The organism is Megasphaera sp. SW808, assembly GCF_012027795.1.
Taxonomy (GTDB): domain Bacteria; phylum Bacillota; class Negativicutes; order Veillonellales; family Megasphaeraceae; genus Megasphaera; species Megasphaera stantonii.
In genome coordinates this window covers 1-115,343 of the sequence record NZ_SJOT01000001.1, presented here as the reverse complement: position 1 = coordinate 115,343, position 115,343 = coordinate 1, and the positions used below count along the sequence as shown (strand labels likewise).

105 protein-coding genes, 5 tRNA genes and 1 other RNA gene (1 of these 111 running past the window's edge) are annotated in these 115,343 nt (G+C 54.5%); 7 read left to right on the top strand and 104 right to left on the bottom strand.

The genetic code is table 11. The features are described 5' to 3' along the window. A protein-coding gene (locus E0L13_RS00540; protein ID WP_107195665.1) for a class I SAM-dependent DNA methyltransferase crosses the window boundary here: on the bottom strand, window positions 1-99 show its beginning. 1,407 nt of this gene lie to the left of the window's left edge; the window shows 99 of its 1,506 coding nt (coding positions 1-99); its start codon is at window positions 97-99; its stop codon lies beyond the left edge, outside the window. 168 nt (window positions 100-267) lie between these two features. Here E0L13_RS00540 and E0L13_RS00535 point away from each other — a divergent pair, with 168 nt between their 5' ends. Continuing rightward, window positions 268-957: a helix-turn-helix domain-containing protein gene (locus E0L13_RS00535; RefSeq protein ID WP_168059562.1), complete on the top strand. Its 690-nt coding sequence runs from the start codon at window positions 268-270 to the stop codon at window positions 955-957. Window positions 958-1,136: 179 nt separating this feature from the next. On the opposite strand, the gene nhaC is transcribed toward E0L13_RS00535, so the two are convergent. The 3 genes from nhaC to E0L13_RS00520 all read right to left on the bottom strand — a co-directional run bounded on the left by nhaC (window position 1,137) and on the right by E0L13_RS00520 (window position 5,415). Next, window positions 1,137-2,531 (bottom strand): Na+/H+ antiporter NhaC, encoded by a 1,395-nt coding sequence (gene nhaC, locus E0L13_RS00530; RefSeq protein WP_087477724.1) that lies wholly within the window; start codon window positions 2,529-2,531, stop codon window positions 1,137-1,139. Window positions 2,532-2,551: 20 nt separating this feature from the next. Continuing rightward, window positions 2,552-3,736: an aminotransferase class I/II-fold pyridoxal phosphate-dependent enzyme gene (locus E0L13_RS00525; protein ID WP_168059560.1), complete on the bottom strand. Its 1,185-nt coding sequence runs from the start codon at window positions 3,734-3,736 to the stop codon at window positions 2,552-2,554. A gap of 302 nt (window positions 3,737-4,038) precedes the next feature. Continuing rightward, window positions 4,039-5,415, bottom strand: a complete 1,377-nt coding sequence (locus tag E0L13_RS00520; RefSeq protein ID WP_168059558.1) for a pyruvate carboxylase subunit B — start codon at window positions 5,413-5,415, stop codon at window positions 4,039-4,041. A 287-nt stretch (window positions 5,416-5,702) separates the two neighbouring features. Here E0L13_RS00520 and E0L13_RS00515 point away from each other — a divergent pair, with 287 nt between their 5' ends. After that, window positions 5,703-6,518: an EFR1 family ferrodoxin gene (locus E0L13_RS00515; protein ID WP_168059556.1), complete on the top strand. Its 816-nt coding sequence runs from the start codon at window positions 5,703-5,705 to the stop codon at window positions 6,516-6,518. 90 nt (window positions 6,519-6,608) lie between these two features. On the opposite strand, the gene E0L13_RS00510 is transcribed toward E0L13_RS00515, so the two are convergent. From E0L13_RS00510 to lpxC, 31 genes are all read right to left on the bottom strand, one after another. Next, complete coding sequence (locus tag E0L13_RS00510; protein ID WP_206081435.1) at window positions 6,609-7,670, bottom strand: radical SAM protein; 1,062 nt, start codon at window positions 7,668-7,670, stop codon at window positions 6,609-6,611. A 41-nt stretch (window positions 7,671-7,711) separates the two neighbouring features. Continuing rightward, window positions 7,712-8,422, bottom strand: coding sequence for a ribonuclease III (gene rnc, locus E0L13_RS00505; RefSeq protein WP_107195653.1), 711 nt, complete (start codon window positions 8,420-8,422; stop codon window positions 7,712-7,714). Window positions 8,423-8,467: 45 nt separating this feature from the next. Beyond that, window positions 8,468-9,721, bottom strand: a complete 1,254-nt coding sequence (gene fabF, locus E0L13_RS00500; protein ID WP_107195652.1) for a beta-ketoacyl-ACP synthase II — start codon at window positions 9,719-9,721, stop codon at window positions 8,468-8,470. Window positions 9,722-9,756: 35 nt separating this feature from the next. Further along, window positions 9,757-10,713, bottom strand: a complete 957-nt coding sequence (locus tag E0L13_RS00495; RefSeq protein WP_198643463.1) for a nitronate monooxygenase — start codon at window positions 10,711-10,713, stop codon at window positions 9,757-9,759. Window positions 10,714-10,783: 70 nt separating this feature from the next. Further along, window positions 10,784-11,029 carry an acyl carrier protein gene (locus E0L13_RS00490; RefSeq protein ID WP_059076793.1) on the bottom strand — a complete coding sequence of 82 codons (246 nt, stop codon included), beginning with the start codon at window positions 11,027-11,029 and terminating at the stop codon, window positions 10,784-10,786. Between the two features lie 34 nt (window positions 11,030-11,063). Beyond that, complete coding sequence (fabG, locus tag E0L13_RS00485; protein WP_168059554.1) at window positions 11,064-11,807, bottom strand: 3-oxoacyl-[acyl-carrier-protein] reductase; 744 nt, start codon at window positions 11,805-11,807, stop codon at window positions 11,064-11,066. Window position 11,808: 1 nt separating this feature from the next. Beyond that, window positions 11,809-12,750 carry an ACP S-malonyltransferase gene (gene fabD / locus E0L13_RS00480; protein ID WP_168059552.1) on the bottom strand — a complete coding sequence of 314 codons (942 nt, stop codon included), beginning with the start codon at window positions 12,748-12,750 and terminating at the stop codon, window positions 11,809-11,811. Between the two features lie 19 nt (window positions 12,751-12,769). Next, on the bottom strand, window positions 12,770-13,771 hold the full coding sequence (locus E0L13_RS00475) for a beta-ketoacyl-ACP synthase III (RefSeq protein ID WP_168059550.1): 1,002 nt from the start codon (window positions 13,769-13,771) through the stop codon (window positions 12,770-12,772). Beyond that, complete coding sequence (gene plsX, locus E0L13_RS00470) at window positions 13,755-14,780, bottom strand: phosphate acyltransferase PlsX (protein ID WP_168059548.1); 1,026 nt, start codon at window positions 14,778-14,780, stop codon at window positions 13,755-13,757. Before plsX ends, E0L13_RS00475 begins: the two co-directional genes overlap by 17 nt. 12 nt (window positions 14,781-14,792) lie before the next feature. Continuing rightward, window positions 14,793-15,335: a transcription factor FapR gene (fapR, locus tag E0L13_RS00465; RefSeq protein WP_087477713.1), complete on the bottom strand. Its 543-nt coding sequence runs from the start codon at window positions 15,333-15,335 to the stop codon at window positions 14,793-14,795. A 154-nt stretch (window positions 15,336-15,489) separates the two neighbouring features. Then, on the bottom strand, window positions 15,490-15,720 hold the full coding sequence (locus tag E0L13_RS00460) for a PC4/YdbC family ssDNA-binding protein (RefSeq protein ID WP_087477712.1): 231 nt from the start codon (window positions 15,718-15,720) through the stop codon (window positions 15,490-15,492). Between the two features lie 189 nt (window positions 15,721-15,909). Beyond that, the gene (locus E0L13_RS00455; RefSeq protein WP_087477711.1) at window positions 15,910-16,749 is read right to left on the bottom strand and encodes a YitT family protein; all 840 of its coding nucleotides are present in this window, start codon (window positions 16,747-16,749) and stop codon (window positions 15,910-15,912) included. 1 nt (window position 16,750) lies between these two features. Beyond that, entirely contained in the window at window positions 16,751-17,167 is a 417-nt protein-coding gene (locus tag E0L13_RS00450) for a hypothetical protein (RefSeq protein WP_168059546.1), read from the bottom strand. Window positions 17,168-17,190: 23 nt separating this feature from the next. Further along, window positions 17,191-18,453 carry a DUF3084 domain-containing protein gene (locus E0L13_RS00445; protein ID WP_168059544.1) on the bottom strand — a complete coding sequence of 421 codons (1,263 nt, stop codon included), beginning with the start codon at window positions 18,451-18,453 and terminating at the stop codon, window positions 17,191-17,193. Window positions 18,454-18,586: 133 nt separating this feature from the next. Continuing rightward, window positions 18,587-19,675: an LptF/LptG family permease gene (locus E0L13_RS00440; protein WP_168059542.1), complete on the bottom strand. Its 1,089-nt coding sequence runs from the start codon at window positions 19,673-19,675 to the stop codon at window positions 18,587-18,589. Window positions 19,676-19,691: 16 nt separating this feature from the next. After that, entirely contained in the window at window positions 19,692-20,411 is a 720-nt protein-coding gene (lptB, locus tag E0L13_RS00435) for an LPS export ABC transporter ATP-binding protein (RefSeq protein WP_168059540.1), read from the bottom strand. Between the two features lie 23 nt (window positions 20,412-20,434). After that, window positions 20,435-21,166, bottom strand: a complete 732-nt coding sequence (locus tag E0L13_RS00430) for an LptA/OstA family protein (protein ID WP_232818756.1) — start codon at window positions 21,164-21,166, stop codon at window positions 20,435-20,437. Window positions 21,167-21,169: 3 nt separating this feature from the next. After that, window positions 21,170-21,724 (bottom strand): LPS export ABC transporter periplasmic protein LptC, encoded by a 555-nt coding sequence (gene lptC / locus E0L13_RS00425; RefSeq protein ID WP_168059538.1) that lies wholly within the window; start codon window positions 21,722-21,724, stop codon window positions 21,170-21,172. Further along, the gene (locus tag E0L13_RS00420) at window positions 21,696-22,637 is read right to left on the bottom strand and encodes a lysophospholipid acyltransferase family protein (protein ID WP_168059536.1); all 942 of its coding nucleotides are present in this window, start codon (window positions 22,635-22,637) and stop codon (window positions 21,696-21,698) included. Before E0L13_RS00420 ends, lptC begins: the two co-directional genes overlap by 29 nt. Window positions 22,638-22,657: 20 nt before the next feature. After that, window positions 22,658-23,191 (bottom strand): HAD family hydrolase, encoded by a 534-nt coding sequence (locus tag E0L13_RS00415; protein WP_168059534.1) that lies wholly within the window; start codon window positions 23,189-23,191, stop codon window positions 22,658-22,660. Then, window positions 23,191-24,162, bottom strand: coding sequence for a KpsF/GutQ family sugar-phosphate isomerase (locus E0L13_RS00410; protein WP_087477703.1), 972 nt, complete (start codon window positions 24,160-24,162; stop codon window positions 23,191-23,193). The genes E0L13_RS00415 and E0L13_RS00410 overlap by 1 nt, the downstream gene beginning before the upstream one ends. 20 nt (window positions 24,163-24,182) lie before the next feature. Beyond that, complete coding sequence (gene kdsA, locus E0L13_RS00405; protein WP_087477741.1) at window positions 24,183-25,028, bottom strand: 3-deoxy-8-phosphooctulonate synthase; 846 nt, start codon at window positions 25,026-25,028, stop codon at window positions 24,183-24,185. A gap of 8 nt (window positions 25,029-25,036) precedes the next feature. After that, window positions 25,037-25,774, bottom strand: coding sequence for a 3-deoxy-manno-octulosonate cytidylyltransferase (kdsB, locus tag E0L13_RS00400; protein WP_168059532.1), 738 nt, complete (start codon window positions 25,772-25,774; stop codon window positions 25,037-25,039). Window positions 25,775-25,777: 3 nt separating this feature from the next. Beyond that, window positions 25,778-26,914: a tetraacyldisaccharide 4'-kinase gene (lpxK, locus tag E0L13_RS00395; RefSeq protein WP_168059530.1), complete on the bottom strand. Its 1,137-nt coding sequence runs from the start codon at window positions 26,912-26,914 to the stop codon at window positions 25,778-25,780. 17 nt (window positions 26,915-26,931) lie between these two features. Next, complete coding sequence (locus E0L13_RS00390; protein WP_168059528.1) at window positions 26,932-28,287, bottom strand: glycosyltransferase N-terminal domain-containing protein; 1,356 nt, start codon at window positions 28,285-28,287, stop codon at window positions 26,932-26,934. A 5-nt stretch (window positions 28,288-28,292) separates the two neighbouring features. After that, on the bottom strand, window positions 28,293-30,044 hold the full coding sequence (gene msbA, locus E0L13_RS00385; RefSeq protein WP_087477699.1) for a lipid A export permease/ATP-binding protein MsbA: 1,752 nt from the start codon (window positions 30,042-30,044) through the stop codon (window positions 28,293-28,295). Beyond that, window positions 30,031-31,185 carry a lipid-A-disaccharide synthase gene (lpxB, locus tag E0L13_RS00380; protein WP_107195642.1) on the bottom strand — a complete coding sequence of 385 codons (1,155 nt, stop codon included), beginning with the start codon at window positions 31,183-31,185 and terminating at the stop codon, window positions 30,031-30,033. The genes msbA and lpxB overlap by 14 nt, the downstream gene beginning before the upstream one ends. A gap of 13 nt (window positions 31,186-31,198) precedes the next feature. Beyond that, window positions 31,199-32,014 (bottom strand): UDP-2,3-diacylglucosamine diphosphatase LpxI, encoded by an 816-nt coding sequence (lpxI, locus tag E0L13_RS00375; protein WP_168059526.1) that lies wholly within the window; start codon window positions 32,012-32,014, stop codon window positions 31,199-31,201. Between the two features lie 135 nt (window positions 32,015-32,149). Further along, a complete protein-coding gene (gene lpxA / locus E0L13_RS00370; protein WP_168059524.1) occupies window positions 32,150-32,962 on the bottom strand; it encodes an acyl-ACP--UDP-N-acetylglucosamine O-acyltransferase in 813 nt (270 codons plus the stop codon). Between the two features lie 190 nt (window positions 32,963-33,152). After that, window positions 33,153-33,599 (bottom strand): 3-hydroxyacyl-ACP dehydratase FabZ, encoded by a 447-nt coding sequence (fabZ, locus tag E0L13_RS00365; protein ID WP_087477695.1) that lies wholly within the window; start codon window positions 33,597-33,599, stop codon window positions 33,153-33,155. A gap of 12 nt (window positions 33,600-33,611) precedes the next feature. Further along, the gene (gene lpxC / locus E0L13_RS00360; RefSeq protein WP_095629134.1) at window positions 33,612-34,445 is read right to left on the bottom strand and encodes a UDP-3-O-acyl-N-acetylglucosamine deacetylase; all 834 of its coding nucleotides are present in this window, start codon (window positions 34,443-34,445) and stop codon (window positions 33,612-33,614) included. Between the two features lie 193 nt (window positions 34,446-34,638). On the opposite strand from lpxC, the gene E0L13_RS12005 reads away from it, so the two are divergent. Then, a complete protein-coding gene (locus E0L13_RS12005) occupies window positions 34,639-35,013 on the top strand; it encodes a hypothetical protein (protein ID WP_346766144.1) in 375 nt (124 codons plus the stop codon). Beyond that, window positions 34,953-35,444: a biosynthetic peptidoglycan transglycosylase gene (locus E0L13_RS11810; protein ID WP_346766148.1), complete on the top strand. Its 492-nt coding sequence runs from the start codon at window positions 34,953-34,955 to the stop codon at window positions 35,442-35,444. The genes E0L13_RS12005 and E0L13_RS11810 overlap by 61 nt, the downstream gene beginning before the upstream one ends. Window positions 35,445-35,504: 60 nt before the next feature. On the opposite strand, the gene E0L13_RS00350 is transcribed toward E0L13_RS11810, so the two are convergent. The 43 genes from E0L13_RS00350 to tkt all read right to left on the bottom strand — a co-directional run bounded on the left by E0L13_RS00350 (window position 35,505) and on the right by tkt (window position 76,921). Next, the gene (locus E0L13_RS00350; RefSeq protein ID WP_087477692.1) at window positions 35,505-36,143 is read right to left on the bottom strand and encodes a redox-sensing transcriptional repressor Rex; all 639 of its coding nucleotides are present in this window, start codon (window positions 36,141-36,143) and stop codon (window positions 35,505-35,507) included. An 87-nt stretch (window positions 36,144-36,230) separates the two neighbouring features. Further along, a complete protein-coding gene (locus E0L13_RS00345; protein WP_240924614.1) occupies window positions 36,231-37,511 on the bottom strand; it encodes an O-antigen ligase family protein in 1,281 nt (426 codons plus the stop codon). A gap of 85 nt (window positions 37,512-37,596) precedes the next feature. Further along, entirely contained in the window at window positions 37,597-38,901 is a 1,305-nt protein-coding gene (locus E0L13_RS00340) for a folylpolyglutamate synthase/dihydrofolate synthase family protein (protein ID WP_206081434.1), read from the bottom strand. Window positions 38,902-38,914: 13 nt separating this feature from the next. Next, window positions 38,915-41,578, bottom strand: a complete 2,664-nt coding sequence (locus E0L13_RS00335; RefSeq protein ID WP_168059522.1) for a valine--tRNA ligase — start codon at window positions 41,576-41,578, stop codon at window positions 38,915-38,917. Window positions 41,579-42,178: 600 nt separating this feature from the next. Beyond that, window positions 42,179-43,009 (bottom strand): NAD(+) diphosphatase, encoded by an 831-nt coding sequence (nudC, locus tag E0L13_RS00330; protein WP_168059520.1) that lies wholly within the window; start codon window positions 43,007-43,009, stop codon window positions 42,179-42,181. Beyond that, window positions 43,006-43,923, bottom strand: coding sequence for a homoserine kinase (gene thrB, locus E0L13_RS00325; protein WP_168059518.1), 918 nt, complete (start codon window positions 43,921-43,923; stop codon window positions 43,006-43,008). The genes nudC and thrB overlap by 4 nt, the downstream gene beginning before the upstream one ends. Before the next feature lie 2 nt (window positions 43,924-43,925). Next, window positions 43,926-45,212, bottom strand: a complete 1,287-nt coding sequence (locus E0L13_RS00320; RefSeq protein ID WP_095629129.1) for a homoserine dehydrogenase — start codon at window positions 45,210-45,212, stop codon at window positions 43,926-43,928. Between the two features lie 32 nt (window positions 45,213-45,244). Further along, entirely contained in the window at window positions 45,245-45,694 is a 450-nt protein-coding gene (locus tag E0L13_RS00315; RefSeq protein ID WP_087477686.1) for an ACT domain-containing protein, read from the bottom strand. Continuing rightward, the gene (locus E0L13_RS00310; RefSeq protein WP_168059516.1) at window positions 45,691-46,620 is read right to left on the bottom strand and encodes an NAD-dependent epimerase/dehydratase family protein; all 930 of its coding nucleotides are present in this window, start codon (window positions 46,618-46,620) and stop codon (window positions 45,691-45,693) included. The genes E0L13_RS00315 and E0L13_RS00310 overlap by 4 nt, the downstream gene beginning before the upstream one ends. 24 nt (window positions 46,621-46,644) lie before the next feature. Beyond that, window positions 46,645-47,493 (bottom strand): ChbG/HpnK family deacetylase, encoded by an 849-nt coding sequence (locus tag E0L13_RS00305; RefSeq protein WP_168059514.1) that lies wholly within the window; start codon window positions 47,491-47,493, stop codon window positions 46,645-46,647. Window positions 47,494-47,499: 6 nt separating this feature from the next. Then, the gene (locus E0L13_RS00300; RefSeq protein WP_168059512.1) at window positions 47,500-48,435 is read right to left on the bottom strand and encodes a ribonuclease HIII; all 936 of its coding nucleotides are present in this window, start codon (window positions 48,433-48,435) and stop codon (window positions 47,500-47,502) included. Next, on the bottom strand, window positions 48,407-48,871 hold the full coding sequence (gene larC, locus E0L13_RS00295) for a nickel insertion protein (RefSeq protein ID WP_168059510.1): 465 nt from the start codon (window positions 48,869-48,871) through the stop codon (window positions 48,407-48,409). The genes E0L13_RS00300 and larC overlap by 29 nt, the downstream gene beginning before the upstream one ends. 4 nt (window positions 48,872-48,875) lie before the next feature. After that, on the bottom strand, window positions 48,876-49,631 hold the full coding sequence (gene larB / locus E0L13_RS00290; protein WP_206081433.1) for a nickel pincer cofactor biosynthesis protein LarB: 756 nt from the start codon (window positions 49,629-49,631) through the stop codon (window positions 48,876-48,878). Further along, window positions 49,624-50,469, bottom strand: coding sequence for an RNA methyltransferase (locus E0L13_RS00285; protein ID WP_240924613.1), 846 nt, complete (start codon window positions 50,467-50,469; stop codon window positions 49,624-49,626). The genes larB and E0L13_RS00285 overlap by 8 nt, the downstream gene beginning before the upstream one ends. Window positions 50,470-50,550: 81 nt before the next feature. Next, complete coding sequence (locus E0L13_RS00280) at window positions 50,551-51,015, bottom strand: ATPase (protein WP_087477681.1); 465 nt, start codon at window positions 51,013-51,015, stop codon at window positions 50,551-50,553. 11 nt (window positions 51,016-51,026) lie between these two features. Next, entirely contained in the window at window positions 51,027-51,518 is a 492-nt protein-coding gene (gene coaD / locus E0L13_RS00275) for a pantetheine-phosphate adenylyltransferase (protein ID WP_087477680.1), read from the bottom strand. Further along, window positions 51,515-52,075, bottom strand: coding sequence for a 16S rRNA (guanine(966)-N(2))-methyltransferase RsmD (gene rsmD / locus E0L13_RS00270; protein ID WP_168059506.1), 561 nt, complete (start codon window positions 52,073-52,075; stop codon window positions 51,515-51,517). Before rsmD ends, coaD begins: the two co-directional genes overlap by 4 nt. An 88-nt stretch (window positions 52,076-52,163) precedes the next feature. Continuing rightward, a complete protein-coding gene (plsY, locus tag E0L13_RS00265) occupies window positions 52,164-52,787 on the bottom strand; it encodes a glycerol-3-phosphate 1-O-acyltransferase PlsY (protein ID WP_087477678.1) in 624 nt (207 codons plus the stop codon). Then, entirely contained in the window at window positions 52,784-54,115 is a 1,332-nt protein-coding gene (gene der / locus E0L13_RS00260; RefSeq protein ID WP_087477677.1) for a ribosome biogenesis GTPase Der, read from the bottom strand. Before der ends, plsY begins: the two co-directional genes overlap by 4 nt. A gap of 75 nt (window positions 54,116-54,190) precedes the next feature. Next, window positions 54,191-56,167 (bottom strand): bifunctional 4-hydroxy-3-methylbut-2-enyl diphosphate reductase/30S ribosomal protein S1, encoded by a 1,977-nt coding sequence (locus E0L13_RS00255; RefSeq protein ID WP_087477676.1) that lies wholly within the window; start codon window positions 56,165-56,167, stop codon window positions 54,191-54,193. Next, entirely contained in the window at window positions 56,164-56,778 is a 615-nt protein-coding gene (locus tag E0L13_RS00250) for a lysophospholipid acyltransferase family protein (RefSeq protein ID WP_168059504.1), read from the bottom strand. The genes E0L13_RS00255 and E0L13_RS00250 overlap by 4 nt, the downstream gene beginning before the upstream one ends. After that, the gene (cmk, locus tag E0L13_RS00245; RefSeq protein WP_087477674.1) at window positions 56,775-57,446 is read right to left on the bottom strand and encodes a (d)CMP kinase; all 672 of its coding nucleotides are present in this window, start codon (window positions 57,444-57,446) and stop codon (window positions 56,775-56,777) included. The genes E0L13_RS00250 and cmk overlap by 4 nt, the downstream gene beginning before the upstream one ends. Before the next feature lie 3 nt (window positions 57,447-57,449). After that, window positions 57,450-58,685 (bottom strand): NAD(P)/FAD-dependent oxidoreductase, encoded by a 1,236-nt coding sequence (locus E0L13_RS00240; RefSeq protein WP_168059502.1) that lies wholly within the window; start codon window positions 58,683-58,685, stop codon window positions 57,450-57,452. A 17-nt stretch (window positions 58,686-58,702) separates the two neighbouring features. Beyond that, window positions 58,703-59,419: a pseudouridine synthase gene (locus tag E0L13_RS00235; protein WP_087477672.1), complete on the bottom strand. Its 717-nt coding sequence runs from the start codon at window positions 59,417-59,419 to the stop codon at window positions 58,703-58,705. Continuing rightward, window positions 59,391-59,993 carry an SMC-Scp complex subunit ScpB gene (scpB, locus tag E0L13_RS00230; protein WP_168059500.1) on the bottom strand — a complete coding sequence of 201 codons (603 nt, stop codon included), beginning with the start codon at window positions 59,991-59,993 and terminating at the stop codon, window positions 59,391-59,393. The genes E0L13_RS00235 and scpB overlap by 29 nt, the downstream gene beginning before the upstream one ends. Beyond that, the gene (locus tag E0L13_RS00225; RefSeq protein WP_168059498.1) at window positions 59,950-60,678 is read right to left on the bottom strand and encodes a segregation/condensation protein A; all 729 of its coding nucleotides are present in this window, start codon (window positions 60,676-60,678) and stop codon (window positions 59,950-59,952) included. Before E0L13_RS00225 ends, scpB begins: the two co-directional genes overlap by 44 nt. 140 nt (window positions 60,679-60,818) lie before the next feature. Then, window positions 60,819-60,907 (bottom strand) — tRNA-Leu (locus tag E0L13_RS00220). Window positions 60,908-60,920: 13 nt separating this feature from the next. Continuing rightward, window positions 60,921-60,994: transfer RNA gene (locus E0L13_RS00215), tRNA-Cys, on the bottom strand. Window positions 60,995-61,000: 6 nt separating this feature from the next. Further along, window positions 61,001-61,075 (bottom strand) — tRNA-Gly (locus E0L13_RS00210). Window positions 61,076-61,082: 7 nt separating this feature from the next. Next, window positions 61,083-61,158, bottom strand: a tRNA-Phe gene (locus tag E0L13_RS00205). Between the two features lie 6 nt (window positions 61,159-61,164). Beyond that, window positions 61,165-61,241 (bottom strand) — tRNA-Asp (locus tag E0L13_RS00200). A gap of 188 nt (window positions 61,242-61,429) precedes the next feature. Further along, the gene (gene rny / locus E0L13_RS00195) at window positions 61,430-62,965 is read right to left on the bottom strand and encodes a ribonuclease Y (RefSeq protein ID WP_168059496.1); all 1,536 of its coding nucleotides are present in this window, start codon (window positions 62,963-62,965) and stop codon (window positions 61,430-61,432) included. Between the two features lie 163 nt (window positions 62,966-63,128). Continuing rightward, complete coding sequence (locus tag E0L13_RS00190) at window positions 63,129-63,548, bottom strand: regulatory protein RecX (RefSeq protein WP_168059494.1); 420 nt, start codon at window positions 63,546-63,548, stop codon at window positions 63,129-63,131. 2 nt (window positions 63,549-63,550) lie between these two features. After that, entirely contained in the window at window positions 63,551-64,621 is a 1,071-nt protein-coding gene (gene recA, locus E0L13_RS00185) for a recombinase RecA (RefSeq protein ID WP_168059492.1), read from the bottom strand. A 10-nt stretch (window positions 64,622-64,631) separates the two neighbouring features. Beyond that, window positions 64,632-65,885 (bottom strand): competence/damage-inducible protein A, encoded by a 1,254-nt coding sequence (locus E0L13_RS00180; protein ID WP_168059490.1) that lies wholly within the window; start codon window positions 65,883-65,885, stop codon window positions 64,632-64,634. Between the two features lie 16 nt (window positions 65,886-65,901). Beyond that, window positions 65,902-67,233, bottom strand: a complete 1,332-nt coding sequence (rimO, locus tag E0L13_RS00175) for a 30S ribosomal protein S12 methylthiotransferase RimO (RefSeq protein ID WP_168059488.1) — start codon at window positions 67,231-67,233, stop codon at window positions 65,902-65,904. Beyond that, the gene (locus tag E0L13_RS00170) at window positions 67,234-68,280 is read right to left on the bottom strand and encodes an extracellular solute-binding protein (RefSeq protein WP_168059486.1); all 1,047 of its coding nucleotides are present in this window, start codon (window positions 68,278-68,280) and stop codon (window positions 67,234-67,236) included. It abuts the gene before it with no gap. Continuing rightward, the gene (locus E0L13_RS00165; protein WP_168059484.1) at window positions 68,277-70,166 is read right to left on the bottom strand and encodes a YgiQ family radical SAM protein; all 1,890 of its coding nucleotides are present in this window, start codon (window positions 70,164-70,166) and stop codon (window positions 68,277-68,279) included. The genes E0L13_RS00170 and E0L13_RS00165 overlap by 4 nt, the downstream gene beginning before the upstream one ends. Before the next feature lie 10 nt (window positions 70,167-70,176). Beyond that, complete coding sequence (locus tag E0L13_RS00160; protein WP_095629993.1) at window positions 70,177-70,584, bottom strand: helix-turn-helix domain-containing protein; 408 nt, start codon at window positions 70,582-70,584, stop codon at window positions 70,177-70,179. Window positions 70,585-70,649: 65 nt separating this feature from the next. Then, window positions 70,650-73,115, bottom strand: coding sequence for a DNA translocase FtsK (locus E0L13_RS00155; protein WP_168059482.1), 2,466 nt, complete (start codon window positions 73,113-73,115; stop codon window positions 70,650-70,652). 19 nt (window positions 73,116-73,134) lie between these two features. Then, window positions 73,135-74,454, bottom strand: coding sequence for a replication-associated recombination protein A (locus E0L13_RS00150; RefSeq protein WP_168059480.1), 1,320 nt, complete (start codon window positions 74,452-74,454; stop codon window positions 73,135-73,137). An 86-nt stretch (window positions 74,455-74,540) separates the two neighbouring features. Further along, window positions 74,541-74,718, bottom strand: a non-coding RNA gene (ssrS, locus tag E0L13_RS00145) — 6S RNA. A 214-nt stretch (window positions 74,719-74,932) separates the two neighbouring features. Continuing rightward, entirely contained in the window at window positions 74,933-76,921 is a 1,989-nt protein-coding gene (tkt, locus tag E0L13_RS00140) for a transketolase (RefSeq protein WP_168059478.1), read from the bottom strand. Window positions 76,922-77,105: 184 nt separating this feature from the next. Here tkt and E0L13_RS00135 point away from each other — a divergent pair, with 184 nt between their 5' ends. Continuing rightward, window positions 77,106-77,867, top strand: coding sequence for an HAD hydrolase family protein (locus E0L13_RS00135; RefSeq protein WP_168059476.1), 762 nt, complete (start codon window positions 77,106-77,108; stop codon window positions 77,865-77,867). 75 nt (window positions 77,868-77,942) lie between these two features. On the opposite strand, the gene E0L13_RS00130 is transcribed toward E0L13_RS00135, so the two are convergent. The 18 genes from E0L13_RS00130 to E0L13_RS00045 form a co-directional block, all read right to left on the bottom strand. Then, a complete protein-coding gene (locus E0L13_RS00130; protein ID WP_168059474.1) occupies window positions 77,943-79,934 on the bottom strand; it encodes a SpoIVB peptidase S55 domain-containing protein in 1,992 nt (663 codons plus the stop codon). A gap of 16 nt (window positions 79,935-79,950) precedes the next feature. Further along, a complete protein-coding gene (locus E0L13_RS00125) occupies window positions 79,951-80,238 on the bottom strand; it encodes a hypothetical protein (RefSeq protein ID WP_095629999.1) in 288 nt (95 codons plus the stop codon). A 25-nt stretch (window positions 80,239-80,263) separates the two neighbouring features. Then, window positions 80,264-81,358, bottom strand: coding sequence for a rod shape-determining protein (locus E0L13_RS00120; RefSeq protein WP_346766143.1), 1,095 nt, complete (start codon window positions 81,356-81,358; stop codon window positions 80,264-80,266). Then, on the bottom strand, window positions 81,315-82,589 hold the full coding sequence (gene murA / locus E0L13_RS00115) for a UDP-N-acetylglucosamine 1-carboxyvinyltransferase (protein ID WP_107196417.1): 1,275 nt from the start codon (window positions 82,587-82,589) through the stop codon (window positions 81,315-81,317). Before murA ends, E0L13_RS00120 begins: the two co-directional genes overlap by 44 nt. A gap of 353 nt (window positions 82,590-82,942) precedes the next feature. Further along, window positions 82,943-83,275: a type II toxin-antitoxin system PemK/MazF family toxin gene (locus tag E0L13_RS00110; protein ID WP_168059472.1), complete on the bottom strand. Its 333-nt coding sequence runs from the start codon at window positions 83,273-83,275 to the stop codon at window positions 82,943-82,945. Beyond that, window positions 83,269-83,511 carry an AbrB/MazE/SpoVT family DNA-binding domain-containing protein gene (locus E0L13_RS00105; RefSeq protein ID WP_168059470.1) on the bottom strand — a complete coding sequence of 81 codons (243 nt, stop codon included), beginning with the start codon at window positions 83,509-83,511 and terminating at the stop codon, window positions 83,269-83,271. Before E0L13_RS00105 ends, E0L13_RS00110 begins: the two co-directional genes overlap by 7 nt. A 276-nt stretch (window positions 83,512-83,787) precedes the next feature. Then, entirely contained in the window at window positions 83,788-84,753 is a 966-nt protein-coding gene (gene glpX / locus E0L13_RS00100) for a class II fructose-bisphosphatase (RefSeq protein WP_168059468.1), read from the bottom strand. Between the two features lie 1,140 nt (window positions 84,754-85,893). Beyond that, a complete protein-coding gene (locus E0L13_RS00095) occupies window positions 85,894-86,517 on the bottom strand; it encodes a sigma-70 family RNA polymerase sigma factor (RefSeq protein ID WP_168059466.1) in 624 nt (207 codons plus the stop codon). Window positions 86,518-86,624: 107 nt separating this feature from the next. Continuing rightward, the gene (locus E0L13_RS00090; RefSeq protein WP_168059464.1) at window positions 86,625-88,016 is read right to left on the bottom strand and encodes a YadA C-terminal domain-containing protein; all 1,392 of its coding nucleotides are present in this window, start codon (window positions 88,014-88,016) and stop codon (window positions 86,625-86,627) included. Between the two features lie 227 nt (window positions 88,017-88,243). Then, window positions 88,244-92,980: an ESPR-type extended signal peptide-containing protein gene (locus tag E0L13_RS00085; protein ID WP_168059462.1), complete on the bottom strand. Its 4,737-nt coding sequence runs from the start codon at window positions 92,978-92,980 to the stop codon at window positions 88,244-88,246. After that, window positions 92,977-93,441, bottom strand: a complete 465-nt coding sequence (locus E0L13_RS00080; RefSeq protein ID WP_168059460.1) for a hypothetical protein — start codon at window positions 93,439-93,441, stop codon at window positions 92,977-92,979. The genes E0L13_RS00085 and E0L13_RS00080 overlap by 4 nt, the downstream gene beginning before the upstream one ends. A gap of 912 nt (window positions 93,442-94,353) precedes the next feature. After that, window positions 94,354-94,905 (bottom strand): hypothetical protein, encoded by a 552-nt coding sequence (locus E0L13_RS00075; RefSeq protein WP_168059458.1) that lies wholly within the window; start codon window positions 94,903-94,905, stop codon window positions 94,354-94,356. Window positions 94,906-94,969: 64 nt separating this feature from the next. Further along, complete coding sequence (locus tag E0L13_RS00070; protein WP_087478507.1) at window positions 94,970-95,323, bottom strand: YerC/YecD family TrpR-related protein; 354 nt, start codon at window positions 95,321-95,323, stop codon at window positions 94,970-94,972. Window positions 95,324-95,415: 92 nt separating this feature from the next. Next, the gene (locus tag E0L13_RS00065) at window positions 95,416-99,060 is read right to left on the bottom strand and encodes a PolC-type DNA polymerase III (RefSeq protein WP_168059456.1); all 3,645 of its coding nucleotides are present in this window, start codon (window positions 99,058-99,060) and stop codon (window positions 95,416-95,418) included. Between the two features lie 53 nt (window positions 99,061-99,113). Next, on the bottom strand, window positions 99,114-100,595 hold the full coding sequence (locus E0L13_RS00060) for a VanW family protein (RefSeq protein ID WP_240924612.1): 1,482 nt from the start codon (window positions 100,593-100,595) through the stop codon (window positions 99,114-99,116). A gap of 2 nt (window positions 100,596-100,597) precedes the next feature. After that, on the bottom strand, window positions 100,598-101,623 hold the full coding sequence (holA, locus tag E0L13_RS00055) for a DNA polymerase III subunit delta (RefSeq protein WP_168059454.1): 1,026 nt from the start codon (window positions 101,621-101,623) through the stop codon (window positions 100,598-100,600). 3 nt (window positions 101,624-101,626) lie between these two features. Then, entirely contained in the window at window positions 101,627-103,735 is a 2,109-nt protein-coding gene (locus tag E0L13_RS00050; protein WP_168059452.1) for a ComEC/Rec2 family competence protein, read from the bottom strand. Then, on the bottom strand, window positions 103,732-104,262 hold the full coding sequence (locus tag E0L13_RS00045; protein ID WP_168059450.1) for a ComEA family DNA-binding protein: 531 nt from the start codon (window positions 104,260-104,262) through the stop codon (window positions 103,732-103,734). Before E0L13_RS00045 ends, E0L13_RS00050 begins: the two co-directional genes overlap by 4 nt. A gap of 258 nt (window positions 104,263-104,520) precedes the next feature. Between E0L13_RS00045 and E0L13_RS00040 the strand changes: the two genes are divergently transcribed. After that, window positions 104,521-105,396 (top strand): phosphoribosylaminoimidazolesuccinocarboxamide synthase, encoded by an 876-nt coding sequence (locus E0L13_RS00040; RefSeq protein WP_087478501.1) that lies wholly within the window; start codon window positions 104,521-104,523, stop codon window positions 105,394-105,396. Window positions 105,397-105,500: 104 nt separating this feature from the next. Here E0L13_RS00040 and E0L13_RS11805 read toward each other — a convergent pair whose 3' ends face one another. From E0L13_RS11805 to E0L13_RS12000, 3 genes are read right to left on the bottom strand one after another with little or no spacing between them, the layout of a single operon-like run. Further along, window positions 105,501-106,088, bottom strand: coding sequence for an adenine deaminase C-terminal domain-containing protein (locus E0L13_RS11805; protein ID WP_240924611.1), 588 nt, complete (start codon window positions 106,086-106,088; stop codon window positions 105,501-105,503). Continuing rightward, on the bottom strand, window positions 106,055-107,011 hold the full coding sequence (locus E0L13_RS11800) for an amidohydrolase family protein (protein ID WP_346766147.1): 957 nt from the start codon (window positions 107,009-107,011) through the stop codon (window positions 106,055-106,057). Before E0L13_RS11800 ends, E0L13_RS11805 begins: the two co-directional genes overlap by 34 nt. Beyond that, window positions 106,894-107,253, bottom strand: a complete 360-nt coding sequence (locus E0L13_RS12000; RefSeq protein ID WP_346766142.1) for a hypothetical protein — start codon at window positions 107,251-107,253, stop codon at window positions 106,894-106,896. The genes E0L13_RS11800 and E0L13_RS12000 overlap by 118 nt, the downstream gene beginning before the upstream one ends. Before the next feature lie 213 nt (window positions 107,254-107,466). Here E0L13_RS12000 and E0L13_RS00030 point away from each other — a divergent pair, with 213 nt between their 5' ends. Beyond that, entirely contained in the window at window positions 107,467-108,849 is a 1,383-nt protein-coding gene (locus E0L13_RS00030) for an NCS2 family permease (protein ID WP_168059448.1), read from the top strand. 85 nt (window positions 108,850-108,934) lie between these two features. Here the strand turns inward: E0L13_RS00030 and E0L13_RS00025 are convergent, their stop codons facing one another. From E0L13_RS00025 to E0L13_RS00005, 5 genes are all read right to left on the bottom strand, one after another. Then, window positions 108,935-109,384, bottom strand: a complete 450-nt coding sequence (locus E0L13_RS00025) for an acetyltransferase (RefSeq protein ID WP_240924610.1) — start codon at window positions 109,382-109,384, stop codon at window positions 108,935-108,937. A gap of 78 nt (window positions 109,385-109,462) precedes the next feature. Further along, complete coding sequence (gene gatB / locus E0L13_RS00020; protein ID WP_095628691.1) at window positions 109,463-110,902, bottom strand: Asp-tRNA(Asn)/Glu-tRNA(Gln) amidotransferase subunit GatB; 1,440 nt, start codon at window positions 110,900-110,902, stop codon at window positions 109,463-109,465. Next, window positions 110,902-112,359, bottom strand: coding sequence for an Asp-tRNA(Asn)/Glu-tRNA(Gln) amidotransferase subunit GatA (gatA, locus tag E0L13_RS00015; RefSeq protein ID WP_168059446.1), 1,458 nt, complete (start codon window positions 112,357-112,359; stop codon window positions 110,902-110,904). Before gatA ends, gatB begins: the two co-directional genes overlap by 1 nt. A gap of 11 nt (window positions 112,360-112,370) precedes the next feature. Continuing rightward, a complete protein-coding gene (gene gatC, locus E0L13_RS00010) occupies window positions 112,371-112,661 on the bottom strand; it encodes an Asp-tRNA(Asn)/Glu-tRNA(Gln) amidotransferase subunit GatC (RefSeq protein ID WP_087478495.1) in 291 nt (96 codons plus the stop codon). A 635-nt stretch (window positions 112,662-113,296) separates the two neighbouring features. Then, entirely contained in the window at window positions 113,297-114,817 is a 1,521-nt protein-coding gene (locus tag E0L13_RS00005) for a phage replisome organizer N-terminal domain-containing protein (protein ID WP_168059444.1), read from the bottom strand. Window positions 114,818-115,343: the final 526 nt, after the last annotated feature.

The following is a 115,343-nucleotide window of genomic DNA, read 5'->3' as shown; positions in this document are numbered from 1 at the left end:
AGATTTATATTCCGACGCGTCAATATTACCGCGCAGTACACAAGCTGCATTCCAAATTTTTTCTTCAAATCCAATATTTACGCTATTTTTATTAGCCATAGTCATTCCTCTTTCATTTCAAATTATACATTCTGGTAATCCATGATACTTATAGTATACACATTATTCCTTTTTAATGCATTAGTTTCTCGCATAACACATATATCTATACAAATATTCTTACATTTTCTATAATAAAATCAACGATTGTAAAGGACGGAGCTATCTATGAAAGAAAAATATTATTACATCGGCGAGGTGTCGTCTCTGCTCGATATTTCTACGCAGACCTTGCGGTATTACGACAAAATAGGCCTGGTCCGGCCGGCGAAGGTCAACGAGCAAAACGGCTATCGCCAGTATACGTATGACCAAATTCATTATATCGAGCGCATCAAGTACCTGCAAAAGCTGGGGCTACCCCTGACGGAAATCCGCACGGCCTTGGACGGCGGCGGCACGGAGCGCCTGACAGCGTTGCTGACGCGGCATAAGGAAGAGCTGCAGCGGAAGATCGAGACGCTACAGGACACGGTCGATACGATAGATTGGTACGTATCGTATTACAACTATCTGAAGGAAAATGCTTTTCCCGATATTCCCTTCAAAAAGACCTTTGAAACTCGCTATGTTCTCGCTGCGCCGATTTATCCGGGAGAACCCATATACGGCGCGGCGGGCTACAGGCTGACGGAGGCACAGAGCAAGACACCCTTCAATCAGCTTCCCATGCTCCGCCAAAACGGCTACATCCTGGACTTCCATCGGCTGCTGCAGAACGAAATATCCGCCTTGTATTACTTCATGTACATCAAAGAAAAGCCGTCCTTTTCCCATCCCTATATCCGTGAAATACCAAGCGGGGACTATTTCTGCTTCCGCGTAAAGCTTTTGTCGGAAACTTGCAGCAACACTTGATTCAAAACGTATTTTGAAGGCAGCCCGTCTTCCCATCTGGTCGTCGCCGACGAATATGAAGATAACTTTTATGAATTTCAGCATTGTACCTACGAGGTACAGGTGCGCATCGCGCCATAAGCAACCAGCCCCGCCTATCCGACAGCATAGTCAGATAAGCGGGGCTGTTTCAATATAAATTAGGACTCAGGCTGCGCCGGCGGGATGCGTTCGATCGTAAAGCCGATGAAGCCAATGATAATGGAAATAATAGGCGTCAAATAGCACGAGAAGGCAAAGGGCGCATAGGACAAGGTCGCGACGCCCAGCGTCGCCGCCATGAAGGCGCCGCAGTTGCTCCACGGCACGAGGGGGCTGACGGTGCAGCCGGAATTGACGACGCAGCGGGACAGATTTTTCGGAGCCAGGCCCTTTTCGGCGTAGCGGTCCTTATACATGCTGCCCGTCACGATGACCGACAGGTACTGGCTTCCCATGAGCATTTCGGCGATGACGCCGGTCAGCACAGTCGCGCAAATGAGTCCGCCTACGCCCTTGGCGATGGTCAGAACCTTATCCAGCAGCAGGGGCAGCATACCCGACTTCTGGATGATGCCGCCGAAGCCCATGGCTACGAGAACCAGAGCGATGATAGAGCCCATGCTGACCATGCCGCCGCGGCTCAGCAGGCTGTCGATGACTTCCGAGCCGGAGTGGGATTCGTAGCCGGAAAAGGCCACGCTGATGACGTCGGACAGACTGGCGCCTTGTATGCCCATAGCCAGCAGGGCAGCAATAAAGGCGCTGATGAACAGGCCGGGAATAGCCGGCATTTTCTTGATCACCGATACGATGACGACGAGAGGCGGAATGAGCATGATGGGATTGATGACGAAGATACGGGACAATCCGTTCAAAATCGCGTCGATGCCTTCGTTGTCAATGCTTGCGCCGCCGTATTGAAAGCCCAGGACGGCATAGAGGACCAAGGTGATGATAAAGCTGGGTACGAGAGGATAGACGACGTGCTTGATGTGCTCGAAGAGCTGGGCCCCGCTGATAGCCGCGCCGAGGTTGGTCGTATCGGACAGGGGCGACATCTTATCGCCGAAATAGGCCCCGGCAACGACGGTACCGGCGACCATTTCCAAGGGGATATTCATGGCCTGACCGATGCCGACTAGGGCAATGCCGACGGTACCGGCGGTGCTCCACGAGCTTCCCGTGGCAAAGGCTACGATAGACGTGAGGACGTAGGACATAGCCAGAAATACTGTAGGCGAAATGATGAGCAGTCCGTAGTAAATCATCGTCGGTACGACGCCCGATATAATCCAAGTGCCGATCAAGATACCGACGATGAGCAGGATGACCAAAGCCTGCAGGCCGTCGGACATGGTTTCGAGCATAAATTTTTCAATATCGTCCCATTTGTACCCGGCCTTTAAGGCTACGAGACAGGCAATGGCCGTCGAAAAGACCAAGGGGATATGGGGGCCTGCGCCCAGAAAATTCAGCGCGATGACTAAGCTGATAATCAGTGTGATGATGGGAATGAGGGCCAAGCCGACGGTCATATTTCGATACGTTGACATAATGATTCCTCCTCGCCGCCTTATTCGTCAAAGACGCTCAGCGCCTGGGTAAAGTCGGCAATCAAGTCCTGGGCGTCTTCCAGGCCGACGGACACGCGCATCAAGCCGTCTGTAATGCCCATTTTCAGGCGTATGTCCCTGGGAACGGACGCATGGGACGACAAGATGGGGTAGGACAGGGTCGTCGCGTAGCCGCCCAAGGTCATGGCGTATTTGGCGATGTGCAGGCGGCGCATGAAGGCGTTGATTTTTTCCCGGTCTTCGGGCATTTCAAAGCTGAGCATGGCACCATATCCCTTGGCAAACAAACGCTTGGCAATATCATGCTGGGGATGGGTCGGCAGGCTGGGATGGTTGACCTTCAGCACGCGGGGATGCTCGTCGAGGGCTTTCGCCAGGGCTTCGGCGTTTTTCAGCTGCCGTTCCATGCGCAGGTCGAGAGTCCGCAGGCTCCGTTCACATAAATAGGACGAAAATGGATCGAGAGTGCATCCCAGGAGGGCTTGCAGCTTGCAGGCCTTGTCGATAATATCCTTCGACGCCGTGGTCGAGCCGCCGACGATGTCGCTGTGGCCGTTCATGAATTTGGTCAGGCTGTTGATCGTCACGTCTGCGCCGAAGTCGATGGGCTTGATGACCGTCGACGTCGTGAACGTATTGTCTACGACGAGCTTAGCACCGCAGTCGTGGGCGATGCGGGCCACGGCCTCTACGTCTACGACGGCCATGGTCGGATTGGAAATGACTTCCGTATAAATGATTTTCGTATTCGCCTGCACGGCCTTTCGGACGGCGTCTACATCCGTGAAGTCGACGCACGTCGATTCGATGCCGTAGCGCTTGATGACGTCCAGAATTTCCAGCGTTTCGCCGTACAAATTGCTGTTAGCCAAGATGTGGTCGCCGGCGTCGGCCAGGGACAGGAGCGTCGTCGTAATCGCTCCCATGCCGGAGCTGCAGATCATAGACGCTTCGCCGCCTTCCAGATAGCTGACCAGTTCGGCCAAGGCATTGCGGTTCGGGTTCCTGATGCGGTTATATGTGTAGCCTTTGACAGCGTAGTATTCGTTTAATTCGTCCAAGTCGGCTCCGCCGCGGAAAGCCGTCGTCAAGTAAATGGGCAGTACTTCCGGCGTGCTCAGCGTCCCTTTTACTTCCGCTCCCTGCATGATAATTTCCGTGCCTCTGTTCATGTTTCGTTCCATGTCAATTCCTCCTGACAACTAGATGGTATACACCTGTAATGACTGCATTCTTTGCTATGACCGTATCATACCATTGAAGCGGAGCATAATGTCAATATATTTCGGCAAAAAAATATAGGAAAATGTAATGCCGTCTATGCTAAAAGGACAACGGAGTCGGACAAAGGGAAAGAAACTGTTTCTCTTCCATGTACATGAGAAAAGAGATGTACCGAAGATTATACTGGACAATAAGCTTTTCAGCGCAGAAGATAAAAACACCTGACAATTGACTCGTCAGGTGTTTCCCATAGCATATGTAATTATCCCTGCGTCGCGGCGCTGCGTTTCTGCATGTCGCGGCGTTTTTTGAAGAACGGCAGGGCTACTTCCGGGAAGATGGCGTAGCCTAAGACGTCTTCCGGCGCGGCGTCGGGGAAACCTTCGTCGGCCAAGGCCTGCTTGGCTTTTTCCAATTCTGGTTCTAAATCGTCAGCCGGACGATGCGTAATAACCGGTTCGTCGCCGATGCACATCTTGCGGAATTCTTCCGTGATTTCACCGGGAACGCGGCCGTACTTGCCGCGGACGATGTCCCGCACTTCGTTGGTCACGATTTTATAGCGGCCGTACAGGACGTTGAGCGCGGCGGCCGAGCCGGTAATCTGGCTCGTCGGCGTAACGAGGGGCGGATAGCCCAAATCGCGGCGCACGTTCGGCATTTCCGCCAGCACTTCGTCAAAGCGGTCTTCTGCGCCCTGCCCTTTCAGCTGGTTGTACAGGTTCGTCAGCATGCCGCCGGGAATCTGGTACTTGCGGACAGCCGGATTGATCTGGCTGGGCATAGTCAGGTTGAATTCGTCAGCCAGCTCCTTGCGGACTTGTTTGAAGTGCTCCGTCAAGGGCCAGAGCCGTTCGACGTCGATGCCCGTATCGTAAATCGTGTTCTGCAGGGACATGACGACCGATTCTGTCGGCGGCTGGCTCGTCACTTCGCCAAAGGGCGACAAGGCCGTGTCGATAATATCTACGCCGGCTTCGATAGCCTTCATGTAGGTCATTTCGCCGAAGCCGCAGGTGCAGTGCGTGTGCAGCTCGATCGGTATGGACAAGTGCTTTTTCAGCATGCGCACGAGATTGTACGCGTCATAGGGGGACAACAGCCCCGACATGTCCTTGATGCACAGGGAGTCGACGCCCATGCGCTGCAGCTCCAGAGCGCCTTTTGTAAAGGATTCCATCGTGTGAATCGGGCTGATCGTGTATACGATAGCGCCCTGGACGTGGACGGACTTCGTATCCTTTGCCGCCCGGATGGCCGATTCCATGTTGCGGGAATCGTTGAGAGCGTCGAAGACGCGGATGATGTCGATGCCGTTGTCTACGGCTCTGTTGACGAATTCATACACGACGTCGTCGGCGTAATGGCGGTATCCTAAGATGTTTTGGCCGCGGAGCAGCATTTGCAGGGGCGTTTTTTTGACGTATTTTTTAATCGTCCGCAGCCGTTCCCACGGGTCTTCGTCCAAAAAGCGCATGCACGTGTCGAAGGTCGCGCCGCCCCAGCATTCCAAAGCGCCGTACCCTACTTCGTCCATCGCTTCCAATACGGGCTGCATCTGGCTCAGGCGCATGCGCGTCGCCGCGATGGACTGATGACCGTCCCGCAGTACCGTTTCCGTTATTTTTACTCTAGCCATATCACTATCCTCCGTTTAGTAATCTCTATGTACTATCGGCTTGTTTCAAGCCTGTGCGTATGCAGCTTAGCATATAATTATAATTGCAATTACTTTTTATTATACCATATTTTACCAAGAAAATCAGAAAAATTTCTTCAGCGGCAATCTAAAAAAATCATTCTCCTGCCAGTATACGGCTGTATTTATTCTCATAATGTGGTACACTTATACTATACAATCATGGCGTCGACAGGGGTGTTATTCCAACTGCCATTATCCATATTCACCGCGAAAGGGGTTTTATTATGACAACATGCGCACGTATCATTACCGCCTATTTCAGCCCGACGAACACGACGAAAACCGTCTGCGAAACCATTGCCCAGGAGCTGAGCCGCACGCTGGGCATTCCCCACGAAAGCCGCAGCTTCACCCTGCCGGGCGAACGAACGGAACCACTTGTATTTCCTGAAGGCTCATTGGTCATCCTAGGCATGCCGGTCTACGCCGGCCGCGTGCCCAACTTCATGCTGAAATACCTGGCGCAGACAGAAGGAAACGGCTCCATGGGCGTTCCCATCGTCGTATACGGCAACCGCAACTACGACGACGCCCTCATCGAGCTCCGCGATATCATGGAAAAAGCTCACATTCACACCGTCGCCGGCGGCGCGTTCATCGGCGAGCATTCCTTCTCCCGCACTCTCGGCCAGGGCCGTCCCGACAGCCAGGACCTCAACAAGGCCCGCAGCTTCGCCCAGGTCGTAGCCAGCACGATTTCCAACGACAGATACCGCACTCCCGTGCCAGTCAAGGGCAACGTCCCCTATCGGCCGTACATGGTGCCGCAGAAAGCCGACGGCTCCCATAAGACCATCACCAAGGTCTTCCCGAAGATCAGCGACGCCTGCACCAACTGCGGCGTCTGCGTCAGCGTCTGTCCCCTCGGTTCCATTGCGCCGGACTGCCATACGTATACGACGTTCTGCGTCAAATGCTGCGCCTGCGTCAAGGCATGTCCCGCCGGCGCGCGCTACTACGACGACGAAACGTATTTGTTCCATAAGAAACAATTGGAAGAAACGTACGCCCGCCGTGCTGAGCCGGAAACGTTTATCTAACAGTATCTCTGCAGCAGCGTAAAAATACCGATATGCAAGGCTTGCCTGCCCATTGCATATCGGTATTTTTTATGCCCAGGTCTCTCGACTTCACAGGTTATCCTTGATCCTGCCGGCGTCCGCCTCGATATATATCTTCCGCCTGCCGGCAGAAACAGCTGCGATGCCTGCCGGCAAGACGGCTGATTCCTTCCATTGTACGGAAAAGGAATAGCGGTTCCGCACTTTTTTGACGGTAGTATTTTTATATCCCCGCACGCGCGACGTATCACGGCGATTATATTCTACGATGACCTCGCCCACATCTCCCAGGCAGTCCAGGACGGCGAACAGCTGGCGGCAATACCGCCGCGTGTCGACCATTTCGCCCATAGCCGGCGCATAGGCCCCGGCCAGTACCTGGGCCGGATCGTCCAAGTCTTCCGTCGCCTGCAAGCCCGTGCGGATACACTGAATGCCCGTTTCGACAAAGGCCTGCTTCATATAGGCAGCCCGCACGACGCCTTCATGTACCGAAAGAGGCGTATATTCTCCCTTCCGATACATGTCGGCCAGCTCCGTATCGGCAATGACGACGACAGGATAGATGCGGGCTATATCGGGCTGTAAGCGGCAAATCGCCGCCGTCGTGTCCTGCAGGCTGTTCCAATCTTCTCCGGGAAGGCCCGGCATGAGCTGATGGCCGACAGTAAATCCGTGCTCCCGCAGCAGCGCCGTCGCCGTTACGACGTCCTGCGCCGTATGCCCCCGCTTAGCCTTGGCCAATACGACGTCATCCATAGATTGAACGCCTAATTCGACAGTCGACAGACCGTACCGTTTTAAACGACTCAATATTTCTTCGTCAATGCAGTCGGGCCGCGTCGAGCAGCGAATCGCCTGTATACGGCCCTGCTGCAGCGCTTCATGAGCCGGAGTCAACAGTTCCTCCTGCAAGGCCATCGGAATAGCCGTAAAGCTGCCGCCGTAAAAGGCGACCTCCCAATGCCGTTCTTCAGCCGCGCTTGTCACGTATTCTTTGATCGTCCGGGCCACGGCATTGCCGTCGGGCACGCCGCGCCGCCCTGTAATGCGCCACTGGTTGCAGAATACGCAGCGGTACGGACAGCCGATATGAGGAATAAAGATAGGAATAATCGATGTTTTCACCATAATACCTCAAATAAAAAAAGGATGGGCTAAGCCGCATCCTTTTATATTGCATGTAATCGTTTCAGAGCTTCGTGAGCGGCATGCTGTTCCGCATCCTTTTTGGTCTTGCCGGAGCCTTCGCCGAGAACCTTGCCGGCTACGATGACCTCCATGTAAAAGGTCTTGTCGTGGTCGGGGCCTTCTTCCCGGCACAGGGCGTATGTGATTTTCTGCTCGCCGTCGCGCTGGACGAATTCCTGGAACAGCGTCTTGTAATCTTTTCCGTAATCGCCGCTGGCAACGAGGGATAAATAATCTTTTAACTGATGCAGAATAAATTTGCGCGCTTCTTCATAAGACGAATCAATGTAAATCGCACCGACGACGGCTTCAAACGCGTCTGCCAGTATGCTGGCCCGCTTGCGGCCGCCTGACGCCAATTCTCCTTTTCCCAGAAGAATGTAGTCCCCCATGTTGAAGGTAGCGCATACGGCAGCCAGCGGCGCTTCGCTGACGACGCTGGCCCGCGCTTTCGATAATTCGCCTTCCGGCATGTGGGGATATTGCAGGAAAAGATATTCGCCGACTACCAAGTCGAGAATCGCATCTCCCAAAAATTCCAGCCGTTCATTGTAATAACCGTGTTTTGCCTTATTTTCATTGGCATAGGATGAGTGTGTCAGAGCCTGGTCCAAAATCAACAGATTATGAAAAGAGGAAAGTCCTAAAACGTCAATGAATTTTTCTAACTGCTTTTTTCTACCTGTATCCATTCACATGATCTTCTCTAATCTATTTTGTATTCCGCTTGCCAACGCTTAGTCGACGTATTTTCTAAACAGCAGCGTCGCGTTGTGGCCGCCGAACCCGAAGGAGTTGGAAATCGCTACGTTGACATCGGCGTCTACGGCTTCGTTCGGCACGTAATTCAAGCCGAATTCTTTCAGTTCGTCGTCGACTTCCGCCAAGTTAATCGTCGGATGTACCTTGCCCGTTTCAATCGTCAAAGCGCAGACGATGGCTTCGACGGCGCCGGCTGCGCCGAGGAGATGACCCGTCATGGACTTCGTCGAGCTCATGAGGAGGGCTTTGGCATGATCGCCGAATACGCGGGAAACGGCTTTCGTTTCGTTCAAGTCGTTCAAATGTGTCGACGTGCCGTGAGCGTTGACGTAGTCGACGTCGTTCGGCAGGAGACCGGCGTCCTTAATAGCCAATTCTATGCACTTGGACTGCTGGATACCGTCCGGGCCGGGAGCCGTAATGTGATATGCGTCGGCGTTGCTGCCATAGCCGCTGATTTCGCAGTAAATGTGGGCGCCGCGCTTCTTAGCATGTTCTAATTCTTCCAGTACGACAATGCCTGCGCCTTCACCCATGACGAAGCCGTCGCGGTCTTTGTCAAAGGGACGGGATGCATGAGCCGGATCGTCGTTGCGCGTGCTCAGAGCCTTCATAGCGGCAAAGCCCGCTACGGCGCCGGGAGATACGGCAGCTTCCGTACCGCCGGCTACGGCTGCGTCCAGTTCACCGCGCTGAATCATGCGGAAGGCGTCGCCGATGGAGTTAGCGCCTGTCGCGCAAGCCGTTACGACGCTGGCGCAGTGGCCCTTCAGGCCGAAGGTAATGGAAACCTGGCCGGACGCCATGTTGGCGATCATCTTCGGTACGACAAAGGGATTGACGCGGGACGGTCCCTTGGCAAACAAGCCCTTATACAGGTTGTGGAGAGTTTCCATGCCGCCGATGCCCGTGCCGACGATCGTACCGATGCGGTCGCGGTCTTCTTCATCCAAATTCATCTTAGAATCTTCGAGAGCCAATTTGGCGGCCGCTACGGCGTACTGCGTAGACGGGTCCATGTGGCGGGCTTCCTTCTTATCAATGCCGAAGGCAGCAGGATCAAAATCTTTGACTTCGCCGGCAATGCGCGCGCCGTATTCAGTCGCGTCAAAATGAGTGATAGGACCGATTCCATTTTTGCCGCTGAGCAGCGCGTTCCAAAATTCATCCTTACCCATGCCTACGGGGGAAATGACGCCGACGCCTGTAATCACTACACGTTTTTCCAATATTTTCACCTCATCATCAAAAATCAAACCGTGAATCAATCGGGAATTTCATCCATTTCACGTTTAAGATATGCAAATATGTCTTTTACCGGCAGAATGTCATGGATTTCCTGCATTCTCCTGCCGGAGAACACCAAGCCCGTTTCGACGTCGCCCTGCTGCGCTCTCGTGAGGGCGCGGATAATGCAGTACTTATGGCTGCATTTTTTCAGGCACTGATCGCAGTGATCCGGCGCCGGCGCCGTACCGAGAAGAATTCGTTCGGAAAAGGGCGTCCGGATTGCCTGCCCCGGAAGGCCGACTGGACTATGCACCAATATAAAATCTTCAGGGCTGTTGGCCCGCAGATATACCTTTTTCAATTCGTCAGCGCCGTTGGATTCCACGCTGGCGGCAAACCGGCTTCCCATCTGAACGCCGTCGGCGCCCAAACGCAGCATTTCGGCAATGTCTTCACCGTGAAGAACGCCGCCTGCGCCGATGACGGGAATGTCGACAGCTTTCCGCACTTCCGGCACGATGAGCCGGCTCGAGCGGTTGGTTCCCAGATGCCCGCCTGCTTCTGCCCCCTCTACGACGACGGCAGCAGCACCCAGGGTTTGGGATATTTTAGCTAGTTTAGCAGAAGACACGATGGGCACAATAGGCGTGCCGCTGTCTTTTCCCCAGGCGAACATATCCCGGGAAAAGCCTGCTCCTGCTACAACCAGGTCTATTCCTTCTTCAATTGCAGTGGTCACGATGCCTTTGAATTCGCGGGCCGCGACCATTACGTTTATGCCTATGATTCCAGTTGGAGCCAGTTTTCTGGCTAAGCGTATTTCATACCTTAATTCATCAAAGGGCATGCCAGAAGCCGCAATAAGGCCAATACCGCCTTCGTTGGCTACTGCTGCGGCCAATCGGGCCGTGGACAATCGAATTGCCATGCCGCCCTGGACGATTGGCACCTTTGCTACGAGCTTACCTATTCTTAATTCTGGCAGCTTCACTCTGTTTTCCTCCAATCAAGACACCGTCAGGGGAAGCGCCATGGCTTCCCCATCCGGCCCTATTGCGTACTTACGCTTTCTTTTCCTTTTCGATGTAATCAACTGTATCTTTGACAGTTTTGATTTTTTCCGCAACATCATCAGGGATTTCGATGTTGAATTCTTCTTCGAAAGCCATGATCAATTCAACGATATCCAAGGAATCAGCGCCCAAATCATCGATGTAAGCAGCGTCCATTTTGACTTCTTTTTCGTCAACGCCGAGCTGTTCAACAACGATGCTCTTTACTTTTTCAAAAGTAGCTTCTTCGCTCATTTCCAATTCACCCCCTTTCAGTGGAATATATGTCTTACATTACCATGCCGCCGTCTACGTTTAAGACCTGGCCGGTAATATAGCTTGCGTTGTCAGAGGCGAGGAACACGACGGCCTTCGCCACTTCTTCCGGCTGGGCGACGCGGCCCAGGGGAATCGATTTGAGCATGTCTTCTTTTACGGCGTCGCTCAATACCGCCGTCATGTCCGTATCGATGCAGCCCGGAGCTACGGCGTTGACGCGGATGCCCCGCGAAGCCAGTTCCTTGGCTACGGATTTCGTAAAGCCGATCATGCCGGCTTTCGCCGCTGCGTAGTTTGCCTGGCCGGCGTTACCGGTCTGCCCGACGACGGACGTAATATTGATGATCGCGCCGCTGCGCTGCTTCATCATCAGCTTCGTTACAGCCTTCGTGCAGTGGAATACACCCGTCAGGTTCGTATCCAGCACGGTCTGCCAATCGCCTTCCTTCATGCGCATGAGGAGACCGTCGCGGGTAATGCCGGCGTTGTTGACCAGAATATCAACAGAGCCGAACTGTTCTTTTACGGCATTTATCATATCGGAAACGGCTGCGTCGTCGGCGACGTCGCACTGCATTGCGACGGCTTCGCCGCCTTGTTCTTTGATGAGGGACAGCGTTTCTTCAGCCGCCGCTGCATTGCCGGCGTATATAACGGCTACCTTCGCGCCTTCCGCCGCAAGGGCGACGGCAATGGCCCGGCCGATACCGCGGGAACCGCCCGTAACGACGGCAGTTTTATCTGTTAAGAGCATTTTATCTAACCCCCTGGAAAAATTCAAGTGTTTTCTGTAAGGAAGGTATATCTTCTACGTTTTCGCTGTGAATTGCCCGGTCGATCTTACGGTTAAAGCCGCAGAGCGTTTTGCCGGGGCCGACTTCTACGAAGGCTTCGGCGCCGAAGGCCTGCATGGTCTTCGTGCAGTCGATCCAGAGCACGGGGCTGGCCGCCTGCTTGACCAGGGAAGCCTTAATATCAGCCGCAGCCGTTTCAATCTGGCCGTTTACGTTGGCGACGACAGGAATCTTAGCGTCGGAAATCGTAATCGTGTCGAGCACTTCTGCCAGGCGTTTCGCCGCCGGTTCCATGAGCGTGCTGTGGAAGGGAGCGCTGACGTGGAGGAGGACTGCCCGCTTTGCGCCGGCCGCCTTCAATTCATCTACGGCCGTTTCAACGGCTTTCGTGCTGCCGGCAATGACGATCTGGCCGGGGCAGTTGAAGTTAACGGCCTGTACGACGCCGCCCTGCCCGGAAATATGGGCGCAGATGTCCTTAATCTTATCTTCGGCCAAGCCCATGATAGCTGCCATGCTTCCTTCTCCCAGAGGCACGGCTTCCTGCATGAACTGGCCGCGGAGCCGTACGGTCCGCACGGCGTCGGCAAAGGAAAGTGCGCCGGCCGCTACGAGAGCCGAATATTCGCCCAAGCTGTGGCCTGCGGCAATGTCAGGCGTCACGCCTTCCTGTTCCAATACGCGGCAGCAGGCCGTGCTGGCCGTCAAGATCGCCGGCTGCGTATTATAGGTCTTCATCAATTCTTCATCAGGGCCTTCAAAGCACAGCTTCGTCAAAGAAAATCCCAGCGCGTCGTCTGCTTCTTCGAAAAGCTCCCGCACGACGGCATACGATTCGTATAAATCCTTGACCATGCCGACTTTCTGCGCACCCTGTCCGGGGAATACAAATGCTTTTTTCATACTATTCACCTCGTCGTCCTTATTTCGCATACCATTTCATTGCCAATCCGGCCCACGTAAGCCCGGCACCGAACCCGGCCAGCACGACGATATCGCCGTGTTTCATGCGTCCCTGGCGGTTCGCTTCGTCAAGGGCGATGGGAATGGATGCTCCTGACGTATTGGCATACTTATCTATGTTGACAAACACCTTTTCCATCGGCAGGTGAAGCCGTTTAGCCGCCGATGTAATGATGCGGATATTGGCCTGATGAGGCACGAGAAGGTCGATGTCTTCATGAGACAAGCCAGCCCGTTCCAAGGCCTTTTCCGCCGTCTTGCCCATAACCTTAACGGCAAATTTATACACTTCCTTGCCGTCCATCTTAATATAGGTCAGGTGCTTTTCCCGCGCTTCGTCCGTCGGTAGGATAGCAACGCCGCTGGACGGTATATTCAGGTACTGGCCGCCGTTGCCGTCGGCTCCCATGTCGGCACCTAAAATGCCGTAGCCTTGTTCTACAGGCCCTAATACGGCCGCGCCGGCCCCATCGCCGAACAATACGCAGGTGTTGCGGTCTGTCATATCCATAAAGCGGCTGAGGATTTCCGCGCCGATGACCAGGACGTACTTGCACATGCCGCTTTCAATATACTGGGACGCCGTAATCGCTCCGTAGGCAAAGCCCGAGCAGGCGGCGTACAGATCGAAAACGGCGGCGTTGACGGCGCCGAGGTTCTTCTGCACGATGCAGGCCGTCGACGGAATCGTCATGTCCGGCGTCAGCGTGCAGACGATAATCATATCCAGCTGTTCCGCCGTAATGCCGGCCATTTCCATGGCCTGTCTGGCGGCGATAGTACACATATCGGACGTGTTGACGCCTTCCGGCGCAAAGTGCCGTTCGCGGATACCCGTCCGCTCCCGAATCCATTCGTCTGACGTGTCTACGATTTTTTCTAAATCGGCATTCGTCACGACTCTATCGGGAACGTAATGGCCTGTTCCCAATATGCCGGCCGGATTAGTTTTCACTATCATACTGTTCTACCTCTTCTTCCTCTATACTTTTGCGAATATGGCCTACTACGTCCTGTTGCGCCAGTTCTCCCGCTACGCGGATGGCGTTTTTAATCGCCTTGGCTTTAGAGCTTCCATGGCAGATAATAAAGCTTCCGTCTACGCCGAGAAGAGGCGCGCCGCCGTACTCTGTAAAATCAAGACGTTTTTTTAAGGTTCGGAGAGCCGGATATACGGCCAGGGCTCCTAATTTAGCAATAAATCCGCTGCTCTTGATCGTATCCTTTACCAAGCGGATGATAAACATGGCCATTCCTTCGCCAAATTTCAAAATGACGTTGCCCACGAAGCCGTCGCAGACGACGACGTCGACGGTCCCTTTCGGAATATCACGGCCTTCTACGTTGCCGTAAAAGGAAATGGTCTTCATTTTTTCCAGCAGCGGATACGTCGCCTGGGCCAGCTCGTTCCCCTTCGACGCTTCCTCGCCGATATTCAGCAGGCCGACGGCAGGCTTGTCTACGCCTAGGATGTATTTCGCATAGTGCGAGCCCATAATGGCTCCTTCCACCAAATGCTTCGGCTTGCTGTTGGCGTTCGCGCCCGAATCAAGAAGGACCGTAATGCCCTTCTTCGAAGGAATCGGCGTCGCAATGCAGGGCCGTTCAATGCCCTTAATGCGGCCCAATCCCAGGAGAGCTGCCGTAACGGCGGCTCCCGTACTGCCGGGAGCTACGACGGCGTCACAGGCGCCGTCTTTTACCAGCTGCGTTGCCACGACAATCGACGCGTCCTTCTTTTTGCGGATTGCCTGAGCCGGATGTTCTCCCATATCAATGACCTGGCTGGCGTGAACGATAGACAAATGCGAATTGTCCTTCGCGCCGTACCGGTTTAATACTTCTTCTATTTTATTAGTATCCCCTACTAAGACGACGTCCAGGCTATACGATTTGACAGCCTCAATCGCGCCCAGCACCACTTCTTCCGGTGCATAATCGCCGCCCATAGCGTCTACAGCTATTTTCATACTTACGCTCCATCATTCCAAAGATTCTATGATAAACTTTGTGCGAAATACTTCCTTCGCATTTTTTCGTATTTTCACCCATACATAGTATTTCTGATCGCGGCGGCGAATCACTTCTGCTACGGCGACGAGCTTGTCGCCTACGGTAACAGGCTGTTTGTATTTGATATTAGCTACGGCCGTAATGGCCACAGGCAGGTGCAGCACGGCCTGGGCCAGCGAATTGGCCTGAGCATACAAGCATTGGGAGCGCACGATATGCGCTTCATCGACCATATCTTCCGTCGCTGTCATAATGGAAATCGCGCTCTGTCCAACGGTGCATTCCACGAGTTCGCCTACAAAGCCTGCATTCTTCTGCCGGGGCTGGGCCGCTTCCGCCTTTTGCTTGATGCGGATGCGCATTTCCGGAATCCCCAACGCCATGCGGTCCAAGCGGATAGTAGCTACGCTGACGGAAAATTCCTCCGCCAGTTCTTCGTCGTTCACGAAGGGATCTTCTTCTATTCGCTTGCGCAGCAGGGCATGCCGCTTATCTCTTGCTATACGAACCATTTCATCACCTTTAAGCAATTTATGACCAAGTACTAATAGTACATACAACTAGAGATTATATAATGTTTCCTGAAGATTTGCAAGCAAAAACAAAAAGTATGCTTTCTCAGCATTCATATAATGGAACTGTCGAAAGCATACTCTTCACTCCTTTTTAGTATTTATCAAAATCCAATTCGTTCAAAACGTCGCGCAGTTTTTCCAATTCTTCCTTCGTCAGCGTAATGCCTTTCGTCATGGCCTGGTAGTCCGGGTCCCACGAACGAAGGTCGAATTTCGGCGCGCGGTTGTTCCAGCTGATATAGGTCAGCTCCTTGCGCCAGCCGTCTTTATTTTCCGACAACGTGCCGCATACGTCTTCAATGTTAAAATTCAATTGTGCCATTGTATACCCTCCTAAAGACAAAACTTCATGTCTCTGATTACTTTTGTTTACAAAAAAACAAACATCAGCTACTATAATAGCAAATTTAACGCATCTGTCAATTATTAGTATACAATGAGTTATTCCATATCACAATCGTTTTGCATAACTATTTCTCCGTTATGTCAGATTGATATACCGGAGCCGCCCTTAATGATGAGGCGTCCGCCGTTTAAACAGGCCGCCGTGGGCTTCGCTGATATCAAAAATAGATATGAAGGAATTGGGGTCGATCTTGCGGACGGCGTCCTTTACCTTCGTCATTTCCAGACGCGAAACGACGCAGTACAAAATCTTCGTCGTTTCCCTCTTGTAAGCCCCTTCGCCGTTAAGCAGCGTAACGGCGCGGCCCATGTCCTGGGTCATGCAGCGGGCCATTTCGTCGTACCGCGACGTCACGATGAGCAGCCCCTTCATTTCGTCGAGGCCGTTCGTCACGATATCGATCATCTTATAGGCGATAAAATAGGCTACCAAAGAGTACATGGCGCTGTCCCAGGAAAAGACGAAGCCCGAGCTGCCTAAAATGAACAGATTAAAAAACATGATGATTTCGCCTACGGAAAAGGGCGTTTTTTTGTCGGCAATGATCGCCAGTATTTCCGTACCGTCGAGGGAGCCGCCCCAGCGGATAATCAGGCCTACGCCGAGGCCGATGATAATGCCGCCGTAAATAGTCGACAAAAAAGGGTCCGTCGTCACCGGCGTATGGTGAATGAACTTGCTCCACCCGGACAGGCAGAGTACGGAAAATAGGGATTGTATCGTAAATACGACGCCGATTTTCTTATAGCCGATGATGAAAAAGGGAACGTTCAGCGCGACGATAAACACGCTGAAGCTGACGCCGGTCAGTTCGGCCGCCATCAGGGCCAGGCCGACGACGCCTCCGTCGATGACGTGATTGGGCACCAAAAAAATATCCAAGCCGACGGTGTATATAAAAGCGCCGAGGGCTAATCCAACGGCGCGGAATGCATATCCTGTCATATCATTCTATTCCCCCTTGCCTATGAATGTAACGGAGACCGATGATCCAGGCCACGAAATCGTCGACCGGTTCGGGCGGATACTGCAGCGACAGCGGCACGAAGCGCCGCCATCCTCGGCGGGGCGTATACTTGAAATACATAGCCCGGCCTTCGACAGTCGTATTTTTCTCGTCGACGAGAGAAAAGGTCACGGCAGGAGCCTGCCGCCGTATCCACTGCTCGGCTACGGGCTGCAGATGCTTGTGATTGGTTCCGTCGCCCATGACGATATGGGTAAAGCGATACTGCGCATAAGCCCCAGTCAGATAGGCTTCCAGTTCTCCCGTCGGGATAATTTTTTTCTCCGCCAGGCTCCCGTCGCCGCCCAGCACGGCGACGCCCGTCTTTTCCGAGCCCGGATCAATTGCAGCTATCATTCGAATCTCCTCGTACTCTTTGCTTATTGAATCGGCTCGACGATGATGTCGATGCCCAGAGGTCCTGCCGTATACGTGTCATTCAGCGTGACGGCCCGCAGGACAATGTGTTCGCCGCTGAGCCCCTTAATGCGGGAAATGGTATCGAACATTTCCGTCGCCGACAATGCGCCGACGTTGCCGCTCAGCGGGTCGGGCAGCACGCCCTTGGCCTTGGCCTGCAGGTTTACGTCATGCAGAAAACGCATAACCTGTAATTCCGGATTATGAGCCGTTTCGCTTTCGTTCAGCTCCGTTTCATATACGACGTCGCCTTTATGATAAATGAGGTTGTTGTCGTGCATATCAATATGAACCAGCGCCGGTTCGCCGACCATGATATTGCCCGCCGCGATAAGGCGAATCAGCTTTTTGCCGCCGGCTCCGCCCTGCTGCAGGGCGCTGATGGCCGCGTTGAATTCGTCGGGCGCAATGTATACCAAAACGGCGTTTTCATCGGTAATGCCCAAATACCGGCAAATCATGGCGTTGGTCTGCTGCATGGCCCGGCTCAATTCTTCCCGCGTCGTTTTGCCGTCCTGGCCGCTGCTGAGGACGACGCTGGACAAGACTTCTCCTACGCGGAACATGACGGTTCCCTCGCGGATATTGGTCATCGTTTCGTTGAGAATGCGGATGCGCTTGTCGAGCACTTCGATAGTGCTGACCATGCGTTCCTTCGTTTCTTCCAGTACGGCCAGGTCATGCTGCGCCGCATCCCGGTCCGCTACGGCCTTGTCTTTATCCTGCAGGGCTTTATCCATGGCGACCTGTATGACCGACAGCTGACGGGCTTTGTCGTCCCGAGCTGCCTGAGCCTGCTGCAAATCGAGCTGCGTCAGACGGATTTCCTCGTTTTTCCCGTCCAGCTGCTCCTGCTGCAGCTGCAGCAATTCTTCGTTGGAGGCGATGAGGCGGTTTTTTTCATCCAGCTCTTTTCCCAAATCGCCGGCCTGCTTCAGCAGCTGGTTTCGCTGTGTTTCCAGCGCTTCGTTCTGCATCCGGAGCTGCTGCATTCCAAACAAGGCGATGCGCACGTTCTCTGACAATATGGACATGACGCCCAGCGTGACGGCGGCGATGCTGATGCCGGTCAGGATCGTAACGAGAATAGACGTATATTTAGGCCGAAGGCCGAATAATTTAATTTTCCGCTTGCCGACGCGCGAACCGATTTTATCGCCTAAATAGGCGATAATACCGCCCATAATGGCCAGCACGAACAGCATAATCCATCCGTATTCCATACAGCACCTCCTTGTATAGTATTATCATATAACATTATACTCATTCTGTCATTCCCTATTTTTATAAGAAATGTCCATATAAAAAACGGGTTAGCAGCACGGCTGCCTAATCAGGAACCGAGCTGCTAACCGTTTATTTCGACTTGCGGTATACGAGAACCGCGCCGGTAATGCCGCAGATGATATCGGGAAGAAACGCGGCCAGATACGGCGGTATCCGTCCGCCGTTGCCAAGGGCGTTCCCCAGCGTCATGATCGTGTAGTAAATAAAGATGACGACGACGCTGATGCCGAAGCCTATAGACGAGCTGCCGCGCTGCTTCTGCATGCCCAACGGCGCGCCGACGATGGCGCATACCAGGCTGGCCAGGGGCAGGGCGAAGCGGTTGTACATTTCTACCTTCATCTTATTGGTATTGACGGCGTTTTCGTCGAGAATCTGAATCTGTTCTCTCAGTTCGCGTATCGTCATTTCATCGGGGTCTTTCTGAGACGCATTGATGCGGTCCGGCTTCTGCACGATAGGCAGGGCCTGATGATCGAAGGTCATCGTCCGTTCTACGCCGTCTCCGCCGGAAAGGTCGTAAATGATGCCGTCGTGCATGACCCATTTCGCGCCGTTCCAGTCGGCCCATTCGGCTTTTTCCACCCGCACAAGCGTATCGTTTTCAAATTCCTGCACCGTAAGGTCCGTCAGCATCTTCGTTTCCGAGTTATACTGGCGTGCATACATCAGGCTGGAAATATTGGCGCCTTTGACGTTTTTGAGGACGATGTGATCCTGCGTCGCCGGTGCGACGTTATGCTTGACTTCTTCGTTGATAATCGTGTTGTAGGCATTGTTGGCCCGGGGCACGACGTATTCGTTGAAAATGGTCGTGCCGATAGAAATGAAAAAGGCAACGACGAAAATAGGCATGGCCAGGCGGGCGAAGTTCTGACCGCCTGACCGCATGACGATGAGCTCGCTGGAGCTCGACAGCCGGCCAAAGGCCATCAGCGAGCCCAGGAGGACCGACATGGGGAAGGTCACGACGATGATCGACGGCATAGCCAGCACTAAAATGCGGAAGGCCGCCCAAGCCGACGCGCCGTACGTATTGATCAGGTTGGCAATACGGTACAGCGTCCCCGTCCCGATGAACACGGCCGTAAAGGCGCAGACGCCGAACAAAAACGGGCTGATAAATTCTTTTAATATATACTTATCTAATATTCGCATTCTGTCTCCCTGCCTGTTACATTCTGAAGTCGTCGCCTAAATAGAACTTCCTTGCCACCGGGTCGTTGGCAATCATTTCCGGATTGCCTTCCAAAAGAATGCGACCTTCGCTTAAAATATAGGCTTTATCTACGATGCTCAGCGTTTCTCTGACGTTATGGTCCGTAATGAGGACGCCCATGCCGCGATTTTTCAGGTGGCTGATAATCCCCTGAATATCGTTGACCGCCAAGGGGTCGATGCCGGCAAAGGGTTCGTCCAGCAAAATAAAGGCCGGGTCCATGACCAGACACCGGGCAATTTCCACGCGGCGCCGTTCGCCGCCGGACAGCTGAATGCCCAGGCGCTTGCGCAGCTTGATGATAGAAAATTCTTCCATCAGCGCTTCTGCTTTCCTGCGCTGTTCCCGCTTGCTCAGCTTCGTCGTCTCCAGCATAGCCAGCAGGTTTTCTTCGACGGTGAGCTTGCGGAAAATCGACGCTTCCTGGGGCAGATAGCCGATACCGTAGGCCGCCCGTTTATGGATGGGCAGGCCCGTAATATCCTGATCGCCGATGCAGATCGAGCCTTCGTCAGGATGCTCAATGCCGACAATCATGTAAAAGGTCGTCGTCTTGCCGGCGCCGTTCGGCCCCAGCAAGCCGACGATTTCTCCTTGGTTCACCTGAATGCTGACGCCGGCGACAGCGCGCTTTTCCTTATACATTTTTACCAAATTATGTGTTTGAATCAGCATACATTGCTCCTTGCGCCGGCCGCTTATTCACTGCCCGGTATAATGACGACGGTCGACCGGCTCATGGCCTGGGCTGAATTATCTGCCAAGCGGATCATGATGTTGTCGCCTGTCAGCGAATTGCCGTTCTGCACGGCATTGACGTCTCCCGTCAGATGAACGACGCCGTCGTTCTTGCCCGGCGTCTGGGTATATACGGCTTTCGTCGCGTCGGCTACGAGATTGTCCGCCGGCGATTCAATATGGACGTCGCCCTGCCCTACGGCCTTAATTTCTTTAAACCAGGCATCGATGCGGTCGGCCCACAGCCGGGAACCCTGGGCTTCCAGATATCCGTTGCCCGTTACGATGCCGTAATCTTTATCCAAATAGTATTCGACCTTATCGCCGTTTACTTTCTTGTCCTGATAAATACCGCGCACGTCGCCTGTCGCAATGACGTAGTTGCGGTTCGTCGAATGCAGCTTGTCCGCCGTTAAATGCATGTCCGGCTGCTGCACGACGACGTTTCCTTCCAAGTCAGCTTCTGCCGTCTTTAAGTTGTATACGGCCTTGTCGCCGTTCATCGTCGCCTTGTCGCGCACGATAACGACGTTGCCCGTCGCTGTCGCCACCTGGGTCTTGCCGTTGTATTCCAGCTTGTCGGCCGTCACGGATACGGACGGATTGTCCGCGGCCCAAAGACCTGCAGCAGGGATGCTCATGAGTCCCAACAGGGCCAGAGCAAGCATTTTCTTTTGTAGTTTCTTCATCATAGCTTATTCTCCCTTGGTTACCTGCGCATGGCCGGTCAGCGTTACCTTATCCATACTGGTAGTCGTTTCAAACGCATCGGCGCGGAGGCTCGTGTTGTCGTGACGGTTCATGACGACCTTGCCGCCCTTTACCATATGCGTATTCATATTATAATACACACTGCCTTCAGTCTGCAATGTATCATTCCGATTTGTCGCCGCACTGACCGGCGGTTTGATTTCAATCGTATGCTTCTTGCGGTCTACAACGCCGTTCGGCGATGTAATCGTCATTTCCGTGCCGTCTTCTTCATCGACAAGCAGGGCTTTAGGATTTGTAAAATACATGATTTCCGTCTGGGGATCGATCATGATCTTATCGGCCGTCAGCTTCCAGACGAGCTTGCCGTTTTTATTTTCCACCAGCTCGGAGCCTTCGAATTCGACGAGGTTGTCCGCCTTCACATCAGGCTGCGCTACAGGCTCTTCCATCAGCGAGTACAATAAGGCGGCAAAGGCGATGACACATGCCGCGCCGATAAGTTTTCCTTTATTCTGCTTGAGTTGTGTTATCGTCACTGCCGTCTGCCTCCGCTCCTTGGTGCAACGCTATAATTTCTTCCGGTTCCGTGCTCCAGCGGTGCTGGAACCACAGCCATTCCGTCGGATGATCTTTGATAAACTGTTCCGTCAGCACGGCCATCTTCCGGGTCAGTCGGGCGATGTCTTCGTCCTTATTCCCCGTATCTTCATAATACATGACCTCGCCGATGACGACGCGGTGACGGTGGTGTTCGTCGTGAATCGCAAAAATCGGCAGGATAGGCGACCGGAATTTGCGGGCGAACTGCGCCGGTCCCCGCGGCGTCGACGACATTTTCCCCAAAAAGGGCTGGGGAACGCCGTAGAATCCGCCGTCCTGATCGGCTAAAAATCCCAATATTTTTTTGCGCTTCAGGGCCCGCGCGGCGATGATCATTTCATTCCCGCCGCGGGCAAATACTTCCAGCCCCATCATTTCGCGATTTTCATTGAGGAGCCGCGTTACCTGGTCGTTCGGCTGCTTTTTGACGATAGTCGTCGTCGGATAGCCGTACAGGGCCAGCGACGCGCCCATCCATTCCCAGTTGCCGATATGGCCGGTCAGCACGATGACGCCTTTATTCTCTTTCAGCGCCGCGTCCAGCCGTTCCGGATGCTCCAGTGTAACATACTGGGAAATATTATCTCTATTCAGCTTCGGAGTGTAGAGAATTTCCATCAGCGACTGGCCCAGATTCTGAAACAGGCCGTCCATGATCTGTTCCGCTGCGCCCCTATCGCATTCCATGCCTCGCATAATGTGGAAAATTCCGCGCTCGTACTGTTTTTTCAATCGCTTTCCTATAACCGGGCCTAAGGTTCGTCCCAAAGAAATAACGGCTGGATACGGAAGACAGCACAGCAACTTGCCTAATCCCCGCGCAGCGTGATACTGCCAATCCTTAAACACAATACAGACGCTCCTTTCTACTATTGAATCACTGCTGCCATGCCGCTCATATAGCGGCTGAGGACACTGTCCCACTGGTGCTGCTGTTTTAAAATATATTCGACCCACTCGCGCAGCGCGCCGTGGCCGCCGGCATAGGCCGATACAAAGGAGGCAGCCTCGCGCACCTCCGCGCAGCCGTCGGCCGGCGAAGCGCCGCATCCGGCTTTCGCCACGACGGCCAGGTCGTTCAAATCGTCGCCCATATAGGCGGCTTCCCCCATCGATATGCCCAGGTCCCGGCAAAGCTGGGAAAAAGCGGCCAGCTTGTCCGACGTATTCTGCATAACATAATCGATATGCAAATCCTCGGCCCGCCGCTCGACCATAGGCGAACGGCGCCCCGTAATAATAGCCGTTTTAAGACCTGCCGCCCGGGCCAGGGAAATCCCCATGCCGTCGCGGGCGGAAAAGCCCTTCATGGCGTCGCCGCCGGGGCCGTAATAAATCGTACCGTCCGTCAGCACTCCGTCCACGTCGAAGGCCAACAATTTTATTTCCCTCCAGCCGTCCATCAGACGACTCCCTGCCGCAGCAAATCCGTCAGGTGAACCATGCCGACGGCCTTGCCGTCGCCGTCGACGACGGGCAGTACCGTAATCGGACGAGGCTGGTTCTTTTCCATGATATGAAGGGCTTCGGCAGCCAGCTTATCGCTCGTAATCTGACGGGGGTTTTTAGTCATCATGGCGTCGACAGGCCACTGGAGGAAGTTAGATCCCGTTTCCAGGCCGCGGCGGACGTCGCCGTCCGTAACGAGGCCAACGAGGCGGCCTTCTTCGTCGACGACCGACACGGCGCCCAATCCCTTTTCCGTCATCATGAACAAGGCGTCCTGCACGATGCTGTCTTCGGAAATGACCGGATTGTCATTACCCTTGTGCATGACGTTTTCAACGGTCATGAGCAGCTTGCGGCCGAGCGCTCCGCCGGGATGATAAATGGCAAACTGATTTTTCGTAAAGTGATGGCACGACAGCAGGACGATAGCCAGGGCGTCGCCGAGGGCTAAGGCCACGGTCGTGCTCGTCGTCGGCGCCAGTCCCAGGGGGCAGGCTTCCTTTTCGACGGATGCGTCGAGGATGACGTCGGAATTTTTAGCCAGCGTCGAGTTGTGATTGCCTACGACGGCGATGATTTTAGCGCCGATTCGTTTCAGCGACGGCAGGATATTCAAAATTTCCACGGTTTCGCCGCTGTTGGAAAAGGCCAGGACGACGTCGTCCCCCGTTACCATGCCTAAGTCGCCGTGAATGCCTTCGGCCGGGTGGAGGAAAATAGACGGCGTGCCCGTGCTCGACAGCGTCGCCGATACCTTGCGGGCGATATGGCCCGATTTTCCCATGCCGGTTACAATGGTGCGGCCTTTCGATTCCATGATCATATGCACGGCATTGACGAAGTTTTGATCCAGCGTAGGAATGAGATTTTCAATGCCTTTTGCTTCTTGCTGGAGTACGTCTCTTGCTTCTGCTAATATATCCATCGTAATGTCACCTCTGTATATTATTTCGCCGTACTGACGCTTCTGCGGGTAATGTCGTTGATGGCGATCATATCGCGCAGCACGCCTTCTACTTGCGACAAGTATAACATATTCGGGCCGTCGCATAAAGCTTCGGCAGGATTATCGTGCACTTCCATGAATACGCCGTCGATGCCCGAACCGGCCGCCGCTCTGGCCAGGTTGCCGATGTACTGGCGAAGGCCTGCCGATTTCGTGCCGGCGCCGCCGGGCAGCTGGACGCTGTGCGTCGCGTCGAACACGACGGGATAGCCGAAGCTGCGCATAATGGGGAAACTGCGCATGTCGACGACGAGGTTATGGTATCCCAGGCAGAATCCCCGTTCTGTCAGCATGATATTTTCATTGCCCATATAGGTGATCTTGTCGACGACGTTTTTCATGTCTTCCGGGGCCATGAACTGGCCTTTTTTTACGTTGACGCACTTGCCCGTCTTCGCCGCCGCTTCCAGAAGGTCCGTCTGCCGGCAGAGGAAAGCGGGAATCTGCAGGATATCCAGCACCTCTGCCGCCGGCTCTACCTGCTCGATGGAGTGGACGTCGCTGACGACAGGCACGCCTAATTCTTCTTTAATATACTTCAAGGTGCGCAGCCCTTCCGTCAGTCCCGGCCCGCGGAAGGACGTGTAGGACGAGCGGTTCGCCTTATCAAAGGAGGCCTTGAAGATATACGTGACCCCCAGGGATTCGCAGATCCGCTTCATTTCCCGGCCGATATTCAGCACCCGTTCTGTTTCTTCCAGCACGCAGGGGCCGGCCATGACGAAGAGCTTTCCGTCTCCGCCGACAGTCTGATTTCCTACGGCTACGCGTTTTACTTGTTCCATCATATGCGTTATTCTCCCTTTTGCGCGAAGTATGCGCGGATATGTTCTAAGTCTTCCGGCGTATCGATGCCGATAAACGTATGGTTTGTCTTGATTACCTTTATCTTATATCCATTTTCCAGAACCCGCAACTGTTCCAGCGATTCCACTTTTTCCGCCGGCGTCTGTTCCATAGCAGCGTACTGCAGCAGGAAATCGCGGCGGTAGGCGTAAATGCCGATGTGCTTATACGGGCGTATCGTATCGTCAAAGGCGTTGCGCGGATAGGGAATCAGGGATCTGGAAAAGTACATGGCTTCGTCTTTCTGATTCATGACAACCTTGACGGCGCTCGGCTCATTGTACTCTTCCTCTGCCAGCGGCGAGGCGACCGTAGCCATGGACAGGGACGGGTCTTCTTCAAAGACGGCGCACAAGGCGTCGATGACGTCGGGCGCAATGAGGGGCTCGTCGCCCTGAACGTTGACGATGACATCGGCGTCAGGGAAATGAGCTACCGCCTCGGCCAGGCGGTCCGTGCCGTTGGCATGGTCTTCCCGCGTCATGACGGCATGGCCGCCGAAGGAGACGACCGTGTCGTACACTTTCGGATTATCGACGGCGACGACGACTTGTTCCAGCTTCGTCGCCTTCGCCGCTTGTTCATATACGCGCTGCACCATAGGCTTGCCGGCAATATCGGCCAGCGGCTTGCCCGGCAGGCGCGTCGAGGCGTAGCGGGATGGGATGATGCATACAAATTTCATAACCTAACCTCCTATTACGTGGCGTAATACCTTATCTATCTGTTCTCCGCCCCTGGTAACTTCCAGCGCGATGCCCAGGACGTACAGGGGCAAATCGTATTGTCTGATCCATTCCGGATTGAGCTTTACGGCGTCCTTTTCCGTCGTAATCAGCACGGCGCCTGCGGCGTCTGCCGCCTTTTTCATCGCCGCCATGTCGTCGGTTCCATAGTGATGGTGGTCGTCGTAACGCAGGGCCTGAACGACGTCATAGCCAAAGGAGCGAATCGTCTGCTCAAAGGACGCCGGGTTTCCCAGGGCCGATACGGCGACGGCCTTCGTTCCCTTAGGAAGAGCCTGGCAATTTTCCCGCCCCTTCATGCCGTTCCAGTCGCCGAAGGATATGCACCACTTAGCCCGATGGACCGATTCAGCAATGGGCGCGTCGGGATTATAGGCCTGCAGCGCGCCGTACACGGCGTCGATGGCTTCCCGCGACGCCTGGTCGCATTTCGTAATGAGAAACAGGCCGGCCCGATTCAGGTGCTCCATGGGCTCGCGCAGAATCCCCCGCGGCAATACCTTGCCGTTGCCGAAGGGATTGGTCGCGTCGACGAGGACGATATCCAAGTCCCGATGCAGCTGCCAGTGCTGAAAACCGTCGTCCAGCAGCAAGACCTGCGAGCCGAACTGTTCGATAGCCATTTGTCCGCTCCGTCGGCGTTCCCGTCCGATGACGACGGGAATCCCCGGCAGGCTGCGGGCCATGAGGCACGCTTCGTCGCCGCCTTCCGCCGCCGACAGCAGCACCTGCCGTCCGTCGGACATGACCGCCCCGTCGTGTTCCTTCTGGGAGCGGTATCCCCGGTTGAGCAGGGCTACGCGGTATCCTTCCCGCTGCAGCCGCTGGGCCAGCATACAGGCTGCCGGCGTCTTTCCCGTCCCGCCGACGGTAATGTTGCCAAGGCTGATGACGACGGCGTCCAGCCGGGCCTGCCGTTCCGGATGGTCCGCATAGGAACGGTATTTTTTCTCGACGCCCTTCCGGTACAGGACGGCGGCACGCTCCAGCGCGCCCAGCACCAGCCCGTCCCAGCAATGGGAGGACGAGCCGTTCATCAAATCGAGAAAGTACGCGGCAAGTTTCGTGCGCAATGCCATATGCTCATCTCCGATGCTTACTTCTTGTCTACTTCATAATGTCCGTATACTTCGTCCAGCAGCCGCTGCAGCTCGTCGAGGTTCTTCTTGGTCGCCCCTTGATTTTCTTCGACGATTTCCAGGCAGTGGCGCTTCATTTCTTCCGCCTTTTCAGGGTGAATCAGTATATCCAGACAGGTATCAATAAACTCTTCTTCATTCCGCACCATGACGCAGGCGCCGCGGCTGCTGAGAAGATCGAAAATTTCTACGAAATTAAACATGTTCGGCCCGACGACAATCGGCTTGCCGTGCGCCGCCGGCTCCAGGATATTATGGCCGCCGATATGGGCCAGGCTGCCGCCGACGAAGACCAAATCGCCCAGGCTGTACACCCGGCCCAGCTCGCCGATCGTATCGAGGAGGACGCCGTCGTATGGGCCGGCAATTTGCTTTCCCGCTACCATGTCGCTGCGTTTGACCATCGTCACGCCGTGCTTGACGCCTTCGTCGTAAATGAGGTCGGCCTGATGAATGTAGCGCGGCGCTATGATGAGCTTCGCTCCGGGGAAATGGTTCCGTATATTGCAGAACGCCTTGTATACCGACACGTTTTCCCCCTTATGGGTGCTGCCGGCAATCATGATGGGATAGGTGTTTTCGTCGAATCCCAGCTCCTTGAGGTAGCGTTTCTTTTCTTCATCCGTCACGATGCCGTAGGTCTGGTCGTACTTCGTATTGCCCGTGACGATGACCTTATTGGGGTCGGCGCCGATATCGATGATATATTGGGCGTCGATGCGGCTCTGCATGCAGAACACGTAAATCGTCGACAAGACGCGGCGCGTAAAGAAGGTAATCATGCGGTACCGGCTGGAGCTACGGCGGCTGATGCGCCCGTTCATCATCATGACGGGAATATTCTTGCGGGCCGCGATGCGCAAGAAGTTCGGCCAGATTTCCGTCTCGACAAGGACAATGGCCCGCGGCTTGACGATGGTCAAAATGCGGTCTGTCAGGTACGGCAGGTCCAGAGGGAAATATAAAATCCCGTCGGCGCCCTTGATAATCTGATGGGCCATGCGGAACCCCGTCGCCGTGACGACGGACACGATGATGACCTCGTTCGGATGGGTCTTGCGCATTTCCCGCACGATAGGGCTGGCCGCTACGATTTCTCCGACCGACGCGGCGTGCACCCAGATGGCGTGGCGGTTCGATATTTTTTCTTTTAAATCATCCGGCAGAAACCCGATGCTCTGTTTGATGCGCTGATAAAAGCCTTCTTCGCGAATCAGGCGGTAAATGAGCATGGGAATCAGCGTCGCCCAATACACTAGCAGCAGTACGTTGTACAGCCAATACATGGATTGGGCTCTCATATTTGTCTTCATGAATTTTATCCTTCTGCGTTATCTTTAAACTGCACGGCATACAAGTTCGCATACAAGCCCTTTTTAGCCAGCAGCTCTTCATGGGTTCCTTCTTCGGCGATATGGCCGTGGTCGATGACGACGATATGGTCGGCGTCGCGCACCGTGCTCAGGCGGTGGGCGATGACGACGGCCGTCCGTCCTTCCATCAGGCGGTCCAGAGCGGCCTGCACGATCTTTTCGCTTTCCGTATCGAGAGCCGACGTCGCTTCGTCGAGGATGAGAATCCGCGGATTCTTCAAGATAGCCCGGGCGATGGCGATGCGCTGGCGCTGGCCGCCGGACAAAGCGCTGCCCCGGTCGCCGACGATGGATTCATAGCCGTGAGGCAGGCTCATGATGAAGTCATGGGCGTTGGCCGCCTTGGCAGCCGCTACGATTTCGTCGTCGCTGGCGTCCAGCCGGCCGTAAAGGATATTTTCCCGGACCGTCGCGTTGAACAGCATCGTCTCCTGCGGCACCAAGCCGATTTGCTGGCGCAGTGAGGAAAAGGTCACGTCGCGGACGTCGACGCCATCGATGGTCAGGCGGCCGCTCGTCACGTCATAGAAACGAGGCAGCAAGTTGGCCACCGTCGATTTCCCGGCGCCGCTGGGTCCGACGAGGGCTACGATCTGGCCGGGCTTGACGGACAGGTTGAAATCCGTAAGGGCCGGATGCTCCGCGTCATAGGCAAAGGAAATGTGGTCGAATTCGATGTGGCCCTGTACGGGCGGCAATTCGACGGCGCCTTCCTTTTCTTTGACGTCCGGTTCCGTGTCGAGGGTCTCAAATACCCGGTCGGCAGCGGCCAGGGACCGCTGGATATCGCCGTATATTTCGCTGATGCGCCGCACGGGATTGGCCAGGTTGATGGCGTAAATCAGGAAGGCGATGAGCTCGCCGGCCGTCATATCGCCGTCGATGACGCTCATGCCGCCGTACCAGATAATCCCCGTAATGGCGATGGCTGCAAAAAACTGAATGAACGGCGTCAGCATAGCCGTCAGCCGCGTCGTCTTCATGAGGGCCCAGAAGTTGTTGTCGTTCTGCTTGACGAACCGTTTGATTTCAAAGGCCTCGCGGTTAAAGGAACGGATAATGCGGATGCCGGAAATGGCCTCTTCCAAAAGGGCCGTAATATCGGCCATCTTGCCCTGCACTTCGTGGCCGGCCCGGCGCAATCGCTTGCCGAATACGTTGATTGTCACGACGACGAGGGGCACGATGACCAGGGTCAGCAGGGTCAGCTTCCAGTTCAGCACCAGCATCGAAACGAGGGAGCCGATGAGGATGACCGATTCCTGCACGAAGGATATCAGGTTGCCGGCAATGGCCGTCTGCAGCGCCGTGACATCGTTCGTCAGGTTGCTCATGATATTCCCGGTCTTGCGGCGGTCAAAATACGACAGCGATAAAATCTGCAGATGACGGTACAGCTTCTCCCGTATGTCGTTTACGATTCGCTGCCCGACGAAGCTCATGAGGTAGCGTTCGCCGAAATAGAAAAAGCCGCGCAGGAGGAACAATACCAAAATACTGATGACGATGAGGTTGAGCGTATAAATATCCTTATTCGCCAATACCTTATCGATAACGTCTTTAATCAGCCACGGCACGACGACGTTGCTCGCGCCGGAAAAGGCCATACAAATAACGGCTACGACGAGGCGTTTTTTATACGGCGTAATAAACCTCAACAAACGTTTATAGCTTTGCCAGCTGTTATATTGCTTCATTCGGATGGTTCTCCTTAGCAAAATGTAATATCGTCCGGGCGATGCGGCGTACGGAGCCGGCTTCGCCCATGGTGCGGCCTACGTCGGCCATGGCGTCCCGCAGCTGTTCCCAGCGCCCGGCATCGTGCAATAACGGCGCGACGACACTGGCGATGCCCTCAGGCGTCACGTCGTCCTGCCACAGCTCCGGCATGATGCGCCGCCCCATGATGATATTGGGAAGGCCGATATTTTCTATGTGAACTAATACTTTCGACAGCCAGTACGTAAGGGGCGCCACGCGGTACACCAAAAGGGTAGGCACCTTCATGAGGGCCGTTTCCAGCGTCGCCGTCCCCGAGGCGGCAATAGCCGCCGTGCTGACCTGCATCATATCGTATACATGGGTATTCTCACCGATCGTGACGGGAACATCATGCTCCCCTATGATTGCTTCCAGCACCGACGTATCGATCGTCGAAGCCCGCGGCAAAAGGCACTGCACATCGGGCACCGTTTCCTGTATCTTCCGTACGCCTTCCAGCATGACCGGCAGCAATCCCCGCACTTCCTGCATCCGGCTGCCCGGCATGAGCAGTATCGTCTTCTTGCTGGCATCCAGGCCGAAAAAGGCCTCCGCTTCGCCGCGGCTCATAGACGGATGGACCGAGTCGAGAAGGGGATGGCCCGCATAGACGACGTTCGTCCCCATGGCCTTATACATGTCCGCCTCAAAGGGAAACAGGGAAATAGCCAAATCGGAATACTTGGCAATCGTATGACCCCGGCTCTTGTGCCAGGCCCAGATCGTCGGCAAGATGTAATAGACGACGGTAATGCCGGCAGCCTTGGCCTTCTTGATGAGCTGCATATTAAAGCCGGGATAATCGATGCAGACCAGCAAATCCGGTTTTTCTTCCTTCATCTTCCGGATGAGAAAATCACGGAGACGGAAGAAAAAGGGAATCTTGCGCAGAATTTCGCCTACGCCGATAAATCCCAGATTTTTAATATCATATATGATGTTTACGCCGGCCTCTTCCATACGGGCTCCGCCCATGCCCAGCAATTCTACGCTGGGGTCCAGTTCCCGCAGGGCTTTCGCTAAGTTGGCGCCGTGCATATCGCCGGACGCTTCGCCGGCGGAAAACATGATTTTCATGAAAACTCCTCTGTCAGAACGTCTTATCTACGGCGCAGATGCACAAATCGTGGGCATTGGCCAGCTTCAAGACCTCTTCCTGTTCCACAAACAAGGTCCGCTCCGCTTCCATCGCCAGGACGGTGCAGCCGCTGTCCAGCATGGATTGAATGGTCTGCTTGCCTACGGCCGGCACGTCGAACCGCACGTCCTGATTCGGCTTGGCGACCTTTACGACGACCGATTTTCCCCGTCCCAGCTCGCCGCCGCGGCGGATGCAGGCGTCCGTGCCTTCAATGGCTTCGACAGCCATGACAGCCTTGTTTTTTACGACGACAGTCTGGCCGATATCCATGCCGCCCATGGCTTTCGCCGTGACGAAGCCGAAGCGGATATCGTCCTCTTCTTCCGGAGTGGGCCGGCGCTTCGTCAGCACGCCCGTCGGCGGCATGAGCGGCTTGAGGTACAGCGTCTGGTCGACGACTTCAATGCCGTCTTTTTCGATTTCTTCGACAATCGCCAGCATAATCGTATCATCCTTGCGGTTGCGGAGCTTTGCCAGCAGCTTAATAGCCCGCAAGTCAGGGAATTTCAGCCCCTTGAACAGGATTTCCTTCGTAACCTTGCCGATCATCGTGACCTTGGTCACGTCTTCCTTTTTCATGGTCTTAATGACCTTATCCAGCTTGGCCACGTTGATGGCGTAGTAAGCGTCGGCTTCTTGCTCCAACTCCGGCGCTACGCCGTCGACGACGGCGATGACTACAACTTCATGGCCCAGCATCTTGGCGGCGCGCATAAATTCTACAGGCAGCTGGCCTACGCCAGCGAACAATCCGACTTTTTCCATTGCGTATCACCCTTACAAATGAATAAAATATCCATTTTTATATTATACAAAAAAATGCGCCGTATGTCAGTAATACAGCACATATTACAAGAAAAAAAGGAGGCGAGAACGCATCTCCCTCCTTTTTCGTATCCGTCAGTCTTTCGTGCCCCGGCAAATGCCCCGATCAGCATTGCGGAGGAACCGGAGAAAATGTTCAACTTCTTCCGAGCTGTCCAGCTCCTGTTCCATTTCGGCAATCGCCTGGCCTAAGTTCAAGCCGGAACGGTAGAGCAGGCGGAAGGCCTTTTTCAGCTCGCGCCGCACGTTTTCAGGAATCCCCGCGCGCGACAGGCCTACGCTGTTCAGGCCGATGCAGCGCGCCGGCTGGCCGTCGGCGATGACGAAGGGCGGAATATCCTGCACGACTTTGGCTAAGCCGCCGATCATGCTGTTTCTGCCGATCTTGACGAATTGATGCACGCCGGCGATGCCGCCGATAACGACGCGGTCTTCTACGACGACGTGGCCGGCCAAGCCGGCGCAGTTGCTCATGATAACGTTATTGCCGATAATGCAGTTATGGGCGACATGGGTGCACGCCTGGAACAGGCAGTCGTTGCCGATCCGCGTTTCCTCTTCTTCGCCCGTAGCGCGGCTGACCGTTACGAATTCGCGGAATACGGAGCGGTCGCCGATGATGACATAGCTTTTTTCGCCTTTAAATTTCAAATCCTGCGGTTCCGAGCCGATGGACGCGCTGGGGAAGAACCGGCAGTTCTTGCCGATTTTCGTCCAGCCGTCGATCGTAACATGAGCCATAATTTCCGTGCCGTCGCCGATGACGACGTTCGGGCCAATCACGGCATAAGGGCCAATTTTTACGCCGGCGCCGATCTGCGCCGCCGGATCTATAACAGCCGTTGGATGTATTATGCTTTGCCGCATAGTTTCTTTTTCCTCGGTCATTCAAGTCACTCCTCGCGTTCCTGCCGCCGCCACAGCAGGAGCTTGTTTAAATTAATCCCTCTCTACGGTATATAGTCGTATGTCAAAAAGAAAAATATGCCCTCTTTTTCACTTTAAAAACAGCACATTTTATTTTCCTATCTCCCATTTTCGCCGTTTTTCTCTTACATCCGACGAAAATGCAATAAAATTATTTCTTGCTGTTCTGACCCGGCATGAGAGCGAATAAGTATTCGCCTTCGGCGCAAAGGGTGTCGCCTACGTGGCACTGCGCTTTTACCTTGCCCATGCGGCCTTTGATCTTTTCAATGTCGGCGCGCATGATGACCTGGTCGCCCGGATGGACGGGATGACGGAAGCGCAGCTTGTCGATGCCCGTGAAATACGGGATCAGGCCGCGGTTTTCTTCCGGATAGAGCAGCGTGACGCCGCCGACCTGGGCCATGGCTTCCGCCAGCAGCACGCCCGGCATAACCGGCTGGCCCGGGAAGTGGCCCTGGAAAAACAGTTCGTTGAACGTCGCGTTCTTAATGCCGATAGCGTATTTCATCGGTTCCAGCTCGATGATGCGGTCTACAAGCAGCATAGGATAGCGATGAGGCAAAATTTCCATAATATCCGTTACTTCCAAAATCATACGAATTCCTCCTTAATCTAATTCTTCCGCAATTTTATTCGTCAGAAGACTGTTTAATTTATGGCTTGATTTTACGGCAATGATATGCCCCTTCAGGGGACGCCCGATCATTGCCATGTCTCCGATGATATCCAGCACCTTATGGCGTACCAGCTCGTCGTCGACGCGGGGTACCGACAGGCATTCCTCCTTGTCGTATACGACGACGTTTTCCAGGGTGCCGCCCTTGCCTAACCCCAGCTTCTTCATCATTTCCAGCTCTTCCGTAAAGGCGATGGTGCGGGCGTAGGCGATTTCCTTTACATAGGACTCCTTGGTGATTTCCGCGTCGAAAAACTGCACGCCCAGCAGCGGATGGGGGTTGATGGACGTAAAGGTGATGCGGAAGCCGTCGTACGGCACGATGGCGATGAACTTATCGTCTTCCTGCACGAGATGCTGCCGGCGCACGACCAATTCCCGCCGCGCCTCGTCCAGCTCCTTCACGCCGGCCTGTTCGATAAGTTCGACGAAATTCAGGCTGCTGCCGTCCGCTACGGGCGGCTCTGCCGAATCCATTTCTATGATGCAGTTATCTATTTGCAATCCGTTCAACGCCGACAATACATGCTCTACCGTAAACACCTTCGCTTCGCCGTCTTCCAGCGTCGTCGCCCGCATCGTATTGGTCACATTGGACAAATGGGCCTTTACGGACGGACGGCCCGGCAAGTCGGTACGGATGAATACAATGCCTGTATTAGCCGGAGCAGGGCACAGCACCATGTGGACTTCCTCGGCCGCGTGCAGGCCGATACCGCTGTACGATACGGACTTCGCCAAGGTAGTTTGCGCCACATTAGACATAAATATGCCCTCCTTTCTCTTGTTAGAAATAACATAGTTTCCCATACTAAATTATTATACATTATTTACAGGGGACTTGCCAATACTCGCAGCCGCAGAAATCGCGCCGATCCGCCCTCGCCGCCCGCATTTCTGCCTCCGTATTGCCTCGTCCGGCCCGACTTATGGTATAATAAGGAATCATGGAGGTATTATGAAGAAAAAATTACTGCTCGTCTTTTTGCTGGCCTTCGCCGCCTGCAGCTCCTGGAATCTGATTGCCGACTTCATTTCCGGCCCGGATACGGGAGGCCGCACGGAACGTTCCGCGCCGGCATCGTTTATATCGTCCTGGCTGACGCCGCTGAAACCGCTGGAAGAAAAGGCTTACGTCTATCTCCACTTTGAAGAGGCCATGGACGCCAAGATGTCCCGCATTCCCATGTACGTGTCCATCAACATCGTACCGCAGTCCCTGCGCCAGGCCGTCATCGCCACGGAGGACCGGCGGTTTTACAGCCACGGGCCATCGACCCTATCGGCATCATCCGCGCCGCCGCAGTCAACCTCTATTCCGGCGAAACCGTAGAAGGCGGCAGCACCATCAGCCAGCAGGTCGTCAAAAACGTATTCCTGTCCCACGAACGAACGCTGAGCCGCAAGGTGCAGGAAGTCATACTGGCCTTTCTGCTGGAGCACTACTACAGCAAGGACGACATATTGGAAATTTATCTGAATACGGCTTATTTTGGCGCCAACGCCACGGGCCTCTACGAAGCGTGCCGTACCTATTACGGCATCGGCCCCGACGAGCTGCGCCTGTCCCAGTCGTCTATGCTGGCCGGACTGCTGCAGGCTCCGACCTATTATAATCCCCTGGAACACTACGACGCCGCCCGCAAGCGGCAGCAAGTCGTCCTGGCTCTCATGGCCGAGCAAGGCTATATCTCTGCCAGCCAGGCCACGCAGGCCTATCGCGACGACCTGGGACTCAGCGGAGACGGCAGCGAAACAAATTAATCCAACATCAAAAGAGCCTGGCGCATCGGCGCCGGGCTCTCTTACGTTCCCGCAGGACGGTCAGTCTTCTTTTTTATTGGTCAAATAATAGGAAATGCGGCTCAGGCCGATGGACAGGTCTTCGCGGAATACGAAGATATTGTCCGGCACGGTGAGGCGCAGGGGCGCGAAGGAAAAAATCCCCTGAATGCCCGCTTCCACCATTTGGTCCGCCACCTGCTGCGCGACGGCGGCAGGCGTCGTAATGATGCCGATTTGAATGCCTTCCTTCCGGATGACGTCCTTCATGTCGGCAATAGGCGTGACGACGACGCCGCCGACGTTCTGTCCGATAATCCGGTGGTCGACGTCGAACAGGCCGGCCGTACGGAATCCCAGGCGTCCGAAGGTCTTATAGTTAGCCAAGGCCCAGCCCAGATGGCCGATGCCGGCAATGCCGATTTTCCAATGCTGCTGCAGCCCGATGATTTCCACGATCTGCTGACACAGCTCGCTGACGTAATACCCTACGCCTTTCTTTCCAAACGCGCCGAAACACGTCAAATCCTTGCGAATTTGTTCCGGCGTAATGCCCAGCCGTTCACCTAATTTCTCGGACGATATAATATCAATCCCTGCATCTTGCAATAACAATAAATCTCTGTAATACAAGGGCAATCTTTCGATGACGGCATCCGATATAGCCTTTTTTTGTCTCATAGAAAAATCCTCCCAAATTCCAATCTATTCTTTTCAGCTATAACACGCCATTATAATTTTTTATGACACCCATACGAATATTATATATCATTGTGAATTATTTCGCAAACTTTTTTTCTTATTTTTTTGAGTATCAATGAACATATTAGAAAATATGCCGCACAGCAGCCAAAAAGTAAGTGAAATTTGGGTACTAAATAAATCATAATCGCCGAATCCGCATACGGCCTGCGATATGACGGCGGCGCTCATCGTCATGGCCGCGGCCCGGTCAAAATGGGACAAGCCGCCGCGCCGCAAGACCTTCAGGCCACACCATCCGCAGCCCAGGAAAAACCACAGGAAGAAGAAAAATCCTGCCAGCCCCGTCTCGGCCGCAATGTTGAAAAACATATTGTGGGCGTGATAAATCGTAATGCCGGCCTGCTGAATAAATTCGTTGTACACGGGATACATATACTTGAAGGCTCCCCAGCCGATGCCTAAGGCGGGATGATCTCCCAGCATTTCCAGCGCGCCGGTCCACATGTCCAGGCGCATGGATACAGACGTATCGGCCTCGCTGTACGAAAAAATCGACATGAGCCGGTTCGTTACGCCGCCGCGGTAAAACAGCAGCACCGGCGGCACGAGGAGAAACAGCGACCATAGCCGCTTATCCCAGACAAAGCCGAAGAACAGCACCAGCGCCGCCGCGCTGAGCCATGCGCCGCGGGAATAGGTCAGGATCAGGCACAAAGACAAGGCGGCAAATAAGCCGACGTACAGCCAGCGGTGCGACCGATGGCCGGTGCAGATGGTCATCGAAGCCGCAGCCCCCATGACCATGAGGAGAAAAGACGACAGCAAGTTGGGATTGTACAGCGTCGAATACATGCGGCGCTGCAGGAGGGGAAAGGCCGAGTTGTCGACCCACGCCGCCTCTCCCAGCGTCAGCATGTGGGCGTACTGGTATAAGCCGTACAGGCAGACGACGGCAGCGCTGACGAACAGCCCCGTCAGCAGCAGGTGGCGTTCAGCCTGGCCGCGCACGAAGAAGATGACCAGCATATACAACAGGGCGTACTGCACGATGGTAAAGCAATAAAAGGCAAATCCCATCAGTCCGTGAGGCGAGCCGACGAGGGACAGCAGGGCCGAAAAGCAAAAGCCTGCCGCCGGCACGAGCAGGGGAATGGACGGCGCCGGGCCGAATCCGTATTTCCAGCCGCAGAAGACGGCAAAGACGACGGCCAGGACCAGGCATATCTCCATGGCGATGAGATTGACCGGCATAAAAAAGACAGTCCCCAGAAGGGCATACACCACGCGGAGGCGTGCCCGTTCTGCGGGACTGCTCATCTTATATTGATTCATCACGGGGTTCATTATATCGCTCCTTTGCCTTGTATTATACTAAAAATAACACAAGGGGTCTAGAGCGCTCCGGCCTGGGCCGGACAAAATCGTCCCCTTACGCCTGCCGATACTGCTTCCGCAAATACCGCCGCACGTCGCCCTGGATATACAGGGAGCCGACGATGCACAGGACCTCTCCGTCCTGCACGGCGGCAAAGGCCTTGTCCAACCCGGCGTCCAGAGAGTCCGCCCAGTCGGCGCGGCACGGCAGCAGGGCCGCCATCTGCCGCGGGTCCGCCGTCCGCGGCGTCGGAGCCGGCGCGCAGACGACGTAATCGTCTTCATGGAACAATTCCTGCACCATGTGGGTGTAGTCCTTATCTGCCAGTACGGAGAAGAGAAATACCCTCTTCCGATTGCCGAAGACGTCGTCGTAGGTCTTGCAGAACGTATCTATGCCGGCCGGGTTGTGGGCTCCGTCGATGACTACGTCCACGCCGCCGCAGCGCAGCACTTGAAACCGTCCCGGCCATTGTACCTGCGACAGGCCCTGTTCCAGAGCCGTGCGGGTCAGCCGCTTTTCATGGCTGGCAATGAGCAGCAGGGCCATGACGGCGGCGGCGCAGTTGACGCGCTGGTGCTTGCCCATGAGGGGAATCGTCGCCGTAATATCGCGGCCGTACCGCTCTCTCACCGTCACCATCTGCCCGACGGCCGGATCAGCCGGCCCGGCGTTGCCTACGACGTCGAAGCTGCGGTCTAAAGCGTAGAGACGGCTCTTCATTTCATAGGCCTTGCGGGCGATGACCGACAAGGCCGGTTCTTCCGCCGTCGTCACGACGGGCACGCCTTCCTTGATGATGCCGGCCTTCTGGACGGCGATTTCTTCTATCGTATTGCCGCAGTACTTCATGTGATCCATCGCCACGTTGGTGATGACCGACACTTCCGGCACGACGACATTCGTCGAATCGAGAAGGCCGCCTAAGCCCACTTCGACGACGGCGTATTCCACGCCGACCTTGGCAAAATGCCAGAAGGCCGCCGCCGTAATCATTTCAAATTCCGTCGGCCGTTCCACGCCGTCGGCTACCATGGCTTCAACGGCCTGGGACACGACGGCTACAGCTTCGGCGAAGTCCTCCCGGCTGATGTCTTCCCTATCCACGTGGATTCGCTCCGTATAGTCTTCCAGATGGGGCGACGTGTACCGGCCCGTCCGGATGCCGGCACAGCACAGGGCGCTGGCGATCATAGCCGTAACGGAACCCTTGCCATTCGTCCCCGTCACATGAACGGTCTTATATTTCGTCTGGGGATTGTCCAGGCGCTTCAGGAGTTCCCGAATGCGCCCGAGCCCCATTTGGATGCCGAATTGGCTGGCATGTTCCAAATAATATATCGCTTCTTCGTAGGTCATACTATGCCTTCTTTTAGAGTTTTGCCAAATCTTCCAGACGCTTCGTGAGGGCGGCCATCTTTTCCGTGTAATCGGCTAACTTGGCCTTTTCCTTTTCTACGACGTCTGCCGGCGCCTTGGCTAAGAAGCCCTGATTGGACAGCTTCTTGCTGAGGCGTTCGATTTCCTTGTTCATCTTTTCCTGTTCCTTATGGACGCGGGCCGTTTCTTTTTCGACGTCGATCAAATCCTTGAGCTGGAGGTATACTTCGATGCCCGGCACAACCGTTACGACGGCGTTTTCCGGCTTCGCTTCGCCCGGAGCCAGCAAGGTTACGTGGTCGGCAAAGGCCAGCGTATGGAAGTACGATTCGTAGGTCTTCAGCGTCTTAGCCATATCGTCCGTCGCAGGAGCCATGATGACCGGAGCCTTCTTGCCCATGGGCACGTTCGATTCGGCGCGCATGTTGCGGATGCCCTTGATGGCTTCCATGAGCGTATTCATCGTCGCGGCGTCGGCGGCGAAATCCCACTGGGACTGAGCCTGGGGCCACGGCGCTACGATGAGGCTTTCCCCTTCGTGAGGCAGGTGCTGCCACAGATGTTCCGTAACGAAGGGCATGAAGGGATGGAGCATTTCCAGCGTATGCGTCAGGACGTATACGAGGACGTACTGTACGGTCCGCTTGCTCCGTTCGTCGTCGGATTTGTACAGGCGCTGTTTCGCCAGCTCGATGTACCAGTCGCAGTAGGAGTTCCAAATGAAGTTGTATACGGCGTCGGCAGCGTCGCCCAATTCGAAATTGTCGAAATCAGCCGTCACCTTGCGGACCGTGTCGTTGAAGGAGGTCAAAATCCAGCGGTCGGCCAGGGTCAAGTCCGCTTCTTCCGGCACGAAGGTTTCGTCGTAGTCCGTCAAGTTCATGATGACGAACTTGGAAGCGTTCCAAATCTTATTGGCAAAGTTGCGGTTTGCTTCGACCCGTTCCATGTAGAACCGCATGTCGTTGCCCGGCGTATTGCCCGTCACGAGGGTAAAGCGCAGGGCGTCGGCGCCGTACTCTTCGCATACGCCCAGGGGATCAATGCCGTTGCCCAGGGACTTGCTCATCTTGCGGCCCTGGCTGTCGCGGACGAGGCCGTGGATGAATACGTGGCGGAAGGGGACATCCTTCATGAATTCGCAAGTCGTAAACATCATGCGGGCGACCCAGAAGAAGATGATGTCGTAGCCCGTGACGAGGACGCTCGTCGGGAAAAACTGCTTAATATCTTCCGTCGTGTCGGGCCAGCCCATCGTCGAGAAGGGCCACAGGGCCGAGCTGAACCACGTATCGAGGACGTCCGGGTCCTGATGGATGTGCTTGCTGTGGCAGTGCGGGCATTCCGTCAAATCGGTGCGGCTGACCGACGTTTCGCCGCAGTCGTCGCAGTACCAGGCCGGAATCTGATGGCCCCACCAGAGCTGACGGGAAATGCACCAGTCGTGGACGTCTTCCAGCCAGTGATTGTAGGTCTTGACGAAGCGGTCCGGCACGAACTGCGTTTCCTTGTCGGCGACAGCTTTCAAGGCGGCCGTCGTGAGGGGCTTCATCCTGACGAACCACTGCTTCGTCGAGAACGGTTCGACCGTCGTCTTGCAGCGCGAGCAGTGGCCGACGGCGTGATTCAATTCTTCGACGTGATCCAGCAGGCCCAATTCTTCCAAATCGGCGACGACGGCCTTGCGGCAGTCTTCGCGGGTCATGCCTTCGTACTTCGCGCCGGCTTCGGCGTTCATCGTGCCGTCGAGGTTCATGATCATAATGGATTCCAGGTTGTGGCGCTGGCCCATTTCAAAGTCGTTCGGGTCGTGGGCCGGCGTAATTTTTACGGCGCCAGTACCGAATCCAATGTCGACGTAGTCGTCGGCAATGACTTCGACTTCGCGGTTTACGAGAGGGATAACGACCTTTTTGCCGATAAACCGCTTCATCCGTTCGTCTTCAGGGTTTACGGCGACGGCCGTATCGCCCATGATCGTTTCAGGACGGGTCGTGGCGATCATGATGTAGTCGTCTTCGCCGACGACGGGGTATTTGACATACCACAAGTGGCCCTGTACGTCCGAATGGTCGACTTCGATGTCGCTCAAGGCCGTATGGCACTGGGGGCACCAGTTCGTAATGCGCTGGCCCTGATAAATCAGGCCTTTTTCATAGAGAGACACGAATACTTCGCGGACGGCGCGGGCGCAGATATCGTCCATGGTAAAGCGCTTGCGGCTCCAGTCGCACGACGAACCCAGGCGGCGAACCTGCTGTTCAATACGATTGCCGTATTGTTCCTTCCAGGCCCATACGCGTTTCAAAAATTCTTCGCGGCCAATATCGTAGCGCGTTTTGCCTTCTTCCTTAGCCAGCTGCTGTTCTACCTTTACCTGCGTCGCAATGCCGGCATGGTCCGTCCCCGGAATCCAGGCGACGTTATAGCCTTCCATGCGCTTAAACCGGACGAGAATATCCTGCAGTGTATTGTCCAGGGCATGGCCCATGTGCAGCTGTCCCGTTACGTTTGGCGGCGGCATGACGATGCTGAAGGGCTTTCTCGACGGATCGGCGTCCTGATGAAAATACCCGTTTTGTTCCCAGAAATCATACCATTTCATTTCAATGTCGTTCGGCGAATACGTTCCTAAGCTTTCCTTGTTCCACTTCATTGCAAACCCTCCTGTGACCATAAAAAAGAGCGCCCCTTCGTCCTAAGATTCCTTAGGACGAAAGAACGCTGTATCTTCCGCGGTACCACCTAAATTGCCCCGGCTCGGCGAGGCCCCTTCATCATGCAAGTAACGGCTGCAATCCGGGCAGGCCTTTCCTCCTGCCGGCTCACGGGTGACACGCCGCCTTCGCTATGAATGCCTTCGCACCAATCCGGCACCTCTCTGCCATAGCGCCATGCAGCTTCTTCCGCTCATCGCTTTTGTGTTGATAAATATTCTAACAAGTTTGCAAAGTCTTGTCAATGATTTTTCCATCGTCCTCTTTTAATTAGATGCCCTATTTGATAAATAATTTACTTCGTTTCATGGGCTGTACATAAAAATTACTGATATTTGACCAGTCGAAAGACGTTCCTTGCAATTTCCAAGGGCCAGTCCCAACTGATGCCTCGACTCTTTCACACAAGCAGAGCAGATTACCTGCTTTCCATTCCTTGCATTCAAAAAGGATAAACTATTCCCTGCGGCAATATCTGCAAAAAATAATTTATCCCTATGAAATCAGCGTTACTGAAAACACATCAAATATCTGATATATTACATCTTCCCCTGCTTAAACAAGGTAATCATTTCCATGGTCAAGCTGGCCTGTTCCGGGTCGTCCGGCAGGTCGTGCCGTTCCACCCATTGTGCCGTGGCCAGCTCGTCGTGGTCGACGCGCAGGGTTTCGTCGCCATCCAGGTCGCAGAAAAAGCCGAATAAGAGGGTGTCGGTGAAGCACCAGGGCTGGCTCTTGTAGAAGCGGAGGTTCTTGACCTTGACGCCTACTTCCTCCATGACTTCGCGATGGACGGTCTGTTCGATTGTTTCTCCCACCTCGGCAAAGCCGGCGATGAGAGCAGCCCGCGTATATTCCCGGCCGGCGTAGGTCGATACGAGGAGCTTGTCTCCGTTGCGCACGGCGACGATGACAGCCGGGCAGATGCGCGGATAAATCATCGTATGGCAATGGCCGCAGTACACCATGCGCTCGGCATCGCTGTGGGCCATGGGGCGGCCGCACTGGCCGCAGAAACGATGGTTGCTATACCAGTTGTGCAGAGACAGTCCGGCCACGCCGGCGAAGGCCTGAAAGCGGGGCCGGGCGGCGCGCATGAAGTTGATGGATATATAGGCAAAGCCCTTGCCTTCTGGAATATCTTCCAAGGCTAAAAAATAATTGATGTCGTCTTCACGGAACAGCCAGCGAAAGCGTTCTGCCGGCACGGCGGCCATGTCGGCATAGGTTGGATAAGAAAAGGACTTGTCTTCTCCCTCCAGCCGCACCAAAACGGTCCGGCCCCGATAGGCGAGAATCACGCTGTCGTCCTGGACGGGGACGGGGCTGTATTCCGTATGGTATTGATGAGGCGCTATGTCTTGTATCATGGGAGAATCTGCGCTCCCTCGTTCCAGCATTTCAAGATATGGCCTTCCGAGTCGATGCCCCGTATTTTGAATTCGTTCATCATAGCTTCCATAATCGCTTGTTCGTTTTCTACGGCAAAGGCGATGAGCGTCGAGCCGGAGCCGCTGATCGTCGCGCCCAGGGCGCCGGCGTCTTCGGCTGCTTTCAGTACAGCCTCTCCGCCGGGAATGAGGCCGATGCGGTACGGCACGTGGAGTTTATCCTGCAGGCCGTATTGCAGCCGGTCGTACTGCTTCGTGACGAGGGATGAGACGAGGAAGCTGACGCGGCTCACGTTGAACACGGCGTCCTTATAGGCGATTTCCTTAGGCAGAACGGCGCGGGCGTCTTCTGTAAAGACTTCCACGTCGGGAGATACGGTAATAAAGGATAAATCATCTCCGACAGGCACGACGTTGGTCATGGTCTTGCCGCTGTCCATAATGGAAATCGTCAGGCCTCCCAGCAAGGCCGGCGCGACGTTGTCCGGATGGCCTTCGATTTCCGTAGCCAGGGACAGCATGTCTTCCCTGCTCATCTTGGAGCCCGTCAAGGCGTCGCCGATGAGGATGCCGCCGATAATGGCCGACGAGCTGCTGCCCATGCCCCGTCCCGGCGGGATGCGGTTGACGAGCTTCACTGCGCCGCCTTTAGGCAGGAACCCGCCGTTGTATGCGGCGGCCCGTTCCATAGCCTGGCCGACCATATTATCGGCAAAGGTTTCGGGAATTTCACCCTTTCCCAAACCTTCGATTTCTACGGAAATAAACTCTTTATCATCTTCTGTAAAATATATTTCGTTGAAATAGTTGAGAGCGATGCCGACGGCGTCGAATCCCGAACCGAGATTCGCCGATGTGGCCGGCACCTGCACGTGCAGTGTTCTTGTCGTCATAATTATACCTCGATAACGCGGATCGCATTGGCAATCTTGCGGACGCAGGCCAGCTCTTCAATTTCTTTCAAGGATTGGTTCACCAAGCCGGCTGCCGAGCTGTCGATCAAGATGACGATTTCGGCGATTTCCGTCGTCTCATCTTTCTGGATCAAAGAGCGGATACTAATTTTATGCTGCGCCAGGACAGCGGAAATGCTGGACAATACGCCGGGCGCATTGTCTACGACCATGCGCAGGTAATAAGGCGCGCAAATCGAGTCCTGCGGCTTCAGCTTCGGGTCGTGCCATACGAAATCGCGGCTGCCTGTAATGTTGATGTTGCAGTGGAGAATGACGTTCATGACGTCGCTGACGACGGCGCTGGCCGTCGGAAGGGACCCTGCGCCCTGACCATAGAACATGACGTCGCCTACGCAGTTGCCGCGGACGTATACGGCATTGTACGCACCGCCGACGTTGGCCAGCGGGTGTCCCTTGCGGATAAAGGCCGGATGGACGTTCAAGGATATGCCGTCCCCATCCTGGCGGGCGATAGCCAGCAGCTTAATGACGTAGCCCATTTCCCGGGCATGCTGAATGTCTTCCTGGGCGATGTTTTCAATCCCTTCGACAGATACGTCATTAAAGGTAAGAGCCGAATGGAAGCCCAGCGTGGCCAATATGGCGATTTTACGTCCTGCGTCGTAGCCGCTGACGTCGTTCGTCGGATCCGCTTCGGCATAACCCTTTTCCTGAGCTTCCTTCAGCGCCGTTTCATAGGACATGCCCGTATCGGTCATATTCGACAAAATATAGTTTGTCGTGCCGTTCATGATGCCGATGATTTCTTCCATCGTATTGCTGTTGAGAGAGGAGTACATAGGCCGCACGATGGGAATCCCGCCGGCGACGCTGGCTTCAAACTGGAAGTCTACGTTGCATTCCTTAGCCATCTTCAGCAAAGGCATACCGTAATCGGCAATGAGGTCCTTGTTGGCGCTGACTACGCTCTTGCCTTTTTTGAAGCACTGCTCAATGCAGTCCTTGGCAAAATCGGCGCTGCCCATGACTTCAACGACAATCTCTATTTCGTCATCATTGACGATATCGGCAAAGTCCGTCGTAAGCAAAATATCGTCAGGCAATTCCATCTGTTCATATTTCGGCATATCCCGAATCAAGACGCGCTTAATCGTAATTTCCGTATCGAGCTGTTCTTCAATCAGCGGGCCGTTCATGGCCAGCAAATCGATGACGCCTTTTCCAACGGTACCGCACCCCAATAATGCAATCGACACTTTTTTCATAATAATCCCCCTTCTGAATCTTGTCTATATTCTCACGCCTGGCCGATGATTTCTACCTTGCGGACGCCGGACAGATCTTCCAGCCGTTTAATCAAATCATCGACGGCAATGGTCATTTCCTTCGTTTCAATGGAAATGCTGACATCGGCAATACCCTGCAGCGGAATGCCCTGATTTATCGTCAGGATACTGCAGTTGCTTTCCGCTACGGCATTTAATATCTGCGACAACTCGCCTGGCTTGTCCAATACCATAAGAGAAATCGTCACGACGCGCCCTTGTGTTACATCGTGGAAGGGAAAGACGTAATCCTTATACTTATAGTAGGCGCTGCGGCTCAAGTCCATAAGGCGCACCGCTTCGTTGATCGTCGTCTTCTGATTATGCTTTAAAAACTCTTTTACCCGAATCGTCTTCTTAATTGCTTCGGGAAGAATATCTTCTCGTACTAAGTAAAATTTGTAGTCTTTTTCTTCCTTCATGTCTGTTTCCTCCCTGCAAAATAGAAATACGTCTGCTGCAGCCCCTCAAGCAGCTTAGTCGCCGGACGCCAGCGCAGTGTCTGCTTCGCCAATGCATTATCCAGAGCCGAGCGGTAAATATCGCCGCTGCGGGCCTCTGCATAGGAAACGGGCACGGCTGTCTGGGAAAAATAAAACAGGATTTCCTTCAGCGCGTTGACCGTCGTTTCGATGTTGGTGCTGATATTATAGATTCCCGACGGCGCCTTTTCATCCATGGCGGCCATGTTGGCCCGGACGACGTCTTTGACATAAATAAAATCGCGGGACTGGTCGCCGTCGCCGAATATGGTAATCTCCCGGCCTTCTGCAATAGCGTCGGAAAAGATATAGACGACGCCGCCTTCGCCGTGGCTGCCCTGCCGTTCGCCGTAGACGTTGGAGTAGCGCAGAATTGCATAGGAAAGGCCGAACACGTCATGGTACATTTGAATATACTTTTCAGCCGTCACCTTCGTCAAACCATAAAAGGATGTTGGCTGAAGGGGCGCGTTTTCTGCCAGCGGCACCTGCACATTGTCCCCATATACGGCAGCCGAAGAAGAAAAGAGAAATTTTTTCACGCCAAACTGCCGGCATAGTTCCAATACATTCAGCAGCCCCATGATGTTGAGTTCTGCATCCTCACGGGGGTGTTCCATCGAATAGGGCACCAAGGTCTGCGCTGCTTCATGAAAGACGATGTCAAAAGCACCGTCTGCAAAAATACGGGCCAGCTCGTCCTTCTGCAATATATCCATTTCATAAAATACGGCCTGGTCATGGACGTGTTCCCGGCAGCCGGTACTCAAGTTGTCTATTACGACGACATGATGACCGGCTTCGACGAGACCGTCAACCAGATGAGAGCCAATAAATCCGGCTCCGCCTGTTACTAATATGTTCAATATATGTCACTCCCTGTACTGCATTTACGGCAGCTGGCCGTAATGGATTGGTTCTATATTCTGCTCTTTCATGAGCTGCCGTATGCGCGGCGAGATTAACGCATGAAATTCCTCTTCCCAATGATACCCCCAGGAAAAGGATTGGGAAAGAACCGCCGTGCTCCGCCCCGGATGCATCATGATTTCATGGACGCCGAAAGGCATATGCCGCAGGATATGCGCTAAGTTCGCCTCGGTCATATGGCCGCCGTCGACCATGCCCCAAAAATAGTCCGTCGTCGTAAACCGAAGACGCTTGACATCGGACATGGCTTTTCTCGCCAAATACGTCAAACCGTCCCGCCCCATGACGCGGCCCGGACTCGCCGCCATGACTTTAAACGAATAGGATTCCTTCGGAATGCGGAGACGATGGAGGCCGTATTTTTTCATCAAAGCCTGCACGATCTTCCACACCGGCGGCAGCATATGCATGTGCTGATGGCTGTCGACGTGGGTGACGTTCAGGCCGGCGCTCATGATTTTTTCCATCTGCGCATCCAGCTCCCGATATACCTGCTCGAAGTCTATCCGGCCCGTCCACATACGCTTTACGAGAGGGACGTAGCTTTCCGGCAGCAATCCGTTGTCGTCGACTAAGGTCGGAACTTCTTTCGGCGACAACACCGTCGGCAAGGCGCCGACGAGGCATAAATGAATGCCGACGCCAAGCCCGGGATATTGCCGCGCCAACGCGGCGGCCTCGTCAAAGGCCGGCCCCGACGCCAGGAGCGATGTGCTCAGCAGCAGTCTTTGCTCATGGGCTTCTATGACGGCCCTGTTTACTTCCGTATGAATGCCGAAATCATCGGCGTTGATAATTACTCTGTTCATCTCAGGTCACCGTAAAAAATCGAAATTTTTAAAATTCAATTTCCCTACGCTGGACAATTCACCGTCGCCGTAAGTCTTTCGGAAGGCGGCAATAGCCGAAGCGATGCCCATATAGGCTCCCTTGGGAAAGGTCATGCCGTACTGCTGAGCCAAACGGGCCATGGCGTCGACGAAAGCCTGCCGAGCCAGGATAGATGCCGCCGCGACGGCCGTATCCCGTTCGCCCTTCGTAACCTGGATGATTTGATGTGACGATGCTTCGTCTTGCAGTTCAGCTAAAACATATTCCTCTTTACCGAACTTATCGACTATTATACATGGACATTCGTATTTTGACAATAGTACACGTATGTTATGCCCATGTATACTGCCCAGGAGATGGTTTAAATTTTTTCGTTTTTGCTTAAAGGCCTGGTACCGGGCGTTATATTCCTCCGGCATGAGAACGGAGACGACGCAGCGGTCTCCCAGCATCTCCCGTATCTCTGCAGCCAGACGGGCAATCGCATCGTCCGTCAGCATCTTGCTGTCGCAGACGCCGAGACGGCGGAGCGGCGCTTCTTCATCAGCCTGAATCAGGCAGGCCGCCGCGACCAGCGGTCCGAATACGTCGCCCTTCCCCGATTCGTCGCAGCCCATCCAGCAGGAAATTCCCTGCGGATGCAGCCCCGCCGAGCCGCCCTGAGGAGCTGCGGCGGGAAGGGCCGCCCTTTCGCCCGTCGCCAGAGCCGTTAAGGTCTGTTTCAGCGCTCCGTCCTTTCCCTGCACGACGACGGACAGGCCCTTTTTACCGTAGTAAAAATTGACCGTCCCTTCGACCGTACCCTGGGCACAGACGACTTGATGCCCATAATTTATGTCCTTTTCCCGCACGCAGCGAATCTGCGCCGCAGCGAGCTTGCGTTTAAAATCTTCAACAATTGGTTGCAGTTTTACATCCATATAGTCTATACGCCTCTTCCTTCGCCTTTCGCTGCCATTCCTTCAGCGCCGTCCCGGTCCGCGCGGCAGCGGCACGGCAGTCGTCGTATTCGGCGGAAATATTCATAACCTTCCCGTCGTAAGAGCTTATCTTGCAGCGAATCTGTTCGCCGTCTACGCAGACCGTCTCGATTCCCCGGCTGCAAATCCTGCGCCGGACAGGAAAATACCGGATGCCGATGGACGTCGTTTCAGCAAATATAAGGGCCGCAGCATTCTCTATCAGTTCCTCCGGGCACAATACGCACAGCATAGAGGCCATGCGGCATTTTTTCATCATCATGGGTATAGCCCACACATCGTTGACGCCTAAGTCCAGCAGCTTTTGAAATACGTATTCCATGTTCTGCGGATTCATATCGTCAATATTGGCTTCTATTTGCCACAGCGTTTCCATGACCTCACCTCATCCGATTGATCATATCGGCCATGCGGCCGGCGCCGAAACCGTTGTCGATATTGACGACGGACACGCCGGCGGCGCAGCTGTTGAGCATGGCCAGCAAAGCCGACAAGCCGTGAAAATTAGCGCCGTAGCCGATGCTCGTCGGCACGGCGACGACCGGTTTGTCTACGAGGCCGCCTACGACGCTGGCCAAGGCCCCTTCCATACCGGCGACGACGACGCAGACGTTAGCCCGGCGGATCTCTTCGCTGCGATTCAGCAGACGGTGCAGGCCGGCAACGCCGACGTCGTAAATGCGCTCTACCTTATTTCCCATGATTTCCGCCGTCAACGCTGCTTCTTCGGCAACAGGAATATCGCTGGTACCGGCGGTGATGACGGCGATGACCCGGTCGCCGTTGACGACGGTTTTATCCTTAAACTGGTAGACCATGCAGGCCAGTTCGTCGTACTGCGCGTCGGGGATTTCCGGCGCAAGCTTGTCATACACGTCTTTGGAAGCCCGCGTGCCGATGACGTTATCATACTGCTTCATGAGAACGCGCAGAATCTGCACCGACTGTCCGACAGTCTTTCCGGCACAGTAGACAACCTCCGGAAAACCGCATCGCTTCTGGCGCTGTAAATCCAGATTAGCAAAGCCCAAATTAAGAACAGACGGTTCATCATGCTGCAAAGCAGCTGTTGCTGCTTCCAGTGTCAGCGCGCCCTCCTTATACTGCTGCAAAATCATTTCTATCGTATTATTCATCATATTTCTCCTTAAATCCATTTGCTTCCCAGGCCTTATACACAATAACGCCTACAGACATGGAAAGATTCAATGATTCCGTATCGCTGCGCATAGGAATGGTCAGCACCTCGCTGCACTGTTCAATCAGCGTATCAGATAAGCCGTTTCCTTCATTGCCGAAGGCCAGTACGACAGGCCGTGCATACGCCGCCTGAGCGTACGATGTTGTCCCCTGCGGTGCTGTTCCCAACAAAACCCTCCCCTGCTGACGGCAAAATTCAATCAGCTGCGCTTCACTGACATCCTGCACAATAGGAACTTTGAATATGGCCCCCATAGCACTGCGGATGGTCTTGTCATTATATACGTCGACGCTGCCTTCGCTCAGCAAAATCGCCGCGGCATTCGCCGCTGCCGCCGTCCGGATAATCGTCCCTAAATTTCCCGGATCCTGAACGGCCTGCAAATACACGACGGCCTGACGCGGCGCAAGGCCATTCAGTTCGTCGAGAGACACTGTGACATACGGCAGCATCGCTGCGATACCCTGCGGCGCTTTCGTGTCCTTCAGCTTGTCGTACACGCTGTCCGTCACGGAAAAAAACGTCCAGTCCAGGACCCGCCCCATGTCGTATATGTCTTGAACCTTCTCATGTTCCCTGCCCTTCGGCGAAAGAAAGCAAACGGCACGGCGAATGCCGCTTTCCGCTGCGTCTCTGACGACGCGCATTCCTTCGACGAAGACCATCCGCTCCTGCTGCCGTCCCTTTTTCTGCTTCAGCGAGCAGGCTTTTTTGATCCATTGATTGTCGCGGGACGTAATGGATTTCATCGCTTCATACTTTATTTCCTGCATATCTGACTCCTCTGCCCATAACTTAAATAAGTGCAATACCCCTCTGGATATTGCACTTATACTGCGTACCTGCCTTACGCCTTACTTCGTCTCATCCTGCCGGTTGGACTGCAGCAAGCTGTCGCGGTTCTGCTTGATGCTGGACAAGGTCTTTTCCAACGTCGATTCGACGTATTTCAAGACGTCGCCGGCGTATGTAATGGAACTGCTCTTCAATTCTTCCGAAGACTGATTGGCGTCCAGAATAATCTGATTCGCCCGTTTCTGCGCCTGGCGCACCAGTTCGCTTTCTTCTGTCAATTTGGCAATATAGTCCTTGGCCTGCGCCACCATGCTGTCGGCATGATGCTGCGCGTCGGCAATGATCTTATCTTTTTCGGCCAGTACCTTTTTCGATTGTTCCAGCTCAGCCGGCATGGATTCCTTCAAGTCGTCGATGATCTGCAGGAGTTCTTCTTCCTCGATCATCTTTTTATTTGTAAAAGGAACCTTCGATGCGTTCATTACCAAGCTTTCCAAATCTTCCAACAATTTATCCGAATTCATGTCTTCCACCCCTACGCCTGATATTTATCTTTGAACTTTTCTTTCAACTTCTGTTCTACGTACTCGGGCACCATGTCGTCGAGCTTGCCGCCGAAGCACGCCAGTTCGCGGATGCCTGTAGAGCTGATAAAGGAATACTTTGTACTCGTCATAATAAATACGGTTTCAATATCCGGTTCGACTTTTTTCATGAGCAGCGCCCGCTGGAATTCGTATTCAAAATCGCTGAGGGCCCGCAAGCCGCGTATAATGATCGTCGCGCCGTGTTCGATGGCGTATTCGTTCAGCAAGCCATGAAAGCTGGCTACTTCGATATTGGGAATATGACGCGTCGTTTCCCGAAGCATGTCTTCCCGTTCCTCCATCGTAAACAGCGGCTTTTTCGACGGATTTTCAAATACGGCGATAATAAGCTTATCTACTAATTTGCTGCTGCGTTCAAAAATATCAATGTGTCCATTCGTCACGGGGTCGAAGCTGCCCGGACAAATTCCGATTTTCACGATTCAATTCCTCCCTGATGCCTGCGGATAAAGGCGATGCGCGTATCCTTTCCATAGGCTTTTTCTCTGATGATCTCATACAGCAGGCTGTCTGCTATCTCTTCGTCCCTGCTGTGTTCCATGAGAAGTAATCCGTCAGGAGCCAGCAAATCGTATTGACATATTAAAGCAATCGTACTATTCACCAAATTCTTATTATACGGTGGATCCGCAAAAATATATTGAAATTGACGTCCCTGCAGCCGCACCAAGGCCTTGCCGGCCTCCATGCGGAGGATTTCATACTGCCCGCCAAAGCCGCACAATTCGGCGTTCTGCCGAATCAGGGCCTGCGTGTAGTGGTCGATAAACACGCAGTGCGCCGCGCCGCGGCTCAGGGCTTCCAGGCCCAAGGCTCCCGTGCCGGCAAAGATGTCCAGCACAGAAGCACCTTCCAGCACGCCGTTGGCCAATATGTTGAACAAGCTTTCCCTCGTACGGTCCAGCGTCGGCCTCGTCAGCATGCCTTTCGGCGATTTCAATATTCTCCCTTTTGCACTGCCGGATATGATTCTCACATAATCACCTGCTCGTACACAAACAATTATACACGTTTTTCTTTACATATCAAATAGCAAAGGCCCATAAGAAAAAGAAAATTTTTCCTTAGTTTTTCTTGATTCTCTCTACCTTCAGTTCCCGTCCCTGCATGAGGCGGATGATGTTGTCCTTATGGCGCACGACGACGAGGACAGCCGCAATCAAGCCGAATATCGTGAGCGGCAGGGGCTCGTCGAAGAAGTACATCAAAACCGGCACCAGCACGGCGGCGACAATAGAGCCGAGAGATACGATGCGCGTCGCCGCGACGATAGCACACCATATGGCGAAGACGATGAGCGTTTCCCAAGGAGCCAGGAACAAGATGATGCCCAGACCGGTGGCCACGCCCTTGCCGCCTTTAAATTTCAGGAAAATAGAGCAGGAATGGCCGACGAGAGCCACGCAGCCGCCGAGCACCATGAGGTAGATGCGCTGGTCTTCCGGCATGGCCATCGCCGAAGCGGCGACTTGCCCCAAATACACGCCGAGCATACCCTTGGCGACGTCCAGGATGAGGACGGCCAGGCCGCCGGCGGCGCCGAAGACGCGGTAGGCGTTCGTCGCGCCCGTATTATGGCTGCCGTAGTCCCGCGGGTCCGTATGGTAAATGGCCTTGCCGATGACCAGGCCGCTCGGAAAGGAGCCCGCGATATACGCTAAGAGCAAGCAAGCGATTCCCATCATCATAGGGCGTCACCATCCTTCTTTCCCCGCAGTATCAGGCGAATCGGCGTACCTTCAAAGCCGAAGGTTTCGCGCAGCCGGTTTTCCAAAAAGCGCAGATAGGAGAAATGCATGAGCTGCGGCTCGTTGACAAACAAAATGAACGTCGGCGGCTGCACGGAGGCCTGCGTCATATAATAGATTTTCAGCAGCTTGCCGCCCTTGGCCGGTGGCGGATTGGTCAGCTGGGCGTCTTCGATGAGCTCATTCAGCACGCTCGTCGACACGCGCATGTGCTGCTGCTCCGATACAAATTTGACCATGTCGGCCAAGCGGTTGATGCGCTGCTTGGTCAGGGCCGAAGCAAACAAGATCGGCGCGTACTGCAGGAACGCCAGCTCGCGGCGGATGTCTTCTTCGTACTTCTGACTCGTCTTGCTGTCCTTGGTCACCAAGTCCCATTTATTGACGACGATGACGCATCCCTTGCCGGCTTCGTGGACGTAGCCGGCAATTTTCTTATCCTGCTCCGTCACGCCTTCGACGCCGTCCAATACGAGGACAGCCACGTCGCAGCGGTCTACGGCCCGCAGGGCGCGGACAACGCTGTACCGTTCGACGGGGATATCGATTTTCCCCTTGCGGCGCATGCCTGCCGTATCGATGAGGACGAACTTAGATCCTTCGTATTCCCAATGGGTGTCGATAGAATCGCGGGTCGTGCCGGGCATATTGCTGACGATAACCCGGTTCTGCCCCAGCAGGGCGTTGGTCATAGATGATTTGCCTACGTTCGGACGGCCGACGAGGGCGATGTGTATCGTTTCTTCGTCGTCTTCTTCATAGGGCACGTTTTTGATGTGCTTTAGCACTTCGTCCAGCAGGTCGCCCAGGTTCATGAGGTTGACAGCCGAAATGCCGATGGGATCGCCCAGGCCGAGGCTGTAAAATTCATAAATGTTCATGGACAGCTCTACGCTGTCGATTTTGTTGACTACCAAAATGACCGGCTTGCCGCTGGAGCGGAGGATGCGGGCGATATCTTCATCCTGAGGCTGAACGCCGGCTTTCCCATCGACGACGTACAGGATGACGTCGGCTTCGCGGATAGCCAGCTCTGCCTGATAGCGCATGCTCGTGAAGATATGATTTTCCGAATCGACGAATTCGATGCCGCCCGTATCGATCATAGTAAATTCCTGATTGAGCCATTCTGCGTCATAGTAAATGCGGTCCCGCGTGACGCCGGGAATATCCTCTACGATAGAAATGCGCTTCTTGACAATAGCGTTGAATAACGTCGACTTGCCTACGTTCGGCCGGCCGACGATAGCTACTAACGGTTTATACATACCAGTTTCCTGTTGTCCTTTCTTAATATGAAAAAAGGATAACCGGGCATGCCGGCTATCCCCCTTCGTTGAAAATTATTCGCCTTCTACAGCGTCGTCAGCTGCTTCGGCCTGTTCTTGTTTGTCCAGATAGTTGCGAACTTCCTGTTCTTCTTCATCTTTCTGAATAGCCAGGACACTCAAGGATATTTTCTTTTTATCCGTGTCGATGCCGATGATCTTGACGTTCATAACGTCGCCGATGTTGACCAGGTCTTTAACGACGGCACCGCGTTTTTCCGTCAGTTCGGATACGTGGAGCAAGCCCTGGAGTTCGGGATCGATCGCCAAAATAGCGCCAAAGGGAAGGAGCTTCTTAACTTCGCCTTTTACGACGTCGCCGACTTCAAATTTTTCGATAGCAGCGATCCAGGGATTCTTCTGGAGCGCTTTCAAAGACAAGGAAATGCGGTTCCGTTCCTGATCGAATTTCTGTACCAATACGTTAAGCTTTTCGCCGACCTGAAGAACGGCGTCGACGGAGCTTACGCGCTTCCAGGAAATGTCGGAAATGTGGAGCAGGCCTTCTACGCCGCCCAAGTCGATAAACGCGCCGTACGGCATGATTTTAACGACTGTGCCTTCGAGAACTGCGCCTTCTTCGATATTCTGCAGCGCTTCAGCCCGTTTCTGTTCCCGTTCTGCTTCCAAAACGGCTTTACGGGACAAGACGAGACGGTTTTTGTGTTCGTCAATGTCGATGACTTTGACCTGGAAGGTCTGGCCGACGAGATTATCCAAAGATTTTACGAATTTAACGTCGCCCTGGGACAGGGGAATAAATCCGCGCAGGGATTTGATGGAAACGACAAGGCCGGCCTTGTTTGTTTCTTTGCCTACGCATTCGACGAGCTGATCGTTTTCAAAAGCGTCGCGAACTTCTTTCCAGTCTTCGACTTTCTTCATCTTGACGAGAGACACGACGATAGAGCCTTCTTCTTTAATATTGTTGGCAATTTCTACGGTCAGTTCGTCGCCGACGTGAATGACGTCGCTGGCTTTTTCCGGAGCAGGAACGGCAATTTCCTTCTTCGGCAGAATGGCTTCTGCTTTCGTACCGATGGAAACATAGGCAGCATCATCGTTCACAGAAATAACCGTGCCCTTTACCACGTCGCCTTTCTTTGGATTTTCTTCATAGTCGTACTGATCCAACAATTCTTCACTCATTACTTCTGTGCCTTCAGCTTGCAAATTTTCCATAATATCAACAACCTCCTGTATTATCCAATCCGGTGTGGAAGCACCGGCTGTAATGCCTATATGATTCATACCACGAAAGGCCGCCGTGTCTAATTCAGCCGCCGTTTCAATATGGTATGTAGGGCAACCCTGTTCTCTGCATACCTGCGCCAGCCTTCCCGTATTGGCGCTGTTCCTGCCGCCGACGACGATCATGGCGTCTACCTTGCCGGCCAATTCCACAGCGGCGTTCTGGCGCTGCTGCGTCGCCGTGCAGATAGTCATGTGCACGTCTAAATCGTTCGTCTTCGTCTTCAGGATTTCGGCAATGCGCTTGAATTGCTCTTGGGAAAAGGTCGTCTGGACGACGACTCCCAGTGATTCAGAAAAGGGAATTTGTTCTGCTTCAATTTCCCTATCTATTATAATAGCACGATTTGCCCCCCATTGTGAAATACTAATTACTTCAGGATGGGCTTTTTCGCCTATAATTACTAAATTTTTTCCTTCTTCGACGATTTTTTTCGCGTCTTGCTGTGCTTTTTTGACATGGGGACACGTCGCGTCGATGACGCGTATGCCCCGCCGGGAAGCTTCTTCATAGACGCTGGGGCCAACGCCGTGCGAGCGAATCAGGACCGTTTCGCCGTCGCCCACTTCGTCGAGAGAATCGACGGGAGCCACTCCCTGTGCGGATAGACGGGCTACGACCTGTGGGTTATGAATGATAGGCCCCAGGGTTTTCGTCCCCGTTTCCGCCTGCGACGCCATGTCCACGGCCCGGCGCACACCGTAGCAAAAACCGCAGGCCTCGGCAATAGTTACCTTCATTTTTCTGTCCCTCCATGCCGATTTAGCATAGCTAAGACAATTTCCCGAATTTCTTCTGAAAATTGCCGTATCGCTTCCTTATCGGCCTTTTTATCTGCCGGCGGCATGACCGGTTCGCCGAATACGATCTGCACGGATCCCGTTTTCTTCGGCAGCTCTCTCGAATTGACGACGACTGCCGGAAGGACCGGCACGCCTGCCTTGATGGCAATACCGGCGAAGCCGTCGTGAAACGGCCCGAGTATGCCCTGGCACTTGCGCGTCCCTTCGGGAAAAATGCCGAGAACGCCGCCGCTTTTCAGCACGCGGAACGATTCTACAATGGCCTTTTTATCGATGCGGCCCCGATGGACGGGAAAGGTATGGACATACCGCAGAAACCAATTCATAATCGGGTTGCGGAACAGCTCTTCTTTCGCCATGAAGTGGATGAGGCGATGGCGCACCGCCGTTCCCAGCAAAGGCGGGTCGAAGTAGCTGGCGTGATTGCACACGATGATAAAAGGCCCCTCAGCCGGAATATGCTCTTCGCCGTAGACTTTCATGCCGATGAGTGTGTAAGTCACGAAGTTGAATATCCGGCGGATAATCCAATACGAAATGGCTTTCATCGACAGCGCTGCTGAATTAAATCGGTAATCGCATCGGCCGTTTCTTCCAGATTTAATTCGCTGTTGTCGAGAAGGATCGCGTCGTCGGCCTGTCGCAAGGGACTGACGGCGCGGTGAGAATCCATATCGTCGCGGGACGCTATGCTGGCCGCAATGTCCTCCAGCGTTTCCGTACCGCCTTTCGCCTGTACTTCCAGGTAGCGGCGGCGGGCCCGCGATTCGACGGACGCCGTTAAGAATATCTTCAAATCGGCCTTCGGCAGCACGACGGTGCCGATGTCGCGGCCGTCCAAAATGACGCCGCCTCCTTCGGCCATGTTCCTCTGTAATTGTACCAGTTTTTCCCGTACGACTGCAAGAGCTGAAACGGAAGATACGCGAGAAGATATATCCTGCGTGCGGATGGCGTCGGTAACTTCCCTTTCGCCGACGAACACGCGGCACTTATCTTCCAGCGGCTCCAGCCGGATGTCGATGCGCTCCGTCAGCGCCCTGACGGCCTCCGCGTCTCCTATATCGATTTTTTCCTGCAGCATCGCCCAGGTAAAGGCCCGGTACATCGCGCCCGTATCAATGTACAAATACCCCAGTCTCTTGGCCACCAGTCGGGCGGCGCTGCTCTTTCCGGCTCCGGCCGGCCCGTCGATGGCTACGGTCAAACGTTCCATCCCTTATTCCTCCTTTGCCGCTGCCATGCCGGCTACGTAGCCCGTCGAAAAGGCAGCCTGCAGATTATATCCGCCCGTATAGGCGTCTATGTCCATTACCTCGCCGGCAAAATACAGTCCCGGCGTCAGCTTGGATTCCATCGTCTTGGGATTGATTTCCCGCACGCTGACTCCGCCGGCCGTAACGATGGCTTCCTCGATAGGCCGCGTCCCCGTAATCGTCAGGGTCAGCGCCTGCAGCGAATCGACCAGATCTTGCCGCTGCTCGCGGGAAATCTGGTTGACCTGACAACGGCCGTCGATGCCGGCCTGTTCCAGCACGATGGGAATGAGCCGCTGCGGCAGCAGGTCTTTCATGGCGTTTTCCGCTTCCTTGCGGATGTATTTCTGGAAATCGCGCTGCACGCGCTGATCCAGCGTTTCCTTAGACAAGGCTGGCTTCAAATTGATGCGCAGCTGCATGGGATACTGGCATTGCTTCTTATGCGCCGCCGCCGCGCTGAGCATGAGGATAATCGGCCCCGACACGCCGAAATGGGTAAAAAGCATTTCGCCGAACTGCGAGGCCAGCATCTTCCCCCGCTTCCACAGGGAGGCCTCGACGTTGCGCAGCGACAATCCCGACAACGCATGGGGCCACGTTTCCTTCGTCGTAAAGGGAATGAGCGACGGCTTGAGCTCCGTCACGGCGTGGCCCAGGCTCTTAGCAAAGCCGTATCCGTCGCCGCTAGAACCCGTGACGGGATAGGACATGCCGCCCGTCGTAATAATGCAGGCATCGCCTTCATACTGCCCGGCCTGCGTACGGACCGCAAAAGTATCGCCCCAGCGCTGCACGGCCGTCGCCGCCTCGTTCAGGCGGATATGCACGCCGGCGCGGCAGAGGCGGTCATACAAGAGCTTGCGCACTTCAATGGCGCTGTCGGACTGGGGAAAAACGCGGCCGCCGCGTTCTACTTTCGTTTCCAGTCCCCACTGATGCAGCAAGTCCAGCAGGTTTTCATTGGAAAACTGGCCGTAGGCGCTGTACAGAAATTTCCCGTTTCCCGGCGTATGGGCGACGAACTCGTCCATGGCGCAGGCATTGGTCAAATTGCAGCGGCCCTTGCCGGTAATGCCCATCTTTTTTCCGACAATATTATTTTTTTCCAGCAGCGTAACCGACGCGCCCTGTCCGGCCGCAGCCAAGGCAGCCATGATGCCGGCGGCGCCGGCGCCGATGATAATGACGTGTTTCATCAGACGTTCCCGCCCTTTTATTTGTATTTATACAGCTCGGCGACTTCTTCAGGCTTCAGGCTGCGGTACGAGCCGCGCTTGACGCCGCTCAGGGTCAAGAAGGCGTACTGGACGCGGCGCAAATTGTGCACCTGAAATCCGAAATGCTCGATCATGCGGCGTACCTGGCGGTTTTTCCCTTCGTGAATCGTAATTTCTATCGTCGTCAGGCCGCTCTTGCTGTCGAAGCCGACGTAGTATACGTCGGCAGGAGCTGTCATGCCGTCTTCCAGCGGCACGCCGTCAGCCAGATTCTGCAGTATCGTATCGGAAATGCGTCCTTTGACTTTGACTTCGTAGGTCTTATCGACCATCGTGCTGGGATGCATGAGGATGTTGGCCAGCTCGCCGTCGTTAGTCATGAGCAGAAGGCCTTCCGTATTTTGGTCCAGCCGCCCTACGGCGTAAATGCGGTCCTTTTCCTTGCGGAAATAATCCATGACCGTCGGCCGGCCCTGGTCGTCGCTGGACGTCGTAATGACGCCCTTGGGCTTATTAAATAAGTAATAATGCTTAGGCTGCGCTTCCAGCCGTTTGCCGTCGACGAGGATGATATCCTTATCGGGATTTACCTTCGTCCCGAGCTCGCGGACGATGACGCCGTTTACCCGGACCCGTCCGTCTAAAATCATCTGCTCCGATGCGCGGCGCGACGCGATGCCGCAGTTACTCATTACCTTCTGTAGCCTTTCCATCTATATCCTCCTGTATCTCTTCGCCGGCAGGCGCCGTCAGCTCCGGCGGCACGCGGCCGGCCAGTTCTTCCAGCGAATCCATGCCGATGCATTCCAAAAAATATGCCGACGTGCCGTACATAATCGGCCGTCCCGGACTATCCTTCCGTCCCAAATCTACGATCAGCCCCTGCTGCAGCAGAGACGATAAAATGCGCTCCGACGACACGCCGCGCAGCTTTTCGATATCGGCCCGCGTGACAGGCTGCTTGAAGGCCACGATAGCCAGTACCTCCAAGGCCATGGGCGACAGCTCCGCCACGCCTGTCCGCACCCATTTGACTGCGTCGTACAGCTCGGGCCGCGTGACCAGCTGATACCCTCCGGCAACGCGGATGAGCTTGAGGCCGCGCCGTTCGTCGAGAACCTGCTCCAGCGCCGAAGCCGCCGCTTCCGTTTCTTCGCGGCTCCAGCCCGTATGGGCGCAAATATCGGCCGCCGTCATAGGCTGGCCGCTGAGAAACAGCAGCGCCTCGAGCAGCGCTTCCGGCTTATGCGTATGCGCCGGCATACCGCAAGGCAACGGCATTCCCATCCTCTCCCTCCGAAACAGTATGGCAGGTTCCCAGCTTAATGAGCTCCAATACGGCCAGGAAGGTGACGACGAGCTCGACCTTGGAGCGGCACCGGCGAAATACGGCCAGCACGGAAGCCGGCCGCGCCGTTTGGCGCAGCTGGTACACGACGCGCTGCATGCACTCTTCCACGCTGTATATTTCCTGTCGGATATGAACCTCCGGCGGCTTTTTTTCTTCCAGCGCCCGATATACGAGGCGAAAAGCCCGATATAAGGCGTCGCGCTCGATCTTCCCGACAAAGCGGGCCTGATAGGGCATAGGCGTCGCCGGCCGTTCCAGCATATGGCTCCGCTGCTCCCACAACGCGCCCATGACGCCGGAAATTTCTTTCATCCGCTTGTACTCGACGAGCTGGCGGACTAACTGGTCCTGCAGATCTTCTTCGTCTTCTTCCGGCTCCGCCTTAGGCGGTTTAGGCAGCAGCAGGCGCGACTTAATCTGCAGCAGCGTCGCCGCCATGACGAAAAACTTGCTGGCGTAATTGACGTCGAAGCCGTCGAGCTGGTCGACGTAGGCGTTGAACTGATTGGTAATCTCCGCTATGGGAATATTGTAAATATCGACTTTATTTTTTTCGATTAAATACAACAGCAAATCCAAAGGCCCTTCGAAATCAGATACTTTGTACTGATATGCTTCCATACAGACCGCCATTCTTATATTATAAATTAAATGAAAGAATATTACAAAAAAGGTTTGGATTTCCATCCAAACCTTTTAAACATTCTGTAAGACGTGCCGGCTGAAGCCAACGTAACACTCACAGTACTGTGTTATTCATTTGGTGCCGGGGACCGGAATCGAACCGGTACGGATATTTCTATCCGACGGATTTTAAGTCCGTTGCGTCTGCCAGTTCCGCCACCTCGGCACGACGAGAAATATGGAGGCGGCACCCAGAATCGAACTGGGGATGAAGGTTTTGCAGACCTCTGCCTTACCGCTTGGCTATGCCGCCATATTATGGAGCGGAAAACGAGGCTCGAACTCGCGACCCCCACCTTGGCAAGGTGGTGCTCTACCACTGAGCTACTTCCGCATGTAGATGGTGCTCAGGGACGGAATTGAACCGCCGACACGGGGATTTTCAGTCCCCTGCTCTACCGACTGAGCTACCTGAGCAAAATATGGCGACCCCGATCGGATTTGAACCGACGATCTTCGCCGTGACAGGGCGACATGTTAAACCGCTACACCACGGGGCCGTTTCATACTTATCGGAACCTCTCGCGTTCCGACAAAAAGTATTCTACCATGTCCCACTCGTTTTGGCAAGCCCTTTTTTTCATTTTTTTTATAATTTGCCCATTACGTTTCCCGAACTCCTTTGGCCCCCTGTATCAGGCGAAAAAAATCCCCTGCCCGGACAGGGGCAAGGGACTTGTATTCCATATTATTTTGCATAATCGATCATTCGCGTTTCCCGAATGACGACGACTTTGATCTGACCGGGATATTCCAGTTCGGCCTCGATCCGCTTGACGATGTCGTGAACGAGGAGAACACAATCCGATTCGTCGATCTTTTCCGGTTTGACCATGACGCGGATTTCGCGTCCGGCCTGTATGGCAAAGCAATCTTCGACGCCGTCGAAAGATTTTGCGATTTCTTCCAGTTTTGTCAATCGCTTCAGGTAGTTTTCCAGCGTTTCCCGTCTTGCACCTGGCCGCGCCGCCGATACGGCGTCCGCCGCCGACACGAGGACAGCTTCGATGCTCCGCGGCTCTTCGTCGCCGTGGTGCGCGGAAATACAGTTGATGCTCAGCTTGGATTCGCCGTACTTCTTGGCGACTTCCGCGCCGATAGATACGTGGGTGCCTTCCAATTCATGATCCAGGGCTTTGCCGATATCATGAATCAAACCGGCTCGCTTGGCCAGCGTTTCGTCTACGCCGAGCTCGGCGGCCATAATGCCCGCCAGCTGGGATACTTCGATAGAATGGCGCAGTACGTTCTGGCCGTAGCTCGTACGGTACCGCAGACGCCCCAGGATCTTGATGAGTTCCGGATGCAGGCCGTGAACGCCTGTTTCATACGTCGCCTGTTCGCCGGCTTCGCGGATCTTCTGGTTGACTTCCTTGCGGGCTTTTTCCACCATTTCTTCAATGCGCGCCGGATGAATACGTCCGTCGGCGATGAGCTTTTCCAAGGCGATGCGGGCGATTTCGCGGCGAATGGGGTCGAAGCACGACAAGATGACGGCTTCCGGCGTATCGTCGATGATGAGGTCGACGCCCGTCAGGGTTTCGATAGCCCGGATATTACGGCCTTCCCGGCCGATAATACGGCCTTTCATTTCGTCGTTCGGCAAGGATACGACGGAAACCGTCGTTTCCGCTACGTGGTCGGCAGCGCAGCGCTGAATCGCCGTGGCGATGATTTCCCGCGCCTTTCCTTCGGCTTCTTCCTTCGCTTCGTCTTCCATCATCTTGATCATTTGAGCCGTTTCGTGCTTTACCTCCGACTGCACGTTGCAAAGGAGGAGCTCCTTCGCCTCGTCGTATGTAAGGCCCGAAATCCGTTCCAGTTCAGCCATTTCCTGGGCGTGAAGCGCTTCGATCTTTTCCTGGATTTTCGTCACTTCGTCTTCCTTGCGCTGCAACGATTCCTCTTTCTTTTCTATGGACTCAAATTTCTTGTCTAAATGTTCTTCCTTCTGCAGCAATCGCCGTTCCATGCGTTGTAATTCGCTGCGGCGCTCTTTATTTTCCCGTTCGGCGTCCGTACGCAGTTTATGTACTTCTTCCTTGCCTTCCAGGACAAGCTCCTTCTTGCGGGCTTCCGCGCTCTGCTGCGCCGTGGAAATAATCCGCTGCGCTTCTACTTCGGCCTGCCCGATCTTGCCTTCGGCAATGTTTTTGCGGTAAATATACCCTGCGCCTACGCCTATGACGCCGCAGACGATTGCTGCGACAATGCTAGCTAACATGTACTGATTTCACCTCCCCTTCATCAAAAAAAGCCGAACAGCAGTCCGGCTTTTTTATATGAGTATGTGTTGTTTACGTCATCTTCAAAAAACCTACAATTATGCAAAATATTTGACCAGTGTCAACCGGCTCATTTAATTGTAAAATTTTTTGATAACTATGTCAAGAATAAAAGTCATCCACGACGTTTCGAATCACCGAGGGAGAAAAACCGCGGTATTGAAGAAAACGGGCGATTTTCCGCGCGTCCCCTCCGCCTTTGAAGCGCTGAGCCACCAATCGCCGCGCCGCTTCGTCCTCGTCGGGCCGCTCCAGCTCGTCGGGAACGGGAAGATCCCGTCGGCGCAGGCAGTTGACGATGTACAAATGGCCGTACCGCCCCTTCTGGGCATACTGCTTGTACACGGCCCTGGCCAGGCGCTCGTCGTCGACGAACCGCTCTTCCTTCAACTTGGCGATGACGGCGTCTATTACCTCGCCGGCCGCCTCATGCCGCTCCAGCTTGCGGCGCAGCTCGCCTTCGCTGAGAAAGCGGACGTTCAGCAGGCGCAGCGATTTCGCGTAGGCTTCCTTATAATCCATACTTATTCGCCGTCAGCTTCTGCCAGCGTGTCAGGCAAGTCATCGGCCTGCATCGGTTCTTCCATCACGTCTTCAAACTTTTCCGGCTCAGCGGCTAAGGTGTCGCGGATAATCTGTTCGATTTCGTCGGCAATGTCGCCGTGTTCTTTCAGGAACACCTTGACGTTTTCCTTGCCCTGGCCCAACCGTTCGCCCTTATACGAATACCAGGTGCCGCTCTTTTCGATGATATCCATAGACGCGCCCAAATCGAGAATCGTCCCTTCGCGGGAAATGCCCGTGCCGTACATGATATCGAATTCGCAGTTTCGGAAGGGCGGTGCGACCTTATTTTTCACGACCTTGACCCGGGCCCGGTTGCCGATGACGTCGCCGCCGGCCTTAATCGCCTCGCCCTTGCGGATTTCCATGCGGATAGACGCATAGAATTTCAGGGCCCGGCCGCCTGTCGTCGTTTCGGGGTTGCCGAACATGACGCCGACCTTTTCACGGAGCTGGTTGATAAAGATGACGATGGCCTTCGATTTAGCGATAATGCCGGTCAGCTTGCGCAGGGCCTGGCTCATGAGGCGGGCCTGCAGGCCGACGTGGGAATCGCCCATTTCCCCTTCGATTTCCGCCTTCGGTACTAAAGCGGCTACGGAGTCGACGACGATGATGTCCACGGCGCCGCTGCGCACCAGTTCTTCCGTAATTTCCAGAGCCTGCTCGCCGTTGTCCGGCTGGGAGATGAGCAGTTCTGCCGTATCGACGCCGAGATGACGGGCATAGACCGGGTCCAAGGCATGTTCCGCGTCGATGAAGGCGGCAATGCCGCCGCTCTTTTGAGCCGAAGCGATGGCGTGGAGAGCCAGCGTCGTCTTACCGGACGATTCGGGACCGTAAATTTCGATGACGCGGCCGCGGGGATAGCCGCCGACGCCGACTGCCAGGTCTACGGCCAGGGAGCCGGAAGAAATGACTTCCATATTCATCTTGTCGGCTATATCGCCGAGACGCATGATCGCGCCCTTGCCGAAATCCTTTTCGATCTTGCGCATTGCGTTTTCAAGCGCAGTTTGTTTCGCATCCATAATATGTCTCCTATTCTCCTTGTTTCAAGATATATTGAACGGCGTAATAAATGGCCCGCGCTGCCGCCCGGCGCTTGACCTCCGCCCTGTCTCCGGGATAGATGTCGCGGTGGGATACGGTGCCCCACGGCCCGTCTACGCCCGTATATACGAGGCCTACGGGCTGTGCCTCCGTGCCTCCGTCCGGTCCGGCAATGCCCGTCGTGCTGACGGCGATGTCCGAACCGTACAGCTGCCTGCTGCCCCGGGCCATTTCGCAGGCCGTCTGGGCGCTCACTGCCGTATATCGTTCCAGCGTCTCATGAGATACGCTGAGTATCTGTTCTTTCATTTCATTGCAGTACGTGCCGGCCGACCCGCGGAAATAGGCCGACGCGCCGGGCACGTCCGTAATCAGGGAGCCGACGAGGCCGCCCGTACAGGATTCAGCCGCGCTGATCGTCAAATTCCGGCGCAGGGCTTCCCTCCCCAATACGTGAGCGACTGTTTCATCGTCGTAGGCTACAGCCGTCCGCTGCAGGCGGCGGCGCATTTCTTCTTCCAGCGGCGCCAGCATGTCCTTAGCCTCCGCTTCCGTCCGGGCCCGCGCCGTAATGCGCACTTCGACGAATCCCGGACGGGCGTACATGGCGATGGTTGGGTTCGACTGCTTCGTCACTAAATCCATGAGCTTTTCTTCAATGAAGGCTTCGCCCATATCGTAAATCTTGATGTACAGCGACTGGATATAGCCTTGGGAACCAAAGGTACGGAGCAAATACGGCTTCAGCCGATGCTCGTACATCCAGCGCATTTCCGTCGGCGGCCCCGGCAAGTGGACAAGGAGCTTGCCTCCTTTATGAATAGCTACGCCCGGCGCAGTACCGGCTCCGTTGGAAAAGATATCGGCTCCGGCAGGAATCATGGCCTGGCGCTTCTGATTTTCCGTCAGCTCCCGGCTGGGATGATGTTCCTTCACCCATCGGCGGATGTCTTCGACGATGTCGGGATGATATTCCAGCGGCGCATCCATGACCTTGGCGCCGACGATTTTCGTCACGTCGCCCTGCGTCGGCCCGAGGCCGCCCGTCGTGATGACGATATCAGCCCGCGACAAGGCCGTGCGGAATACCTGCTCCATCCGCTCAGGATTATCACCGACCGTCGTATGGTATACGACGGAAAAACCAAGCCTATTGAGTTCCTTAGACAAATACCGCGAATTCTCGTTGACGATTTCTCCGAGCAGCAGCTCCGAGCCCGTCGTAATGAGTTCTACTAACACTGGATTCACCTCGCCGTCATACCAGCTCTGCCACTAAATCGTAGGCGAAGCCCTGAACGATGCGCACCTGCACCATATCGCCGGGCTGCACTGCTTCCGCGTCTTCCAGATAGGTCAGGCCGTCTACTTCCGGAGCCTGCACCTCAATGCGTCCTACGGCCTGGCGCACGCCGCCTTCTTCCTGAATGCTTTCTACGAGGAAGGTATGAATCGTCCCCTCCAGCTCCTGATTGCGCCGTTCCGATACCTTGGCCTGAATAGCCATGAGGGCGTGATACCGTTCTTCCTTGACGTCTTCCGGAATCTGGCCGTCCATTCGCGCCGCTGCGGTGCCTTCCTCCTGGGAATACGTAAAGACGCCGACGTCGTCGAATTCCGTTTCGTCGACAAAATCGCACAATTCCTGGAATTCTTCTTCCGTTTCGCCGGGGAAGCCGACGATAAAGGTCGACCGCAGGGTCAGCTTGCGGCCATGACTGCAAAGCTTTTTCATCAAATTGCGCACGTCTTCTTCCGAATCGCGGCGGTTCATGCGTTTCAGCACGGACTGGGAAATATGCTGCAGCGGCAAGTCGACATAGGGGCAAATCTTTTCTTCTTCGACGATAAGATTCATCAATTCGTCCGTAAAATAAGACGGGTATAAATAAAACAGGCGGATCCAGCGGACGTCGTCTATGTTGACCAGCTCCCGCAGCAAATCGGGCAGGAGGGACCGGCCGGCCAGATCGACGCCGTAGCTCGTCGTGTCCTGGGCGATGATATTGATTTCCTTTACGCCGTCGGCAGCCAGCTGCTTTACCTCTTCTACGACCGAGGCGACGGGACGGCTGCACAGGCGCCCCCGCACGTGCGGAATGATGCAGAAAGAACAGCCGTTATTGCAGCCTTCGGCGATCTTGACGTAGGCACTGTACGACGGCGTCGTGCGCATGCGGCTCGTATGTTCATCGTACAAGTGGCTGACGTTATCCATAAAGCAGGCCCGTTCGCCCCGATTCGCCGCTTCGACGGCTTCCCATATCCGGTCCCACGAGCCCGTGCCCAGCAGGGCGTCGATTTCAGGCATCTCCTTCAGCAGCTCTTCCTTATACTGCTGGCTGAGGCAGCCCGTCACGATCAGCAGGCGGCATTTGCCTGTCTTTTTATATTCGGCGGCCTGCAAAATTGTATTGACCGATTCTTCCTTCGCCTTTTCAATAAAGGTACATGTATTGACGATGATAATATCGGCTTCGGCCAAATCGTCGGTAATTTCCATATGTTTATCGCGGAGAATGCCCAGCATTACTTCCGTATCGATGAGGTTTTTCGAGCAGCCCAGGCTGACGAATCCAATTTTTTCCATTTACGGCTCCTTTCCGAAGCGGACCGACTTGATCCACCAATCCTGCAGGGACCGGCGGCCTTCGGCCGTATATTGTTTTTTCACGGGGAACAGCGCCAGGCCGTCCCCTTTCGCATCCAGTACGTTCTTTCCCGAATCGCTGGTATAGGTCAAATAGATGTGGCTTCTGCGCAGGATGCCGTCTACGTCGTCTGAAAACAGCCAATTCAGAAAAGCGTAGGCCATTTCGCCGTCGGTACACCACTTGGTAATGGCCGCGCCGGTCAGCCAGTACGACGTGCCGTCGCGCGGATAGATGATGTAGATAGGCGCTCCGTCCTTGCTGTACTGACGAGCCATCGCCGCATCGACGACGCCGGCGTCGGCGTCTCCTCCGGCTACGATACGCACGTTTGACGACATAGACTGAGAATAAGACGTCACATGGCGCTGCAGCTCGCGCAGATATCTTCCCGCGCCGTCTCTGCCCCGCATTTCCACAAAGGAGCAGAGAAAGTCGCCGGCCATATCCATGGCCGCCAGGTCGGGAAAGACGAGGGTCAGGTTCGGATCCTGAAGCAGTTCGTCCCACGTCTGGGGAGACAATCCGTTGCGCTCATAATAGCTGCTGCTGATGATAAACACCATGGGATTCAGCCACAGTCCGGTCCAGTACCCGCCGTCATCCTTCAAGGATGACGGCACGGCGTCGGTCTGAGGTGACGTATATGCTTGAAGCATGCTGTCCTTCTTTTGATCCTGCAGCACCTGTTCCGACGCGATGATCATATCCGGCGGCGACGCCAAATCCGGCGACTTTAAGAGCTGTCGGATCTGCCCGTCCGTGCGGGTCTGCACCTGCACGCGCCAGCCCGTCTTTTTATAAAATTCATCGGCCAGCCCTTTGTTTACGTCGTCAGGCATGGCCGAATACACGACGAGATGCCGTTCGGCTTCATACGCAGCCTGCTCCTCTGCCTGCTTTTGCTTTTCCCATACATAGCAGCTCAATCCCAGCAGCGCCAGGATGAACACTGCCACGGCCATCAAAGGCATATATCGTTTCATTTTCTTCCCCTCGTATCCCTGCGCCTCGTCTTCTTCGGCAGCTGCAAGCTGCCGCGGCGCTGCGGCGTCTGTTCCGGCCGCGTTCCTTTAAGACGGCGCGGCGGAATGAGGCATTTCGGGCCAAAGCCGATGAGATCCCGCCGGCCGGCCTGGCACAGGGCCTTGTACACGATATCGTAGTTCGCCGGGTTCTTATACTGCATAAGTGCCCGCTGCATCTGCTTTTCTTCCGGTCTGCGGACGACGTATACCTTTTCTCCCGTAAGCGGATTCATTCCCGTATAATACATGGCCGTCGACAAGCTGCCCGGCGTGGGAATAAAGTCCTGCACCTGCTCGGGCTGCATATGCATATCCCGCAGAAATTCGGCCAGCTCCACGGCGTCGCGGAGCGTACAGCCTGGATGACTGGACATAAAATACGGCACGAGGTACTGTTTTTTGCCCAGTTTGCGGTTTGCCTCGTCAAACCATTCTTTAAATTTCAAAAAGGCCTGTACGCCGGCTTTTCCCATCAAGTCCGTCACGTGCTTGACGACGTGCTCCGGCGCTACCTTCAGCTGACCGCTTACGTGATACTGACACAATTCTTCAACGAATTTCTTATTATGATCAGCCAGCACATAGTCATACCGCAGCCCCGAGCGGACAAAGACCTTTTTTACGCCCGGAACCTGCCGGATTTTTCGCAGCAGCTGACGGTAATCCTCATGGGACGTGTCGAGATTCGGACAGACTTCGCTTCCGATGCAGTGGCGGCTGCGGCAGGCGCCGGATATGCGCTGCTTGCCGCAGGCTTCATGGCGGAAATTGGCCGTCGGGCCGCCGACGTCGTGAATGTATCCTTTAAAGTCAGGCAGCTCGGTCATCCGCTTCGCTTCCCGCAGCAACGATTCGTGGCTGCGGTACTGGATAATCCGGCCCTGATGACTCGTAATGGCGCAAAAGTGACAGTGGCCGAAGCAGCCGCGCTGACTCGTCAGGCTGAACTGTACTTCCTGCAGGGCTGGCACGCCGCCGGCCTCGTCGTACATGGGATGCCAGCGCCGCTGAAAGGGCAGCTCGTAAATCGCGTCCATCTCCTCTGTCGTCAGCGGCAGAGCCGGCGGCGTCTGCACGACAAAGCGGTTTTCCGACGGCTGGATAATCGTCCGGCCGTAATACGGGTCCTGCTCTTCATATTGGATTTTAAAAGCCTCGGCAAAGGCTTTTTTGTCGTCCCGAACCTCTTCATAAGACGGGCACATGACGGCTTTATCCGACAAGGGCGCGCGGTTCGTCACATAGCAGATGCCGCGTATGTCGTACATTTCCGCCGTCGTCTTTCCTTCGGCCAGGGCGTCGGCAATCTCAGCGACGGACCGCTCTCCCATGCCGTAGCTTAATATGTCGGCCTTGCTGTCTAACAAAATCGAATGGCGGACCTTATTGGACCAGTAGTCATAGTGGGCGAAGCGCCGCAGACTGGCTTCAATGCCGCCGATAATGATCGGCACGTCCTTATAGGCCTCGCGCATGCGGTTGGCGTAGACGATCGTCGCCCGTTCAGGCCGGCGTCCCGTTTCTCCGCCCGGCGAGTAGTTGTCTCGGCTGCGGAACTTCTTCGCCGCCGTCTTTTCATTCAGCATGGAATCGAGGTTTCCCGCCGTAATCAACGCCGCCAGGCGAGGCCTTCCCAAGGCCTTAAAGGGCTCTGCGCTGTGCCAGTCCGGCTGGGATATGATGCCGACGCGGTATCCCCGGCTTTCCAGCACGCGGCCGATGACCGCCGCGGCAAAGCTGGGATGGTCGACGTAGGCATCGCCGTTAATATATACGAAGTCGAGTTGATCCCAGCCCCGTTCTTCCATATCCCGGCGGCTGGTCACTAAAAATTGACTGCTCATACTTCTCCTCTTATATCATAATCCACACAATTAACAGCAGGAACAGAATCACGCCGGCAATAATCGTAATTTCCGGCCATTTTCCATTTCTGCCTTTTTTCTTCGCTTCCTTGTGTTTCGCTCTCTTCTTGTCTTTGCTCCGGCGTACGGGCATGGCCGCCCGCACCTCCGGCTGCGGCGTCCGCCCGGTCAGCGACGCCTTATACGTGTCCACCAGCGCGCCGCCGTCCATTCCCAGGCAGTTTCCGTAATTTCGGATAAAGCCCTTGACGAAGACGACGCCGGGAATATCATCATATCTATCTTCTTCCAGCGCGGCCAGGTACTGGCGCTTAATGTTCAACGCATCGGAAATTTCCTTCAATGTCCGCCCCTGCCGTTCCCGTTCCGTTCGTAAAACTTCTCCAACAGTTGGCACTATATCCCCTCCTCTTACGTTGTATCTTTTTATTATATACCATATGGCAGAAGATGGGAACTGTTCTACATATTGCTCAAATATTTCTGCTGCACCTCGTCGGCAGTCATCAATATATCTCTGGCCTTGCTGCCGTTATTCGGGCCGACGATGCCCATGGCTTCCATCATGTCGATCATGCGGGCTGCCCGGGTATAGCCGACGCGGAAACGGCGCTGCAGCATAGAAGCCGACGCCTGGCCTGTTTCCAGCACCATGTCGATAGCCTGCGGCATGAGGTCGTCTTCAAAGAATTCTCCTTCTCCGCCGCCGTTTTCTTCCTGAGCCTTCTGGACGGACTCGCTGTACTGCGGACGGCTCTGTGCTTTGATGTATTCGACGACCTTATCGATTTCCCCGTCGGAAATAAACGCGCCCTGGACACGCAGGGGCTTCGACGCCCCCATGGGATAAAAGAGCATGTCGCCCTTGCCGATGAGCTTTTCTGCGCCGGCCATATCGAGAATCGTCCGCGAATCGACCTGGCTCGATACGGCAAAGGCAATACGGCTCGGCACGTTGGCCTTAATCAGGCCGGTCAGCACGTCGACAGACGGGCGCTGCGTCGCCAGGACGAGGTGCATGCCGCAGGCCCGGGCTTTCTGGGCCAGCCGGCAAATCGATTCTTCTACGTCGCTGGACGCGACCATCATCAAGTCGGCCAATTCGTCAATGATGATGACGACAAAGGGCATGGCCGTTTCCGGATGCAGCTCGTTGTACCGCGAAATATCGCGGGTCTTCGTGTCGGCAAACCGCTTGTAGCGGTCGTCCATTTCCCGCACGGCCCAGCGGAGGACGCTGGCCGCTTTTTTCGGGTCCGTCACGACGGGTGTCAGCAAATGAGGCAGGCCGTTGTAGTTCGACAATTCGACGACCTTCGGGTCGATGAGAATGAGCTTGACGTCCTCCGGCCGCTGCTTAAACAAGATGCTGGCAATAAAGGTATTAATGCATACGCTCTTGCCCGAGCCCGTCGAGCCGGCGACGAGAAGGTGAGGCATCTTCGTCAAATCGGCGATGACCGGGTTGCCGGCAATGTCCTTGCCCAGGCTGACGGGCACGCCGCCGGCGGCCAGGCGGAAGGCGTCCGTGTCCAATACGTCGCGGAGCATGACGCCGGACAATTTTTTATTCGGCACTTCGATGCCCACGGCAGCCTTGCCGGGAATCGGCGCTTCAATGCGGATATCCGTCGCCGCCAGCTTCAAGGCCAAATCGTCGGCCAGATGGACGATCTTGCTGACCTTGACGCCTGCCGCCGGCTCTAATTCGTACCGCGTAACGGCCGGGCCCTGGCTGGCGTTCAGGATTTTAGCGTCGATATTGAAGCTCTGCAGCGTTTCCTGCAGAATGCGGGCGTTCTGCCGCACTTCGTCGCTCACGCCGCCGCTCTGCTCCTTGCCGTGCTGCAAAATGGACAACGGCGGCAGGCGATACGTCCGTTCCCCCTGCGCCGTAGGCACCGCGCTGGCTCCGGCCGGACCGATATCGGCAGCCGTCGCCGTCTGTTCTACTTCGACCGGCTTGATATGGGCCAGCTCTTCGTCCAGCACGTCCGTCGTACCGGCAAGGGACGGCCGGTCTTCACCGGCCTCTTCAGCGTCACAATTCTCATCTTCCGGCTCATACGCCCGTTCATCTTCCGGCAGCTCATAGGCCTCCTCCCGGGCTGTATCGGCATCGTCGGACAAATCGACGCGCGCTGCGCCGCTTTCAGCATATACAGGCGTATAGGCCACGTCGTCTTCCTCTGTTCCTTCAGGCGGCGCAGGCTCCAACGGCACGGGCGTCTTCGGCAGGTCCAAGGGCGCCCGTTCTTTTTCTTCTTCCTTCTGGAAATCAAAAATATGGGGCCGGTGCCATTCTTTAATAGCCGTAGACGCGCCCTGCAGGCCTTCGACGGCTTTATCCGACATCTTGGACACTTCCTCCGACGCTTTATGCGATACGAGCGTCACAGGCTTGGAAATAGACCATTTTTTCCATATAATCGCCGTCACAACGCAGGCTATGATGAGCACCAGCACGGCGCCGAACTGTCCCAGGAGCTCCCGCAGTGCCGAAGACAGCACCGCCCCGATGACGCCGCCGCCGACGCGCAGGCTCGCCGGCATGAATTCCGTTCCTTCGGGAATAAAGACGACGTGAATCCAGGTCAAAAATAAACTGTATATCCAAAACCCGACCAGCCATTGCTTCGTAACGGGGCAGGCCTTGCGGATCATGATGTACTTCAGCCCCAGCACGATGAGGGACAGGGACGCGACGATGCGGCCGAAGCCAAAGCCATAGGCCAGCAGCCCGTCCAGGGAATAGCCGATGCTGCCCGTGTCGACGCCGATAATGCCAATCGTCGCAAAAATTCCCAAAAAGATACAGACCAATCCGATAATTTCAAATTTCAGCAGGGGCGCGCCTTGCTTCGCCGTCCCCGTTTTCTTTCTCCGTCCCGTCGTCCGGCCAGTCTTGCGTGTCTTACGTTCTGCCATTCCATTCACCTTCTATATCTCACTTGCCGCCTCGCCGTTCTCGCCAGCGCGCGGCTATGTCCTTTTCCTTGCCGTAAGCCGACGGCTTGTAATACGCCTTGTCTTTCAGAGGATCCGGCAAATACTGCTGCTCTACCCAGCCGCCGGGGAACGAATGGGGATACTGATACCCTTCGCCCCGTCCCAGGGAAGCGGCGCCGCTGTAGTGGCTGTCCCGCAAATAGGCCGGCACGTCGCCGCAGCCGCCGCGCCGCACGTCAGACAGGGCCGCGTCGACGGCCATGTAGGCGCTGTTGCTCTTCGGCGCGCAGGCCACGTACACGACGGCTTCCGCCAGGATAATCCGGCCTTCAGGCCAGCCGACGAGCTGCACGGCCTGAGCCGCCGCGTTGGCAATGACCAAAGCCTGCGGGTCGGCCAGCCCCACGTCTTCAGCGGCGCAGATGACCAGCCGTCTGGCGATGAAAGAAGGCTGCTCGCCCCCTTCGATCATGCGGGCCAGATAGTGGAGGGCCGCGTCGGGATCGGAGCCGCGCATGCTCTTGATGAAGGCCGACGCCGTATCGTAATGGGCGTCGCCCTTTTTATCATACGTATACACCTTGTGGCCGGCCACCTTTTCTACGACGTCATGGCTCAGCTCTCCCCCGTCGGGCACGAGCATCGCCGCCTGCTCCAGCAGGTTCAGCCCTACGCGGGCGTCGCAGTCGGCCAGGCGGGCCATCGTCCGCAGCACCTCTTCCGACGCGGCGAGGTGGTGAATTCCCAGACCTTTTTCCCGATCCCCCAGGGCCCGCCGCAGCACAGCGGCGATGGCCTCTTCCGACAGGGGCGACAGGGGCACGACGCGCAGCCGCGACAGCAGGGGCCGGTTGACTTCAAAATAGGGGTTCTCCGTCGTCGCGCCGACGAGGATTACCGTACCGTCTTCCACATAAGGCAGCAGGACGTCCTGCTGTCCCTTGTTGAAGCGATGGATTTCGTCGATGAACAAAATCGTCCGCCGCTGATACAGGTGCACGGCGTCCTTCGCTTCCTGAATGACCTTGCGCAGCTCCGCCGTGCCGGCCGTGACGGCGTTCAGCCGGACGAAACGGCTGTTCGTTTCGCAGGCGATGACGTGAGCCAAGGTCGTCTTGCCCACGCCCGATGGCCCGTACAGCAGCAGGGACGGAATGGTGTCGCGCTCGATCATGACCCGCAGAAACGTCCCCGGCCCGACAATCAGCTCTTGTCCGTATATTTCATCTAATACCTGCGGCCTCATCCGGACAGCTAAGGGCTCAAAGGATGCCTTCTGCCGCTCGCTGGCCATAGAAAATAAATCGTCTCCGCTCATTTGTTTGCTCCTCAGACTAAATAGAACGCCGCCAAGAAATCTTAGCGGCGACATGTATGTAAAACGTACGTATTATGAACAAGAAAAGAAGCCCCACCATGCCGTTTATAAACCGAGTTTTGAGCCTGCCTAAGCAGGTGGGTGTCCTCCTACAGAGGTCAGCAGTCCAGTGAAGGCATTGCTTCGCTATGCAGAGTCCGGACTCCCAATGTAAAAGATGTTGGTTCAAAACATCGAGACCATTTACGTACACAGTAGGGTTTTCTCTTGTTCCTAGTATAATAAAAAACGATTGTAAAATCAAGCCTTGACAATTTATTCCTCTTTGTTCCATGCATATTTCTTATGCATTTAAGAAATACTTGTACTAAAAAGCAAGGCATATCTTGTATTGCAGGACCTGGTAAAAGGAAAAAGCTGCCGGGACGAGCCGTGCAGCTTTTTCCGTCACATCGGGACTATGTGAAATAGCTCCCTATTATTTTAATACACTCTTTACCGTATTGGCTACGTTTTCTGCCGTGAAGCCGAATTTTTCAAAGAGCAGTTCTGCCGGAGCCGAGGCGCCGAAGCCCTGCATCGTAACGGTCGCGCCGTCGAGGCCGACGTATTTGCCCCAGCCGAAGTCGGAAGCCGCTTCTACGGCTACGCGGGCGCGGACATTGGCCGGAAGGACCTGGGCTTTGTAGGCGTCGTCCTGCTGTTCGAAGAGTTCCATGCAGGGCATGCTGACGACGCGGACGTCGACGCCTTCTTTCGCCAGCATATCCTTGGCTTCCACAGCCAAAGATACTTCGGAGCCGCTGGCGATGATAATTGCATCAGGCGTTTCCTTCGCCGCGTCGGCTACGATATAGCCGCCCTTCAGGGCTTCCTTGCTGCTGCCGGCAAGCTGCGGCAGATTCTGGCGGGTCAGGACGAGAGCCGTCGGCGTTTCCTGGCTCGTAACGGCCAGATACCAGCCAGCAGCCGTTTCCGTCGCGTCGGCCGGACGGAATACATTGACGTTCGGCGTAGCCCGCAGCATAGCCAGCTGTTCGATCGGTTCGTGCGTCGGGCCGTCTTCGCCGACGCCGATGCTGTCGTGAGTCAATACGTAGGTCGTCGGCAGCTTCATCAACGCGGCCAGACGAATCATCGGTTTCATGTAATCGCTGAATACGAAGAAGGTACCGGCATAGGGACGAAGACCGCCGTGGAGAGCCAGGCCGTTGGTCATGCCGCCCATAGCCAGTTCGCGGACGCCGAAGTGGAGGTTGCGGCCGCCATAGTTATCTTTGCTGAAATCGCCGGCGTCGTCCATATACGTCTTGTTGGACGGAGCCAGGTCGGCGCTGCCGCCGATGAGCTGCGGCACGAGGTCTTTCAGGCGGTTGATCATGATGCCCGACAGGTTGCGCGTAGCCTGCGGCTTGTCAGCGTAAGCCCAGAAATCTTCATTTTCCAGAAGAGCCTGCGCGTCTACGGCGCTGTGGAAGGCGTCCCATTTCGCTTTCATATCGGGATATTTCGCCGCATAGTCGGCAAACAAGGCGTTCCAGGCTTCTTCGGCCGCCGCGCCTTTTTTGCTCAGCTCTTCATAATGAGCGTATACTTCGTCGGGAACGTAGAACGGTTCCGTGCTCGGCCAGCCGAGGTTTTCCTTCATGGCGACGATGTTTTCGTCTCCCAGGGGCGATCCATGAGCCGAAGCCTTGCCCTGCTTAGCCGGGCAGCCGTAGCCGATCTGGGTATGAATCGTAATGAAAGACGGATGTTCCGTATCGGCTTTCGCTTCTCCGATAGCTTTGCCGATAGCGTCCAAATCGTTGCCGTCGGCGACTTCCAGTGTCTGGAAACCGAAGGCCTGCATCCGTTCCTGTACGTTTTCTGTAAAGGCAATATCCGTGCCGCCTTCGATAGAGATGTTGTTGCTGTCGTACAGGACGATCAGCTTGCTCAGGCCCAGCGTACCGGCCAAAGAGAAGGCTTCCGAGGAGATACCTTCCATCATGCAGCCGTCTCCGCCGAGGACGAAGGTATAATGGTCAACGACGGGATATTCCGGCTTGTTGAATACGGCTGCCAAATGAGCTTCAGCCATTGCCATGCCGACGGCCATGGACATGCCGGCGCCCAAGGGGCCCGTCGTAGCTTCTACGCCGACCGTGTGGCCGTATTCAGGATGGCCCGGCGTCAGGGAGCCGTCCTGGCGGAACTGCTTCACGTCGTCGAGGGTCAGGCCGTAGCCGAAGAGGTGCAGCAGCGAATACAGCAGCATGGAGCCGTGGCCGCCGGACAAGATAAAGCGGTCGCGATCGGCCCATTTCGGATTTTTAGCGTTGTGCTTCATATGGTTAGCCCACAATTCGTATGCAATCGGCGCGGCGCCCAGGGGAAGGCCCGGATGGCCGGAGTTTGCCTTCTGGATGGCGTCTGCCGACAACACGCGGATTGCATTTACACAAGTCGTGTCAATTGTACTCATGATTTACTCTCTCCTTTATACATTCCTTATAAACATACATACCTTTATTATGGTAAAACACAGCGATTCTGTCAATCCTCAATTCGCAAAAAACAGGGACCGCCGCAGAATCGCCTTCATGTTCTCCGCCGAATAGGGTATAATGAAAGCCGTACAGACATCTTGTCATCAGAAAGGACCTGTCATGGATAAAAAATATTTCTTTTTCGATATCGACAATACCTTAGGCCTCAGCATTTCCAGCATCATTCCGGCTGATACGGCCTATTGCCTGCGCCAGCTTCAGCGGCGGGGCCACTTCGTTTCCATCGCCACGGGGCGCCTGCAGTGCGACGCTCAGCATTTTGCCGACCGCTACGGTATTCCGGCCGTCGTATCCGACGGCGGCAGCAGCCTGTCTCTCGACGGCGAAATTTTGGAAATGGAAGGACTGCCCCTGGAGCCGTGCAAAGCCCTCCTGCGCGAGCTGGATGACCGCCGCCTTCCCTGGGCCGTCGTGACGGACAACACGATATGCCGCTATACGCCCTACGCCGACTACCCCTGCGCCGATCCGAAGAACTACATGAAAACGGTCGTGCGCCCCGTCGCCATCGACAGCCTCGACGCAGTCTATAAGATTACCTACGCCCGGCCGGCAGACGAACAAAACGAGCCGGACCAGCAGGGCCTTCCGCACCTGACCTACTTAGACCATACGTACCTCGTCGAGCCGACAGATAAGGGAAAGGGCATCCTCAACATGCTGAAGCGCGTCGGCGGTAGACCCGAAGACGCCGTCGTCTTCGGCGACGGGCTGAACGACATTTCCATGTTCCGCAAGCCCTTCTTTTCCATCGCCATGGGCAACGCCAAGGCGGAGCTGAAAGAACGGGCCGACTATATTACAGACGACAACGACAAAGGCGGCATCCTTCATGCCTGCGTCAAATTCGGCTGGATATAACATGTTATAGGCACTACGACAAAATGGGCAGACCTGCGGGCCTGCCCATTTTTAGCTTTCTTTATAGAGTTGGCATTACATCCTCGACGCCAGATCTACCAGGCGAAAGACGTCGTTTTTCTGTCCGCCGCCGTCCTGGCCGCCATGAGGCGCGTCTTTCTTATGTTCCCTCGGCTTTTCGTCTTCAGCCTCTTCGTCGCTGGCCGCCGCAGCTTCGTCTGCTTCTTCGCTGATGACGGCCTTCGCTTCGTTGAGCTGATGATTTTTAGCCAAGAAGGCGTCGCGCTCAGCCGGCGATACGACCTTAATCGTAATCTGCCCGTCGCCCTTGACGATGTAAGGCGTAGCGATAGACGACTTAGCGTCTTCCCTGTCGCCCGTATCGCTCAGTCCGCGCTTGTCGGGCTTGACGATATCCTTATTCTGCACCGGCGGTTCTTTGCCGCGGATTTTTTCCTTCACGACCTTTTCGCCGCCGTCGTCAATCATGCTGACGCCTTGCTGCAGAATCTCGATAACCAAATCGTTATTAGCGTCTTCGCCTTCAATGGTCTTCTTCAAATCGGCGAAATCCTTGTAATGGCGCAGCCGCTCGAGAATTTCATCGGTCAGGTTATAGCGCTGCTTTTCAATCAAGTACGGCAGGGGGATCACGCCGCCGCCGCGGATTTCCAGGACCATGTCGCCGAGGGGCTGATCCTTTGGGACGGTGAAGCTCATGGTCTTCACTTCATCGGCGCCGCGGTACGGATGGAGCTTGACCCGGAAATACACGTTGTCTCCGGGGCTGACGACGACGGGAGCCGCCGTCGCGTCGACGATGCGCGCTTCTTTCTTAGCCTGCGTAATATCGACGTTCATTTCGATATCCAGCACGGGATAGTCAATGAATTCGTTGTGCTTAAGTATATCCAGTACGTTGTACAGCTCGTCGATGCTCTTCTCGTTGATGTTGTCGACAGAGTAGTACATGTTGTGACGGCTGATGTCCTTATCCCGGCCGTTAGACGACCGGATCGTATAGGACAAGGTCGCCGTGCCGCCGCCGCTGCGGTCGATGGTCTTGTTGACCGTGTTGTATACCGTCGTGGCCGCCAGGACCGGCGTCAGCTCGTTGTCTTCAATGATCTTGACCCGCTTTACGTTATTCGCGCCCGTATCTGTGTCACGGATATTGATAGTCACGGGGATGCCCGCCGTCAGCCGTCCGTACAGGCCGGCAATGCCTGCTCCCCGGTCCTGGTTGATGCGGCCGATTTCCGCGCCTACGGACCCTAGCTTGAAGGAGCTGGACATATTATTGACAATGGTAAAAATATAGGCGTTGTGCATGAAGTAATTCATGCTGCCCTTTTTCAGGAACGGATGGCCGAAGGCGACGATGTTGTCGCCGTCTACGTAGGTCACCGTGCCGATAGCGCCCATCTTCATATCGCCGTTGACCAGCGACGCGGCTACGGAGCTTCCCGCTTCCAGGGGTGCCGGCGCTTCGTCGGCCGCTGCCGAGGCCGTATTGACAGGCATGAAGTTGTACTGAGGCAGCTTGGACGTCATCCATTCGGTCGACACGCCGTCGAAGCCGCTCACCATAAGAGGCGTCGCGATGGGAATCAGCGATGATTCCCTGGCGTTGAACGGACGGATTTCTTCCTTCGTCGGCACGTTCCACAGCTTGAGCATATCGCCGATAGGCGTAATCATGCCGACGCGGGAATTCGTAAAGGACCAGCCGTAGGCGATAGCCCCGACGAGCTTGCCGTCGATATACACGGGGCTGCCGCTCATGCCCTGGGCGATGCCGCCTGTTTCCTCTATGAGCGGTCCGGAAAACTTCGCCAATATCAAATCGCCGGACGGGCCGCTGTTTTTCATGACTCCCAGTATTTCTACGGGAAATGTTTCTATCGTATTGCCGTGAACTACCGTCTTGGCATATCCTGTCATGCCCTCGCGCACTTCGCTGACGTTCATGAAATCCTGAGCAAAGGCGGTAAGAGACATGGCGCAGCAGACAGCAGCCAGACATGTCCGCGCGGCGAGACGCCGCAGCATGCGTAATCGTATCATTAAGATTCTTTTCCTCTTATTTCTCTTCCACAATAATTACGGCAGTTCCCCGCTTGACAGCCGTTCCCGGGGCTACCAAAACCTGCTTTACGACGCCGTCAGAGGCGGCTCGCGCTGCCGGCATAGGACCGGCCAGGGAATCGACGGTCAGCAGGACGTCGCCCTGCTTCACTGCCGTCCCGGCAGGAGTAATGGAAACGACCGTTCCGCCTAATACAGACGGATACGAAACGTCGGCGGCAAAGGCCGCCGCGGCGCTCATGCACAAGGCAGCGGAAACCATCAGGGTACGCAGCCATTTCATGTCAAATCCCTCCTTAGATACATGTTTATATATCTTCAAAACTATCTTTCAGCTGATTCATGGCCTGGAGCGACTTGCCGGCTCCGTTAGCCACGCACAGCAGCGGCTCGTCGCACAGGTACGCCGCCATGCCCGTCGTCCGGGAAATGAGGCGGTCCAGTCCGTCGAGGAGCATGCCGCCGCCGGTCAGGACGATGCCGTGGTCGGCAATATCCGCCGCCAGCTCGGGCGGCGTCTTTTCCAAAATGGACAGGACGGCCCGCAAAATCCGCTGTATGGGCTCGTCCAGAGCCCGGCGGATTTCCTGGGAATCGATGTCCATGACGACGGGCAGGCCCGTCTCCGTACTGCGGCCGCGGACGTCCGCCGTAAGGCTGCGGCCGTCGGGCAGGGCCGTGCCGATGAGTATTTTCAGCTCTTCCGCCGTGCGGCTGCCGATGGTAATATGCTTTATCTTTTCCAAATAATGGATAATCGCTTCGTCAAAGGTATTGCTGCCGATGCGCAGGGATTCGCTGATAACGATGCCGCTGAGGCTTAAAATAGCCACGTCCGTCGTGCCGCCGCCGATATCGATGACCATGGAGCCGTTCGATTCGGCAATATCAAGGCCTGCGCCGATAGCCGCCGCCAGAGGTTCTTCCATGACGACGGTCTTGCGTGCCCCGGCCTTGCGGGCCGCTTCCATGACGGCGCGCCGTTCGACATTCGTAATGCCCGACGGCACGCAGATAATGACCCTCGGCTTGAAAAACAACGCCTTGCCAATGGCCTTGCGGATAAAATACTGCAGCATGTACTCCGTCGCGTCGTAATCGGCGATGACGCCGTTCTGCATCGGATGGTAGGCGTGAATATGCCGCGGCGTCCGCCCCAGCATCGACTGGGCTTCCCTGCCGATGGCGACGACCTGATTCGTCGCCTTGTCGACGGCGATGACCGCCGGCTCGTTGACGACGACGCCCTGATGCTTGACATAGACGAGGACGTTCGTCGTACCCAGGTCGATGGCGATATCGCTGCCCAGCCAGTTCGCCAGGGACAGTGAATGCGCCAGGCCGGAACGGGCTTTTTTCTTAGTTTTCTTCTTCGTCAATATTGACCCGAACAATATCAGCACCTAACCTTTGTAATTTCAATACGAGATTATCGTAGCCCCGGTCGATATGGTACAAGTACCCGACTTCCGTTTCGCCTTCAGCGACGAGGCCTGCCAGGACGAGAGCCGCGCCGGCGCGCAGGTCCGTCGCGTTGACCGCCGCCCCTTTGAGCTTCGGCACGCCTTCTACGATAGCGCTGCGCCCTTCAATACGGATTTTCGCCCCCATGCGCTTAAATTCGTCGACGTGCATGAAGCGGTTTTCAAAGACTGTCTCCGTAATGACGCTCGTGCCCTGGCAAATCGTCGCCAAGGCCATGAACTGAGCCTGCATATCTGTCGGGAAGCCGGGATAGGGCAGGGTCTTGACGTCGGCCGGGCGCATGGGAAGGTGTCCGATGACCCGGATGCCGTCGATATCCTCGATGACCTCGGCCCCTACTTCCTTCAATTTCGCCACGACGGGCTTCAAATGTTCCGACAAGGCGTTTTCTACGAACACGTCGCCGCCGGACATGGCCGCGCCGATCATAAAGGTTCCCGCTTCGATGCGGTCGGGAATAACCGAATGCGTCGCGCCTCGCAGCTCCTTGACGCCTTCAATGCGGATGACGTTCGTGCCGGCGCCGCGGATATTGGCCCCCATGCTGTTCAGATAGGTCGCCAGGTCGACGATCTCCGGCTCTTCTGCCGCATTTTCCAGGACGGTCTTGCCTTCAGCCAGCGAAGCGGCCATGAGGATGTTTTCCGTCGCGCCGACGCTGGGGAAATCGAGGTAAATCTGCGCCCCCTTCAGGCCGTTGGGAACCGTCGCTTCGATATCGCCGTTTTCCAGGTTTATGACGGCGCCCATGGCCTCAAAGGCCTTCAGATGCAGGTCGATAGGCCGAGCGCCGATGGAACAGCCGCCGGGCAGGGAAATCTTCGCCCGGCCTTTGCGGGCCAGCAGAGGCCCCATGACCAGGAAGGACGCCCGCATGCGCCGCACGAGGTCGTACGGCGCCGACGTCGACGACAAATTCGACGCGTCGATTTCCAGCACGCCCTTCTGCGGATTTTCTATATGAACGCCAAGAGATTCGATGACGTCGCAGACCGTGTGGACGTCGTCTAATTTCGGAATTTCCGTCAATGTGCTCTTCGTCGTTCCCAGCATGGACGCGACGATAATCGGCAGCACGGCATTTTTAGCCCCGCTGACGCGAACAGTACCCATTAAGGGCTTTCCACCATGAATAACCAGCTTCTCCAATTCCGGTGCCTCCTAAACAGAATTCGATATATAAGACAGGCAGGATGCTTCGGCAGCTAAAAAGACGCGGCACTCTGCCTATTGTGATTTTATTTACTATCAAGTCATTGTACCATAAAAGGTAGGAAACTAAAAGAGGTGGACAGGGAAAAGATAAAGCTCTTACAATCAATTTACCTGATATAAAATGATTTGTTATACATCGTAATATGTCTTTAGTACGAAGCAGATTGCCTGTCCCAGTACCAGACCGTTCTTTCTGATACAACCGTTACGCTTCTTTCCCTACTGTAAAGTAAAAATGGAGTTGCCGCACGAAGAGGAAATAATTCTTCATTCGGCGACAGCCCCGTTTATACCGGAGTATCAATCTCAGCGAATATAATGTTAATAACTTGTTGCAAAATATTGTCAGGTAATTGCTCTATGACTCGATAGGTTCTCGCCTCTATATCCAGAGCCCGGATATGTTCGCATAAAATACATCCCGTGGTTTTCGTTCTTTCATCCAGCGGCACATGCAGAGGGAAATGATTCATCGTATTTGTGATAGGGCAAACAATTACCATGCTCGTCTTTGCGTTGAATGTGTCATTGCTGACGACAACGGCTGGGCGATACCCTGCCTGTTCATGTCCTGCACGGGGATTCAAATTTACTTTGATAATTGTTCCTTGTTTTACCATATTTCCTTACCTACCGGGTCGCCCCAATCGACCGTTTCTTTTTCGTATGTGCCGTTATAATTGGCAAACAATTCTTCAATCGTCTTCCTTTTGTGCGGTTTGATGATAAGGTTGCCGCCCTGTGCAGACATTTCCACCACTTCGTTATCATCCCAATCCAGTATATCAATGATATTCTTCGGGATTCGGATGCCTTGAGAGTTACCCCATTTTTGAATTTTTACCGTAACAGCCATGCCTCTCACTCCCTTCTGTATATACATAGTATATACCACAAAAAGAAGAGATTCAACGAATTTAAGATTCCACCTCTTCATACTTCAGCTCTAAAACGTCTTTTGGCATTATCTGCACAGTATCTTTGGTTCGGGCCGACTGCAAGTAACTGTACAACTTTTTATTTTATAATACTATTAGTCCTGAACAATAGCAGTATCTACTAACCAAGAGTTTTCTAATTGCAAAAAAGAGACTCCCTTGTGAGGAGTCCCTTCGCGTTATGCCGAGCAGAATTACAAGTGAATGCTCCATTTCGCGCTCTTGTCGAAGCGGTGGAACGTGTCGATAAAACGAATCGTGCCGCTCTTATAGCGCATGACGACAGAGTTGGTACGAGCGCCGCCGCCGAAATACTGAACGCCGCGCATCATCGGCGTATTCGTAATGGCCGTCGCCGAGAAAATGCAGTCGTCGCCCTTGACCAAGTCGTCAATCGTCATGACCTTGTTCAAATCCATAATGCCCATTTCGTAGCACCGCTTCCGTTCTTCATCGGTGTACGGAATCAGGCGGGCCTGCATATCGCCGCCGAGGCATTTGAGAGCCGCCGCGGCAAGTACGCCTTCCGGCGCGCCGCCGATTCCCATGAGGACGTGAACGCCTGAGCCTTCAATACCTACGTCGACAGCCGGAGATACGTCGCCGTCCGTAATGAGCTTGATGCGCGCGCCGGCATCACGGCAGTCGTTGATAATTTCCTGATGCCGTTCGCGATCGAGGATGACGACGGTCAAATCATCAATGCTCCGTTCCAGCCCTTCGGCAATGCGGCGCAGGTTTTCCTGCACGGGCTTGTTCAAGTCGATACGCCCCTTAGCACGCGGCCCGACGCAGAGCTTTTCCATATACATATCCGGCGCGTGAAGCAGATTGCCCTTGCCGGCAATGGCGATAACGGCAATAGACCCATCCTGCCCCTTTGCCGTTAAATTCGTCCCCTCCAGAGGGTCGACGGCAATATCTACGGGCGTGCCGCCGGCGCCGACTTTTTCGCCGATATACAGCATCGGCGCTTCGTCCATTTCGCCTTCGCCGATGACGACGGTTCCGTCGATAGGCACGCTCGACAAGATCGAATGCATGCCGTCGACAGCCAGCTGGTCTGCCCCCATCTTGTTGCCTTTCCCCATGAGTCGGCCTGCTTTAACGGCCGCCGCTTCCGTAACGCGAACGAATTCCAGTGTGAGCACTCTGTCCATATTCCTGCCTCCTGTTGCTATACGATTAAGCCGGAGCCTGTACCTGTCCGCAAATCCGCCGGCTCATCGGGCTTGCGGCAGCATATCCCGCATCATGCGATGCCTTTCATGCTGTACTACTTCTACGCTGTCTGGATAAAGTCCTGCCCCGGGAGTTTGTATAAATATAGTACACTTTATTTAAGAGAAAGCATAAAAAAACGCCTGCCGAAGCAAGCGCCGCCATGCTAAAAACGTAACTATACGTTCTATATGTATCTAATACGTTCTATATGTATTTAATACCTTCTATATGTATTTAACACTCTCCGTTCCTTCCAATACACTACTGCGTACACCAGACGGCCGGCGGTAATCATGCCCCGGAAGAGGAGTGATGTGTATGGATTCTATCAATACTACCCTAGTATTGCTGATAGTGTTGTTCTATCTCATTTCGCATAAACAAAAGTAGCCGCCCTGCTCCCCAGCAACTGCGACTACTCTTGTTCGTAAATAAATAGGGCTAACCGTTTGTCAGCGCACCTCCTTTTTCCTTATCATAGCATGGCCCTTCTCCACCGTCAAAGCATATGCAAATTTAGCAAACATATGATTTATCCGTCTCTTGACACAACGCAGCCTTTCCTGTACGCTATCTCAAGAGGTGCTGCGTACACCAAACGGCAGGCGGTAATCATGCCCCGGAAGCGGGGTGATGCGTATGGATTCTATCAATACTACTCTAGTCTTACTGATAGTATTGTTCTATCTCATTTCGCATAAAACAAAATAGCCGCCCACTAGTCCGCTAAGCTATTGGCAGCTATTTTGCAAATGTCTTATGGGGGCTGACCGTTTGTCGGCGCAGCGCCTTGTTTTTTCATCTTTATTGTACGAAATGACGGGACGGCCGTCAAGTATCTTTTCTGTATAAGATAGTGTAAAGTTGTTGTGGGAATTTTTTTGACAGGCCATTTTTGATGGTTCTCTTAACCTGTTAATATTACTACTATAGTTACGTTATAGACAGCATACAGCAACGTGCTGAACTAGCATTCCCGTTGCGTTATATATTCTTCAACTTTTGTACACTAAAGTTTTCCCACAATTATTTTACGCTGTCTCAAAAAAATCTCAGCAAATTGTATGGCCTGTCGCCTACAGCTGCCCGTCTGGACGCAGCGATCCATAAACCTCACCTTCTCCACCGCCGTGACAGCCTATGGCCTCATGAAACTTTGCCATGGCCGCCTTCGTCAGCTTATGGGCCTGCGACAGGGACAGGCCGCAGCGTTTGGCGACGTCGCCGTAGGTCAGGTCGGCGAGATAGCGCAGGCGGAGAAATCGCCGTTCTTCCTCCGTCAGGCTGTTCAGACACTTCCGCACCATATCCTTCACCTCGGATACTACGGCTTGCCGGTGCGGGTCCTGCTCGTCGCCAACGGATAGTTCCAATGCCTCGGCGATCTCGTCGATATGAAGGGCCGTCTCCACCGACTCCATATAGGCCTTAAACCGCCGGCTCTCCCTTTTAAAAACCCGGTCTACAGCCCGGCGGAAGGCCTTGTGAGCTTCGTCGCCGCAAGTTACGTCGAAGGCATGGACGCATTCTAAAATCGCCAGCTGAGCCACCGACACGGCTTCGTCCAGCGAATCATAACAGTACCGATGCCGCCGGGCGTACTTACAAATCAAGGGCCGGAACTGCTGTAAGATCAGCAATACCGCCTCTTCCTCGCCTTTCTGAGCACGGTCTATCCATTGGCATACGGTTTGATTCATGGGACATTCCTCCTTTAAATGGATAAAATGATAGAAAAAACGAGCCGAGGTTTCCCCCGACTCGTTTCGTATATGCTGCGCCAACGCGCATTAGTTATTACTAGTAATTATGCGTTTTGGTTCGCTGCAACCTGTTCCATTTCCGGTTTGAATTCTTCTACCAGTTTCTGGTCGACCTGTACGCCTTTACTCATGGCATTGTAGATGATTTCAGCCATTTCATAACGGGTCATGGTGCGGTCGCCGTGGAATTCGCCGTCAGGATAGCCCTCTACGACATTGTTGCCAGCCAGCTTCGTGACGGCTTCATATGCCCAGTGGTTTGCCGGTACGTCGGGGAATTCCTTGCTCAGAGACGTATCGATAGCGCCCAATACGTTCTTCAGATTTTTGTTTTCCTGTTCCAAAGCAGCGATCTTCTGATCCATTGCTTCGAGACGAGCCATGACGTCGTCCGATACGGACTTGCCAGAAGCGCCTTCGCCAATGCGGAAGGTTACGCCTAAGTTGCCGGCCGTCTTGTGGTCGCCATCGAAGGATGTTGCGCCGCCCAAGGAAATCATGACGTCGCGGTTGAAGTGATAGAATGCGCCGATAGCAGCTGCCTGCGTGCTGTCATAGGAACCCATAGCAGCCGAAAGCTGGAACTTAGAGCCCGTGCCGTCATAATCGAGGGGATGCAAGCCTGCCAACGCAGCGGAGATAGCGCCAACCTGATCGATTTCGCCGCCGAGGTCATCTACACGGCTGTCCAATGCGCTGATAGCCTGCGTATTGTTGTTAATCTGAGCATAGTTCTGATTCACAGCTTCCGTTAAGTTGGAAGCATTCGTATTGCTCAGCACGCCATCACCGACAATCGTCTGAACTTTCCCAATATCCTGCGTATGTTGCTGAACCGTATTATTTATATTGTTTACGTTCGTATGAAGTGTATCAATCTCTTGGCTATTTGTTGCAACGGTTCCCTGAAGTTCTGTAATCTTACCAGTATTTGTATCAGCCGTTGCCTGAGCAGTATCAGCAGCTGCTTGAGCCTTCATTATATCTATTTCTTGTTCTCCTACCTTACCCTGCAGGCTTTCAATATTACCGGTATTTGTATCGACTTGTCCCTGAAGCTCCGTAATCTTACCAGTATTTGTATCAGCCGTTGCCTGAGCAGTATCAGCAGCTGCTTGAGCCTTCATTATATCTATTTCTTGTTCTTCTACCTTACCCTGCAGGCTTTCGATATTACTAGCATGCTGTTCAGTTACGTCTTTGAGCTCACTGGCCTGTTTTTTTACATCTTCAAGATCTCCCTTCATGCCATCAATACCCAAAGCCGCTCCCATCTTATCACTATCAACATAATAACCCGGTACTTTATGATCAGGCCTAAATATATGATCATGCATAACGGATACTTTTTCTGCCTGCACACCGCTGACTCCAGCCGTCAAAGCCATGACCGCCAAAACAGCTGCCATACTTCTTGCTTTTTTACTCATTTTCATAAATAATACCTCCTGTCAGTCAGCCATTCCGGCGCCGTGCCTTGCAGATAATGTAAAGCTTGTCTGCCAAGGCACGGCCGGATTATGCTGCTGAAAAAATTTATATAACACGACTTTTTTTTGCCGTGTTTCCCAATCTAACGCCTAACTAACGTTGTCATGGGGAGGCGCAATCCCGATCATCTCCTGACTGACAAGGTGTGCGCTCTTCCCATGTCAGTTAGGACTTAGTTTACCCGTACGCGTTCAATCGTCGGGTTGCCGTCTTTATCTTTCGCTACCGTTGCGATGTGGAAGTATTCCAGTTCCGGCTTGAATTCTTCCACCAGACGAGCGTCTACTTCTGCGCCGGCTTGGATGGCGTTGTAGACGATCTGGGCAAATTCATAGCGAGTCATGGTGCGGTCGCCCTTGAATTCGCCGTCGGGATAGCCTTTGACTAAGCCGCTCTTCGCCATAGCTTCCACAGCTTCATAAGCCCAGTGGTTTTCCGGCACGTCCGGGAACATGGTCGTCGTATCCGTTTCGGACTTGACACCGACCAAGGCGTTAACCATCGCCGTCAGCTTCTGGATCTGAGCGTCCTGCTTAGCCACGATGTCGCGCATAGACTTGATTTCCTTGGCCATGGCGACGCGGGACGTAGAAATGCCGTTGCCTTGTCCAATCTTGAAGGATACGCCGGCATTAACCATGTTGTCATCGTTGCCGACAGTGCCGCCGACGCTGAACATGGTATCTTCGTTCGGACGGTAGAATGCGCCGATAGCTACGGCACTTTCACCGCGGTAATTACCATACCCAGCAGCGAAATCCCACTTGTCGTCGGGATCGAAGTCGAGCGGATGAAGAGCTGCCAAGGCCGCTGCGCCTGCGCCGACCTTGTCGATACGGCTGTCCAGTTTGTTAATAGAGCCGTTCAAGACCTGAATGTTATTGTAGTTGTTGATAGCCAAATCGCCGACTGCACTGAGCTGGCTGAAATTAACAGCGTCTGTCGGAGCGGAACCAGCCGCAACGTTGTGAATCTGCGTAAGATGCTGATTGCCTTTTTCATCTTTGTAACCAAGGCTGATGCTTTCTTTATTTACCGATCCATCTTCGTTACGGTCATACTGAACTGCAGCTTCCGTAGCGGCTTTCAACTGGTCTTCCGTAGCGGCCTGACCATATACGATGTTATTGGCATCCCAAGTCTTATTGGACAGGCCATTGATCGTACCGCTGTTGTCCTTATTAATGGTAATATTGCCAGTTGAGAAAGAGCCTGCGCTGATATTTCCAGTCGCATTAATCGTACCTTCACTACCCTTGATAGAGATAGAACCTTGTCCTTCTTTACCGCCTAAGGTAAGATCGTCTTTCAGTGTAACTTTATAATCTGTGCCTCCAACCCCATTAGTACCGTTCGGCTTAACATCAATGTTGTCGCTACCGCTAACAGAGCTATGCTGTCCAGCTATTGTAGTTGCGCTATTAATAGCATCATCCAAATTATGGATAGCATCCGTTACGGAAGTATCTCCCGTTTCATTCTTGGCATATGTCGTATCGGAGAAATCGCCATCACCGACTTTATCATCCAGATTATTCACGGCGTCTACAACAGACGTATCTATGCTGTTTCCGTTTTCATCCTTGTTCTTCAGATCGTCATGAATCTGCGTAACATCACCGAGATCCGAAGCCGAAGCAACATCCTTAATCGTAACGGTGTCAGTTTGTGTTACATTCCCATCTTTATCTATCGTTCCGACACCTAAATTGACTTCATTCTTATCGTTGACAGTATATGCACCGTTACTTCCGGTTTCTTGATTTTCAATTAGGTGCTGGTCACTGGCAGCCATTTCTGTTTTAGCAGCACTAACCGTATCCTTCAGCAAATCGACGTTAACAGCCGCACTGCCGTTACCGTTAATGTCAGCATACGCTACGTTTGTAATCGTTGTGCCGCCCGAATGGTCTTCTGACGTATATGGATTCATCAACTCAATTATTGTAGGATCTACTTCTCCGTCTTTCGTACCATATTTAACAGCAAGAGAATCTACCTCTGCCAGCTTTTTCGCACTGGCAATATCACGAATCGTAAACTGGTTTCCAGCCGTATCGGCAATGGTAAAGTTTTGTCCATAAACATTGTCAGAAGATGTACCAATCGGAGTAGATGTAGAATTTGCTACATCCAGGGTCGTATTGGTGAAAGTCAACGGATTACCGTTTGCATCTTTTTGATTAGCGTCCGTAATCGTCCAGTTGCCTTTATTGTCGTCACTGTCGTCATCGGCTGCTACTGCTAAGTTATTCTTTGCAGCTATAACATCCCCAACAGTATCCGTTGTAACAAGGCCATCAATCGTAATGTCGTACGTAGCATCGCCGTACCGGTCTTTCCCCGTCAGCGTGACCTTGCCGTCCGAAGCTGTCTTATCCTGATCGTCTAATGCATAATCATGGATCTTACCAGTCAGCGATACTGTGCCCTTATCCTGCTGGCTCAGTGTAATTGTTCCGTCGTCTTTGATCGTGCCGCCCGTAATCATGTCGCCTTCTACGGTGCTGACTCGGTCTCCGAGGTCAATAACGCTGGTATTGAGATTGGTAACACTCGTATTCACTTCCGTCAGCTTCTGGGCGCTGGCTACGTCGTCGATGACCGCCGTATTCCCGGCCGTATCCGATACGGTGTAGGTATAGCCGCTATCCTTACTGCCTTCCTTTTTAACGGCATCTGCCAAAGTCGTGTTCGTGAATACCTGTTCGCCTTCCGGCTTGCTCGTATCCGTGATCGTCCAGCGGCCTTTTTCTCCGGCTGTTACTTTCAGGTTATTGCTGCCGGCGATTTGTTCACCAAGGGTGTCTTCCGTGACCAGCCCGTCAATCGTGATGTCGTACGTAGCGTCGCCGTACCGGTCTTTCCCCGTCAGCGTGACCTTGCCGTCCGAAGCTGTCTTATCCTGATCGTCTAATGCATAATCATGGATCTTACCAGTCAGCGATACCGTGCCCTTATCCTGCTGGCTCAGTGTAATCGTTCCGTCGTCTTTGATCGTGCCGCCCGTAATCATGTCGCCTTCTACGGTGCTGACTCGATCTCCGAGGTCAATAACGCTCGTATTCATTTCCGTCAGCTTCTGGGCGCTGGCTACGTCATCGATGACCGCCGTATTCCCGGCCGTATCCGATACGGTGTAGGTATAGCCGCTATCCTTACTGCCTTCCTTTTTAACGGCATCTGCCAAAGTCGTGTTCGTAAATACCTGTTCGCCTTCCGGCTTGCTCGTATCCGTGATCGTCCAGCGGCCTTTATCCCCGGCTGTTACTTTCAAGTTGTTGCTGCCGGCGATTTGGTCGCCAAGGGTGTCTTCCGTGACCAGCCCGTCAATCGTGATGTCGTACGTAGCGTCGCCGTACCGGTCTTTCCCCGTCAGCGTGACCTTGCCGTCCGAAGCTGTCTTATCCTGGTCGTCCAATGCATAGTCATGGATCTTGCCAGACAGAGTAATACCAGTATTGTCATTTTCGCCTTGTTTTAAATTAATGGTACCATCAGCATTAATGGTACCGCTTGTGACGGATTTTCCACCACCGAGTTTGTAGTCTACGCCGTTAATGGACAAGCCATCTAACGTAGCCCCTGCTTCAGCGGTACCTTCGCCAACTTTCCCTACGACTTTCGAACCCCCTTCTACCATAAAAGAGTCTTTGTCATTGGCAAATTGGATTGCAACATCTTTCCCATCTGTTCCACCAGTACTGGTAATAGTAACGCCTCCTGCTACTGTTTTTACAGGATTGCCTTCAGCGTCATATTCTACATATTCTTTCCCATTCCAATATCCACGACGGAATAAATCTATAGTACCTCCATTTTCAACAGTTCCTAATCCAATTTCAGTGATAGCTTCACCTTTAGCCATATAAATATTGTCTTGCAATCCATTAACAATCTTTTCATGCTCGCCCATCGTCATATTGGACATAGACATATTCGAACCAGTTATTTTTGTTCCCCAGTAACTGTAATATTTTTTTGTCGTTTCATCATATCCAGTCATCAATACTTCGTTATTAAGGCCAAATACGTCCCCATCATAGATAGTTCCATCAGAATTAAAAAAAGCGCCTAGTGATCCATCAATGACATACAAATCCTCTGTCGATACAGTTATTCCTCCGCCGTATTGACTAGTATTATATGTACCATCCTCTTGCATATAAACTCGTTTAAAATTATCAAAATCTCTCCAACTACTAGCGCCACCTACATCAACATAGCCTTTTCCATTATCATTGATATAGTAATTGAAGCCTTTGGGTACCTCTGTTCCACCGCTGTTTACGGCTCCACCGTACATACCGGCATCTATTTTATGCAGTTCATTACCTGTCAGAGTCGTATGTTTAGCATCATCTGTAATAAGAACTTGGCTTGACGATATTAAACCTTCATCATCTGCATTGTCGTGTTTTTCACTATCAATGATATATGTATCTTCTGGAATCTTAGGATTATCTGTTTCAAATCGCGGTTCGTCTTTGATGGTAATGGTGTATCCTTCACGAACCCAATATGAATGTTCTGCACCTTTATCATCTGTCACATTTACCCAAGTATAGTTATGTTCTACTCCGTTAGCGTCTTCAAATGTTCTGGTATCGCCTTCTTCATAATAATGAGTTTGAGGCCGCCAACCACCAGTAGTATAAGAATTATTACTATAATCAACAAGCACTGCTATATATTGTCCAGCCGTAGTCGCAGCCCCTTCTGCAGCATATCCTATATACGGCACGGCAACCAGCGAACCAGTCAGCATAAGAGCTGCCGCCAAGGCGCGCCATGTGGCTTTACTGGTCGTCGCCGCGCTGCTCCGCTTGCCGTCCCGATGGGCCAGTTCGGATACGACGACGTACTGGTGTTTTACTTTACTCCATATAACTTTATAAATCCGGTTCATACTATGTCCCTCCTATCAACAGAGTTACGTTTTACGTTTACATGTAATGTGTTTTTATTTCGATGCAGAGAAAACCATTTTTCCCGGCAGGCCTGGCTGCAGAAGATCGTCCGCTTGTCCTTCGGCTCCGTGATCTCCACGAAGGTTCCGCAGTTGCGGCATTGGAAGGCTCTCCGGATGACGACGGAGCTGACCTTCTTGGAATGCTTCCAGTACAGGCGCTCGCAGTGAGCCGAACAGAACTTGATGCGCCGGTCCGTCGGCTCGGTCACCCGCACCAGCTTGCCGCATTTCAGGCAGCGGAAGGTGCGCAGGGCTTCCTTCTTTCGCGACGAACGGACATGATTGTTCGCGCCGTGCCGGTGGGCGTAGCGGCGGCAGTAGGAACTGCAGTATTTCTGCGTGACGCGGTCGGCCGTAAATTCCCGGCCGCACACGGCGCATACAGCCTGCCGCTTCATCGGTATCCCCCGCTGTCTCCAGCAATCATATACCGCGTCGTCCCTATACAGGCACGCAAAAAAGACAGCATACGCCTATGCTGCCTAAAAAACACATTATATATTACAGGGCACACGTATCCCCGGATGTTAGTTACAATAAGGGCATGATAAACAGAGGAGTACGTTTTATCACTACGGTACCCCCCCCCCCGTATTAATATTCATATTCATACGGTTTGATACGGTATTCCTGCATGTTAAACGGTTCCAGCCAGAGATCATGTCGTTCACCTCCTCTTATGAGTTTTAGTTTATCATATATGATAGTAAATTACAATATCCCCTGATACATTAAATATATGATATGTAATACGGGATATTTTAAATTTTTTATGAACTAGTCGTTTTGTTTATGATTAAAACTCATTATAAGCGCTGATAAAATCAGTTTAGATAAGGTAAGATTATTATCCCTTGTTTTTATTTACGTGAATATAAATTCAATATTTTCAATTATTTTATCTATTCTCAATCCACCCCATGCGATATTGCACGGGTGGGCATATTTGCGTCGTTTTTCACCAAATAAACCGCACATTTCTTTACCTCGTTAAAGCGAGAAATCAGGTAATTTATGTCATGACAACAGATATACTCTACAATATATCTCCTGGGACAGTATAGTCTGCTTTCTTCAACGTAGAAGTAATATGCATACGACTTGCATCTATCGCTTCTTCCTTTATCCATCTAATGGACAAATCCCTATCATTTCTTGACTAGGGCGAACAAAAGATAATTACCATCAAAGGCGTACAAAAAAAGCAGGCTGAAAATTCATCTTCAACCTGCTTTATCTATGCCGATTTGTTTGTTGCTTTTGCCGTTCAGAAAGTTTTTATCCTTTTCTCTAGGATCCTTGCTCCGCCCCTACTGCCTCCACGAACCGATGGTTTCCATAATGGCAGCCGTGCCAGCGTTCAAGTGGGGGAAGCGCGTGAAGCCTGTCGCCCGCTCTATGAAGGTCATGTACTCGTCTGCTTCGTCTTCTATGGCCTGCAGGAGGCTGCCGTCGACGTGCTCCAGCAGGGCCAGATCGGCCTGCTCATATCGTCCCGTAAAGGTCAGAAGACGGGCCGCGTCGTACGTAATGCCGCGAAAGGGCGGCAGGCAGGCCAGCTGCGTCAGGTACCGGCATTTATCGCTCAACTTCGGCAGTCCGACCGGTTCGGCGCCCGCCGCTGCGGCCGCCTCCTTGAGCCATCGGTCAACGACGCCTTCCAAAAAAGCAAAGAGCGTCAGCAAGGCGGCTCGTTCATACCGTCTGGCAAAGAATTCCCCTTTCGCCGAGTCTTTTTCGTGATGCCGCAGGGCTCGTCCTTTAAAGGCCTTGTAGTCCTTCCACAGCTCCTCATACACCGAGGCCTGTAATATGTCGACGTCGCCGTTTTGAAAGACCGTGACGTTGATCTTCGCTTTCATTCGTCATTCATCCTTTCCACATAAAAAGCTCCCGCCCAAACGGGAGCCTTTCTGCTGTATCGTATTATGCGTCCTGCCCGTGGCCGTGCTTTCGGTTGGACGTCGTCTTTAAAAATTCCGGATCGTGCTCGGCCATGCGGGTCAGGATTTTTTCATAGCCGCCGCTGCCGTACATGAGGCAGCGCTTGATGCGGCTGATCGTCGCCGTGCTGGCGCCGGTCTTCTTGACGATGTCTTCGTAAATATCGCCGGCCTTGAGCATGCGGGCGACTTCGAGGCGGGCCGCAATAGCCTTCATTTCCTGCACCGTGCATATATCTTCAAAGAATTCGTAGCATTCGTCTAAATTTTGCAGCTGCAATATTGCCGAAAACAGCTGGTCGTGAAGATAATCCTTCAACTTTTCATTGGCGCTCATGGGCAGGTCATCTCCTTCTCTGCTTTTATCCTTTAGCGTATAAAACTCACACTTAATTATAAAACAGTTTAGACAGAATGTCGAGAAAAACCTTACATGGCAAACAAATCAATCTGCTCGTCTTCGGGGAGGTCGCCCAGGCAGCCTTCTTCGGCCATGAGCTCCAGCGCCGGCTGCGGTACCTTGCCGCGGATTTTGAGATCGGCCTTGGAGCTGAACGGCGCGTCATTGCGGGCCGACACAATCTGTTCGGCTACGCTGACGCCCAAGCCGTCGATGGCCGTAAAGGGCGGCAGGATCTTGCCTTCGCAGATGGTAAAGCGCGTGGCGTCAGAGCGGCTGATATCGACGTTCATAAAGGAGTAGCCCCGCAGGCTCATTTCTACGGCCAGCTCCAGAGACGAATACAAGTCCATGTCGATTTTCGTAGCGCTCTTGCCCTTGGCCATAATATCCTTCATGGCCTGCCGCTGCCCTTCCAGGCCGTGTATCATAGCCGACAGCTTAAAGGCCTTGGCGCGGATCGTAAAGAAGGCCGCGTAATAGGCCAAGGGGTAATTGATTTTAAACCAGGCGATGCGGAAGGCCATCATGACGTAGGCTACGGCGTGGGCTCTCGGGAAGAGGTAGCCGATTTTGTGGCACGAATCGATGAACCACTGGGGAATGTGGCCTTCCTTGAGTTCTTCTTCGTAATTGGACGTCTTCTGGCCCAGCTTGTTGAGCTTGTCGATGCCCTTGCCCTTACGGACGTTTTCCATGACCTTAAAGCTCGTCTTGGGCTTGATGCCGTGCTGAATGAGATAGTTCATGATGTCGTCGCGGGTAGAAATGGCTTCCTTCAGCTGCACCGTGCCGGACGTGATGAGGTCTTGGGCGTTGTTCAGCCATACGTCCGTACCGTGGGAGAAGCCGGATATGCGCACCAATTCCGAGAAGGTCTTGGGCTTGGTATCGACGAGCATCTTGCGGACGAAGGACGTGCCGAATTCGGGAATGCCCAGGCTGCCGACTTTGGAGCCCAGCTCTTCTTCCGTCACGCCTAAGGCCTTGGGCGTGCTGAACAGGCTCATCGTCGCCGGGTCGTCGAAGGGAATGGTCTTAGCGTCGACGCCGGTCATGTCCTCGAGCATGCGGATAACCGTCGGATCATCATGGCCGAGTATGTCCAGCTTGACCAGACGGCCTTCGATGGAGTGATAGTCGAAGTGGGTCGTAATGATGCCGCTGTCCTTCTTGTTAGCCGGGTACTGGACAGGCGTAAAGTGATGGACGTCCATGTCGCGGGGGATAACCATGACCCCGCCGGGATGCTGGCCCGTCGTACTCTTGACGCCGGTGCAGCCGCTGACCAGGCTGTTGACGTAGGCGTCGTTGACCTGCATGCCCCGGGCGGCAGCCCATTTCATGACGTAGCCGTAGGCAGTTTTATCCTTGACGGCGCCGATGGTGCCGGCGCGGAATACGTTGTCCTTGCCGAACAGTTCTTCCGTGTATTTATGGGCCTTCGGGTGGTATTCGCCGGAAAAGTTCAAATCGATATCGGGAACCTTGTCGCCGTCGAAGCCCAGGAAAATCGCGAAGGGGATGTTGTGGCCGTCCTTATGCAGCTCTGCGCCGCAGTGGGGGCATTTCTTATCGGGCAGGTCGAAGCCGCCGCCGACTTCCCCCTTCGTAAAGAACTCGCTCCACTGACAGTTCGGGCAAACGTAATGAGGCGGCAAGGGATTGACTTCCGTAATGTCGGACATGGTCGCCACGAAGGACGAGCCGACGGACCCACGGGAGCCTACGAGGTAGCCGTCGTCATTGGAATGCTTAACGAGCTTATGGGCGATGTAATAGAGCACGCCGAAGCCGTGGCCCAGGATAGACGTAAATTCTTCAATGAGCCGGTCCTCGACGATTTGCGGCAAGGGATCGCCGTAAATCTTATGGGCCTTTTCATAGCACATGTTCTTCAGGGCCTCCGACGAGCCGGCAATCTGCGGGAAGTACAGCGTTTCCTTCGGCACGGGGCGCACGTCTTCAATCATTTCATTGACCTTGTTGGGATTGGTAATGACGACTTCGCGAGCCCGTTCTTCGCCGAGGTAAGCGAATTCTTCCAGCATTTCGTCAGTCGTGCGCAGGTACAAGTCGGGCTGGAACTGGGCGTCCTTAAAGCCCTTGCCGGTCATGAGGATTTCCCGGTATATCTTGTCTTCCGGGTTGAGAAAGTGGGCGTCGCACGTCGCGACGGTCATCTTGCCCAGCTCGTCGCCGATGCGCAGGATCGTGCGGTTGATGTCCCGCAGGCCTTCGTCGTCGGGCACGTAGCCCTCGCGGACGAGGAAGCTGTTGTTCGTCAAAGGCTGGATTTCCAAATAGTCGTAGTAATCGGCAATCTTCTTCAGTTCTTCATAGGGCAGTTTTTTCTGCACCATAGAGCGGACCAATTCGCCCGCTTCGCAGGCCGAGCCGAGGATGAGCCCTTCGCGGTACTCGTTCAGGACAGCCCGGGGAATACGGGGACGGCCGCGGTAAATGTATTTCAAATGGGAAATGCTGACCAGCTTGTACAGGTTGCGGATGCCGACCTGATTCTTCGCCAAGATGATGATGTGGTAGGACTGATCGATTTTTTCGTCAAACAGGTATCCTTCCATGCCGTAAATAACCTTGATGTTGTTCGTCTTGTCCGTCGACAGCTCCTGCAGGAGCGGGAAGGACTGGACGACGCCGTGGTCTGTGACGGCAATGGCCGGATGGCCCCATTTTTTAATGGTCTTAATGAGCTGCTTGACCGTAATCAAGGCGTCCATATCGCTCATGACCGTATGGAGGTGGAGCTCGACGCGCGGCGTCGGGTTGTTGTCTTCCCGTTCGACCGTAACGCCTTCGTCGTCAGCCATGATGTCGTTGGCGTTGAAGACGTAGTCGTTGACGTACGTATCGTATACGACGTCGCCGCGCATGCGGACGTAGGCCCCTACCTTCATGCGCTGGGAAAAGGTCGCGTACTCGTCGGCAGACATGGCGTTTTTCTGGCGGAACTTGCCGCCGCCATTGCCGACGGTCAAAAACTGACGGGCCGAGATGCCGTTCGTCGAGTCGGCAATCTGGAAGGACAAGAGAATGCGCTTCGATTTCAGCTCGCGGAATTCAAGCTTGACGATTTTCCCCTTAATAATGACGTTATTTCGTTCTTCGCCGAGGATTTCCGTAATAGGCGTCACGTCGCCGCCAAAGGCCTTGCCGTACCAGACGCGGCTGTTGCCGCCGTCGGCGGATGCGCTGGCTCCCCCTCCTGCCGGAGCCGACGAGCTGCGGGAGCTTCCGCCGTCGCAGGCGGCCTTGCAGGCTTTTTTATAGTCTTCGTCAAACAGCTCGGCGTCTTCTTCATACAAGCTGTCGTAGCAATCCTCATGAGGAATATCGTAGCCGTCTAAATCGTCCGTATAGACATTGGCTACACTGCGCAGTCCTTCGTCGTCGCCAGCCGCCGCTAAGGGCAGGTCGCCGCCGTGGTGAATTGCCATGACCTGGTGCACGACGTCTACCTTCCCTGTTAAATCCAGGCGGCTGCATACCTTGCGCCGCAGCAGCGTCATATCCGCCACGGCCCGGTCCGACTGGGTACGGACCTGCCAGGCATGTTCGGCCGGCGAAACACAGATTTCTTCGACGCATACCGTATGATCCGCGTCGAGGGGTATGAGTAGCTCTTGCTTAGGAACAATATGCCATACTTTCATCAGTTGTATATCCTTTCAGAAATATCAGGGTCGCCCTACCGGCAGGCAGCCGGCTAAAAGGCAAACATATCGTGAGGCGCGTTGATCAGCACATCCTGAGGCTGCAGGTCCGACGTCTGGACGACTGTTTCCGACGCCGGCCCGTTGGTGACGATGATTTCATCGTTCGGCGCGTAGTGCGATTCTATCGTATCGGTGTACTTGTCGCCGTCCGTATAGTTGACGGTACGGCGGATGACGATGTCGTGACCGTCGTAGCCGATCTGCTCGCAGACGTCGGAGGCGACGGCGTCGCTGTGCCTGCGGATGACCTTATGGGGCAGGTTCTGCAAGTGAATCGTCTGGAAGGTCGTCGTGCACGTATCGGCGTGGTTGCCCAGGATGTACGTCGTCACCGTATTGGCGCCAGCTACGGTGTAAATATATACGGGATGCTGGAAGGGATTGGTAAAGGCGAAATCCAGCGAATTATCGGCTACGGTCGCATCCATGCCGACGGGCACGTACGCCGCCGGGGCAAAATGGGGCGCCCGGCCGGCGATGAACAAGCCGGCCCGCAGGACGGCGTTGAACAGGGTCGTGCTGACCTGACAGACGCCGCCGCCGGCGTCGGGGACGAGCTTGTTGTCAAAATATACCGGCGCGTCCTTGTATCCCTTGTCGCGGGTCCGCGTGCCGACGTAGCCGTTGAAGGAAAAGTCCTTCTGAGCCGGTACGAGAGCATGGTTGAGCCGCTTCTGGGCAATGGCGATATTTTCATTCCGATCCTTGTTGGAGTCGTCAAAGTGGGTCGTGTAATAGGACAGCACCGTGTCGATATCCTTTAAATCCCCTTCCTTGACGGCCGCTTCCTCTCGCGACTGGATCGGAGCTTCCATGTCCTCCGTAACGCCGCGGTCCAGCTGGTCGTGAATCTGTTGTTTCAGCGCCACGTCATCGAGGACGATGCGATCCTTTTCCTTGTGAATGGACACGGTCTTATTGTCGCTGTTGGGCACGGCGTAGGCGTTTTCCGGCGCCTTGTCATAGACATCGTGGATTTGCTGAACTCGTTCATCCAGCTTTTCTTCGTCCACCTTGAGGGACAGGGGCACGTCTTTCCCAAACCGCAGAGTCGCAACGACGTCGGCCAGGCGCTGCCACGGCGTGCCGCGGCGGCCGACGAGATACACGTCGTCAAAGATTTTTTCCTTGTCGAATTGCAGCTCCAAGTCGTCGAAGTCGATCGTCTCGTCTATGTCTTCGCCGGTCAGGCGAATCGTCCGGCCCTTGAGCTCCCCTTCCTTATCGTCTACATACTGGCGCGCCTGTTCCTCCGACCAGTCCCGCACGGGCTGGCCGTCGAGGGTCACCCGGTCCGCCGCCGCGCTCTGGGCGGCAAAAAATCCGGCGAAGGCCAGGACGCAAAGAACGGCGACGGCGCCGACAGCCTTCTTCCACGGCCGCCGTTTCTCGACGATGCCGTGCTTTTCCCGATAGCGGCGGCGATAATCCTTCATGCGCTCTTTGCGCGCCTTCTTTTCTTCATCATCCAACGTTAAACCCTGCCTTTAGTGCGGCAATACAGGCAGATGAGCGGCCCGATGTCGTCTATCGCCGCCGTGCCTCTGCGAATATTGCGCTGTAATGTAAATATATTGGTAATCAATTCCTGTAACTCTCTTATTGTCCAATAGGGCGCGGCTTTTTGCAAGTGATATAACACATATTTTACACTTCTGCCCTTATTGATCTGCGTCATAATGGATTCGCACTGGCGCTGGCCCATACCAGCCTCTTTCAATTCCTTATATGCCAGAAGCAGGCGCAGGCGGGACATCATATAGCCCACGTTCTTCAGGAACAAGTCCTGCCGCGAGAACAGCCCTTCCAAAAAAGGCACGACGTGCCGGCCGTCGCGGCGCAGGAAATAGTCCATAAAGGTGAACAAGTTTTTCTCCATCGTCCCGGCGAACAAGTCCGCCACATCGGCTTCGTCGACGCTGCGCCGGCCGTCGTCCAGGGAAATGCACAGCTTTTCCAGCTCGGAAAAGACGTACATGAGGGAAATCTCGCCCCAGGTCTGAAATAATCCGCGCAGGTACTGCTCGGCCCGCAGGGTCAGCTTCTTCCCCCGGCCTTCCAGGAACTCACAGACGTAGGGCATGACGTTTTTCTCCGTCACGGCCTCGCCTGCGACGACGTCGGCCATAGGGCGCAGCTCCTTGAAAAAGGCGCAGCCCGTGTCTATGTTTCCCTTGGTATAAAACAGGACGCCGTTTTCATCGGACAGGGTCCGCAGCTTTTCCAAAAACCACGTCTCTTCCTTGGACAGCTTACTGCGCGACCGGCCGCCGCGCTTTATCGGCAGGAAGGGGCACTCGGTCCATACGACGACGCTGCCGCCGCCGAACAGGCTCGTCCCTTCAAAGGCCTCGACGACCGATGCCGCAGGGGCGTCCTTTTTGAACTGCCGCACCGCCGCGTCGCCGCCGGCCCGCTGTTGGCAGTCGGCAACGAAACGCCGCCGGGCCTGCTCCATCAAATATTCTTCTGTTCCGTATATCACTGCGATTGGTTTCATCGTTTACTCTCCGCCCCGGGCCGTAAAAGTCCACTCGCCCTTTCGATAGGTTCCCGTAATCTGGCCGTCGCGAGCCGGCGAAAACCAGGGAATATCGTATAGGGCCGCCCCTTCCGTCCATTCGTCGTACCTTTCGTCATGACCGCCGCTGCGATAGAAAATCAGCGCCGCAGCCTGGCTGGGAAAGGTCTTCTCATCGTACGGCGGCAGCTGGCGCAGCTCGATACAAGCTCCGTCAGGAAGCCGTTTCTGCGGCAGGCCGTCGTACAGGTAATAGGGAATCGCCCCTTCTGCAGCAACGACGGGCATGGCGTCGTCAGCCAAGCGGCACGGCCTGTCCAGGGTAAATCTCTCCTCTATCTGGGCCGCCGTTTTCTCCGGCTCGCAGCCGACGACAGTACAGCCGGTCAGACGGAATATGCCTTCATACCGCAATGCCGGCGTCAGCGTGTAAGCCGCCTGCTCAGGGTTCGCCCAGGAACTTTTATTATACCACAGATAGGCCGAATCATCATCATAGACGACGCACGTCGCCTTATCTTGTCCCAAATCGAAGACGTGGACGACGGCCTCAGGCCGGTTCAGCTGCGCCCAGCCCCAGGAACCGAGGCCGGCGACGGCTGCCAAGACCAGCAAGATGCGCCTCTGCCGAGGCCAGACGAAGACCGCAGCAAGGGCCGTATACCAGGCGGCGACAGCCGGCAGAGACATGGCTCCGGCCCAGAAACGGCTGTGCGGCAAGGCCGACAGAAAATAATTTCCCTTCACGGCCAGTGCCAGAAGGGGCGACACGCCGTGCAGGACCATATGGGCGGCGGGATCGCAGAGAAAACCGAGAACGGCGGCAGCCAGTCCTAAAACGATGACCAAATCCAATACGGGGGCGACGAGGAGATTGGCTGCAAAGGAATAAACGGGAAAGGCATGGAAATTGGCAAACAGCAGGGGCAGCAGCAAGACCTGGGCGCACAGGCATACGGACAAGCCGTCGCGCAGCAGCGCCGGCAGGGCGGAAAACCAGGGCCGCACCTTGCCGCTGAGAAGGACGATGCCCGCCGATGCGCCGCAGGACAGGCGGAAGCTCAAATCATAGAGCAAATACGGACTGTACAGCAGCATGAGCAGCACTGCCGCCGCCAAGGCCTGCACGCTCGCGTAGTCCCGCCGGGCCCACAGGCTGAAGGAACAAATCAGCCCCATGATGGACGCCCGGACGACGGGGGCGACGAATTCAGCCATAGCTCCGTACAGAAGGACGAAGGCAGCCGACAGAAAGAACTGCCATTTTCCCCGCAGCCCGGCCGCCCGGCCTAAAATCTGCACGACCGACAGGAGCAAGGCGATGTGCGACCCCGACACCGACAGGATATGAATCAATCCCGTTATACTAAAGCTTTCGATGAGCTCCGGCGGCAGCTCGTCGTAATGACCGCCGAAGAGCAGGCTGCTCAGGATATGAGCCCCGTCCGTCCCCAATACGGCGCGGAAGCGGTCCGTCATGGTTTCGCGCAGATTCGCCAAGGTATGACGCCATCCCTGCGCCGGCTGAAGCAAGGTCAGGCTGCCGTCGTCGCCGTAGCCCTTTAAAAAGATGCCGCTTTCCTTGTCGCGGTGCCGGGCGTCGTAGGCTCCGCAGTTTTTATAATACCGAATAGACCGCAGGACGCCGCGGAAGGCGACGCGGGCCGACGGCTGAAAGGACGGATTGGCCGGAGCCGTCACATACACTGCGCCCGCTCCTTCCCGGAACGTGCCTTCGCCGGCATAGGCGAAACGCTCCATATCGACGACATAGCGGGCCATCGTCTTGCCGTCGGTTTCGTACATACTGCCTTTTTCCCGGAGCGTCCCTTCCATATAGATGTCGGCTCCGCCGACATAATGAGGCAGCCTGTCGTACTGCTCCGCCGCCAGCTGCAAACGTATGCCGCCGGCCAGCAGGCAGCACAGCAGAAACAGCGGCCAAACCCAGCGCGTCTTCCTCGCCGCCGCAGCCAGGAGGACGGCGGCAAGACAGGCCGCAGCCCATTCCGTCATGGACCAGCCCAACGAATCTGCCGCCATGATGCCGACGCAGAAGGCCGACACAGCCCCCAGTCCCCGATACATCATATCGTCACCTTGTCCTGCAGCTCTTTATATTTCGCCGGGCCGATGCCCTTGACCTTCTGCAGCTCCTCTATGCCGGAAAACAAGCCGTGCTCGTCCCGATAGGCAATGATCTTACGGGCCATAGCCGGTCCGATGCCCGGCAGCTCGCCCAGCTTCTCCTCGTCGGCTTCGTTGATGTTGACGCGGCCATCGTCTGCCTTGCCGGCAGGCGGCGCGCCGTTCAAGTCATAGGGGATATGAATATGCATACCGTCAGCCGCTTCATCGGCAAAGTTGACAGCCGCCCCATCGGCATAAGGCAAGACACCTCCGGCGGCATGGACGGCTTCGCCGACGCGCACGTTCTCGTCAAAAGCGTATAGTCCGGGCCTGCGCACGGCGCCGCTGACGTAGACGTAGGCCGACCGGGGCTGAGGCGCTTCTACGGCCGGCGCGGCAGACGCCGGTTCCTCCAGCCAGTCCGGCAGCTCTCCCTGCCAAACGAATAGAGCCGCCAGCAGGCAGACTCCTATGAGCACTTTCTTCATATACAGACCTCCTCATTCAGGTATTTCTTCTTCACTTCTCGGTCTGCATCGGCCCTTCCTGCCGCCGTCATCAGGTTTAAGCTCCTTCTAATCTTCGTCTCATAAAGGGCCTCATATTTTAATATTTCTCCGTCATTCTCCGCCGCCGGCCGGTTATTTCGGTCAAAAACGAGCAATCCTATTCCATCGTCTTACATTTTGTGATATGATAAGTACATTCATCATGGATATAGTTTTAAATATATTGGAGGCCAGAACATGAAAGAATACAAACCGTTCAAATCAGGTAAAGTCCGCGAAGTATACGATGCCGGCGACAGCATCATCATGGTTGCGACCGATCGCATTTCCGCATTCGACCACATCCTGAAAAACCAGATTACGAAAAAAGGCGCGATCCTCACGCAGATGTCCAAATTCTGGTTTGATTTGACGAAAGATATTATTCCGAACCACATGATCTCCGTCGACAACGCCGACATGCCCGAATTCTTCCAGCAGGAACAGTTCCTCGGCAACAGCATGAAATGCAAAAAGCTGACCATGATCCCCATGGAATGCATCGTCCGCGGCTACATCACCGGCAGCGGCTGGGAAAGCTATAAGGAAAACGGCACGATCTGCGGCATCCAGCTTCCCGAAGGCCTGCAGGAATCGCAGAAGCTCCCCGAACCGATCTTCACGCCGAGCACGAAAGCCGAATTAGGCGACCACGACGAAAACGTCTCCCTCGAACAGGGCGCAGCCGTCCTCGACAAGACCTTCCCCGGCAAGGGCATGGAATACGCCGAAAAAATCCGCGACTACACCCTCGCCCTGTACAAGAAATGCGCCGACTACGCCTTGTCCCGCGGCATCATCATTGCCGATACGAAGTTTGAATTCGGCCTCGACGAAGAAGGCAATATCGTATTAGGCGACGAAATGCTCACGCCGGACAGCTCCCGCTTCTGGCCCCTCGAAGGCTACAAGCCAGGCCAGTCCCAGCCGTCCTATGACAAGCAGTTCGTCCGCGACTGGCTCAAAGCCAACCCGGACAGCGATTTCCTCCTGCCGCAGGACGTCATCGACAAGACGATTGAAAAATACGAAGAAGCCTATGAAATGCTGACAGGCAAAAAATTCGATAAATAAGCAACAAAAAAATGGATTCAGCTTCTCGCGCTGAATCCATTTTTTTGTTGCTTATGAAGTAGATTTTAACATCCAAGCTAACGGACGCAGCTACTCCATACAGCCTATTCTGCCTCGATATCCATAAACTCGAAGGCGTCTACGTCGAATAAGCCTGTATCCAAAAGCTTAATCTGCGGGATGACCGGCAGGGACATGAAGCACAAGGTCATGACGACGTCCACATCCTCGTGGATGCCCAGCGCTTCGTGGCCGGCTGCGTAGATTTCTTCGGCCTGCTCTTCTACCCAATGGCCGTCCCGATTGCTCATGAGGCCGGCAATAGGCAGGGGCATAGAGGCGATGACGGCTCCGTCCAGCACGACGGCAATGCCTCCTTCCTGGGCCGCGACGGCTTCGACGGCCGCCGCCATGTCGCCGTTGTTCGCGCCGGCGACGATGATGTTGTGAGAATCGTGGGCAATGGATACGGCCACGGCCCCCTTCGTCAGTCCGTAGCCCCGCAGCAGGCCGAGGCCGACATTGCCCGTGCCGTGATGGCGTTCGACGACGGCGACCTTGACGATATCAGCGGCGGCATCATATACGAAATCGCCCCTTTCATCGACGGCTACTGTCGCCGTCCCTTTGCGAGTCACGACGCTGCCGGGGATAATATCTATCGTATGGACCGACGGCGAGCGCAGGGCCATGCGCAGCTTGTCGGCAGAAAAACCGGCCAGATGTACGGTGTGACGGACAGCACCGGTGTCAGCCTGCGTAAAAGGCGGAATATACGCCCCTTCGGACGCAACTTCCTCGCCGGCAATAAAGGTCTTCCAAACGGAAAACTCCTGCAAATCATCAAACAAGACGACGTCGGCCCGTTGGCCCGTTTTCCCGGCGCCAGAGCACCGCGGTCCGACAAACCGTAGCATTCGGCAGCGTTGAGCGTCGCCATCGCAACGGCTCCTTCCGGCGAAATGCCGTGCCGCACGCACAGCCGCAGGTGCTCGTTCAAATGGCCCTTGGAAAATATCGTTTTCAAATGCAGATCGTCGGAACACAGCAGGAACCGGCGCAGGTTCTGCGGCGTGACGGCGCCGATGAGATTCGGCAAATCGCGGCAGGCCGAACCGTTTCGCAGGAGGACGTACATGCCGAGGGAAATTCGCTCCAGCGCTTCCTCGGCAGTGGAGCATTCATGGTCCGTCCGAATTCCGGCAGCGGCGTAAGCCTGCAGCCCGCCGCCATGGAGGCCCGGACTGTGACCGTCGACGATCTTGCCTGCTTCATGGGCCGCCGCTAACTTATCCAGCACGTCGTCCTGGGCTGCCGCGACGCCGGGATAGTTCATAAATTCCCCTACGCCCAATATGTAACTGTCCTGCAGAGCCCGGGCCAGCTCTTCCGCGCCGATGACGGCGCCGCTGTGGTCGAAGGATGTCGCCGGCACGCAGGATGGAGCCATGAACTGAATATCCAGAACGGTCTGCTCCGCCGCTTCGGCCATATACTTCAATCCAGCCAGCCCGCAGACATTGGCGATTTCATGAGGATCGGCAATAATCGTCGTCGTCCCCATGGGAACGACGAGGCGGCCGAATTCTTCCGGACTGACGTAGGACGACTCGATGTGGATATGGCTGTCGATGAGGCCCGGCGCGGCATACCGCCCTCCGGCATCGACGACGCGCCGCCCTTCGTATGAACCACCGATACCGGCGAGGACGCCGTTATGACAGCAATGTCCCCTTCTCGTATGGACTGGGTATACACGTCGATAATACGGCAGTTTTTAAGGACCAAGTCGCAGGGAATGATCCCCTGGGCCGCTTCAATTCTTCGTTTCAACAGGTCTTTATATACAGAAGCCATAAGTAACTCTCCTTTGTTTGCCAATTATAGGTACTCATATTGTACCATACCCGCTGCGGGGAAGCCAAAGCATCTTGCCGAAAAACATCTTCTATACGACAAATTTATATGACTATAAAAAATATTTTCACCCTTTTCATTGCTATTTCGACCTGAAAAGGATATAATCATACCTATGTTTTTATTTTTATAAATTCACAAAAGGGGTGCATTATGAACTTCCTCGACCGTATGTTTCATTTGACGCAAAACGGCACGACTGTAAGAACCGAGCTCATCGCCGGCATTACGACCTTCATGACCATGGCCTATATTCTGGCCGTCAACCCGACGATTCTGAGCGCCGCCGGCATGGATAAGGGCGCCGTCCTAACGGCGACGGCCTTGGCGTCCCTCATCGGCACGCTGTGCATGGCCTTCTTTGCCAACTATCCTTTCGCCCTGGCTCCCGGCATGGGCCTGAACGCCTTTTTTGCCTATACCGTAGTCCTGCAGATGGGCTATACTTGGGAAATGGCCCTGGCCGCCGTCTTTGTAGAAGGCGTCATTTTTATCGTCCTATCCTTGACAAACGTCCGCGAAGCCATCTTCAACGCCATACCGATGACCCTGAAAAAGGCAGTGTCCGCCGGCATCGGTTTGTTTATCGCCCTCATCGGCCTGTTCAACGCCCAAATCATCGTCGCCAACCCGGCTACGAAGATTTCCCTCTTTTCCTTTAAGCAGGCCGTCGCCGACGGCACCTTCCACACCGTAGGCATTACGGTACTGCTGGCCATGCTGGGCATCTTGTTTACGGCCTTCCTCATGATCCGCCGCGTCCGCGGCAACGTCCTCTGGGGCATCCTGTTTACGTGGATACTGGCACTCCTCTGCGAACTGACCGGCCTGTACGTCCCCAATCCGGAGCTGCACATGTACAGCGTCATCCCCGACGTATCTGCCGGCGCGGCGGCCTTTGCACCAGCCAGTATCGCCCCAATCTTCGGGCATCTCGATTTCAGCCTCCTCTGGTCCGTCGATTTCCTCATCGTCATGTTCGCCTTCTTATTCGTCGATATCTTCGATACCTTAGGCACGCTCATCGGCGTATCCTCCAAGGCCAACATGCTCGACGCCGACGGCAAGCTGCCCCGCATCAAGGGAGCCCTCATGGCTGACGCCGTCGCCACGACCTTCGGCGCCGTCCTCGGCACCAGTACGACGACGACTTTTGTCGAAAGCGCTACCGGCGTCAGCGAAGGAGGCCGCACGGGCTTGACGGCGTTGTTCGTCGCCCTGTTTTTCGCCCTGTCCCTGTTCCTGTCGCCTCTCTTCATGGCCATTCCGGCCTTCGCCACCGCACCGGCCCTGGTCATCGTCGGGTTCCTCATGCTGACCTCTGTTGCCAGCATCGACTTTGACGATTTCAGCGAAGCCATTCCGGCCTACATTACCATCATTGCCATGCCCTTCTGCTACAGCATTTCCGAAGGCATCTCTTTCGGTATCATCTCCTATGTCATCCTCAACGTCCTGACGGGAAAACGAGAAAAAATCAGCCTGCTCATGTACATCCTGGCTGTCATCTTCATTGGAAAATATATCTTATTATAATTTTACATACGCTGCAAAATAAAACCTCTGCCGTCTTATGCGTTCGTTCCGCATGACGGCAGAGGTTTTATACGTTACAGATACTCTATCTCGGCAGCTTCATGTACAGCAGCGGATAGGGATTGCCCTGTTCGTCCAAATCCGACCGCTTATACACCGTAAAGCCCATGTACTCGTAAAAGCCGACGGCCTGGGGATTTTGCTCGTTTACCGTTACTTCCCAAGCGCCGTATCGTTCCACGGCCTGCTGGATCAAGGCTTTTCCGATTCCCTTCCCCCGTTCTTCCGGCGAGACGAAGAGCATTTCGATACGGCCGCCGTCCAATCCCAGGAAGGCCGTCATGACCTGCTGCTCGCTGCAAGCCGCGACTAATACGGGCACGCCGCCCAAAGCCTTCGGCACGTACTTCTTAATAGCCTCAATTTCGTCGGCCGATAAAAAATCATGCGTCGCCTTGACCGACCGTTCCCACAGCTCCGTCAAGGCCTCGATACAGGCATCTCTGTTCCCTTTAATTTCTGTAATATTCATCATAATCTCCTGCCTACAGGAAAAACCGCTTATGTTAAATTGCGGCATAAGCGGTTTTTCTATTCGTACTCGATATTTACATTATTGCAAATTTTTCGTCAAGAGCTCGTTGACGACGCCGGGGTTGGCCCGGCCCTTCGTTTCCTTCATGATCTGGCCGACGAGGAAGCCGATAGCCTTCTTCTTGCCGGCCTTGTAGTCGGCAACGGACTGCGGATTGGCTTCGATGATCTTCTTGACCAGTTCTTCCAGTGCGCCCGTATCGGTAATCTGTACGAGGCCCTGTTCTTTTACGACGTCATTGGCCGACTTGCCGGATTTCCACATTTCAGGCAGTACCTTCTTGGCGATTTTGCCGGAAATGGTGTTCTTGGCGATGAGCTGGAGCAGTTCGGCCAGCGCCGCCGGCTGTACGGGCGCATCGACAGCGCCTACGCCGTTTTCATTGAGGAGCTTGGCAAATTCGCCGAGCATCCAGTTCGACGCCGTCTTGGCATCGACACCGCATTTGACGACGTCTTCAAAATAATCTGCCGTCTGCTTTTCCAAGGTCAGCAGGTTGGCGTCGTATTCGGGCAGGCCCAGTTCGTCCATAAAGCGCTTCTTACGGGCGTCAGGCATTTCCGGCAGCTCCTTGCGGACTTCTTCAATGTATTCCGGCGATACTTCGATAGGAATCAAATCCGGTTCGGGGAAATAGCGGTAATCGCTGTCGCCTTCCTTGACGCGCTGGAGGAACGTAACGCCCTTGGCGTCGTCCCAGCCGCGGGTGCACTGCTGAATCGTGCCGCCTTCTTCGAGGATCTGGGCCTGACGGACGGCTTCATATTCAATGCCCTTCTGCACGCCGCTGAAGGAGTTGATATTCTTCAATTCCGTCTTCGTGCCAAGCTTGTCGCTGCCGACAGGACGGACGGAGATGTTGGCGTCGCAGCGCATGCTACCTTCTTCGAGGCGGCAGTCCGATACGCCTAAGTATTGGAGAATGGAACGCAGCTTTTCCAGATAAGCCCGCGCTTCTTCGCCGCTGCGCAGCTCCGGTTCGCCGACGATTTCCAGGAGAGGCACGCCCGTGCGGTTGTAGTCGACGCAGGACGAATCAGCCGTGTCGATGCTGCCGCCGCTGTGCACGAGCTTGCCGGCATCTTCTTCCATGTGGATGCGGGTCAGGTGGATACGGCGCTGTTCGCCGTTGACTTCAATATCCACGTAGCCGCCCTTGCAGATGGGCAGGTCAAACTGGGATGTCTGGAAGTTTTTCGGCAAATCGGGATAGTAGTAGTTTTTGCGGTCAAATTTGCTGTACGGCAAAATGTCGCAGTGCAGCGCCAGCCCTGCCTTGACGGCAAAGTGGAGCACTTCTTTATTGAGGACGGGCAGCACGCCGGGCAGACCCAGGCAAACCGGGCAGACATGGGTATTCGGTTCGGCGCCGAATTCAGTGCTGCATCCGCAGAAAATCTTTGTCTTCGTTTTCAGTTCGACGTGGACTTCCAAGCCGATAACGGATTCGTATTTCATTATAATTCAACCTCCCCCATAGGCAACGGCTTGCGCAAGTCCGTTCTATTCTGTTCAAAGGTGTAGGCTGCACGGAGCAGCGTTTCTTCATCGAGGGCCTTGCCGATGAGCTGCATGCCGATGGGCAGGCCGTTCTTGTAGCCGCAGGGAATGCTGAGTCCCGGAAGTCCTGCCAGGTTCAGCGTAACGGTGCAGACGTCGCCTAAGTACATGGCCAGCGGATTGCCGCTGTTCTGGCCGATCTTGAAGGCCGTGTCCGGAGCCGTCGGCGTCAGGAGGACGTCGCATTGTTTCAGCGCTTCGTCGTAATCATGCTTGATAAGCGTGCGGACCTTCATAGCCCGCAGATAGTAGGCGTCGTAATAGCCGGAGCTCAGGACGTACGTGCCGAGAAGGATGCGGCGCTGTACTTCCGGGCCGAAGCCTTCGGAACGGGTCTTGATATACATATCGACGATGTCCTTGCCTTCGACGCGCAGGCCAAAACCGACGCCGTCGTACCGGGCCAGGTTGGAGCTGGCTTCGGCCGGGGCGATGATGTAGTAGGCAGCGATGCCGTATTTTACGTGAGGCATGCTGACCGGCACGATTTCTGCGCCTAATTTCTTGTACGTTTCAATGGCTTCATCCAAGGCCTTGCGGCATTCGGCGTCGAGGCCTTCGCCGAAGAACTCTTCCGGAATGCCGATTTTCATGCCCTTGACGTCGTTGACCAAGGCCTGTTTGTAGTCCTTCTTGGCCTGCGGAATAGACGTCGAGTCCTTCGTGTCGTGACCGGCAACGGCATTCAATACGATGGCGCAGTCTTCTACGTCGTTCGTAAAGGTACCGATCTGGTCGAGGGACGACGCAAAGGCGATGAGGCCGTAGCGGGAAATGAGGCCGTACGTCGGTTTGAGGCCGACGACGCCGCAGTACGCCGCAGGCTGGCGGACAGAGCCGCCCGTATCGGAGCCGAGAGACCATACGCATTCGCCGGCAGCGACGGCAGCGGCCGAACCGCCCGACGAGCCGCCGGGAACATAATCCAGTCCCCAGGGGTTATGCGTAATCTGGAAGGCCGAGTTTTCCGTCGAGCTGCCCATGGCAAATTCATCCATGTTGGTCTTGCCCAGGCTGACGTAATCGACATCCATCAGCTTTTCAATAACCGTCGCATTGTACGGCGATTTGAAATGTTTCAGCATCTTGGACGCGCACGTAGCGTACTGCCCTTTAATGCAGATGTTATCTTTAATAGCCCCGGGAACGCCGGCCAAATCGGCAATGGCTTCACCGGCAGCGATCTTTTTATCGACGGCAGCAGCCGCTTCCAGCGCAAATTCGCGGTTATCCGACAAAAAAGCCTGAACCTGCGGTTCTACGGCGTCTTTGCGGGCAATATAGGCTTTCGTCAATTCAACGGCGGATAATTCGCCCTTGACGAGCTTGTCGTGTAATCCATGTATCGTTACCACAATATCCCTCCTTAATCCTGAATGACCTTCGGCACTTTGAAATAGCCGTCTTCCGGTTCCGGCGCATTTTGCAGCGCTTTATCATTGGGCAGGGACGTATGGGGCACATCGTCGCGCATGACATTGGACATGGATACGGCATGAGCCGTCGGCTGTACATCCGTAATATCTACCTGACTCATGAGATCCATATACGATAAAATGTCGTTCAGCTGTTTCCCGACAGCGTCAATCTGGTCTTCCTTGATTTCCAAGCGGGACAACAGTGCAATTTTCTTTATTTCTTCAGCACTGATTTTCATACAGACACTCCTCGCAGAAAAATTTTAATACGTATTTACAATAGGATATTATACCATATGAACGGCATAAAATCATCCTATTTTGACGAGATGACCGTACCAAGTTGCTGTAAATATGTATGATAAATCTCATACTCTGGCCCTTCTCGAATATGCGCCTTCCGGCATGGACGATACTGCAGCTTCTGTTCGGCTTCCCGGCGGAATGGACCCGGTTTATTTTATATTTTCATCACATTTGTACAGTAAATTTCCACAATTATTTTGCACCAGCACAAAAGAGCAGCGCTTTTGAAGTATTTTTGACAGGCATCATTCCGATAGCTGCCTTGCTGTATCGGTATCTCATTCAAAATATACGGGTACGGCTGCGTTGCTATGCTTATATGTCTTCCCCATCACGCCCAGTATTTGGCGCTATGGGCTGCGTCATAGAACGCCATAAGGCAGCAACGGTACTGTCACAGCAGCACCGCTATGATTTCTTTTATTTCTGCATGATAAGATTTCCTCATCATGTGCAGTCTTCAACTCGTATCCCGCGCTGTCAGAGCCTGTATATTTTAATTTGAAGACGCCTTACTAGCCTGAATCTGCGGCCCGTTCTTTACGGATGTTTGCCTGCGCCGCCAGGTCTACGGCAGCGCTTCGTACACGGGACAAATGCCTTCACCTAAGCTGACGTCCGGGCTGCCCCAGCTCATGTCGCTGATATGGCGGAGCCCGCCCTGGCCGGAAGGCGTACCCCCTGCGCTCTCGTACGGACTGGGCGCCGTATCATGGCGGGGACTGCCCTTGCTGTGAACCAATACGGCATGGATATACTGAACGCTGGACGCGCCCTTCTTCAAGGCAATGCAAATGGCCCGGCAGACAGCTTCTTCTCCCCAGCGCCGCGCCAACCCCTGCAGGGCTTCTACAGTCTGCCCGTCGGCCTTGCCGAACAAGGCTTCGTAATACAGGAGGGCCTTGCCGCCCGGCGGAGACGACGGCTCCTCTATATCGCCGCAGGTATCCCGCCTTTCATCGAGACGACCTGCGGCAGAACATGCATACGGCATAGAGGTGCCGTCTTCGGTTACATACGACGCCCTCTCGGCCGCCTCCTCCCCCTGCATGCCGCCCATATCGTCCCCGTCATACGCCGTGATTTCCCACACATTGGAAATCTGTGGGCAGTTCAGGACAGCCCCATCGTTCGACACGGCATATTCTACTTTATGTGTCTGCCCATTGACGCTCTGTACTTTCTCATCGGGCCCAGCAGCATCCTTCTCGCTGTTTCGTGGGCAACCCATAACAGCCCCGCTGTACGATGCAGCATATTCCCTTTCAGGTATTAGCTCGTTGATGCTCTGCATTTTCTCGTCAAGCAGAACACCAACCTGTTCACCATGCTGAACACAATGTAAGTCAGCCTTGCCAGACGGCACGGCATATTCCGTTTGATGTGTCTGGCCATTGACACGCAATCTTTTCTTATCGGTCACAGCGATAGTCTTCATGCCATTTCGGCGATAATCCACAGCAGTCCCGCCGTACGATGCAGCAGGTTCCGTTTCAGGGATTGGCTCGTTGATGTTCTGCATTTTTTCGTCAAGTATAGCCCCGATCTGTTCATCATGCTGAACGAAATCTAATGCAGCCTTGCCACACGACGTAGTATATCCCTCACAGGCCTGCCCATTGACGCTCCGTATTCTCTCGTCGGGCATACGGCCAATCATTTCATTAGGTAGAGCGCAAGCTGCTGCCTTCACCTGTTCCTCCCGCTGCCGCTGGCGATACCGTCTCATGCGGTCCCGGGCGTCGCTGCGCTTCTTCTCGTCGCGGGAAAAGCTCTGGATTTCATCCCAGGGCACGATGCGGATCAACCCCGTTTCATCGCGGCTGATGAGGTCAATCTGCTCAAACACGTCCAGCACCCGTTCCACAAAAGCCTTGCGGCGGCGCAGCTGACGAGCCAGCAGCTCCGTCGGCATAGCCTGTCTCTCCGATACGTATATGTAGCCGTCGTCGTTGATCATGCCGGCCAAATCCTTGAGATAAAACCAAATGACGAAATACGAATCGCCATGAGGCTGATTCAGCAAATACATCATCCGCGGGTCCTGAAACAACCCAACCTTCGTCTGAAACCATCGCAGCGCCTTCATGTCCGCACCTCTCCCTTCGCATCTCTCTATAGTAGTAAGGGACATGAAGGGCCGAATTTATTTCCCCCTTTGCTAAACTTGCATAAAACGCAAAGCAAAAACGATTCATCAAAAAAAAGAAAATACACTAAATAAAAAATAAGACAGAAAAAAATATAAAAAGAAAGAGAAAAAGAAAAGAAGACGTTACGCGTAACGCCGTGAAGCGTCAGAAACCAAATGAAAGCTAAAAACGGCTTAACAAAGCCCTTTGCAGTCATAGGCCCTTGTCAGCTATACGCCGTAATTCAGTTTATAATGCATGTAAATCAAAATATATAACGATACGATACTGCATTAAACCATTCATGCAACGCCAAACATTTGCCAATTCATTAGCTATTTCGACAACTGAATCACGATGCATTTCTTCCATTCCATGACTTCTATGCATACTCCATCCAAGACCGCAAACGCCTCCTGCCTATAAAGTTCAATCATATTTTTGTCGGCAACGGCACGTGTTCCCGATACTATCAAATTCTCG

Coding starts and splice junctions, on each gene's coding strand:
- E0L13_RS00535 (WP_168059562.1), top strand. CDS start 268: ATGAAAGAAAAATATTATTACATCGGCGAGGTGTCGTCTCTGCTCGAT.
- nhaC (WP_087477724.1), bottom strand. CDS start 2,531: ATGTCAACGTATCGAAATATGACCGTCGGCTTGGCCCTCATTCCCATC.
- E0L13_RS00525 (WP_168059560.1), bottom strand. CDS start 3,736: ATGGAACGAAACATGAACAGAGGCACGGAAATTATCATGCAGGGAGCG.
- E0L13_RS00520 (WP_168059558.1), bottom strand. CDS start 5,415: ATGGCTAGAGTAAAAATAACGGAAACGGTACTGCGGGACGGTCATCAG.
- E0L13_RS00515 (WP_168059556.1), top strand. CDS start 5,703: ATGACAACATGCGCACGTATCATTACCGCCTATTTCAGCCCGACGAAC.
- E0L13_RS00510 (WP_206081435.1), bottom strand. CDS start 7,670: ATGGTGAAAACATCGATTATTCCTATCTTTATTCCTCATATCGGCTGT.
- rnc (WP_107195653.1), bottom strand. CDS start 8,422: ATGGATACAGGTAGAAAAAAGCAGTTAGAAAAATTCATTGACGTTTTA.
- E0L13_RS00490 (WP_059076793.1), bottom strand. CDS start 11,029: ATGAGCGAAGAAGCTACTTTTGAAAAAGTAAAGAGCATCGTTGTTGAA.
- fabG (WP_168059554.1), bottom strand. CDS start 11,807: ATGCTCTTAACAGATAAAACTGCCGTCGTTACGGGCGGTTCCCGCGGT.
- fabD (WP_168059552.1), bottom strand. CDS start 12,750: ATGAAAAAAGCATTTGTATTCCCCGGACAGGGTGCGCAGAAAGTCGGC.
- E0L13_RS00475 (WP_168059550.1), bottom strand. CDS start 13,771: ATGATAGTGAAAACTAATCCGGCCGGCATATTGGGAACAGGCCATTAC.
- plsX (WP_168059548.1), bottom strand. CDS start 14,780: ATGAAAATAGCTGTAGACGCTATGGGCGGCGATTATGCACCGGAAGAA.
- fapR (WP_087477713.1), bottom strand. CDS start 15,335: ATGGTTCGTATAGCAAGAGATAAGCGGCATGCCCTGCTGCGCAAGCGA.
- E0L13_RS00460 (WP_087477712.1), bottom strand. CDS start 15,720: ATGGCACAATTGAATTTTAACATTGAAGACGTATGCGGCACGTTGTCG.
- E0L13_RS00455 (WP_087477711.1), bottom strand. CDS start 16,749: ATGACAGGATATGCATTCCGCGCCGTTGGATTAGCCCTCGGCGCTTTT.
- E0L13_RS00450 (WP_168059546.1), bottom strand. CDS start 17,167: ATGATAGCTGCAATTGATCCGGGCTCGGAAAAGACGGGCGTCGCCGTG.
- E0L13_RS00445 (WP_168059544.1), bottom strand. CDS start 18,453: ATGGAATACGGATGGATTATGCTGTTCGTGCTGGCCATTATGGGCGGT.
- E0L13_RS00440 (WP_168059542.1), bottom strand. CDS start 19,675: ATGCGAATATTAGATAAGTATATATTAAAAGAATTTATCAGCCCGTTT.
- lptB (WP_168059540.1), bottom strand. CDS start 20,411: ATGCTGATTCAAACACATAATTTGGTAAAAATGTATAAGGAAAAGCGC.
- E0L13_RS00430 (WP_232818756.1), bottom strand. CDS start 21,166: ATGATGAAGAAACTACAAAAGAAAATGCTTGCTCTGGCCCTGTTGGGA.
- E0L13_RS00415 (WP_168059534.1), bottom strand. CDS start 23,191: ATGGACGGCTGGAGGGAAATAAAATTGTTGGCCTTCGACGTGGACGGA.
- E0L13_RS00410 (WP_087477703.1), bottom strand. CDS start 24,162: ATGGATATATTAGCAGAAGCAAGAGACGTACTCCAGCAAGAAGCAAAA.
- kdsA (WP_087477741.1), bottom strand. CDS start 25,028: ATGGAACAAGTAAAACGCGTAGCCGTAGGAAATCAGACTGTCGGCGGA.
- kdsB (WP_168059532.1), bottom strand. CDS start 25,774: ATGAAATTTGTATGCATCATCCCATCCCGCTACGCCTCGACGCGCCTG.
- lpxK (WP_168059530.1), bottom strand. CDS start 26,914: ATGGCATTGCGCACGAAACTTGCCGCGTACTTTCTCGATTTGATGAAC.
- E0L13_RS00390 (WP_168059528.1), bottom strand. CDS start 28,287: ATGAAGACAAATATGAGAGCCCAATCCATGTATTGGCTGTACAACGTA.
- msbA (WP_087477699.1), bottom strand. CDS start 30,044: ATGAAGCAATATAACAGCTGGCAAAGCTATAAACGTTTGTTGAGGTTT.
- lpxB (WP_107195642.1), bottom strand. CDS start 31,185: ATGAAAATCATGTTTTCCGCCGGCGAAGCGTCCGGCGATATGCACGGC.
- lpxI (WP_168059526.1), bottom strand. CDS start 32,014: ATGGAAAAAGTCGGATTGTTCGCTGGCGTAGGCCAGCTGCCTGTAGAA.
- lpxA (WP_168059524.1), bottom strand. CDS start 32,962: ATGACCGAGGAAAAAGAAACTATGCGGCAAAGCATAATACATCCAACG.
- fabZ (WP_087477695.1), bottom strand. CDS start 33,599: ATGATTTTGGAAGTAACGGATATTATGGAAATTTTGCCTCATCGCTAT.
- lpxC (WP_095629134.1), bottom strand. CDS start 34,445: ATGTCTAATGTGGCGCAAACTACCTTGGCGAAGTCCGTATCGTACAGC.
- E0L13_RS12005 (WP_346766144.1), top strand. CDS start 34,639: ATGAAGAAAAAATTACTGCTCGTCTTTTTGCTGGCCTTCGCCGCCTGC.
- E0L13_RS00350 (WP_087477692.1), bottom strand. CDS start 36,143: ATGAGACAAAAAAAGGCTATATCGGATGCCGTCATCGAAAGATTGCCC.
- E0L13_RS00345 (WP_240924614.1), bottom strand. CDS start 37,511: ATGAACCCCGTGATGAATCAATATAAGATGAGCAGTCCCGCAGAACGG.
- E0L13_RS00340 (WP_206081434.1), bottom strand. CDS start 38,901: ATGACCTACGAAGAAGCGATATATTATTTGGAACATGCCAGCCAATTC.
- E0L13_RS00335 (WP_168059522.1), bottom strand. CDS start 41,578: ATGAAGTGGAACAAGGAAAGCTTAGGAACGTATTCGCCGAACGACATT.
- nudC (WP_168059520.1), bottom strand. CDS start 43,009: ATGATACAAGACATAGCGCCTCATCAATACCATACGGAATACAGCCCC.
- thrB (WP_168059518.1), bottom strand. CDS start 43,923: ATGACGACAAGAACACTGCACGTGCAGGTGCCGGCCACATCGGCGAAT.
- E0L13_RS00320 (WP_095629129.1), bottom strand. CDS start 45,212: ATGAAAAAAGTGTCGATTGCATTATTGGGGTGCGGTACCGTTGGAAAA.
- E0L13_RS00315 (WP_087477686.1), bottom strand. CDS start 45,694: ATGAAGGAAGAAAAAGACTACAAATTTTACTTAGTACGAGAAGATATT.
- E0L13_RS00305 (WP_168059514.1), bottom strand. CDS start 47,493: ATGAACAGAGTAATTATCAACGCCGATGATTTCGGCATTCATACGGAA.
- E0L13_RS00300 (WP_168059512.1), bottom strand. CDS start 48,435: ATGGATGTAAAACTGCAACCAATTGTTGAAGATTTTAAACGCAAGCTC.
- larC (WP_168059510.1), bottom strand. CDS start 48,871: ATGGAAACGCTGTGGCAAATAGAAGCCAATATTGACGATATGAATCCG.
- larB (WP_206081433.1), bottom strand. CDS start 49,631: ATGAATAATACGATAGAAATGATTTTGCAGCAGTATAAGGAGGGCGCG.
- E0L13_RS00285 (WP_240924613.1), bottom strand. CDS start 50,469: ATGCAGGAAATAAAGTATGAAGCGATGAAATCCATTACGTCCCGCGAC.
- E0L13_RS00280 (WP_087477681.1), bottom strand. CDS start 51,015: ATGAATTCGGATAAATTGTTGGAAGATTTGGAAAGCTTGGTAATGAAC.
- plsY (WP_087477678.1), bottom strand. CDS start 52,787: ATGATGATGGGAATCGCTTGCTTGCTCTTAGCGTATATCGCGGGCTCC.
- der (WP_087477677.1), bottom strand. CDS start 54,115: ATGTATAAACCGTTAGTAGCTATCGTCGGCCGGCCGAACGTAGGCAAG.
- E0L13_RS00255 (WP_087477676.1), bottom strand. CDS start 56,167: ATGAAGGTAACTATTGCCGAGGCCTGCGGTTTTTGCTACGGTGTGCGC.
- E0L13_RS00250 (WP_168059504.1), bottom strand. CDS start 56,778: ATGAAAGCCATTTCGTATTGGATTATCCGCCGGATATTCAACTTCGTG.
- cmk (WP_087477674.1), bottom strand. CDS start 57,446: ATGGAACGTTTGACCGTAGCCATCGACGGGCCGGCCGGAGCCGGAAAG.
- E0L13_RS00240 (WP_168059502.1), bottom strand. CDS start 58,685: ATGAAACACGTCATTATCATCGGCGCCGGCGCCGCCGGCATCATGGCT.
- E0L13_RS00235 (WP_087477672.1), bottom strand. CDS start 59,419: ATGGAAAGGCTACAGAAGGTAATGAGTAACTGCGGCATCGCGTCGCGC.
- scpB (WP_168059500.1), bottom strand. CDS start 59,993: ATGGGAATGCCGTTGCCTTGCGGTATGCCGGCGCATACGCATAAGCCG.
- E0L13_RS00225 (WP_168059498.1), bottom strand. CDS start 60,678: ATGGAAGCATATCAGTACAAAGTATCTGATTTCGAAGGGCCTTTGGAT.
- rny (WP_168059496.1), bottom strand. CDS start 62,965: ATGTTAGCTAGCATTGTCGCAGCAATCGTCTGCGGCGTCATAGGCGTA.
- E0L13_RS00190 (WP_168059494.1), bottom strand. CDS start 63,548: ATGGATTATAAGGAAGCCTACGCGAAATCGCTGCGCCTGCTGAACGTC.
- recA (WP_168059492.1), bottom strand. CDS start 64,621: ATGGATGCGAAACAAACTGCGCTTGAAAACGCAATGCGCAAGATCGAA.
- rimO (WP_168059488.1), bottom strand. CDS start 67,233: ATGGAAAAAATTGGATTCGTCAGCCTGGGCTGCTCGAAAAACCTCATC.
- E0L13_RS00170 (WP_168059486.1), bottom strand. CDS start 68,280: ATGAAACGATATATGCCTTTGATGGCCGTGGCAGTGTTCATCCTGGCG.
- E0L13_RS00165 (WP_168059484.1), bottom strand. CDS start 70,166: ATGAGCAGTCAATTTTTAGTGACCAGCCGCCGGGATATGGAAGAACGG.
- E0L13_RS00155 (WP_168059482.1), bottom strand. CDS start 73,115: ATGGCAGAACGTAAGACACGCAAGACTGGCCGGACGACGGGACGGAGA.
- E0L13_RS00150 (WP_168059480.1), bottom strand. CDS start 74,454: ATGAGCGGAGACGATTTATTTTCTATGGCCAGCGAGCGGCAGAAGGCA.
- tkt (WP_168059478.1), bottom strand. CDS start 76,921: ATGAGTACAATTGACACGACTTGTGTAAATGCAATCCGCGTGTTGTCG.
- E0L13_RS00135 (WP_168059476.1), top strand. CDS start 77,106: ATGGATAAAAAATATTTCTTTTTCGATATCGACAATACCTTAGGCCTC.
- E0L13_RS00130 (WP_168059474.1), bottom strand. CDS start 79,934: ATGATACGATTACGCATGCTGCGGCGTCTCGCCGCGCGGACATGTCTG.
- E0L13_RS00125 (WP_095629999.1), bottom strand. CDS start 80,238: ATGAAATGGCTGCGTACCCTGATGGTTTCCGCTGCCTTGTGCATGAGC.
- E0L13_RS00110 (WP_168059472.1), bottom strand. CDS start 83,275: ATGGTAAAACAAGGAACAATTATCAAAGTAAATTTGAATCCCCGTGCA.
- E0L13_RS00105 (WP_168059470.1), bottom strand. CDS start 83,511: ATGGCTGTTACGGTAAAAATTCAAAAATGGGGTAACTCTCAAGGCATC.
- glpX (WP_168059468.1), bottom strand. CDS start 84,753: ATGGACAGAGTGCTCACACTGGAATTCGTTCGCGTTACGGAAGCGGCG.
- E0L13_RS00095 (WP_168059466.1), bottom strand. CDS start 86,517: ATGAATCAAACCGTATGCCAATGGATAGACCGTGCTCAGAAAGGCGAG.
- E0L13_RS00090 (WP_168059464.1), bottom strand. CDS start 88,016: ATGAAAATGAGTAAAAAAGCAAGAAGTATGGCAGCTGTTTTGGCGGTC.
- E0L13_RS00085 (WP_168059462.1), bottom strand. CDS start 92,980: ATGAACCGGATTTATAAAGTTATATGGAGTAAAGTAAAACACCAGTAC.
- E0L13_RS00080 (WP_168059460.1), bottom strand. CDS start 93,441: ATGAAGCGGCAGGCTGTATGCGCCGTGTGCGGCCGGGAATTTACGGCC.
- E0L13_RS00075 (WP_168059458.1), bottom strand. CDS start 94,905: ATGAAAGCGAAGATCAACGTCACGGTCTTTCAAAACGGCGACGTCGAC.
- E0L13_RS00070 (WP_087478507.1), bottom strand. CDS start 95,323: ATGAGCGCCAATGAAAAGTTGAAGGATTATCTTCACGACCAGCTGTTT.
- E0L13_RS00065 (WP_168059456.1), bottom strand. CDS start 99,060: ATGAAAGTATGGCATATTGTTCCTAAGCAAGAGCTACTCATACCCCTC.
- holA (WP_168059454.1), bottom strand. CDS start 101,623: ATGAAACCAATCGCAGTGATATACGGAACAGAAGAATATTTGATGGAG.
- E0L13_RS00050 (WP_168059452.1), bottom strand. CDS start 103,735: ATGATGTATCGGGGACTGGGGGCTGTGTCGGCCTTCTGCGTCGGCATC.
- E0L13_RS00045 (WP_168059450.1), bottom strand. CDS start 104,262: ATGAAGAAAGTGCTCATAGGAGTCTGCCTGCTGGCGGCTCTATTCGTT.
- E0L13_RS00040 (WP_087478501.1), top strand. CDS start 104,521: ATGAAAGAATACAAACCGTTCAAATCAGGTAAAGTCCGCGAAGTATAC.
- E0L13_RS11805 (WP_240924611.1), bottom strand. CDS start 106,088: ATGGCCCTGCGCTCGCCGTCGGTCCATACGATAGATATTATCCCCGGC.
- E0L13_RS12000 (WP_346766142.1), bottom strand. CDS start 107,253: ATGGCTTCTGTATATAAAGACCTGTTGAAACGAAGAATTGAAGCGGCC.
- E0L13_RS00030 (WP_168059448.1), top strand. CDS start 107,467: ATGAACTTCCTCGACCGTATGTTTCATTTGACGCAAAACGGCACGACT.
- E0L13_RS00025 (WP_240924610.1), bottom strand. CDS start 109,384: ATGATGAATATTACAGAAATTAAAGGGAACAGAGATGCCTGTATCGAG.
- gatB (WP_095628691.1), bottom strand. CDS start 110,902: ATGAAATACGAATCCGTTATCGGCTTGGAAGTCCACGTCGAACTGAAA.
- gatC (WP_087478495.1), bottom strand. CDS start 112,661: ATGAAAATCAGTGCTGAAGAAATAAAGAAAATTGCACTGTTGTCCCGC.
- E0L13_RS00005 (WP_168059444.1), bottom strand. CDS start 114,817: ATGAAGGCGCTGCGATGGTTTCAGACGAAGGTTGGGTTGTTTCAGGAC.